At 56.4% G+C, this 113,327-nt stretch carries 106 protein-coding genes, 2 tRNA genes and 1 riboswitch (2 of these 109 running past the window's edge); of the genes, 45 read left to right on the forward strand and 63 right to left on the reverse strand.

The features are described 5' to 3' along the window. The 3 genes from ABIE63_RS11545 to ABIE63_RS11555 all read right to left on the reverse strand — a co-directional run. A protein-coding gene (locus ABIE63_RS11545; RefSeq protein ID WP_354504630.1) for a substrate-binding domain-containing protein crosses the window boundary here: on the reverse strand, positions 1 to 92 show its 5' end (the start). It extends 751 nt beyond the left edge of the window; 92 of the gene's 843 nt are visible here — the first part of the coding sequence; the start codon lies at positions 90 to 92; its stop codon lies beyond the left edge, outside the window. Between the two features lie 65 nt (positions 93 to 157). Next, complete coding sequence (locus tag ABIE63_RS11550) at positions 158 to 913, reverse strand: ATP-binding cassette domain-containing protein (RefSeq protein ID WP_354504631.1); 756 nt, start codon at positions 911 to 913, stop codon at positions 158 to 160. A gap of 7 nt (positions 914 to 920) precedes the next feature. Beyond that, on the reverse strand, positions 921 to 1,628 hold the full coding sequence (locus ABIE63_RS11555; protein WP_354504632.1) for an ABC transporter permease: 708 nt from the start codon (positions 1,626 to 1,628) through the stop codon (positions 921 to 923). A gap of 212 nt (positions 1,629 to 1,840) precedes the next feature. Between ABIE63_RS11555 and ABIE63_RS11560 the strand changes: the two genes are divergently transcribed. Then, on the forward strand, positions 1,841 to 2,683 hold the full coding sequence (locus ABIE63_RS11560; RefSeq protein ID WP_354504633.1) for an SDR family oxidoreductase: 843 nt from the start codon (positions 1,841 to 1,843) through the stop codon (positions 2,681 to 2,683). Positions 2,684 to 2,688: 5 nt separating this feature from the next. Next, positions 2,689 to 3,744, forward strand: a complete 1,056-nt coding sequence (locus ABIE63_RS11565) for a phosphotransferase (RefSeq protein WP_354504634.1) — start codon at positions 2,689 to 2,691, stop codon at positions 3,742 to 3,744. On the opposite strand, the gene ABIE63_RS11570 is transcribed toward ABIE63_RS11565, so the two are convergent. Further along, the gene (locus ABIE63_RS11570) at positions 3,741 to 4,961 is read right to left on the reverse strand and encodes an MFS transporter (protein WP_354504635.1); all 1,221 of its coding nucleotides are present in this window, start codon (positions 4,959 to 4,961) and stop codon (positions 3,741 to 3,743) included. The genes ABIE63_RS11565 and ABIE63_RS11570 overlap by 4 nt on opposite strands. Positions 4,962 to 5,194: 233 nt before the next feature. On the opposite strand from ABIE63_RS11570, the gene ABIE63_RS11575 reads away from it, so the two are divergent. After that, complete coding sequence (locus tag ABIE63_RS11575; protein WP_354504636.1) at positions 5,195 to 6,133, forward strand: nitrilase-related carbon-nitrogen hydrolase; 939 nt, start codon at positions 5,195 to 5,197, stop codon at positions 6,131 to 6,133. Positions 6,134 to 6,139: 6 nt separating this feature from the next. Continuing rightward, a complete protein-coding gene (locus tag ABIE63_RS11580; protein WP_354504637.1) occupies positions 6,140 to 6,988 on the forward strand; it encodes a 3-keto-5-aminohexanoate cleavage protein in 849 nt (282 codons plus the stop codon). Between the two features lie 2 nt (positions 6,989 to 6,990). Here ABIE63_RS11580 and ABIE63_RS11585 read toward each other — a convergent pair whose 3' ends face one another. Further along, positions 6,991 to 8,343, reverse strand: a complete 1,353-nt coding sequence (locus tag ABIE63_RS11585; protein ID WP_354504639.1) for an FAD-binding oxidoreductase — start codon at positions 8,341 to 8,343, stop codon at positions 6,991 to 6,993. A 66-nt stretch (positions 8,344 to 8,409) separates the two neighbouring features. After that, a complete protein-coding gene (locus ABIE63_RS11590; RefSeq protein ID WP_354504640.1) occupies positions 8,410 to 9,291 on the reverse strand; it encodes a MurR/RpiR family transcriptional regulator in 882 nt (293 codons plus the stop codon). A gap of 120 nt (positions 9,292 to 9,411) precedes the next feature. Between ABIE63_RS11590 and ABIE63_RS11595 the strand changes: the two genes are divergently transcribed. From ABIE63_RS11595 to ABIE63_RS11620, 6 genes are all read left to right on the forward strand, one after another. Next, positions 9,412 to 10,668, forward strand: coding sequence for a sarcosine oxidase subunit beta family protein (locus ABIE63_RS11595; RefSeq protein ID WP_183416248.1), 1,257 nt, complete (start codon positions 9,412 to 9,414; stop codon positions 10,666 to 10,668). A gap of 12 nt (positions 10,669 to 10,680) precedes the next feature. Then, entirely contained in the window at positions 10,681 to 10,956 is a 276-nt protein-coding gene (locus ABIE63_RS11600; protein ID WP_354504642.1) for a sarcosine oxidase subunit delta, read from the forward strand. Continuing rightward, positions 10,953 to 13,952 (forward strand): sarcosine oxidase subunit alpha family protein, encoded by a 3,000-nt coding sequence (locus tag ABIE63_RS11605; protein ID WP_354504643.1) that lies wholly within the window; start codon positions 10,953 to 10,955, stop codon positions 13,950 to 13,952. The genes ABIE63_RS11600 and ABIE63_RS11605 overlap by 4 nt, the downstream gene beginning before the upstream one ends. Continuing rightward, the gene (locus ABIE63_RS11610; protein ID WP_354504644.1) at positions 13,945 to 14,553 is read left to right on the forward strand and encodes a sarcosine oxidase subunit gamma family protein; all 609 of its coding nucleotides are present in this window, start codon (positions 13,945 to 13,947) and stop codon (positions 14,551 to 14,553) included. Before ABIE63_RS11605 ends, ABIE63_RS11610 begins: the two co-directional genes overlap by 8 nt. A gap of 33 nt (positions 14,554 to 14,586) precedes the next feature. After that, on the forward strand, positions 14,587 to 15,540 hold the full coding sequence (locus ABIE63_RS11615; protein ID WP_354504645.1) for a 1-phosphofructokinase family hexose kinase: 954 nt from the start codon (positions 14,587 to 14,589) through the stop codon (positions 15,538 to 15,540). 113 nt (positions 15,541 to 15,653) lie between these two features. After that, positions 15,654 to 16,253 carry a 2OG-Fe(II) oxygenase gene (locus tag ABIE63_RS11620; protein ID WP_354504647.1) on the forward strand — a complete coding sequence of 200 codons (600 nt, stop codon included), beginning with the start codon at positions 15,654 to 15,656 and terminating at the stop codon, positions 16,251 to 16,253. Between the two features lie 12 nt (positions 16,254 to 16,265). Here ABIE63_RS11620 and ABIE63_RS11625 read toward each other — a convergent pair whose 3' ends face one another. From ABIE63_RS11625 to ABIE63_RS11645, 5 genes are all read right to left on the reverse strand, one after another. Next, positions 16,266 to 16,562 (reverse strand): hypothetical protein, encoded by a 297-nt coding sequence (locus ABIE63_RS11625; RefSeq protein WP_183416254.1) that lies wholly within the window; start codon positions 16,560 to 16,562, stop codon positions 16,266 to 16,268. Between the two features lie 39 nt (positions 16,563 to 16,601). Next, positions 16,602 to 18,017, reverse strand: coding sequence for an amidase (locus ABIE63_RS11630; protein ID WP_354504648.1), 1,416 nt, complete (start codon positions 18,015 to 18,017; stop codon positions 16,602 to 16,604). A 7-nt stretch (positions 18,018 to 18,024) separates the two neighbouring features. After that, positions 18,025 to 19,401: a TRAP transporter large permease subunit gene (locus ABIE63_RS11635; protein ID WP_354504649.1), complete on the reverse strand. Its 1,377-nt coding sequence runs from the start codon at positions 19,399 to 19,401 to the stop codon at positions 18,025 to 18,027. Next, positions 19,398 to 20,039: a TRAP transporter small permease subunit gene (locus ABIE63_RS11640; protein WP_183416257.1), complete on the reverse strand. Its 642-nt coding sequence runs from the start codon at positions 20,037 to 20,039 to the stop codon at positions 19,398 to 19,400. Before ABIE63_RS11640 ends, ABIE63_RS11635 begins: the two co-directional genes overlap by 4 nt. Before the next feature lie 168 nt (positions 20,040 to 20,207). Continuing rightward, positions 20,208 to 21,371, reverse strand: a complete 1,164-nt coding sequence (locus ABIE63_RS11645; protein ID WP_354504650.1) for a TRAP transporter substrate-binding protein — start codon at positions 21,369 to 21,371, stop codon at positions 20,208 to 20,210. Positions 21,372 to 21,940: 569 nt separating this feature from the next. Here ABIE63_RS11645 and ABIE63_RS11650 point away from each other — a divergent pair. Together ABIE63_RS11650 and ABIE63_RS11655 are read left to right on the forward strand one after the other, a co-directional pair. Then, entirely contained in the window at positions 21,941 to 23,302 is a 1,362-nt protein-coding gene (locus ABIE63_RS11650) for a TolC family outer membrane protein (RefSeq protein WP_354504651.1), read from the forward strand. Positions 23,303 to 23,319: 17 nt separating this feature from the next. Further along, positions 23,320 to 23,652 (forward strand): hypothetical protein, encoded by a 333-nt coding sequence (locus tag ABIE63_RS11655; RefSeq protein ID WP_183416260.1) that lies wholly within the window; start codon positions 23,320 to 23,322, stop codon positions 23,650 to 23,652. Positions 23,653 to 23,710: 58 nt separating this feature from the next. Here the strand turns inward: ABIE63_RS11655 and ABIE63_RS11660 are convergent, their stop codons facing one another. Next, entirely contained in the window at positions 23,711 to 24,469 is a 759-nt protein-coding gene (locus ABIE63_RS11660; protein ID WP_354504652.1) for a ribbon-helix-helix domain-containing protein, read from the reverse strand. Between the two features lie 140 nt (positions 24,470 to 24,609). On the opposite strand from ABIE63_RS11660, the gene ABIE63_RS11665 reads away from it, so the two are divergent. Beyond that, on the forward strand, positions 24,610 to 28,896 hold the full coding sequence (locus tag ABIE63_RS11665; RefSeq protein ID WP_354504653.1) for an Ig-like domain-containing protein: 4,287 nt from the start codon (positions 24,610 to 24,612) through the stop codon (positions 28,894 to 28,896). 196 nt (positions 28,897 to 29,092) lie between these two features. Here the strand turns inward: ABIE63_RS11665 and ABIE63_RS11670 are convergent, their stop codons facing one another. Continuing rightward, the gene (locus tag ABIE63_RS11670; RefSeq protein WP_354504655.1) at positions 29,093 to 29,314 is read right to left on the reverse strand and encodes a hypothetical protein; all 222 of its coding nucleotides are present in this window, start codon (positions 29,312 to 29,314) and stop codon (positions 29,093 to 29,095) included. A gap of 182 nt (positions 29,315 to 29,496) precedes the next feature. Here ABIE63_RS11670 and ABIE63_RS11675 point away from each other — a divergent pair, with 182 nt between their 5' ends. The 8 genes from ABIE63_RS11675 to ABIE63_RS11710 all read left to right on the forward strand — a co-directional run bounded on the left by ABIE63_RS11675 (position 29,497) and on the right by ABIE63_RS11710 (position 39,474). Continuing rightward, complete coding sequence (locus ABIE63_RS11675; protein ID WP_354504657.1) at positions 29,497 to 29,718, forward strand: hypothetical protein; 222 nt, start codon at positions 29,497 to 29,499, stop codon at positions 29,716 to 29,718. Positions 29,719 to 29,786: 68 nt separating this feature from the next. Then, positions 29,787 to 31,952 carry a type I secretion system permease/ATPase gene (locus ABIE63_RS11680; protein WP_354504659.1) on the forward strand — a complete coding sequence of 722 codons (2,166 nt, stop codon included), beginning with the start codon at positions 29,787 to 29,789 and terminating at the stop codon, positions 31,950 to 31,952. 12 nt (positions 31,953 to 31,964) lie between these two features. Then, the gene (locus tag ABIE63_RS11685; RefSeq protein WP_183416266.1) at positions 31,965 to 33,293 is read left to right on the forward strand and encodes an HlyD family type I secretion periplasmic adaptor subunit; all 1,329 of its coding nucleotides are present in this window, start codon (positions 31,965 to 31,967) and stop codon (positions 33,291 to 33,293) included. Positions 33,294 to 33,498: 205 nt separating this feature from the next. Then, entirely contained in the window at positions 33,499 to 34,176 is a 678-nt protein-coding gene (locus ABIE63_RS11690; protein ID WP_354504660.1) for a transglutaminase-like cysteine peptidase, read from the forward strand. Between the two features lie 224 nt (positions 34,177 to 34,400). Beyond that, the gene (locus ABIE63_RS11695; RefSeq protein ID WP_183416268.1) at positions 34,401 to 35,984 is read left to right on the forward strand and encodes an ABC transporter substrate-binding protein; all 1,584 of its coding nucleotides are present in this window, start codon (positions 34,401 to 34,403) and stop codon (positions 35,982 to 35,984) included. 22 nt (positions 35,985 to 36,006) lie between these two features. Beyond that, positions 36,007 to 36,966 carry an ABC transporter permease gene (locus tag ABIE63_RS11700; protein WP_183416269.1) on the forward strand — a complete coding sequence of 320 codons (960 nt, stop codon included), beginning with the start codon at positions 36,007 to 36,009 and terminating at the stop codon, positions 36,964 to 36,966. A gap of 13 nt (positions 36,967 to 36,979) precedes the next feature. After that, the gene (locus ABIE63_RS11705; protein ID WP_354504661.1) at positions 36,980 to 37,810 is read left to right on the forward strand and encodes an ABC transporter permease; all 831 of its coding nucleotides are present in this window, start codon (positions 36,980 to 36,982) and stop codon (positions 37,808 to 37,810) included. Between the two features lie 5 nt (positions 37,811 to 37,815). Then, positions 37,816 to 39,474, forward strand: a complete 1,659-nt coding sequence (locus ABIE63_RS11710; protein ID WP_354504663.1) for an ABC transporter ATP-binding protein — start codon at positions 37,816 to 37,818, stop codon at positions 39,472 to 39,474. Here the strand turns inward: ABIE63_RS11710 and ABIE63_RS11715 are convergent. Both ABIE63_RS11715 and ABIE63_RS11720 read right to left on the reverse strand, forming a co-directional pair. Beyond that, positions 39,471 to 40,385: an alpha/beta hydrolase gene (locus tag ABIE63_RS11715; protein ID WP_354504664.1), complete on the reverse strand. Its 915-nt coding sequence runs from the start codon at positions 40,383 to 40,385 to the stop codon at positions 39,471 to 39,473. The genes ABIE63_RS11710 and ABIE63_RS11715 overlap by 4 nt on opposite strands. Beyond that, complete coding sequence (locus ABIE63_RS11720) at positions 40,385 to 41,248, reverse strand: MBL fold metallo-hydrolase (protein ID WP_354504666.1); 864 nt, start codon at positions 41,246 to 41,248, stop codon at positions 40,385 to 40,387. The genes ABIE63_RS11715 and ABIE63_RS11720 overlap by 1 nt, the downstream gene beginning before the upstream one ends. Positions 41,249 to 41,333: 85 nt before the next feature. Here ABIE63_RS11720 and ABIE63_RS11725 point away from each other — a divergent pair, with 85 nt between their 5' ends. Next, positions 41,334 to 42,956: a GMC family oxidoreductase N-terminal domain-containing protein gene (locus ABIE63_RS11725; protein WP_354504667.1), complete on the forward strand. Its 1,623-nt coding sequence runs from the start codon at positions 41,334 to 41,336 to the stop codon at positions 42,954 to 42,956. Here the strand turns inward: ABIE63_RS11725 and ABIE63_RS11730 are convergent. After that, the gene (locus ABIE63_RS11730) at positions 42,953 to 43,693 is read right to left on the reverse strand and encodes a heme ABC transporter permease (RefSeq protein ID WP_354504668.1); all 741 of its coding nucleotides are present in this window, start codon (positions 43,691 to 43,693) and stop codon (positions 42,953 to 42,955) included. The genes ABIE63_RS11725 and ABIE63_RS11730 overlap by 4 nt on opposite strands. A 104-nt stretch (positions 43,694 to 43,797) precedes the next feature. Then, positions 43,798 to 44,499: a glutathione S-transferase family protein gene (locus tag ABIE63_RS11735; protein ID WP_354504669.1), complete on the reverse strand. Its 702-nt coding sequence runs from the start codon at positions 44,497 to 44,499 to the stop codon at positions 43,798 to 43,800. A gap of 173 nt (positions 44,500 to 44,672) precedes the next feature. Between ABIE63_RS11735 and ABIE63_RS11740 the strand changes: the two genes are divergently transcribed. Further along, positions 44,673 to 45,797 (forward strand): zinc-dependent alcohol dehydrogenase family protein, encoded by a 1,125-nt coding sequence (locus tag ABIE63_RS11740; protein ID WP_354504671.1) that lies wholly within the window; start codon positions 44,673 to 44,675, stop codon positions 45,795 to 45,797. Here ABIE63_RS11740 and ABIE63_RS11745 read toward each other — a convergent pair. From ABIE63_RS11745 to ABIE63_RS11775, 7 genes are all read right to left on the reverse strand, one after another. After that, positions 45,794 to 46,846, reverse strand: a complete 1,053-nt coding sequence (locus tag ABIE63_RS11745; protein ID WP_354504672.1) for a histone deacetylase family protein — start codon at positions 46,844 to 46,846, stop codon at positions 45,794 to 45,796. The two genes, ABIE63_RS11740 and ABIE63_RS11745, sit on opposite strands and share 4 nt — an antisense overlap. A gap of 39 nt (positions 46,847 to 46,885) precedes the next feature. Next, complete coding sequence (locus ABIE63_RS11750; protein WP_354504674.1) at positions 46,886 to 47,818, reverse strand: 3-keto-5-aminohexanoate cleavage protein; 933 nt, start codon at positions 47,816 to 47,818, stop codon at positions 46,886 to 46,888. A gap of 28 nt (positions 47,819 to 47,846) precedes the next feature. After that, positions 47,847 to 49,229 carry an aspartate aminotransferase family protein gene (locus ABIE63_RS11755; RefSeq protein WP_354504675.1) on the reverse strand — a complete coding sequence of 461 codons (1,383 nt, stop codon included), beginning with the start codon at positions 49,227 to 49,229 and terminating at the stop codon, positions 47,847 to 47,849. Between the two features lie 31 nt (positions 49,230 to 49,260). Then, positions 49,261 to 50,352 (reverse strand): ABC transporter ATP-binding protein, encoded by a 1,092-nt coding sequence (locus ABIE63_RS11760; RefSeq protein ID WP_354504676.1) that lies wholly within the window; start codon positions 50,350 to 50,352, stop codon positions 49,261 to 49,263. A gap of 81 nt (positions 50,353 to 50,433) precedes the next feature. Next, on the reverse strand, positions 50,434 to 51,588 hold the full coding sequence (locus ABIE63_RS11765; RefSeq protein ID WP_354504677.1) for an extracellular solute-binding protein: 1,155 nt from the start codon (positions 51,586 to 51,588) through the stop codon (positions 50,434 to 50,436). Between the two features lie 27 nt (positions 51,589 to 51,615). Further along, a complete protein-coding gene (locus ABIE63_RS11770; RefSeq protein ID WP_183416283.1) occupies positions 51,616 to 52,410 on the reverse strand; it encodes an ABC transporter permease in 795 nt (264 codons plus the stop codon). A gap of 9 nt (positions 52,411 to 52,419) precedes the next feature. Next, positions 52,420 to 53,289 (reverse strand): ABC transporter permease, encoded by an 870-nt coding sequence (locus tag ABIE63_RS11775; protein WP_183416284.1) that lies wholly within the window; start codon positions 53,287 to 53,289, stop codon positions 52,420 to 52,422. 141 nt (positions 53,290 to 53,430) lie between these two features. Here ABIE63_RS11775 and ABIE63_RS11780 point away from each other — a divergent pair, with 141 nt between their 5' ends. Further along, on the forward strand, positions 53,431 to 54,414 hold the full coding sequence (locus ABIE63_RS11780; RefSeq protein WP_322091234.1) for a LysR family transcriptional regulator: 984 nt from the start codon (positions 53,431 to 53,433) through the stop codon (positions 54,412 to 54,414). Positions 54,415 to 54,416: 2 nt separating this feature from the next. Here the strand turns inward: ABIE63_RS11780 and ABIE63_RS11785 are convergent, their stop codons facing one another. The 5 genes from ABIE63_RS11785 to ABIE63_RS11805 are packed head-to-tail and all read right to left on the reverse strand — an operon-like array spanning position 54,417 to position 60,103. Further along, on the reverse strand, positions 54,417 to 54,755 hold the full coding sequence (locus ABIE63_RS11785; protein ID WP_183416285.1) for a DUF1491 family protein: 339 nt from the start codon (positions 54,753 to 54,755) through the stop codon (positions 54,417 to 54,419). Then, positions 54,748 to 55,542 carry a 16S rRNA (cytidine(1402)-2'-O)-methyltransferase gene (rsmI, locus tag ABIE63_RS11790; RefSeq protein WP_183416286.1) on the reverse strand — a complete coding sequence of 265 codons (795 nt, stop codon included), beginning with the start codon at positions 55,540 to 55,542 and terminating at the stop codon, positions 54,748 to 54,750. Before rsmI ends, ABIE63_RS11785 begins: the two co-directional genes overlap by 8 nt. 17 nt (positions 55,543 to 55,559) lie before the next feature. Then, a complete protein-coding gene (locus ABIE63_RS11795; protein ID WP_183416287.1) occupies positions 55,560 to 56,498 on the reverse strand; it encodes a DmsC/YnfH family molybdoenzyme membrane anchor subunit in 939 nt (312 codons plus the stop codon). Between the two features lie 9 nt (positions 56,499 to 56,507). Beyond that, complete coding sequence (locus tag ABIE63_RS11800; protein WP_354504678.1) at positions 56,508 to 57,245, reverse strand: 4Fe-4S dicluster domain-containing protein; 738 nt, start codon at positions 57,243 to 57,245, stop codon at positions 56,508 to 56,510. Beyond that, positions 57,242 to 60,103 carry a molybdopterin oxidoreductase family protein gene (locus ABIE63_RS11805; protein WP_354504679.1) on the reverse strand — a complete coding sequence of 954 codons (2,862 nt, stop codon included), beginning with the start codon at positions 60,101 to 60,103 and terminating at the stop codon, positions 57,242 to 57,244. The genes ABIE63_RS11800 and ABIE63_RS11805 overlap by 4 nt, the downstream gene beginning before the upstream one ends. Positions 60,104 to 60,552: 449 nt before the next feature. On the opposite strand from ABIE63_RS11805, the gene ABIE63_RS11810 reads away from it, so the two are divergent. After that, positions 60,553 to 60,999 carry a polymer-forming cytoskeletal protein gene (locus tag ABIE63_RS11810; RefSeq protein WP_183416289.1) on the forward strand — a complete coding sequence of 149 codons (447 nt, stop codon included), beginning with the start codon at positions 60,553 to 60,555 and terminating at the stop codon, positions 60,997 to 60,999. Positions 61,000 to 61,078: 79 nt separating this feature from the next. Here the strand turns inward: ABIE63_RS11810 and fghA are convergent, their stop codons facing one another. The 6 genes from fghA to ABIE63_RS11840 form a co-directional block, all read right to left on the reverse strand. After that, a complete protein-coding gene (gene fghA / locus ABIE63_RS11815; protein ID WP_281369931.1) occupies positions 61,079 to 61,924 on the reverse strand; it encodes an S-formylglutathione hydrolase in 846 nt (281 codons plus the stop codon). A gap of 24 nt (positions 61,925 to 61,948) precedes the next feature. Beyond that, positions 61,949 to 63,058, reverse strand: a complete 1,110-nt coding sequence (locus ABIE63_RS11820; RefSeq protein ID WP_183416290.1) for an S-(hydroxymethyl)glutathione dehydrogenase/class III alcohol dehydrogenase — start codon at positions 63,056 to 63,058, stop codon at positions 61,949 to 61,951. Between the two features lie 187 nt (positions 63,059 to 63,245). After that, entirely contained in the window at positions 63,246 to 63,887 is a 642-nt protein-coding gene (locus ABIE63_RS11825; protein WP_354504680.1) for a hypothetical protein, read from the reverse strand. A gap of 172 nt (positions 63,888 to 64,059) precedes the next feature. After that, positions 64,060 to 64,626, reverse strand: a complete 567-nt coding sequence (locus ABIE63_RS11830; protein WP_354504681.1) for a hypothetical protein — start codon at positions 64,624 to 64,626, stop codon at positions 64,060 to 64,062. 246 nt (positions 64,627 to 64,872) lie between these two features. Further along, positions 64,873 to 65,439 (reverse strand): hypothetical protein, encoded by a 567-nt coding sequence (locus tag ABIE63_RS11835; protein ID WP_354504682.1) that lies wholly within the window; start codon positions 65,437 to 65,439, stop codon positions 64,873 to 64,875. Positions 65,440 to 65,484: 45 nt separating this feature from the next. After that, positions 65,485 to 67,548 (reverse strand): hypothetical protein, encoded by a 2,064-nt coding sequence (locus tag ABIE63_RS11840; RefSeq protein ID WP_354504683.1) that lies wholly within the window; start codon positions 67,546 to 67,548, stop codon positions 65,485 to 65,487. A gap of 178 nt (positions 67,549 to 67,726) precedes the next feature. Here ABIE63_RS11840 and ABIE63_RS11845 point away from each other — a divergent pair, with 178 nt between their 5' ends. After that, positions 67,727 to 68,455 (forward strand): aldolase, encoded by a 729-nt coding sequence (locus ABIE63_RS11845; protein WP_183416293.1) that lies wholly within the window; start codon positions 67,727 to 67,729, stop codon positions 68,453 to 68,455. 75 nt (positions 68,456 to 68,530) lie between these two features. Here the strand turns inward: ABIE63_RS11845 and ABIE63_RS11850 are convergent, their stop codons facing one another. From ABIE63_RS11850 to ABIE63_RS11935, 18 genes are all read right to left on the reverse strand, one after another. Then, the gene (locus ABIE63_RS11850) at positions 68,531 to 69,496 is read right to left on the reverse strand and encodes an alpha-L-glutamate ligase (RefSeq protein WP_354504684.1); all 966 of its coding nucleotides are present in this window, start codon (positions 69,494 to 69,496) and stop codon (positions 68,531 to 68,533) included. 109 nt (positions 69,497 to 69,605) lie between these two features. Beyond that, the gene (locus ABIE63_RS11855; protein ID WP_354504685.1) at positions 69,606 to 71,255 is read right to left on the reverse strand and encodes a molybdopterin-binding/glycosyltransferase family 2 protein; all 1,650 of its coding nucleotides are present in this window, start codon (positions 71,253 to 71,255) and stop codon (positions 69,606 to 69,608) included. Beyond that, positions 71,255 to 71,965 carry an XdhC family protein gene (locus ABIE63_RS11860; RefSeq protein WP_354504687.1) on the reverse strand — a complete coding sequence of 237 codons (711 nt, stop codon included), beginning with the start codon at positions 71,963 to 71,965 and terminating at the stop codon, positions 71,255 to 71,257. The genes ABIE63_RS11855 and ABIE63_RS11860 overlap by 1 nt, the downstream gene beginning before the upstream one ends. Continuing rightward, a complete protein-coding gene (locus ABIE63_RS11865) occupies positions 71,962 to 72,297 on the reverse strand; it encodes an XdhC family protein (protein ID WP_354504688.1) in 336 nt (111 codons plus the stop codon). The genes ABIE63_RS11860 and ABIE63_RS11865 overlap by 4 nt, the downstream gene beginning before the upstream one ends. Then, on the reverse strand, positions 72,276 to 73,520 hold the full coding sequence (locus ABIE63_RS11870; protein WP_354504689.1) for a VWA domain-containing protein: 1,245 nt from the start codon (positions 73,518 to 73,520) through the stop codon (positions 72,276 to 72,278). Before ABIE63_RS11870 ends, ABIE63_RS11865 begins: the two co-directional genes overlap by 22 nt. A gap of 2 nt (positions 73,521 to 73,522) precedes the next feature. After that, positions 73,523 to 74,467, reverse strand: a complete 945-nt coding sequence (locus ABIE63_RS11875) for a MoxR family ATPase (RefSeq protein WP_354504690.1) — start codon at positions 74,465 to 74,467, stop codon at positions 73,523 to 73,525. 94 nt (positions 74,468 to 74,561) lie between these two features. Next, complete coding sequence (locus ABIE63_RS11880; RefSeq protein WP_354504691.1) at positions 74,562 to 74,933, reverse strand: YdbL family protein; 372 nt, start codon at positions 74,931 to 74,933, stop codon at positions 74,562 to 74,564. Positions 74,934 to 74,948: 15 nt separating this feature from the next. Next, the gene (locus tag ABIE63_RS11885; protein WP_354504692.1) at positions 74,949 to 75,218 is read right to left on the reverse strand and encodes a YnbE family lipoprotein; all 270 of its coding nucleotides are present in this window, start codon (positions 75,216 to 75,218) and stop codon (positions 74,949 to 74,951) included. A gap of 67 nt (positions 75,219 to 75,285) precedes the next feature. Further along, positions 75,286 to 78,618 carry a YdbH domain-containing protein gene (locus ABIE63_RS11890; protein ID WP_354504694.1) on the reverse strand — a complete coding sequence of 1,111 codons (3,333 nt, stop codon included), beginning with the start codon at positions 78,616 to 78,618 and terminating at the stop codon, positions 75,286 to 75,288. A gap of 91 nt (positions 78,619 to 78,709) precedes the next feature. Beyond that, positions 78,710 to 79,507, reverse strand: a complete 798-nt coding sequence (locus ABIE63_RS11895) for a xanthine dehydrogenase family protein subunit M (RefSeq protein WP_354504695.1) — start codon at positions 79,505 to 79,507, stop codon at positions 78,710 to 78,712. 14 nt (positions 79,508 to 79,521) lie between these two features. Then, entirely contained in the window at positions 79,522 to 81,888 is a 2,367-nt protein-coding gene (locus tag ABIE63_RS11900; RefSeq protein WP_354504696.1) for a xanthine dehydrogenase family protein molybdopterin-binding subunit, read from the reverse strand. Between the two features lie 4 nt (positions 81,889 to 81,892). Beyond that, positions 81,893 to 82,360 carry a (2Fe-2S)-binding protein gene (locus tag ABIE63_RS11905; RefSeq protein WP_183416304.1) on the reverse strand — a complete coding sequence of 156 codons (468 nt, stop codon included), beginning with the start codon at positions 82,358 to 82,360 and terminating at the stop codon, positions 81,893 to 81,895. A 195-nt stretch (positions 82,361 to 82,555) separates the two neighbouring features. Further along, positions 82,556 to 83,260: a carbon monoxide dehydrogenase subunit G gene (locus ABIE63_RS11910; protein WP_354504697.1), complete on the reverse strand. Its 705-nt coding sequence runs from the start codon at positions 83,258 to 83,260 to the stop codon at positions 82,556 to 82,558. A gap of 97 nt (positions 83,261 to 83,357) precedes the next feature. Then, positions 83,358 to 84,233 (reverse strand): ABC transporter ATP-binding protein, encoded by an 876-nt coding sequence (locus tag ABIE63_RS11915; protein ID WP_354504698.1) that lies wholly within the window; start codon positions 84,231 to 84,233, stop codon positions 83,358 to 83,360. After that, on the reverse strand, positions 84,233 to 84,976 hold the full coding sequence (locus ABIE63_RS11920; protein ID WP_183416307.1) for an ABC transporter ATP-binding protein: 744 nt from the start codon (positions 84,974 to 84,976) through the stop codon (positions 84,233 to 84,235). Before ABIE63_RS11920 ends, ABIE63_RS11915 begins: the two co-directional genes overlap by 1 nt. Beyond that, a complete protein-coding gene (locus tag ABIE63_RS11925) occupies positions 84,973 to 86,043 on the reverse strand; it encodes a branched-chain amino acid ABC transporter permease (protein WP_354504700.1) in 1,071 nt (356 codons plus the stop codon). Before ABIE63_RS11925 ends, ABIE63_RS11920 begins: the two co-directional genes overlap by 4 nt. Beyond that, positions 86,040 to 86,939 carry a branched-chain amino acid ABC transporter permease gene (locus tag ABIE63_RS11930; protein WP_354504701.1) on the reverse strand — a complete coding sequence of 300 codons (900 nt, stop codon included), beginning with the start codon at positions 86,937 to 86,939 and terminating at the stop codon, positions 86,040 to 86,042. Before ABIE63_RS11930 ends, ABIE63_RS11925 begins: the two co-directional genes overlap by 4 nt. Positions 86,940 to 87,085: 146 nt before the next feature. Further along, positions 87,086 to 88,297 carry an amino acid ABC transporter substrate-binding protein gene (locus ABIE63_RS11935; protein WP_354504702.1) on the reverse strand — a complete coding sequence of 404 codons (1,212 nt, stop codon included), beginning with the start codon at positions 88,295 to 88,297 and terminating at the stop codon, positions 87,086 to 87,088. 309 nt (positions 88,298 to 88,606) lie between these two features. On the opposite strand from ABIE63_RS11935, the gene ABIE63_RS11940 reads away from it, so the two are divergent. After that, a complete protein-coding gene (locus ABIE63_RS11940) occupies positions 88,607 to 90,079 on the forward strand; it encodes a sodium:proton antiporter (protein ID WP_354504703.1) in 1,473 nt (490 codons plus the stop codon). A gap of 17 nt (positions 90,080 to 90,096) precedes the next feature. Here ABIE63_RS11940 and ABIE63_RS11945 read toward each other — a convergent pair whose 3' ends face one another. The 4 genes from ABIE63_RS11945 to ABIE63_RS11960 form a co-directional block, all read right to left on the reverse strand. Then, entirely contained in the window at positions 90,097 to 90,927 is an 831-nt protein-coding gene (locus ABIE63_RS11945; RefSeq protein WP_354504704.1) for a universal stress protein, read from the reverse strand. 94 nt (positions 90,928 to 91,021) lie between these two features. Beyond that, on the reverse strand, positions 91,022 to 91,792 hold the full coding sequence (locus ABIE63_RS11950; protein WP_354504705.1) for a methyltransferase domain-containing protein: 771 nt from the start codon (positions 91,790 to 91,792) through the stop codon (positions 91,022 to 91,024). Between the two features lie 11 nt (positions 91,793 to 91,803). Beyond that, entirely contained in the window at positions 91,804 to 92,571 is a 768-nt protein-coding gene (locus tag ABIE63_RS11955; protein WP_354504707.1) for an ABC transporter permease, read from the reverse strand. After that, positions 92,568 to 93,353, reverse strand: coding sequence for an ABC transporter ATP-binding protein (locus ABIE63_RS11960; RefSeq protein WP_354504708.1), 786 nt, complete (start codon positions 93,351 to 93,353; stop codon positions 92,568 to 92,570). Before ABIE63_RS11960 ends, ABIE63_RS11955 begins: the two co-directional genes overlap by 4 nt. 190 nt (positions 93,354 to 93,543) lie before the next feature. Here ABIE63_RS11960 and ABIE63_RS11965 point away from each other — a divergent pair, with 190 nt between their 5' ends. The 5 genes from ABIE63_RS11965 to ABIE63_RS11985 all read left to right on the forward strand — a co-directional run bounded on the left by ABIE63_RS11965 (position 93,544) and on the right by ABIE63_RS11985 (position 96,288). Then, on the forward strand, positions 93,544 to 94,644 hold the full coding sequence (locus ABIE63_RS11965) for an acetoin utilization protein AcuC (RefSeq protein ID WP_354504709.1): 1,101 nt from the start codon (positions 93,544 to 93,546) through the stop codon (positions 94,642 to 94,644). A 66-nt stretch (positions 94,645 to 94,710) separates the two neighbouring features. Further along, a complete protein-coding gene (locus ABIE63_RS11970) occupies positions 94,711 to 95,181 on the forward strand; it encodes a DUF192 domain-containing protein (protein ID WP_354504711.1) in 471 nt (156 codons plus the stop codon). Between the two features lie 54 nt (positions 95,182 to 95,235). After that, positions 95,236 to 95,312, forward strand: a tRNA-Pro gene (locus ABIE63_RS11975). 113 nt (positions 95,313 to 95,425) lie between these two features. Next, complete coding sequence (locus ABIE63_RS11980; protein ID WP_183416315.1) at positions 95,426 to 95,569, forward strand: hypothetical protein; 144 nt, start codon at positions 95,426 to 95,428, stop codon at positions 95,567 to 95,569. A 233-nt stretch (positions 95,570 to 95,802) separates the two neighbouring features. Continuing rightward, positions 95,803 to 96,288, forward strand: coding sequence for a methyltransferase domain-containing protein (locus tag ABIE63_RS11985; RefSeq protein ID WP_183416316.1), 486 nt, complete (start codon positions 95,803 to 95,805; stop codon positions 96,286 to 96,288). Positions 96,289 to 96,310: 22 nt separating this feature from the next. Here ABIE63_RS11985 and ABIE63_RS11990 read toward each other — a convergent pair whose 3' ends face one another. From ABIE63_RS11990 to ABIE63_RS12000, 3 genes are all read right to left on the reverse strand, one after another. Further along, positions 96,311 to 96,496: a hypothetical protein gene (locus tag ABIE63_RS11990; RefSeq protein WP_354504712.1), complete on the reverse strand. Its 186-nt coding sequence runs from the start codon at positions 96,494 to 96,496 to the stop codon at positions 96,311 to 96,313. A gap of 86 nt (positions 96,497 to 96,582) precedes the next feature. Then, positions 96,583 to 97,326: a hypothetical protein gene (locus ABIE63_RS11995; protein ID WP_354504714.1), complete on the reverse strand. Its 744-nt coding sequence runs from the start codon at positions 97,324 to 97,326 to the stop codon at positions 96,583 to 96,585. Continuing rightward, positions 97,323 to 98,312, reverse strand: a complete 990-nt coding sequence (locus tag ABIE63_RS12000) for a glycosyltransferase family 2 protein (protein ID WP_354504716.1) — start codon at positions 98,310 to 98,312, stop codon at positions 97,323 to 97,325. Before ABIE63_RS12000 ends, ABIE63_RS11995 begins: the two co-directional genes overlap by 4 nt. A 134-nt stretch (positions 98,313 to 98,446) precedes the next feature. Here ABIE63_RS12000 and ABIE63_RS12005 point away from each other — a divergent pair, with 134 nt between their 5' ends. From ABIE63_RS12005 to ABIE63_RS12035, 7 genes are all read left to right on the forward strand, one after another. After that, positions 98,447 to 100,012 (forward strand): hypothetical protein, encoded by a 1,566-nt coding sequence (locus ABIE63_RS12005; RefSeq protein ID WP_354504717.1) that lies wholly within the window; start codon positions 98,447 to 98,449, stop codon positions 100,010 to 100,012. 76 nt (positions 100,013 to 100,088) lie between these two features. Further along, positions 100,089 to 100,323, forward strand: a riboswitch (cobalamin riboswitch). Positions 100,324 to 100,470: 147 nt separating this feature from the next. Beyond that, on the forward strand, positions 100,471 to 102,432 hold the full coding sequence (locus tag ABIE63_RS12010) for a TonB-dependent receptor (RefSeq protein ID WP_354504719.1): 1,962 nt from the start codon (positions 100,471 to 100,473) through the stop codon (positions 102,430 to 102,432). Positions 102,433 to 102,502: 70 nt separating this feature from the next. Continuing rightward, complete coding sequence (locus ABIE63_RS12015) at positions 102,503 to 103,300, forward strand: ABC transporter substrate-binding protein (protein WP_354504720.1); 798 nt, start codon at positions 102,503 to 102,505, stop codon at positions 103,298 to 103,300. Positions 103,301 to 103,440: 140 nt separating this feature from the next. Beyond that, positions 103,441 to 103,746 carry an ETC complex I subunit gene (locus ABIE63_RS12020; protein WP_183416323.1) on the forward strand — a complete coding sequence of 102 codons (306 nt, stop codon included), beginning with the start codon at positions 103,441 to 103,443 and terminating at the stop codon, positions 103,744 to 103,746. Positions 103,747 to 103,789: 43 nt separating this feature from the next. Further along, positions 103,790 to 103,866: transfer RNA gene (locus ABIE63_RS12025), tRNA-Arg, on the forward strand. A 233-nt stretch (positions 103,867 to 104,099) separates the two neighbouring features. Next, a complete protein-coding gene (locus tag ABIE63_RS12030; protein WP_183416324.1) occupies positions 104,100 to 104,384 on the forward strand; it encodes a hypothetical protein in 285 nt (94 codons plus the stop codon). Continuing rightward, a complete protein-coding gene (locus ABIE63_RS12035; RefSeq protein WP_354504721.1) occupies positions 104,381 to 105,187 on the forward strand; it encodes a hypothetical protein in 807 nt (268 codons plus the stop codon). Before ABIE63_RS12030 ends, ABIE63_RS12035 begins: the two co-directional genes overlap by 4 nt. Before the next feature lie 55 nt (positions 105,188 to 105,242). Here the strand turns inward: ABIE63_RS12035 and hisI are convergent, their stop codons facing one another. Continuing rightward, entirely contained in the window at positions 105,243 to 105,650 is a 408-nt protein-coding gene (gene hisI, locus ABIE63_RS12040) for a phosphoribosyl-AMP cyclohydrolase (protein ID WP_354504722.1), read from the reverse strand. A gap of 29 nt (positions 105,651 to 105,679) precedes the next feature. Continuing rightward, positions 105,680 to 106,873 (reverse strand): cystathionine beta-lyase, encoded by a 1,194-nt coding sequence (gene metC / locus ABIE63_RS12045; RefSeq protein WP_354504723.1) that lies wholly within the window; start codon positions 106,871 to 106,873, stop codon positions 105,680 to 105,682. Positions 106,874 to 107,149: 276 nt separating this feature from the next. Between metC and ABIE63_RS12050 the strand changes: the two genes are divergently transcribed. The 6 genes from ABIE63_RS12050 (at position 107,150) to ABIE63_RS12075 (ending at position 113,126) form a co-directional block, all read left to right on the forward strand. Beyond that, complete coding sequence (locus tag ABIE63_RS12050) at positions 107,150 to 108,169, forward strand: amino acid ABC transporter substrate-binding protein (RefSeq protein ID WP_354504724.1); 1,020 nt, start codon at positions 107,150 to 107,152, stop codon at positions 108,167 to 108,169. A gap of 205 nt (positions 108,170 to 108,374) precedes the next feature. Next, positions 108,375 to 109,568 carry an ABC transporter permease subunit gene (locus ABIE63_RS12055; protein WP_354504726.1) on the forward strand — a complete coding sequence of 398 codons (1,194 nt, stop codon included), beginning with the start codon at positions 108,375 to 108,377 and terminating at the stop codon, positions 109,566 to 109,568. Between the two features lie 10 nt (positions 109,569 to 109,578). Then, positions 109,579 to 110,703 (forward strand): amino acid ABC transporter permease, encoded by a 1,125-nt coding sequence (locus ABIE63_RS12060; protein ID WP_354504727.1) that lies wholly within the window; start codon positions 109,579 to 109,581, stop codon positions 110,701 to 110,703. A gap of 48 nt (positions 110,704 to 110,751) precedes the next feature. Then, positions 110,752 to 111,501 (forward strand): amino acid ABC transporter ATP-binding protein, encoded by a 750-nt coding sequence (locus ABIE63_RS12065; RefSeq protein WP_354504881.1) that lies wholly within the window; start codon positions 110,752 to 110,754, stop codon positions 111,499 to 111,501. An 85-nt stretch (positions 111,502 to 111,586) separates the two neighbouring features. Continuing rightward, positions 111,587 to 112,309, forward strand: a complete 723-nt coding sequence (locus tag ABIE63_RS12070; protein ID WP_354504728.1) for a hypothetical protein — start codon at positions 111,587 to 111,589, stop codon at positions 112,307 to 112,309. Between the two features lies 1 nt (position 112,310). Further along, entirely contained in the window at positions 112,311 to 113,126 is an 816-nt protein-coding gene (locus ABIE63_RS12075; protein WP_354504729.1) for a hypothetical protein, read from the forward strand. On the opposite strand, the gene ABIE63_RS12080 is transcribed toward ABIE63_RS12075, so the two are convergent. Beyond that, positions 113,123 to 113,327 carry the 3' portion of a GNAT family acetyltransferase gene (locus tag ABIE63_RS12080; protein WP_354504730.1) on the reverse strand. It continues 803 nt past the right edge of the window, so only the last 205 of its 1,008 coding nucleotides appear in the window; its start codon lies beyond the right edge, outside the window; the stop codon is at positions 113,123 to 113,125. The genes ABIE63_RS12075 and ABIE63_RS12080 overlap by 4 nt on opposite strands.

Raw genomic sequence — 113,327 nt, forward strand, 5'->3', positions numbered from 1 at the left:
TCGGCGACAGCTGGAGCGTGGTTACTGAAATGAAGGACCACTGTAGCCAGCGCCACGGCGCTTAAAATGATCAATGAAAATCGTCGTCTCATAACGTCCTCTTCGTTTTGTTGTCTATTTGAATGGCGATAGGGTCCTTGGTTGCTAGTCCGGTCGCCTAAAGGACAATGCTGCCGGACAGGAATGCCTGCGCAGCGGGGGTTTTAGGATTCTCGAAGAAGCTTTCGGCCGGTCCGCGTTCGAGCAAGCGTCCGTGATGGAGGAACGCAACCTCGTCCGCCAAGCGCCGTGCTTGACCGATGTCGTGCGTAACTAAAAGAATTCGGGTCCCCTGATCGCGCGCCAGCGACACGATTTGCTCGATGGCAAGGGTCGAGGCCGGGTCAAGATTTGATGTCGGCTCATCCAGCAACAGGACTTCAGGAGCCGCAGCTAGGGCGCGGGCCAGCGCCAGGCGTTGTTGCTCGCCACCTGAAAGCACCCTGGCTGGCGATCCCGCCAAGTGTTGCAGCCCGGCGCGCTCCAAGGCTTCCGCGGTGCGCCGCTTGCGCTCCGCCCGCGGCAGAGAAAGCGCCGCTAAGACATAATCGATGTTCGCGGCCGCAGAGCGGCGCAGCAATATCGGCTTTTGGAACACAAACCCCAAGCGCGGCCGTCGCGACCTGTCCGGTGCTCTACCATTCCAGGTAACTTGCCCGCTGTCGGGTGCGACCAAGCTGGCCATCACGCGCAGGAGCATCGATTTGCCGGCGCCATTGGGACCGAGCAGAGCTGTTAGCCCACGACCTTCGAGGTTGAAAGAGAGGTCACTTAGGATAGCTCTACCGCCCCGGATCACATGCAGAGCGCTACAGGTGAGCGGCATGACGCGCGCTACATCTTTTCCGCCGGTTCCTGGTGGATCAAAGGGCATGGCAGGATCACGCGAATGCGGCGCGCTGAGCCGTCGCGCGCAAGGCCATTACCAGGGCATTGACGCAAAGCGCCAATAGCAGGAGCACCATGCCCAACCCCAAGGCAAGGGCGAGATTACCTTTTGAGGTTTCAAGGGCGATTGCCGTGGTCATGACGCGCGTGACATGGTTGATGTTGCCGCCGACGATAATAACGGCGCCGACTTCAGCGATAGCGCGCCCAAACCCCGCCAACAACGCGGTCAAGAGGGAGTATCGCCCATCCCAGATCAGCGTAGCTGCCATTTGAAGCTTGCCGATGCCGAAGACTCGAAGCTGCTCATCATATTCACCGCGCAAGTCATCGACCGTCTGACGCGTGATCGCAGCCACGATCGGTGTTACCAGGAGCATCTGAGCGATGATCATGGCGGTGGGGGTATAGAGGAGTTGCAAGGCACCCAATGGTCCTGCATTGGATAGGGCGAGGTAGACGAGCAATCCGACGACGACGGGGGGCAATCCCATCATTGCATTGAGCAATAGGACGGTGATGCCATGGCCCGGAAAACGCAGAACGGCAATCACGGCACCCAGGGGGAAGCCAATCAGGGCTGCCAGGGCAACGGCGCTGAGACTAACGCGCAATGACAGGGCCACGATTTCCAGGAGCGCGGGATCAAGCACTGAAAGTAAGCGAAAAGCCTCGCCAAAAGCCGCTGAGAAGTCTTGCATCAATTGCCTCCTTCAGGAACGCTAGCGACATACTGTGAAAATTCTAGCGTTCATCATGAAAATGTAAAAAAAACAAAAAAACAGGCAAAAACACATAAACAAAATGCTGTTAAGTCTGAGAGAGGTGATGAGGGCTTTGTGCTGGACCCAGGGTAATCCGATGGACCAAGATGCGTAGCCATTGGCCCGCGCCTGTCTTGAGGAGAATGACAATGTACAAGGATGACCTGTTGGCCGGGAAAAAGGTGCTGGTCACGGGAGGCGGTACCGGGTTAGGGCGAAGCATGGCGGAGCATTTCCGTCGTTTAGGCGCTGCCGTTGTTATATGTGGCCGTCGCCAGGATGTGCTGGCGCAGACTTGCGAGGAAGTAAACGCGCGGGATGATGCGCCGGAGATGACCTGGAAAGGCTGTGACATCCGTGACGCGCAGGCGGTCCATGATATGGTTGAAGCTATCTGGAGCGATGGTCCCCTTGATGTCTTGGTTAACAACGCTGCCGGGAATTTTATCTCTCGCAGCCATGAACTCAGTTCGCGCGCTGTGGATGCGGTTCTCGGCATTGTTCTCCACGGAACATCCTACGTAACCCTGGCTTGCGGGAAGCGCTGGCTGGCGGGTGAGCATGCGGGAAATGTGCTCTCGATCGTAACCAGTTACGCCTGGACCGGATCGGCTTATGTGTTGCCCTCGGCCATGGCTAAAGCCGGGGTCCTGGCGATGACGCGGAGTTTGGCTGTGGAATGGGGCCCCCACGGGGTCCGGTTGAACGCCATAGCGCCGGGCCCGTTCCCGACCAAGGGCGCTTGGGAGCGCTTGGTACCGCGCCCGGAGTTGGCGGAACGCTTCGAGCAGAAGAACCCATTGCGCCGCGCCGGACGGCATGAGGAGTTAACCAATCTGGCCTGCTATCTGATCTCCGACCAATCAGGCTATGTAAATGGTGAAGTCGTCACCATCGATGGCGGCGAGTGGTTGCAGGGTGCAGGACAGTTCAACTTTCTTTCCGAGATGACGGATGGCGACTGGGAAGCCATCAAGCCGAAGAAGAAATAGCGCAGATGACGGTCAAGCAGGATGAAAGGCACCGCAATCTTGAGGGTTTCCTGACGCTTGCAGGCTGGGGTCGTGCAAAGCGTGATCCCCTGCCGGGGGATGCGTCCTTCAGGCGTTACGTGCGCTTGGATCGCGGGCGAGGCGAGCGATGTCTTTTGATGGACGCGCCACCGCCGCAGGAGGATGTCCGCCCCTTCGTCAAGGTTGCGCGCCATCTGCTCGACTGTGGAGCCAGCGCTCCGCGCATCCTGGCGGTGGATAACGATAGTGGGTTCTTGCTGCTGGAAGATTTTGGTGAGGACACCTTTACCCGAATTCTTGCCCGCGATCCGGAACAGGAGACCGCACTCTATGAGTTGGCCGTCGATTGCCTGTCTTCATTGCACGGTAATTCTCGCTCGGGTGAGTTGGACCTGCCCCAATACGATACGCCCGTTCTTCTGAGAGAGGCGGCGCTGTTCTGCGACTGGTATTTTCCCGCCGTAACCGGCCGCGCACCGACAGCGGCCCAACGTGAATCCTATCTTCAAAGCTGGCGGGATATCTTCACTGCCCTGCCGCCGACCGAGCAGGGATTGGTTTTGCGAGACTTCCACGTCGACAATCTGATGCTATTGCCCGAACGGTCGGGGGTCGCCGCATGCGGGCTCTTGGATTTTCAGGATGCTTTGCAGGGACCGCTCGCCTATGACCTGGTATCGCTCTTGGAGGATGCCCGCAGGGACATTGATACTCAGATGGCAGCGATTTTAAAACGGCGATATCTCAACCAGACATCTGTCGAACCGGACAGCGCGGCATTTGACGCCTGGTATGCGGCGCTGGGCGCCCAGCGCCATGCCAAGGTCGCCGGTATCTTCGTGCGTTTACTGTGGCGCGATGGCAAGGATGTGTACCTGAAGCATGTTCCCAGGGTGATCCGTCTGCTTGCCAGCAAGTTGGAAAGCGAACCGGCGCTGGCTCCAATGGCGGAGTGGATCACGTGTCATTTTCCGGATTATAAACAGCCCTTGCCGCCGCCAAGAGTCTGGGCGACTCGCGCGCTGCCCATCGGCCCTTAGCGAGCGCTGGACGACGAAAAGCTGCGGGCTATGCCGAGGATCAGGAATAAACCGGCCGACGTCGCCAGAACGGTTGGTAATCCGCCCGGCCCAACCACGTCCATCATGGTGCCGGACAAGGGCGGACCGCTTAAGCTACCCATCGCATAAAGCATGACGAAGAGGCCATTGGCGGCGGGCAACGCCCCACCTTTGAAACGCTGTCCGAGCATGGCAAGGGATAGGGTGTAAAGGCCGACAAAGACGCCACCCCAAATAAAGACAACCGGCCAAAGGAGCCAAGGTGTGGACAGCATCCAGGGAAGGGCGAGAGATCCTAGCAATCCAACTGCGCCGCAGGCCATCAACAGCATACGCCGGTTGACTTTGTCGGCAATGAAACCCAGTGGAATTTGAAGCGCGACCGTACCGGCGATGGCCACGGATAGAAGAAGTATCGAGGTGTCTTGGTCCAGGCCGTTTCGGATGCCGTAAATCGGTAAGAACGACAGGATTGCTGAATCCATCAGGCCGGAACAGAACACGGCTGCGAACAGAGTGGGGGCGGCCAACAATATCTGCCATCCACTGCTTTCGTGGCTGACTTCAATCGTCGGAATGCAGTCCCTGGCCCAAATAAGCGGGATGGCGGCGAAGGTTATACTTCCAGCAAGAAACAGGAACGGGGTCCAACCGTCGGTGCCTATGAAAGTAAGCAACAGTGGTCCGCCGGCGAATCCCAACCCCAGCATTGTTGCGTAGATACCCGTCATCAAGCTGCGGCGCTCCTCCTTCACCACGGCATTGAGCCAAGTTTCGCTGACCACCCAGTGAACTGCCATTCCAAGGCCGGTCAGAAACCGTAAGGGGAACCAGGCGGCAAGATAGGGTAGAGCAGGCATTGCCAGATAACTGACGATGATCAAAGCAAACCCGGCCATCAGGATGGGGAACGTGCGCAGATGTCGCATGGAGCGCGGCAGAACCCAGGCAACGAACAATGTCGCCAGAATGGGAGTCGCCGAATTCAACCCGATAACGGTGCCCGAAACACCCTGCTTTTCCAGAATTAAAGCTATCAGTGGGATACCGGTGCCAAAGGTCAAGCCAGCGGCAAGGATGCTGGCCATCAAGGCGATAAGGCCGCGCCGCTGCTGTGACGTTGTCAGGTTGACCGGATCCGGCGTTGCCGTGACAGGCGTGTGCGGTATGGGGTCATGTGGAAAGGGGCTGCTCATGGAGATGGAACTACCAATGTGATAAATCTTGATTAAACGTCCATTCAGCAAACTTAGTCGGTTTTCTGGAGCGCTGTCACTAGGCGGATTGAAAAGTAGCTTCGAACCGTTCCAATGCAGATGACGGGATATCCGCGCTGTTGTATCAAGACCGGCTATAAGGACTTTGACGGCTTTTCTTATTTCGGGGTTTGTCGGTTTCGAAAGCAGGGCATGGAAGGATCTTAAGCGGAATGCCAAAGCAAGAATATCGGGCGGACTTTGCCACAGTGGCGCTTTGGGCCATCAACCTGGCCCGACCACTGAACGGAATGAATGCCTGGATCGCAGGGCTCGACGCAAAGATGGCCGAGGCCGCCGGCTCCGGTGCGGATATTCTCGTTTTACCCGAGTACGTGAGTGAGCAGTGGTTGAGCTATGCACCGGACGATCTTGCGCCAACCGAGGAGATTGCCTGGATGGCCGATGAGGGTGAGCTCGCGTTGGATCACCTGAAAGCCTTGGCTGCGAAGCACGATATTGCGGTATTAGCGGGAAGCTTCCCGGCGCGTGCCGCGGGTACGCGGAAGGATGGGCCGCCGTTCGTAAATCGCGCTTTTTTGTTCCTTCCAGACGGAAGGGTGACCTTTCAAGACAAACTCTGCTTGACGCCTAGCGAAAAGAATCCGGATGCATGGAATTTGAACGTTGGTGCGGAGGTTACCTTTACTCAGTGGCGCGGCTTACGCATCGCCACGCTCATTTGTTTGGATGTGGAGCTCCCCGCTTTATCCAGCGCGATCGCAAAGCGCGAGCCGGATTTGGATTTGCTTTTGGTACCCTCTATGACCGAAAAGGAATCCGGTTACAGCCGGGTTTTCGGTTGTGCCAAGGCTCGTGCCGTCGAGTTACAAACAGCGGTCTGTGCGGTTGGTTCGATTGGCTCGGTCGCACCGGACGGATCCCGCCCCAATTTTTCCGGGGCAGCCGTTTTCCTGCCCTGCGAGGAGCCGCTTGGCTTCGATGGACGCTTTGCGGAGATTGCGGGGCGCGCTGACGCCGAGGACGATGGTCCTCTTCTCATCGCCAAGGATGTGCCGGTCGGTCTAATCCGGGAACTGCGCAAGGGTGGTGATGCCGAGGTATGGCCCGGCTCCTGGTCTGCGGAGCATGTTTCATTTGGAGAGAATTGATTTGTCATGAACGATACCAAGCCCGTGAACCCAGCCATCATCGCAGTCGCCATCACCGGATCCGTGCCGCGCAAAAAGGATACGCCGGCCATACCGGTAACACCTGCCGAGCAGATCGAGAGCACGCACGAGGCCTATGAGGCCGGCGCGGCGCTGGTACATATCCATGTCCGCGACGATGACGAGAACCCTTCTTCGGATGCGAGACGCTTTGCGCAGGTCGCGGAAGGAATCCGGCGGCACTGTCCTGACATCATCATCCAGTTTTCGACGGGCGGACGAGGGCGTAGCCATGCCGAGCGCGGGGCCGCGTTGGTCTGGGGTCCCGACATGGCGTCGCTAGCGACCGGGTCGGTCAATTTTCCAAACATGATTTATGAAAATCCGCCGGCGCTGATCGACACCTTGGCGGCCGAGATGCTGGAACGCAAAATCAAGCCGGAGATAGAGATTTTTGATCTTTCAATGCTCTATAAAGCCGCTCAGATGGTTGATGCGGGGACTTTGGCCACGCCGCCCCATGTTCAATTCGTAATGGGAATTCAGAATGCTTTGCCGGTACGGCGGCAAACGCTGGAGTTCCTGTTGGCCGAACTGAGGGCGCTGATCCCCGATGCGACCTGGACGGCTGCAGCCATCGGGCGGCACCAGTTGCTGGTCAACGAGTGGGCGTTGGAGCTCGGTGGACATCTTCGCACAGGGTTGGAAGACAATATCCGTTGGGATAAAGACCGGTTAGCCAAGTCGAATGCAGAGTTGGTCGGGCGTGTCGCAGACCTTTGCCGTGCGGCGGGACGTGGGCCTGCCTCGGCGGTTGAAGCACGCGCCATCCTCGGTTTGCCACAGGTCGGTTAGGTCTAAAGCCAACGATCCTCCAGTCCGTAACCCAGATAGGCGGCGCGTAGGTAGAGTTTGCGCAAAGCTGGGAGGGGAAATCGCCGTAGTGGGCCACGAACGACGGCAGGCAGCTTGTCCTGGGTAATCGCGCCTGCGGCCAAATCCGCGAGCGCCTTCCCGGTCCAACTGCTCATGGCAACGCCGTTTCCATGGAAACCGAAGCCGGTCCAGGCGTTGTCCAGGCCGGGAACTGCGCCGACGTAAGGCACAAGGTCATAGGTTAAGCAGACGAAGCCGAACCAGAACCTCTCTGTCGGGACACCGGCCCATGCTGGGAACATACGCTCGAAGTCGCGGCGCAGGCGGCGATTCATCGCCTTGGAGCCTGCTGGAGATGCGTCGATCCCGCCACGCCCGCCAAAAAGAAATCGCCCATCCGGCAACAAGCGAAAGTAATGCAGCAGGCGTCGGCTGTCATAAGCCATGAGATCACTGGTCCACCCCTGAGCCTTTTGCTCTTCGGGCGTAAGAGGGCGGGTCACCAGGATGTTCGACATAACCGGCATTGACCGCCCTGCCATACCGCTTGGCATGTTCTCGCTTCCGTAGCCGTTGGTTGCGAGAATTACCTGTTTGGCGAGGATTCGGCCTTTTGGCAGGGTCAACACGTGCTGGCTCGCCTGCTGGCTCCAGCCGATTACGGGACTATTCTGGTGAATGGCGGCGCCCGCAGCCAACGCGGCCGTAGCAAGGGCTCGTGCGTAGGTGAGGGGATGCAGTGCAAAGCCGCAGCCAATGAAAATCCCGCCATGGAACTCGGGGCCTGCAACGCCAATCTCCGCCATCTCGTCACGGGAAAAGACCTGCATCTTCATTCCGAAGGTGTGAGTCATATACCGGGCTTCTTCACGTAATTCGCTCATGCGCCCAGGTTTGTGGGCCAAAGCCAGTTCACCCGCACTATGGCGATCTGCTTGAACATTCCGTGAGTCCAGGAATCCACGGACGTTCTCTACCGACTCGACCTGCGCCGCATAGAAACGGCGCATCTCCGTTTCGCCGTAACGCTTTTCCAGTTGTGGATAGGAAAGCCGCGTTGATCCGAGGCAGCAAAATCCGCCGTTGCGGCCCGACGCACCCCAAGCGGGCTCACCAGCATCAAGCAACATTACCTTCGCTTCGTAGGTTTCTGCCAGGCGATAGGCCGCCCACAGGCCAGTGAATCCGCCGCCGATAACCGCGAAATCGACGCTGTGATCGCCCTCGAGTGAAGGGAGATCGACCGACAACGGTGTTGCGGTCGCTCGCCAGTGGCTATCCGGCGGTCGGGAAGGATCAAATGCGCTGGGGTGATAGATGCGACGAAGGTTCACGTGGAGCTACCTGACGGCAAGGGTCCGAAAAGTAAAACCAACCTTACCGTTTCTCGTCGTCACCTGTCATCGTTTACGCGTGGGCTTCCAGTAAATCCCTTCGGCGTTGCGAAGTGCATCGATCCGTGCGATTGCCTCGACGACCTCCCTGTCACCCTTGGAGACGATCAAGGCGAGGAGGCTTTCCAGCAATGCCAGCGCCGAGGTCATGGAGGGAAAAAACTGAGGGCTCGCCGTCGGCGCCAGCAGCAGATGGTCGGCAAACTGTGCTACAGGGGCCGCCCGGCTATCGGTGACGATCACGCATCTGGCGCCCTGGCGCTTGGCAAAGGCAACCGCTTTTAGCGTTTCCTCCGCATAGGGTTGAACGGAGAGGGTGAGCAGCACATCGCCGTCACCGATGCGCAGCAACTCATCCATCACACTTCCGGTACTTTGGACGAGTGTGAGGTTCTCAAGCGCCAATCGCCCGACGAAGTGAAAATAGCCTGAAAGACCGTTCAAAGCCCCAAGGCCCATGATGTAACTTCGGCGAGCCGATATGATGCTGGCTGCGGCGTCACCGATGGCCTGCGGGTCGATTTGGCGAAATGCGCTTTCTATGTTGGCAAGTTGAGCCTTAGCCATCTCTGCAAGGACCGGCCCACCGTCGCCCTGGCTGCCAACCTGTTGCAGCCATTCGGCGCGGGTTGCGAAGGTATCAGGACCGGACCTGACAGCTTCCTGGAAGCCATGACGGAACTGTTCATAGTTATCAAAGCCGAGCTCGCGGGCTAACCTGAGCATGCTTCCGGGTGTGATACCAAACTTCTGGGCAAAGCCGCGCATCGAAGTGATCGCAACCTCTTCTGGCTGATCCAGAACGGCGCGTGCGGCCCGCTGCAACTGAGGGCTGAGGGCCGATTGTCGCGCGGCCAGAAGGTCGAGTATCTCGACTAATTGCATCATATAAATCTCTTGCTATGATAAAGCGTATGATCTAGAAGCTATCACGAATAAAACATTTGTTCCATTGTTTCTCTGACATGCTCTCAACTGAGTAGGGTTGGAGGGGGAGCGACAGGCGTCATGCAGCGTTATTCGGTTTTCAGCCTTGTGAGCAATGCACTCCGCGGCAATCAGCATTGGGAGCGCGCCTGGCGTGATCCCGACCCCAAGGAAGAATACGATGTGGTGATCGTCGGCGGCGGCGGGCATGGGCTGGCTACTGCTTACTATCTTGCCAAAGAGCACGGCATCAACAAGGTGGCTGTTCTTGAAAAGGGTTATCTTGGAGGGGGCAACGCGGGCCGGAACACCACGATTGTCCGTTCGAACTACATGATCGACGGCAACACCCAATTCTATGAACACTCTTTAAAGCTGTGGCACGGGCTCAGCCAGGACCTGAACTACAATGTCATGTTCAGTCCGCGCGGCTACGTGGCGCTGGCAACCTCCCAGGCGCAGATGGATGCCTCCGCCTTCCGCGCCAACTCGATGAGAATGAATGGGATTGATGCGGAGCTGTTGACGCGTGAGCAGGTACAAAAACTGCTTCCGTACTTGGATTGCTCGCCCAACGCCCGCTTTCCGGTGTACGGAGGCTTATGGCAGGGGCGTGCAGGCACTGCTCGGCACGACGCTGTCAACTGGGGCTTTGCGAGAGCCGCCGATTCCAGAGGCGTCGACATCATCCAGCAGTGTGAGGTTCTGGGATATCTGTGGGACGGCGGCCGAATCGTTGGCGTGGAAACGACGCGGGGCAACATTCGGGCAAAGAAAGTCGCACTCGCTGTTGCTGGCAGTACCACCCTGCTAGGCCAAAAGGCTGGGCTGGAACTGCCGATTGAAAGCCATCTTCTGCAGGCTTTCGTGACCGAGCCGATCAAACCGATGATTGACTACGTGATCGCTTATGGCACCGCGCATTTCTATATCAGCCAGTCTGATAAGGGCGGTTTGGTGTTGGGTGGCGATCTGGATGGATATAATTCCTACGCTCAGCGCGGCAATCTGCCGATAGTCGATGAAGTTCTGACCGTCGCCAAAGCACTTATTCCTGCCTTGTCACGGCTGCGGGTGCTGCGGCACTGGGCAGGTGTCATGGATATGTCCATGGATGGCAGCCCGATCATCTGCAAAGCGCCAGTTGACGGCCTGTACCTGAATTGCGGCTGGTGCTATGGCGGGTTCAAGGCGACGCCCGCTTCGGGCTTTGCCTTCGCCCATACAATCGCCAAGGACGAGCCATACGAAACCAATGCCCGTTTCACGCTTGATCGTTTCCGACGCGGGTATCAGATCGATGAAAAAGGCGCGGGCCCCACGCCCGGCGCGCACTAAGGAGGGGCCAGCATGCTGCGAATAAAGTGTCCCCATTGCGGCGAACGCGATCACTCGGAATTTGCTTATGGCGGTGATGCCGGCGTGAAAATGCCCGCCATCGACAATGAAGATTTCGAGGCTTGGTACCAAGCGGTGTTTATCCGCAAGAATCCGCGTGGCCGCCACCTGGAGTACTGGCACCACGCACAAGGGTGCCGGGAGTGGCTGAAAGTCGAGCGCGATACAATGACTCACGAGATATTCTCCGTTGCCGCAGCCCGTGAAGTAGAGGAGGGCGCGCAGTGACCTCGCAGCCTTATCGCATATCCCAAGGCGGGAGAATCGATCGCTCCCAGCCACTATCGTTTTCATTCGATGGCAAAACCTATGTGGGCTTCGAAGGCGATAGCTTGGCGTCGGCCTTGCTGGCTAACGGCGTCCACCTGGTCGCCCGTAGCTTCAAGTATCATCGCCCGCGTGGAATCTATGGTGCGGGGGTTGAAGAGCCTAATGCCCTGGTCGCTTTACGTGAAAGCGGCCGTCACGAACCTAACGTGCGGGCAACAACCGCAGAATTGTATGATGGCCTATCGGCGCGAAGTCAGAACAACTGGCCGTCGCTGAAGCTCGACTTGATGGCCGTCAATGGTTTGCTGTCACCGGTGTTTGGCGCGGGCTTCTATTACAAGACCTTCATGGGGCCGACCCGGAAGGCATGGATGTTTTATGAGCACTTCATCCGCAAGGCCGCGGGAATGGGCAAGCCGGGCCGCGAAGCCGACCCGGACCGCTATGAGAAAGGCCATCTGTTCTGCGACATTCTGATCGTGGGCGCTGGGCCGGCGGGAATCGCGGCTGCGTTGTTGGCGGGAAGCAGCGGTGCCCGGGTTATCTTGGTCGAGCAGGATCGGGAGCTGGGCGGATCATTGCTCGTGGATGCGGTTGGCAGTGCCGGCGATGTTTGGTTGGCCGAGCAAGTCGCAGCGCTGACTGCGATGAATAACGTGCGAATCATGCCCAGGACCTGCGCTTTTGGTGCTTATGACAATCTGACTTTTGGGCTGTTGGAGCGGGTTGCGGATCATCTCGCTGTACCCGATGCCTTGCAGCCGCGCGAGCGTTTCTGGACCTTGCGCTGCCGCCAAGCGATCATCGCGACCGGTGCGCTGGAGCGGCCAATCGTGTTCTCGCGCAATGACCTTCCTGGCATCATGTTGGCATCCGCCGCACGGACTTATGTCAATCGCTACGGCGTATTGCCCGGACGCAATGCCGTGGTGTTCACCAATAATGATAGCGGTTATGCGGCCGCCTTCGATTTAGCCGACGCAGGCGCAAATGTTACCATCGTCGACCCACGTCAAGACATTGGTCCCGATCTCTATCATGGAGCAGCGGCACGTGGCATCGACTTGCGCCCTGGACAGGCCGTTATCGAAGCGAACGGCGGCCAACACGTCAAAAGCGTTGTCGTCGGCGCCTATGATCCAGCTAGCGGTCAGGCAGGCGGGGCAACCGGTGCTGTAGCCTGCGATTTGCTTTGTTTGGCGGGCGGCTGGAACCCAACGGTGCATTTGGTTAGTCAACGCGGCACGCGACCGGCTTTCGACGAGGCGCTGGCGACCTTTATCGCTGACACTGCGCCTGCCGGGTATCAGGTCGCGGGCGCAGTAACCGGGGATCTTTCTAGCAGTGGCGCTGTGGCAAGGGGTATCTCCGCAGGGCAAGCTGCCGCCAAGGCTTGCGGTCAGGAGGGGCGGATAGAGGTTCAGACCCTTGATCCATCCCTGGGTGAAATTTGGACACAGCCCCTGTTGCCGATCTGGCAGGTCAGTCCTGCCAAGGGGAAAGCGACAAAGGCTTTCCTCGACCTGCAGCATGACGTTTCCACTTCCGATGTCGAATTGGCTCATCGTGAAGGCTATGTATCGGTCGAACATTTGAAGCGCTATACGACGTTGGGCATGGCAACCGACCAAGGCAAGCTGGCGAACGTCAATGCCTTGGCGATCATGGCCGGGCTACGTGCCGAAGCCATTCCCGAGGTCGGTACAACGACATTCCGACCACCTTTTACACCTGTCACGATCGGTGCCTTAGCCGGTCAGGAAACCGGGCGGCACTTCCGTCCTATCCGCCGCACGGCGATGGAAGAGTGGCATCGTGCTAACGGCGCGGTCTTTGTTGAGGCGGGACTGTGGATACGTCCTTGGTACTATCCCCAAGAAGGCGAAGACCTGAACGCGGCATATCGCCGAGAAGCAGCCGAGGTCCGTAAGCGCGTTGGAATCGTCGATGTATCGACACTAGGTAAAATCGATGTTCAAGGGCCTGATGCCGGTGAGTTCTTGAATCGGGTCTACGTCAACGGCTTTGCCAAGTTACCGGTGGGTCGGGCGCGTTATGGCGCCATGCTGCGGCCGGACGGCATCGTCTACGATGATGGGACGACGTCACGGTTGAGTGAGGATCATTACTTCATGACGACCACGACGGCTGCCGCTGCAAAGGTCCTGTCCGAGTTGGAGTTCCTGCTGCAGACACAGTGGCAGGATCTTCGTGTGCAGGTGACTTCTGTGACGGATCAATGGGCCGGAATGGCCGTGGCGGGTCCCAAGAGCAGGGCGTTGCTGGAAGACGCCGTCGAGGATATCGATTTGTCGAACGAGGCTTTTGGTCCGATGAGTGTCGGAACTGGCCGGGTCGGCGATATCCCTGTGCGTATCTTCAGACTGAGCTTCTCCGGCGAGTTGGCCTATGAGGTCTTTACGCCTTCGGGGTATGGAGAAGAGCTGCTTGACCGCTTGGTTCGGGCGGGTAAGCCGCATGGCGTGCTGCTCTATGGTCTCGAATCCATGGGCGCACTTCGGATTGAGAAAGGTCACGTGACCCACTCCGAGATCGATGGGCGTACAACCTTGGACGATATTGGCCTTGGCCGTATGGCCAGCAGTAAGAAACCCTATATTGGAAAAGTTTTGGCGCAGCGCGAAGGACTTGTCGACCCGAACCGACCCAAATTGGTCGGGCTGGAGGTTGTCGAGGAAGCTGACAGAATTGGCGGTGGTGCGCTGCTCTTCGGCGCAGCGGCCGTTAAGGAAGGACACGGTGAGGGTCATGTGACTTCGGTCACATACAGCCCTCACAAAAGCCGTTACATCGGGCTGGGTTTCCTGGCTCGTGGAGATCAGCGACAGGGCGAGATCATAGAAGCTCATGACCCGGTTAGGGGACGTGTGACGAAGGTGAAGGTCGTCTCATCTGTTTTCTATGATCCAGAAGGGGAGAGGACAAATGCCTGAGGTGCGTTCGGCTTTGCAGAGCGGGTATCCAGCTCCGGGGCATTATGGTCCAGAGCACTTGCAGGGTGTGACCTTGCAAGAGGATTTGACTAGGGACCTCGTGCAGGTCACGGCCTGGACAACACAGCGCGCCGCTGTCGCCGCTGCCCTGGAAGAAACGCTCTCCATTGCGCCGCCAAAGAGCTGTGGCGTTGCCACCATGAAAGAGATGACAACCTTGTTCCAGGTTGGCCCCGGTCGCTATTGGGTGTCCGCACCGCGTGAAGCACGGCTGATGGACAAGCTATCGGCACGGATCGATAGCGACCTAGGGGCGGTTACCGACCTTGGGCACAGCCGCACCACTCTGCGGATTTCCGGCCCGGCGGCCCGAGACGTTCTGGCTAGAGGCTTTGCCATCGATTTGGATACAACCCAGTTTGGGCCAGGTGCCTTCGCTCAGACGGTCGTGCACCATATTGGCGTCATGGTGCACAGGCCTGGAAACGATGAGGCATTGTTCGAATTATTAGTTCTACGCACTTACGCCTTAAGTTTTTGGGAATGGCTGTTCGATACGGCGCAAAGCTTTGGTTGCACACTGGAGGCGCGGAAGGTCTGATAGGGTGTTTGCAGCTATCCTTGAAAGACCTATATGACCGCGATTCTTACGGTTACGGTGAACCCCACTGTCGACCTGTCCTCCGAAGTGGAGACCCTGCGACCACATAGCAAACTGCGATGCGAGCCCTTGTGCCGTGAACCTGGCGGCGGCGGCATCAATGTCGCGCGCGTCTGTCAGCGGCTGGGAGCGCCTGCGACGGCTGTCTACACAGCAGGCGGGGCTACCGGCGCCATCCTCCACGACCTCCTCATGGGGGAATCGCTGGATGGAGAAGCGGTTTCGATCACAGGTGAAACGCGCGAGAGCTTCACGATTTTCGAGCAGAGTAGCCAGCGGCAGTATCGATTTTTGTTCCCCGGCCCCAATGTGAGTGAGGAGGAGGGGGCCGCATTGTTGTCCGTCATCGAAAATTGCGAGCCGGTGCCGGCGTATGTCGTTGCAAGTGGCAGTATCGCACTTGGATTGGGGGAAGATTTCTTTGCGAGGCTCTGCGCGCTTTCGAACACTCTTGGTGCGCGCTTTGTCCTCGATACCCACGGACCGGCGCTTCGGCGCGCGGTGGCGGCGGGTGGCATCGACATTTTAAAAGTCAATTTGCGTGAGCTGCGCGAGTTGACCGGTCTTAGTCTGGAGCGGGAAAGTGACCAGCTTGAAGCCGCACGCGGCCTCGTCGCCGACGGTAGCTGCAGGGTACTCACCCTCACCCTGGGAGACAGGGGTGCCTACGTAACCAGTCCGGAGGGAAGCTTTCGGGCGCAGGGCTTGACGATCAAGACCGTTAGCGCCGTGGGCGCGGGCGATAGTTTTCTGGGCGGTTTTCTTAGTCGGCTGTCTCGGGGAGACAGCCTCAAGGAAGCATTTCGTTGGGGGGTGGCTGCGGGCAGTGCGGCCTTGCTGACACCTGGAACCCAGCTTTGTGAAGCCGACGCCGTTAATGAGCTGCTGAGTGCTGTTAAGGTGGTGCCGGTCTCGTTGCCGGCGTAGGATACAAACGCGATGCCCTTTCGGGGTTTGGCGGCAGGGTATTATCCTGCGGAAAGCGTTTGGTGCGTCATTTCCACAAAGATTGTTCCAACAGGCTGTAAGTGGATTGCCTCATGGTGGGTGTAACGCTTCGCAAGGCATCGGTTAGAGCACCTTCAACACCGCCTAGCTATGTCGCTTGCTTCACCGGTGTTTTTACCGAAGCGGAGTGCTTGCGGTTGAGGGACTTGGTCGATCTCGATCGTCCGGAACCGGCTGCCACAAAGGCGGGTTACGCGCCGCTCGTTCGCCGCAGCACGATCGCTTGGGTGCCGGAGAGTCCTGCATGGGAATGGACGGATAAACGGATGGCCACGCTGTTGGCCGACGCTAACCGCGAACAGTTTGCATTTGAGTTGCTGGGATTTGAAGAACGGCTGCAAGTTGCCCGCTATGAAGCCATTCGGCGCGGAGCCTTTGATTGGCATTGCGACCGGGCGCTTTCTGGGCTTGCAGCAAGCCGAAAGCTATCAATCACGGTCCAACTGTCGGAGAAAACCGAATATCGTGGCGGCAATCTGGAGTTCTTTGGGAACGGGAGGAAATGGAGAGCGCCACGCGAACGTGGAACCGCAATCGTTTTCGCGTCCTTCTTGTCGCACCGGGTGACGCCAGTCACTCACGGCTTGCGCCACAGTTTGGTTGGTTGGGCGCACGGGCCAGATTTTAGGTGAAGGTTTGTACCGTCAGGTCGCCCTATCCGGCCCCGGATCCTCATCGACTTTCGTAGAGTTCCCTTCGCGCAGCGTTTGTATGAAATCCACGGCGGTCAGGATCAAGACTCCAACGACCACGACGGACAGATCGAAGAAGGGAACGGTATAGATGATGTAGACGAGAAAGCTGGCGAAAACCATGTAGGCAATGAATGCATAGATCACATCCTCGGACTGGCGAAGACGTGAAAGCAAAAAGATAGCGAAAGTCGTCCCACCGATGATGAGATAAAAGTGCATCTCGATGAACTTCATTAACTCTTGCATGGTCAAGTATCCTTCATCAGCCCAACAGTGCCCTGCACTCTATTCAGGCTTCTCATTGTCTGTTACCGCCGCATCCACGGTCTTGGCGAGCCAGCGCGCGACGCGCAGCAATCGAGCGTCATCGCCCCTACTTGCAACCAGTTGCACGCCGAGCGGTAGTCCGTCGGGCCCTTGTAGCAACGGGAGCGTGATGCAGGGGAGGCCGCAGAACGTCCAAAGCGTAGAGAAGATTGGATCGCCGGTTTTGCCTAACCCATTCGGAGCCTGCCCTGGTGTTGCCGGCGTCAGGATGGCGTCAAAATTCTCAAACAGCTCATCCAGGCCATTTCGTAAAGCTTTGCGGCGATCCAGGCCTCGATTGTAATCCAAAGCCGTTACCTTATGCCCTTCCTCGATCATATCGCGAAGCGTTTGGGTAAGTTGGTCCCGGCCTTTCTCGTAGAAGGGGTTTAGGTTCTTGGCAAGGTCGGCGACCATGATCCGGCGATGGTGGAGATCCGCTTCACCGTAAGCGTCTCCCAGTTCCACCTGGACGCTGGTATCGCCCAACAAGGCAGCCAGTTCTTCGAAAGCCTCCTTGGTGTAGTCCTCGGCTCGATCCCAGAAAGGGGACGGCACGAAAGCTAGGCGTGGCGTTACGGGCGGCGCTTCACTCGCTACGCGCAGCAGAGGCGGCGGCGCTTGGGCCGTCATGGCCGGATCCGCGGCATCAAATTGCATCAAAGTCTGCCCGAGTAGTGCGCAATCCTCGACGCTTCTGCCAAAGACACCAACGGTGTCGAAATGTCCCGAACCGGGCAGCACGCCCTTACGGGAAATCAGACCGAAGGAAGGTTTGTAGCCGTAAACGCCGCAGTACGACGCTGGACGCACGACCGAACCGTTGGTTTGCGTGCCAATTGCCAGTGGTGCCATGTAGGCGGCCACTGCCGCTGCCGACCCGCTTGAAGAGCCGCCCGGCGTGTGGTCCGCGTTGTGCGGGTTCCGGGTTTTGCCCGGCCCAAACACCGCAAGCTCTGTGGATACGGTCTTACCTAGAACGATGGCACCGGCTGCTTTAAGAACGGAAACCAGGGTTGCGTCTTCAAACGGGCGCCGTCCAGATTGCAAGACAGTTCCGTTCTCGGTCGGTAAATCCCTGGTATCGATATTGTCCTTCAGTGCCACAGGCAGTCCATGCAGCGGTCCGAGGGGTAGTCCGTGTTGCTTGCGCTTATCCGCAGCCTCGGCTTGCCGCAACACGAAGCCTACATCGAGGTGTGCCCAAGCCTGTACATCCGGATCGACGGCTTGGATGCGGGCAAGATAGGCTTCCGCCAGTTCGGTAGCCTTGAGACTGCCTTCGCGAAGTTGCGCAGCAGCGTCACCGGCACTTAGACCCAGCAGGGCCTCTTTCGCCGAACTTTTGGCGCTTGAACCGATTGTCTTGCTCGTAGCACTGCTATTCTCAGTCATTGTGCGATCAGCCTCCGCCCGTCGAGTAGACAGTGTTGGGCAGCCAAAGCGCGATGCCTGGGAAAACATAAAGCAGAACCATACAAATCAGCACCAAAGCGAGATAGGGCATCACACCCTTGAATATATGAACCAGCTCTACGTGCGGCGGCGCGACACCTTTCAGGTAGTAAGCGGACATCGCCATGGGCGGGGTCAGGAACGACGTTTGAAGGTTAAGCGCGACAAGTATCCCGAAAAACAGCGGATCGATCTCAAAATAGTGGACCAGGGGCAGGAAGATCGGCACGAAAATAATAATAATCTCCGACCACTCCAGCGGCCAACCAAGCAGGAAGATGATGATCTGGGCAATAATTAGAAAGAAGATCGGAGACAGATCCAGCCCGATCACGAACTCCTGGATGAGCTTGTCGCCGCCAAGAACCGAGAACACGGAAGAGAACAGCCAGGAACCGACGAACATCCAGCACACCATCGCGGACGTTCTCACCGTCAGGTATACCGACTCTCTCAGTCTTTCCCAAGTCAACGCCCGATAAGCAAAGGCAAGGATCAGGCCGCCCAAGGCACCAGCCGCCGCCGCCTCCGACGGCGACGCCCATCCAAAGAGGATCGCACCGAGAACCGAAAGGATCAGAAGTGCCAAAGGCACGAAGGAGGTGAGCATCAACCAGAGAATCTGCTTCTTATCCACGCCTTCGACGTCCTCATCGGAGAGGCGAGGCGCAAGCTTGGGGTTCAACCAGGCACGCGTCACGACATAGATCATGTACATGCCTGCAAGCAGGAACCCTGGGAAGATGGCACCAGCGTATAGCTGGACGATGGAGACGCCTGATGCAGCGGCATAAACGATCAACATGATCGAGGGTGGGATCAAGATGCCTAGGCAACCACCGGCGCAGATCACGCCTGCCGCAAAAGAGGTGTCGTACTTGGCCTTGAGCATGGCCGGAAATGCCAGCAAACCCATCAGCGTCACAACAGCACCGATGATGCCGGTCGCCGTTGCAAAGAGCGCACAGGTCGCCAAGGCCGCGACGGCCATGGAGCCGGGCATCGAACGGGCGGCGACCTGGATGGAATAAAAGAGGCGGGCAACGATGTTGGCCCGCTCGACCACATATCCCATAAACAAGAACAGCGGTATCGCCGTTAGTACGTCACTCGACATGACCTCATAGGTTTTCGAGGTGATGAGGAAAGAGAGGCGTCCCACGACGCCAGGATCGAGTATGGATGACATGTAGGAGGGATCGTAAAACGCATAAACGCCGAATAGGACGCCCATACCCATGAGGGTAAAACAAATGGGAAACCCGAGCAAAATGACCAGGATGAACATGGCCAACATCATTACCGCGACTTGGGGGTCGGTCATTGCGGCTTACCTCCCGATGCGGCGTCACCGGTTATCTCTGGGCCGCCTGTGCTGACAAGAACCACGTCTTCATGCTGGTGCAGCAGCATGGTTTCCATTTCCTCCACATCATGAAGCCGATCGGGCCACGCGCCGTCCTTGATGCAAATGATGCAGCGTAGGACCTCCGCGATACCTTGCATAAACAGCAGGACCGCCGCGATTGGGATGATTGATTTGAACTGTGCGATAGGGACACCGGCAGGGCTGTTAATCGACACCTCGCCTGTACCCATGTTGAAACCCCAGGATTGTGCGGCGTACTGTGCGCCGACGATGATCATTGCGATAATGCCAGGGAAAAACAGTACGAAATAAAGCGTTATCTCGATGATGGCCTGAACTCTGGGCTTCAGGAGTCTGAAAATAACATCGCCGCGAACGTGGCCGTTCCGAGACAACGTGTAGGCGCCCGCCATCAAAAACAGCGCCCCGTACATGATGTAACTCAGATCAAATGCCCAGGCCGTTGGGGCTCGGAAGAGCTTCCGAACAATAATCTCGTAGCTTACGCCCAAGGTCATTACCAAGACACACCAAGCGAATGCCTTGCCTGTCCAGGCGCTGAATTTGTCGATTGAGAAAAGGAAATCACGCATGCGGTCCCATCCGTTCGCGTTGTCGGGTGGTGTTCGTAATGCGCCGCTTCTGGCTAAGCTTTGGAGCGTTCCAACGACAATCCAGAATACGAGCATTCACGGGTGCTTAAGGGCGGCACCGGAGCGCCGCCCTATCAGCGTTATGCGATTTAGCTCATTACTCCAGGATCAGAAGTTAATCTCACCCGGGAAGTAATGTTTGAAGGCCAGCTTATAGTCTGCTGAGTTGATCAGATCGTAGAAGGCGACCCGATGTGACCATTCGCGCTGGGAGTCCACAACTTTCTTGAAGAAAGCGTCCTTGTTCAATTCTTCAAGAACCTTATCCCAAGACGCTAGCTGTGCCGCCATCACGGAATCCGGCGTGCGGTGCACCTTGACACCAGCCTCGTTGATCAGCTTTTGCAGATCGTTCGAGTAGTTATCCATGGCCGTTGCATAGTTTGAGGTGTTGGCTGCTTCAGCCGAATACTCAAGAATTTTCTGGTGCTCTTCCGGCAGAGATTCAAAGCGTGCCTTGTTGAAGATGATTTCGAAGAATTCTGCAGCCTGGTGGTAAGAACCCATCATGTAGATCTTCGAAACGTCCTGAGCGCCAAACCGGCTATCGGAAGTCGGGTTGTTGTACTCAAAGGCCTCGATAACGCCGCGCTCCAGGGCTGGCACGATTTCACCGCCCGGCAACTGAGTCACCTGCAGGCCCATACCCTGCATGATGTCCGTAGCCAAGCCCACGGTACGATACTTGAGGCCTTGGAGATCGTCTGCGCTCTTGATTTCCTTCTTGAACCAACCAAGCGGCTGAGTCGGCATCGGCATGCAGAAGAACCCAACAAGGTTCAAGCCGAGGATATCCTGCACCAGCTCTCTGTATAGCTCTTTACCGCCGCCCTTGTGAATCCAGGCCAGAATTTGCGAGGCGCTGGCGCCGAACACAGGACCGGTTCCAAAAAGGGACGCTGCTTTATGCTTGCCGTACCAGTAAGCGGTAACTTGGTGCCCGCCATCCAGAACACCATTATGAACGGCGTCTTGGACCTGGAACGCGGCCACAACCGCACCGGATACAAGGTATTCGATCTTAAGGCGACCACCGGCCATATCCTCGACGCGCTTAACGTATTCTTGCGCCATTTCATTGAAAATATCCGCCGCACCCCAGGCACCTTGCATGCGCAACGTTACGGTCTGAGCCCGTGAAACCTGCGGAAATGCGATGCTGGCGGCAGCGGCTGCACCGGCAACGCCAGCGCCCTTTAGAAACTTACGACGATCTGGCGTTTGAGCCTTTTCTTCTGAAACCTTAACCTTCTTTTCGGAAACCTTTGTCATGCTTTCCTCCCGAAATGCGTGCGTTAAGAGCCAGCCCGTTCTTTTTTTGCTCAGTGACGGGTCACAACTCTGCTTACAGAAAAACAGCGTAGGGGGTGGTTTCTAGGACTGCAAGTCAAAGTACATGGTATAAATCGAAAGTGATGATTATTGCAGGGGCGAAATAACCTTCCATCCAATCGCAGACTGCAGATATTTGCGTTCTTGTGCTGTGGCAAAAAAGCAACAATTCTAATAATTGAATTGATGCGGGCTATTAGCTGTTACCCAATAGATGATGAAAAACCTTGGAAAATGGCGAAATCATTTAACAGCTGTTCTGGACAAGATGACCAGTCGCGCGTGATGTATTTGTCATAATTTTCCTGTAGAAACATGAAGATACCGGCATCAATGCTAAGCACCGGTGTGCGTCGTTAAAACGCAAAATTTGTTCGGAAATATCCTTCGTATGCCGGGACATAGACGGAATTATCGCTAGTCGTAGGTCTTCGTTAATCGCTTGATACAAAAATCAGCGCTATGTATCGTTTTGTAAGGTTCTGGCAACCTAACAAGGGGAATGAGACGTGAAAAAGCAATTTTACAGGGTATCTGCCGCAGCCGTAGCGTTGCTCGTGGGTATGGGAGCAACCGGCGCGCAGAGTGCAACGCTGAGTGAGGCGATTGCTCAGGCATTGGGTTTTAATCCACGCATTAAAGCAGCAGACAGCAACCGGGAGGCAGTCAATTACGAGTTGCGTCAATCCCGTTCATTCTATCTGCCACAGGTTGATGCGACCGCGGGCATAGGTGTCGCGTCGATCAACGATTCGATCACCCGGAGTTCCGGAACAGACGACTACAGCACGATGCAGCCGGAGGAATACGGCATTATTCTCCAGCAGCGTTTGTTCGATGGCTTCGAGACCGACAGCCTAGTCGCTCGCGATAAAGCACGGTTCAAGGCGGCCAGCCGCAGAGTCTATGAGACTTCGGAATTTTTGGCGCTGGATGTGACTGAATCCTACCTCAACGTCGTCCGTGCACAGAACTTGCTGGCTTTGGCCGAGGAGAACGCTCGGATTCACGAGGCAATCCTCGATTCCTTGCGCCAGCGGGGCAGTGGCGGCGTAGGCAATCGTGCCGACATCGACCAGACGGAAGCGCGTTTGTTGCGCGCCCGTTCCGTCGTCGAGGACACGGAGAACAGCCTTCAGGATGCTCGCGCCTCCTATACGGCGCTCGTCGGTGAGCTGCCACCTGCGCTTGATGCCCCGGGCTGTCCGACCGGCAGCATACCCCCGGGTGAAGCCGAAACGTTGGCTCAATTAATTGCCCAGAACCCGACATTGAGGGCTTTGGATGCCGACGTGGAGGCCAACGACGCCCGTGTCGACCTTTCTGAGTCACCGCTTTATCCACGGTTGTCGGTTGAGGCGAGTTCAACCTACCGCGACGACCAAGACGGTGCGGAGACCTGGGAATGGGATAATCGCGTCATGCTGATGATGCGCTGGAATCTTTACAGCGGCGGCCGTGATGCGGCTGGTAAGCGTGAAGCGGTGGCGCGTCTTGGACAATCGAAGTTCGAACGCAGCGTCGCGTTGCTGCAGGCTGAGGAAGAGACCCGGCAATCGTGGAACGCGCTGCGTGCATCGCAACGCCGCACCGGACTGTTGACTGACGCCGTTGGCTCGTCGCGGGCAACCCGTGATGCCTACCGTGAGCAGTTCCGCGTCGGCAATCGAACGCTCCTTGATGTGCTGGATGCGGAAAACGAAGTCTTCGTGGTCAGCAGCGAGTTGGTGGATTCACAAACGGTTGAGTGTTTCCAGCAGTATCGTATCCTTGCGCTGACGGGTGGTTTGCTCAGGTCGGTCGATGTTGCCGCGCCGGCGACGACCGATGAAACGCCACCTTCGTTTGAAGACACTATCTTAGTTGAGTAGTCGAAAGGCAGGTCCTATTGGCTGACCAGGCGAGCAATTCCCTGGATTTGTTTGGAGGCGAGGCGCCGGATGCGAATGCACCGGCGCCTGCCGACACTTGGGTGCTGGACCTTGGCGACCTAATTGCTGACGCCCAAGGTGAGATCGTTGTAGCGGAAACCGCGGGAGCGCATCTTACCATCACCGCCAGCGCGTCCATTTCGGCGACAGGCTTGGCTGAAGCGCATACGACGAGCGCCGGTTTCGATGTCGATGGCTACAATTTTGTCCGTTTCGACAACGGAATTACACTTTATTACGAAGATGGGATGGATCTGTCCCTTCTCGCTCAACACGGGACAACTGGCTGAGATAGCATTCTCCCGCCTAGTCCCTAATTTCCCCTAAGTCAATGTTCGTGGTTGCGGATCATGCGCCGAGCGCTGGGACACGCGCGGCCGCTTTTGGCGGTGCAAACCAGGCAATGTAATTCGGCGGCGCTTCCGCCCGACGCTGCAAGCGGATGAAACTGATTTCCGTTGCGGTCAATTTGCCTGGCAGAAGCACAAGCGCCTGGCGGACCGAAAGTTCCGTCTGGCCGGACACCAAGCCATCCCAGAAGCGGGCGAAGGATTGGCCCATTTGCAGCCGTAGCAATGACCCCAGATCTGCGCCGACCAACGTCCTTCGTTCGCGTCCTAACCAATTCAGAACAGATGCGTTGCAGTCTAGAATCGTTGCCTGCGCCGAAAGAAGAACGCCGGGGCAGGGGGTCAGGTGAAATACGTGAAGAACCTCGGATGACGGCACCTCTTTCTTGCTGGCTTTCTTGAGCGAACTTCCCTCCATACTGCCGAATGCAAGGCGGGCCAGACAGTCGAGCATGCAAACCCCTCTGAGGTAAGCAGTCAGATTGCCGCTCACATAATCCCGGCTCATACGGCCAATGAGCGGACCAAGTTGCCGCTTCTCGATCTTTGCCACTTCTTCGAGGTACTCCCAAAAAACTTCTTCCAGACGAATGGAGGTCCGCTTTTTCCTGAACTGTAACGTCCGCGTGCGCGTCGTTAAGGCGCGGACCGGGGCACGCTGCGGTGCTGCGTGAGGAAACGCGCCCCTGTCCGGGGGAGCTGCATTGGGAGGCATTGTCACAGAGTTAGCCATATCAGTCCGATCGATAAAATTCATTTAAACAAGCATAATATATTATGTCGCATTTAGTAAACAAAGTATTGTCCGCCTTCCGATTCCACGTCAAAGTGTCGTGGAATACAAATTAAGACGGTGGGAGAGGTGCGCGCAGCGCGCCCGAAACGGGAGATAAGAAGATGTCGGAAAAGTTGACACAGATCGCTCAGAGTGAAACGGCCCTCATATTGACGCCGCCAGCTGCTGGAGAGGTCATTCGGGTTGAGCTCTCGGATCAACCGTTGCAGTTCAATTTCAATATCGATCAAGCGACTTTTTCGATCGAAGGCAACGACCTTGTGATTACTTTTGCCAATGGCGGTATGATCATTGTCGAGGACTATGTGGTCGACGCGCCTTTAGGCGTCGGTTCAATCATTCTTGCTGATGGCACGGAACTGGTTCCCGCAGAAGTCGGCGCCCGGCTTGAAACGGCGCAGACGATTGAGCAACCGGCGGCTGGTGAGACCATCAGTCTTCTCGTCGAACCAAACCAGGCTTTCGTCTTCAACTTCGACCCGGCTTCCGCAACGATTCAGATTGATGGCGATAACCTGATTTTGGTGTTTGCCGATGGCGGCCAGATCGTATTGGAGAATTATTTCGCGCCGACTCCCGGCAGCGAGTTTACGCCTTTCACGCTTCTCGCGGACGGTAGCCCGCTGTCTGGCGATCTTATCGCGGCGCTGGCAATTCAGCCTGCTGCCGGACCGGCCGCGCCGACGGATCTGACGACACCGCAGCCGAGTGATAACCCACAGGGCGGCGGCGGCGAATTCGAAACCCCCGGAACGACGTTGTTGGCGGGTGAGAATCCGTTGAATTTGTTGGGCCCGGAGCATGAGGACCAGGGCGTTCCGCCTTTGCCCATCGACGACCAGCTTCCGCTGCCTGAGGAAGAGCCGCCGGTCAACTTGCCGCCCGATGCTATCGATAACGACTACGTGGCGGACGAAGACAATCCCATCAACGGCAACATCGTGACCGACGAGACCGGTGACGGTGTCGACAGCGATCCTGAGAGCGATCCTCTTACTGTGATCGCGGTTAATGGCAGTGGCGGTAACGTCGGCTCGCAGATCGCGCTGGGTAATGGCCTGCTGACGGTGAACGCCGACGGCACCTACAGCTTTGACCCGAACGGCGGCTACGAGAGCCTGGGCGTGGGTGAGTCGACCAGCGAGAGCTTCACCTACACGATCAGCGACGGCAACGGCGGCACGGACACGGCGACGGTGACCATCGTCATCAACGGCGTGAACGACGCCCCGGACGCCATCGACAACGACTACTCCACCGATGAGGATACGCCGGTGGGTGGCAACATCGTGACCGACGAGACCGGTGACGGCGTTGATAGCGATCCGGACGGCGACACCTTGACGGTGATCGCTGTTGACGGTGACGGCGGTAACGTCGACACGCAGATCGCGCTGGGCAATGGCCTGCTGACGGTAAACGCCAACGGCACCTACAGCTTTGACCCGAACGGCGGCTACGAGAGCCTGGGCGTGGGTGAGTCGACGAGCGAGAGCTTCACCTACACGATCAGCGACGGCAACGGCGGCACGGACACGGCGACGGTGACCATCGTCATCAACGGCGTGAACGATGCACCCGATGCCATCGACAACGACTACTCCACCGATGAGGATACGCCGGTGGGTGGCAACATCGTGACCGACGAGACCGGTGACGGCGTTGATAGCGATCCGGACGGCGACACCTTGACGGTGATCGCTGTTGACGGTGACGGCGGTAACGTCGACACGCAGATCGCGCTGGGCAATGGCCTGCTGACGGTAAACGCCAACGGCACCTACAGCTTTGACCCGAACGGCGGCTACGAGAGCCTGGGCGTGGGTGAGTCGACCAGCGAGAGCTTCACCTACACGATCAGCGACGGCAACGGCGGCACGGACACGGCGACGGTGACCATCGTCATCAACGGCGTGAACGATGCACCCGATGCCATCGACAACGACTACTCGACGGATAGTGAGAGCTCGGTCAACGGCAACATCGTGTCCGACGAGACCGGCGATGGCGTGGACAGCGATCCGGACGGCGACACCTTGACGGTGATTTCGGTCGATGGTGACGGCGGCAACGTCGACACGCAGATCGCGCTGGGCAATGGCCTGCTGACGGTGAACGCCGATGGCAGCTACACCTTCGACCCGAATGGCGGTTATGAGAGCCTGGGTGCTGGTGAGTCGACCAGCGAGAGCTTCACCTACACGATCAGCGACGGCAACGGCGGCACGGACACGGCGACGGTGACCATCGTCATCAACGGCGTGAATGACGCACCCGATGCCATCGACAACGATTACACCACCGATGAAGACACCCCGGTCAACGGCAACATCGTGACCGACGAGACCGGTGACGGCGTTGACAGCGATCCGGACGGCGACACCTTGACGGTGATCGCGGTTGACGGTGACGGCGGCAACGTCGATACGCAGATTGCGTTGGGCAATGGCCTGCTGACGGTAAACGCCAACGGCACCTACAGCTTTGACCCGAACGGCGGCTACGAGAGCCTTGGCGTGGGTGAGTCGACGAGCGAGAGCTTCACCTACACGATCAGCGACGGCAACGGCGGCACGGACACGGCGACGGTGACCATCGTCATCAACGGCGTGAATGACGGTCCGTCCATTTCCGCAACGGCGACCGCAGTCGTCTCGGAAGAGGGATTGCCCGGCGGTATTCCGGACACGGTCGGCACGGACGATACGACCGACTCAATCACGGCCAACGGTTCCTTTACCGTTAGCGACCCGGATGGCGATGCCTTGACAGTCGTCTTCAACAGCGCGCCGGCAGACGGTTTCTTGACGGTCGATGGCGCGGATATAAACTGGAGCGGCGTCGGCACGCAGACTTTGACCGGCACCGGCGGCGGCACGACGATCACCCTAACGATCGACAATACCGGCGCATATACGGTGGCGATTGACGGTCCGGTGGATCACGCAAATGGTGCGATCGAAGACGACCTCGACTTCAACGTCGGCGTGCTGGTTTCCGATGGCAACGGCGGCAGTGCGACCGGTACCCTGACGGTGACCATCGAAGACGATAGCCCGATTGCTGGGGTCGACTTCCTGTTGGTTAGCAATTCGCTTGGCACCAGCAACGGCGACATGATGCCGGAGTTTGGTGCCGACGGCGGGACCGTAACAGGTGTGTCGGCCGACAATCTACCGGACGGCTTCTCGATCTCCTCTCAATCCACGGATGGCGGCGGCGTTATCACGACAGTGATTAGCAACGCCGACAATACTGCCTCGTTCGAGTTGGTCATGAATCCGGACGGCACATACACCTTCGAGGTTCTGGACGCCTTGGATCCGAATAGCATCGAACAGACACTGACGGGCCTGACGGCCGGGGGTCCGGTGCCTTCCTTGGTTTTGAACGTTGGTGGGCCGGAGACCGGAATTGTCGCGACCTTCACCTCGCCGAGTGGCGGTGGAATTAACTCCTCCACCAACGGTATGGGTGTAGCGAACAACACCGTTTCCGGCACTGAAAGCATCCAGATTGCATTCAATCAGTCGATTTCGGCGATTACCTTGGATGTCCAGAAGCTCTCAACGGGTGAGCAGTTTGAGTTTGAACTGCATCTGGATGATCCGGTGAACACGGTACTGACCGGTACTTTCACCGCGCCTGGTGGATTTGGTGAAGGCGATACCATTCCGGACGTCGATCTGATCGCCGCAGGTGGTTTCTCCGCCGGTCAACTCGCATTGATTGAGCAGTACGGTTTCTCGACAGTGATCATCGAGGCCAACAACACCGGTGACTTCCGCTTATTGTCAATGGAGATCACCGAAACCGAATTGCCGACTGACGTGGTCTTCAACTTCGAGGTGCAACTCACCGATGCCGACGGCGACACTGCTATCTCGCACCTGACCATCGATGTCGATGGCAATGGTGACGGCGTAGCCGATATCAACGGCACTTCTGGGAATGACCATCTTGTTGGCGGCAGCCTCGCCGATCTCCTAATTGGTTTCGAGGGTGGTGATACCTTCTATGGCCAGGGTGGCGACGACGAGATCACTCTCGGTGTCGATGCCTCGACCAATGACAATGCCTCCGATACCGTGGTGATCGGCGTTGGTGACGGGGTCGATACGATCTACGGCTTCGATGTCAGCGACCCAGCCGGCACCGGCGACTTCCTTGATGTCTCCGAGCTCTTCACCGATCCGGCAGGCTTTGTCAGCTTCGACGGCAGTGCCGATGTCAACGGTGACGCAATCAATGACTACGTGGTCAGCGTCAGCGCCGACGGCGGGCCGGCTGTGCAGGTGGCCATCCTCGATGGCGCAAGCCTCTTCAATGAGACGGGTAATGCTGCTGCGGATCTGGCCGACAACGTCAGCGCGAATTCGCTGGTATAAGGTTCTTTCCTCGCCCTCGGCAGGTCAGCCAAGGGTTCAAGTCGAGAAGGCCGGTTTTCCCAATAGGGGAGCCGGCCTTTTTCGCGATCAGGGGTGACGGGCGTCAGGAAAGACTGTGCCGCAGAGATCGTACAAGAAGAAAAAGAAAAGGCCCCGAATTTGGGGCCTTTTTACTTGGTGGCAATCTTTAGGTGCGTTAGTTGACTTGCTTCATACGCTCATAGGACTTGCGACGCCATTCGGCATCGTCAGCTATGTCTTTCAAGGTTACCTTTTCCTCAGTTTGCTTACCCTGCTCCAGAACCAAAGGCGCCTTCGCGGGTGCAGGGGCGGTAACTGCTTCTCTATCATTGTTAGCAGGCCCAGAGCATCCCCAAAGGAATATGCTTCCTGCAATCAACACTGACTTACACGTCATCTGCACATCTCCCTGTGCATATTTTCGTATTTGAATGTATATTACAGTTGATTATTAATCATTTATCAAGTGTTTCTAATCATCTTTAGAAAGAAAAATATTTAAATAAATTGAATCATACGATGCCTAAGATTTACTATCTTGGGCTCGGAAAGTGAGATTTGGAGATAAGGGGCGGAAGCGTGCGAACTGGACGACTGGGATTCCAGAAGTTGGTGTTGGCCACCGAGCTTGCCGTGATTCTTGGCGGTCTTCTCGCTTTTGGAATTGGTCACTCTTGGATAGAGCAGCCGGAACTGGGGGATGCCCTGGATGAAATCGGAACTCTCGCGAGCGGCCTGGCCGATGAGGGAGGCCGCTTGCTGAAAGAGCTGACGGCTGACGGTGATGATGCGGCGAATTAAGCAGGCGCCTCGACTGCAAAATGACACGTTACGCTGTAACTTGATGTGAGAGAGATGGAACATTCCGTATGGATCAGGCCGACGTATTGAAAGCTATTGGGGCAGATGCTGATAGGAATGTAGCCGGCCAAAGCGCCGATAGTCCGGTCATGAGTGCCGGCATCGCTCTTTCCAAGCTTGCCGGTCGGCCGGTTTCGCCCTTGCAATTGCGTCATCATATGGGTGAGCGCAACGATTTGGAGAGCTTGGGCCGCAGCCTCAAGGCCATTGGGTTGCCTGCGAGCATCTCGCGGGCCCGCAAGCTTCAAGCGATAGCGCCTAGGCACTTTCCTTGTTTACTCGAACAGCAAGACGGCAAGGCTTCGGTTCTCCTGCGTTTCATTACCCGCACACGGGTTCAAATTTGGAATCCAGAATCGCGAATGGCCGAGGTTGTCGAATGTGACGAACTTGCCAAGTCGTTTACCGGCCGCTTTCTGGTGGTCGGTGGAGCAGGCGAGGCGGGTAACCGTTTTGAACTGGCGGCATCGGCCAGCCGCCGTGGCTGGTTCTGGCAAACTCTCAGATCATTCTGGCCGGTTTACGGCCACGTCATTATCGTCTCTTTCCTAATCAATTGCTTCGCACTGTCGATCCCGCTTTTCGTTATGAACGTTTATGATCGGGTCGTGCCAAACCAAGCTATTGCGAGCTTATGGGCGCTTGCAATAGGCGTCATTCTGGCGTTGTCATTCGATTTCCTGTTCCGCAATTTGCGCAGTTATTTCATCGATCACGCAGGGCGCACGGCCGATAGCGTGATTGGATCCCGTCTAATGGGACAGCTCTTATCGCTGCGGCTGAAAGAGCGCCTCGGACAGGTCGGAACTTTCGCCAACTCCTTGCGGGAATACGAGAACATCCGCGAGTTCTTCTCCTCCAGCACGATCAGCGTGCTGGTCGACCTGCCATTCGTGCTGTTGTTCATTCTGGTTATATATCTGATCTCGGGTCCCTTGGCTTTCGTGCCTTTGGCGGCACTTCCTTTGGTTCTGTTGTTCTCGCTTTTACTCCGGATCCCGATGCGCAGGTTGACGGAGCGGAACCTGCAGGACGCCGGCACGCAGCACGGCGTCATTGTCGAGGTGACGGCCGGGTTGGAGACCATTAAGTCGAGCGGCGCCGAAAGCCTGTTCATGGATCGTTGGGATCGTGCCATCGAACGAAGCTCCGAGACCTCGCGGCAACTACGTTTCTACTACACTGTTTCAACGGCCTTTACGCAGTTTTCGGTGCAGATGGCGACGGTTGTCATCATCGTCTGGGGCGTCTATCTGATCAAAGACAATCAAGTCTCCGTCGGTGCTCTGGTCGCCGCTACCATTCTGACCGGTCGTTCGCTGGCCCCGCTTGGAATGATGTCGAACATGCTGTTGCGGCTTCAGCAGTCTTTGTCTTCCTTGAAGCGGCTGAATGCCTTCATGAAGTTGGAATTCGAAGATTACGGCGCCGGGCGCCTTTCATCGATCCTGGAAGAAGGCGGGTTGGACATGCGCCAGGTCGTCTTCAGTTATCCCGACGCCAAGCGTCAGGCGCTCAATGGCGTGAGTTGCCGCATCCGCCCGGGCGAGAAGGTCGCAATATTGGGGCGCATTGGTTCAGGCAAGAGTACGGTTGCTCGGATGATGGTCGGCCTCTATGACCCCGAAGAGGGCAGCATCTCGCTCAACGGCATCGATCTGGCGCAGTACAACCCCTCGGACTTACGGCGCTATGTCGGCTATGTCGGGCAGGAGAATTTTCTCTTCTCCGGATCGATCAGAGAAAACATTGGGATTGGCGCACCGCTTGCAGATGAGGAAGCGATCCATCGAGCGGCGGATGTCTCCGGTGTATCCGAGTTTGTGCGGCAGTTCCCTGACGGTTACGAAACCCCGGTGGGCGAGCGCGGCGCCTCCTTGTCCGGCGGACAACGGCAAACGATTGCGCTAGCGAGGGCACTGGTGCTCGATCCGTCGATTCTCATACTCGATGAACCGACGAGCCAAATGGATCAAGGTTCGGAGGCTCGGTTGCGTGAGCGGCTGACCGAGTACACCAAGGACAAGACACTTATCATCATAACCCATCGCACTTCGTTGCTTTCACTGGTGGACAGACTGATCGTCATCGACGCGGGTCGTATCGTGGCGGACGGACCGAAAGAAAAGGTTTTACAAGACCTGAACCAGGGAAAAGTGAAGGCGGCGGAGTAGGGAAGCCAAAGTATGACACGCGGGCATGAAGCCGACGAATTGATCGACCTAGCCTTGATGGAGGAGCGCGCCGCCCGCTCGGGAAGCCGCTTTGCCTACATCCTGAGTCTGCTGACGGTTGCAGCGCTGGTTACATTCTTTGTTTGGGCGGATAGGGCCGTTCTCGAAGAGGTCACGCGGGGTACTGCGACGGTTATTCCTTCGAGCCGCACCCAAGTGATCCAAAATCTCGAAGGCGGCATTATCGACGGACTACACGTGTCGGAAGGCGATATCGTGTCACCCGGCGATCTGTTGGTGACGATACGTAACGAGATAGCGCAGAGCGCCTTTGCCAATGCGTACACGCGATACTACAGCCTACTTGCTTCCACGGCGCGGCTGGAGGCTGAGGTGTCGGGTAAGGAAGCACCCACTTTTCCCAAAGAGGTAATTGCCGAGGCACCGGAGATGGTTGCCCAGGAACTGCGTCTCTTCAACGCCCGTCAGGATCAGTTGAACGCGGGCCTGCAAGTGCTGCAAACAGCAGCTGACTCGGTGGATCGCGAGATCATTGAGTTGAAGGCCAGGCATGATGCCGTTACGGCGACCCTTTCGCCGGCCCGTCGTGAACTATCCATGCTGCGCCCACTCGCCAGCAGGGGAATCGTCTCACAAGTCGATGTGCTGAGGCTCGAGAAAGAAGTCGCCTCCCTGTCAGGAGAAGCGACGACCGTTGAGCGCTCCATCGAACGGGCCGAGAGCAATGCCAAAGAAGCGCGAGAAAGGGTGGTAGAAGCCGTTTTGGGCTTCAGGAGCGATGCCTTGGCCCAACTCAATGAGCAGCGTGTCGATTTGAAGTCTATTGCGTCTCAGATCAATGCTGAGCAGGACCGGGTACAGCGGACCGAGGTACGTGCACCCGTTCGTGGCACCATCAAGCAGCTCTATAAGACTACGCTGGGTGGCGTTGTTCGTCCTGGTGAGACGATCATGGAGATTGTTCCGCTCGACGATACTCTGTTGGTCGAGGCGGAAATCACGCCGAAGGATATCGCGTTCCTTCACCCCGAACAAAATGCGGCCGTCAAAATGACGGCGTATGATTTTTCCGTCTATGGCGGATTGGTTGGCACCGTAGAGCGAATCAGTGCCGACACGATTGTCGATCAGGAAGGTAGAAGTTTCTTTAAAGTCTATGTACGCACCAACAAGAACTACCTCGAGAAAGACGGCGAGGTCTTGCCAATAATACCGGGAATGACGGCTCAGGTGGATATCCTAACCGGCCGGAAGTCGGTCTTAGAGTACCTCAGCAATCCAATCGTGAATTGGAGAGAGGACGCATTACGGGAACGGTAAACCGATATAGCCAGCCACGACAAAACAAAATAGGCGCCATTTCGGCGCCTTTTTTCTAAATAACGTATAAAAATTTAATAAAATAAGACTACAGTTAGAGTATAAGTATATTATAAATCTAACTATTAACGGCGGTTTAACATCGTATTACTAAGGTTTATCTGCTTACGCCAATTGCGGCGTCTTCAGTACGAAGGGAAAGCAGATGAATTCCGACCCAATATTTCACCCCTTCACGAAACAATTTCTGAGAATTCCGTCTTTCTGCCTGGCGGTAATATTCCTTTTGGCCATGACGGTCGAAACCATGGCTGCTTCCAACTCGATCGCCGGCGCGGCATCCTTTCGACATGCTGCGCTAGGGAATCTCGTCAGCTTGTCGACGGATCTGGTGCCGAAATGGAGCCGGGTAAGAACGGACCTGAAATCGGTCGGGAGAGGACGCGTAGCGCTCGCTCGGTCGCAGCACACGCGCTCGTGGAGCCGATGGGGGCATCTCGTCGAGAGAAAGAAAGCCGTCACCCTTGGGGCGTTGGCAGTAGGTATTCATCGCCGACTGCAAAAGGTGGCGTATCGCGAAGATGGCGACGGTGATGTTTGGCAAACACCGGAGGAAACGCTAGCCGCAATGGCGGGCGACTGTGAAGACCAAGCAATCTTGGGTCTCTCGCTAGCTTTGGCCGCGGGAGTGCCACCTTCAGAAGTCGGCTTAGCCGTTGGTTATGACAAATACGGCCGGGCACACGCCATTCTCGCGATTTTCGATGGAGACCGCGTCCTTGCGGTCGATATCAACGAGCCGAAGGTGCAGGAAATCGAAGCGAGTGGGTTCCAGGCGCGCATGGTGACGTTTGTCGATCAGGTCTGGATCACGCGAAATTGACGAATTCGACCGGCGCCAGTGATCGGCTACTCTAAAATCGCTACGCAGTTATAAAAATTCTAATTTGGCGGCATTTTTTTTGATTGATTGTTCAATTTTCGTCCTGCACCTACTTTTATTCGATCGAAAGCTGATTTAAACTCGCACTCTCAAAAAGGCGAATTGCGTCCGGCAGTGTGCTGGCAAAGCATTTTGACCAATAAAAATGTCAGGGAGTGTCATCAGTGAAATATCTTGAAAAGCTAACGCAGCAACTTGCGCAGGGACGCATCGGTCGGCGCGAGTTTTTACAGGGTGCCACCGCACTAGGTGTGAGCGCGACAGTTGCTACCTCGATGGCCGGGAAAGCGCTTGCGGCTCCAAAGCGTGGCGGGCGTTTCCGCTATGGTGTGGCGCATGGCTCGACAACCAACCAGTTGGATCCGGCACTCTACCTCGACGGTTGGGATTTGGGGATGGACTACACCATCCATAACCACGTCGGTGAGATGAAGGCGGACGGCAGCCTCGTTCCAGAGGCGATCGAGTCCTGGGAGGCCTCGGACGACGCCCAGAAATGGGTCTTCAATATCCGCAAGGGAATGGAGTTCCACGACGGCAAGACCTTCGATGCCGATGATATGGTCGCGTCCATTGCCCACCACCGCGGGGAAGACAGTAAGTCGCCGGCAAAGTCGCTGCTTGAGCAGATTACTTCAATCAAGGCCGACGGCAAGAACCAGGTGGTTGTCGAACTTGCTGCTGGTAATGCCGACTTCCCCTTTGTTATGAGCGATTACCACATCGCCATGCTGCCGTCGAAGGATGGCGTCGCCGACGCTACGTCCGGTAACGGCCTTGGGCCCTATGTCCTCAAAGAGTTCGAGCCTGGCGTGCGCGCATCTTTCACGCGCAACCCGAACTATCACAAGTCAGATGCGGCCTATTTCGATGAGATCGAGATGCTGGCGATCATTGACGTAACGGCTCGCACCAACGCACTCACATCCGGTGAGGTGGATGCTATCGACCGCGTCGATCTTCAGACCGTTCATTTGCTGGGCCGAACGCCTGGCGTGAAGATCGAAGAAACGGTTGGGTTCAGGCACTATGTGTTCCCAATGCGTGCCGATACCGCGCCTTACGATGACAACAATGTACGGATGGCGTTGAAACATGCCATCAATCGTCAAGAGATCGTCGATAAGATTCTGCTGGGCCACGGCATCGCGGGTAACGATCACCCGATCTCCCCGTCACTGAAGTTCCATGCAGCCGATCTTGAGCCTCGTACCTATGATATCGACAAGGCAAAGTTCTATTTGAAGCAGGCCGGACTTTCGAACATCAAGGTCCAGCTCAGCGCTGCCGACGCAGCTTATGCGGGAGCCGTCGATGCCGCCGTGCTCTTCAAAGAGCATGCCGCGCCGGCCGGCATCGATATCGAGGTTATTCGCGAACCCAACGACGGATACTGGTCCAACGTTTGGATGAACAAGCCCTTCTGCGCATCTTATTGGGGCGGACGTCCGACGGTCGACTTCATGTTCAGCACCGCTTATGCCGCCGAAGCACCTTGGAATGATAGCTTCTGGAAGCATGATCGCTTCAACGATCTGCTGATCAAGGCGCGTGCTGAGATCGACGACAAGAAGCGTGGCGAGATGTACTTCGAGATGCAGAAGATTCTGCGTGACGAAGGCAGTGTCATCGTCCCGATGTTTGCGAACTATGTCTTCGCTGTATCCGACAAGCTCGGATACAACAAGATGGCGGGTAACTTCGAGATGGATGGCTCGAAGTACGCCGAACGTTGGTGGTTCGCATAAGCATTCATCGAAGGGTATTCAGATGAATGCGTTGATCAAACTGGTGGCCCAGCGCTTGGCGCTGGGCCTCCTGATCCTCTTCATCGTATCCGCAGCCATTGCATTCGTGGTTGAGCTCCTGCCGGGTGATACCTGTCAGGAACTCATGGGGCAGGGGGCGACGCCGGATACCTTGCAAGTGTGCCGTCAAGAGATGGGGTTGGATAAACCACCTCATGAGCGTTACCTCAGTTGGCTGGGGGGTATGCTGACCGGCGATATGGGCAAAACGCTGTCGACCGGGCGAGAGATCTCCGAATTGATTGGCTCTCGTATTGGAAACACGCTGTTCCTTGCCGGGTTTGCGGCAATTATGGCGGTTCCGCTTTCCCTGATTCTCGGCATGTTGGCAGCGCTCTATCGAAACTCTCTTTTTGACAGAGCAATCAACGTTCTGACGCTATCGTCGATCTCTTTCCCGGAGTTCTTCGTGGCATACCTGTTGATTTATTTCTTTGCGAGTAAGTGGGGAATCTTTCCGGGTATCTCGAACGTCTCAAGTCCGGGCCTTAGCTTGGCAGAAAAGGTGTATCGCACCCTGCTGCCGGCCATCACCCTTACTTTGGTCGTAACGGCGCACATGATGCGCATGACACGTGCTTCCATCATCAACCTATTGGCCAGCAGTTACATCGAGATGGCACACCTGAAGGGGATCAAGCGCAGTCGCGTCATTTTCAAGCATGCCTTGCCCAACGCTTTGGCGCCGATCATCAACGTGGTGGCATTGAACCTGGCTTATCTCATCGTTGGCGTCGTGGTGGTCGAGGTTGTTTTCGTTTACCCCGGTCTGGGGCAATTGTTGGTAGACGCCGTTTCCAAGCGTGACATGCCCATGGTCCAGGCGGGCAGCATGATTTTTGCCGCGGTATATATCCTGCTGAACTTAACGGCGGATATCCTGGCCATCGTAACCAATCCACGCCTTCTGCACCCGAGATAAGGAGGCCTGGGAAATGTTCAGCACCATTTTAAAAGAGATCATCAAAGCCCCGCTGTCCGCCAAGTTTGGCCTCCTGATTATTCTTATTTACGGCTTCGTGGCGATTTTCGCGCCCGTCATAGCGCCTTATGGTGAGCGTGAAATCGTCGGGTCGCAGTTCATGCAATGGGAAGGAGACTTTGTTCTCGGGACCGACAACCTGGGCAGAGATATGCTGTCACGGGTAATCTACGGTGCCAGGAACACGGTCGGAATTGCGCTTGCCGCAACTGTTTTGACCTTTCTGATCGGTGGCTTGACCGGCATGTTGGCCGCAGCTCTTGGCGGTTGGTTCGACTTGGTATTTTCACGGATCGTCGATGCAATTATGGCGATCCCGACACTGATCTCTGCATTGATGCTGCTGACGGTGTTTGGCACGGCGATCCCGGTTCTGATCATTGTCATTGCCGTCCTTGATTCGACGCGCGTATTTCGTTTGGCGCGCGCCGTCGGCGTCAACATTACGGTTATGGAGTATGTTGAAGCCGCACGATTGCGCGGCGAAGGCTTGGTTTGGATTATTCGCCGCGAGTTGATACCAAACGCCATGGCGCCGCTGGTCGCGGAATTTGGTCTGCGCTTCTGTTTCGTCTTTCTCACAATCTCGGCCCTGTCGTTCCTCGGCTTGGGCATTCAGCCGCCGACGGCGGATTGGGGGTCGATGGTGCGCGAGACCGCAACGCTTATCTCCTTTGGCGACCCGACGCCTTTGATTCCGGCGGGTGCGATCGGCCTGTTGACGGTTGGTGTGAATTTTGTTGTCGATTGGTTCCTCCATAAAACCAGCGGACTGAAGGATTGATGCCGATGAGCGAGACAAAGGCAGCCGGTAGCGGTGGGAAAAAGGAGGTGCTACTGCGCATCCGTGGCCTTCGTATCGAGGGGCGGTCCGATGATACCTGGCACGAAATCGTCAAGGGCATCGATCTGACTTTGCACCGCGGTGAGGTCCTCGGTTTGATTGGTGAATCAGGCGCAGGAAAATCGACCATCGGTCTGGCGGCTATGGGCTTTGCCCGCGACGGCTGTCGAATCTCCGGTGGCGAGATCCTCTTCGATGGCGTCGATCTGGCAAAAATTACGCGGGAGGAAAAGAGACGGTATCGGGGATCGCGCATTGCCTATGTCGCGCAGTCCGCCGCGGCCGCGTTCAACCCGGCCCATCGCTTGATCGACCAGTATGCTGAGGCCCCGGTCCAACACGGAATCCGCACCAAGCCGGAGGCGGAGGAAGAAGCCATCGATCTTTATCATCGTTTGCGGCTTCCCGAGCCGGAGAGCATTGGTTTTCGCTATCCCCATCAGGTGTCGGGTGGGCAGTTACAGCGCGCGATGACGGCCATGGCGATGGCCTCGCGCCCAGACTTGATTATTTTTGATGAGCCGACGACTGCTCTTGATGTCACGACCCAGATCGAGGTGTTGGCCGCAATCAAGGATGTTGTCCGTCAGTTTAACACGGCGGCTATTTATATTACCCACGACCTTGCTGTGGTGGCTCAGATGGCCGACCGGATCATGGTCCTGCGTTATGGCGAACTGGTGGAAGAAAACGCCACCGGCGAGATGCTTGATGATCCACAGGAAGATTATACAAAATCGCTCTGGGCAGTGCGTACCTTCCGCAAGGAGAACCCTGCGGAATCGGAAGGCAAGGTGCCAATCGTCAAGGTGGAAAATATCTCGGCCTCCTATGGGCCGGTGCAGGTCCTCCGGAATGTAAGTTTTGAAGTACACCGTGGGCAAACGGTCGCCGTGGTCGGTGAGTCGGGCAGCGGGAAATCTACGACGGCGCGGGTAATTACAGGGCTCTTGCCGCCGGATGAGGGACGTATCCTCTTCAAGGGAACGGCCCTGCCGCCGCGTTACAAGCAGCGCAGTAAAGACCAACTACGTCATGTCCAGATGATCTATCAAAGCGCCGACACCGCCGTTAATCCGAAGCATCGGATACGCGATATCATTGGTCGGCCACTGGAGTTCTATCTCGGTCTGAAAGGCCGCAAGAAAGAGGAGCGCCTTCGCGAGCTTCTTTCCATGATTGAGCTAGAGCCGGGTGAGTACATTGATCGCTTGCCTGGCGAGCTGTCCGGTGGTCAGAAGCAACGGGTCTGCATTGCCCGTGCGTTAGCGGCCGAGCCTGAGTTGATTATCTGTGACGAGGTAACCTCCGCTTTGGACCAATTGGTTGCGGAGGGGATTTTGAGGCTCTTGGATCGGCTGCAATCCGAGTTCCATTTAGGGTACATGTTTATTACCCACGACCTTGCAACGGTTAAAGCCATCGCCGACGAGGTGGTGGTCATGTACCAGGGCGAGGTGGTCGAGGACGGTCCGAAGGAAGATATCTTCAAGCCGCCCCACCATGAGTACACGGAACTGCTGTTATCGTCGGTGCCGGAGATGGAAGTTGGATGGTTGGAACGTGTGCTTGAGGACCGGACCATGGAATCGGCCGGGAACTAAAGCGGACTTTCCTCGCTCAACCAGCGCAGCGCTTCCACCATTCGCTTGAAACTATCGGCGGCGCGCCAGCTCATGCCGCGTGCGCGCAGATACCCGTGAACGAGCTGCGTTTCCCGATGGAGTTTGGTCGGGACTCCGGCATCCTGTAGACGTTCCGCGTACAGGACTGCTTCGTCGCGCAGGGGGTCAATTTCGGCTGCAAAGAGCACCGCGCGCGGTAACCCTCCATAATCGGTTTCCGCGAGGGGTGCGAAAAATTTGTCGTCATACGGCGGTGGCCCGTCACTCCGCACCTCCTGGTAAAACTGCATATCCTGCGATGTGAGAAGCGGTGCCGCGGCTTCCTCGCGGTTGCTGGCTACAAGGGCCTCACCGCCCAGTGTGGGATAAATGAGCAGTTGCCCGGTTGCAGGCTGCTCACAGTCCCTGGCTGCAAGAGCAACAGCGGCCGCCAGATTTCCGCCTGCGCTGTCGCCGGCGACGATAACCGGGTTCTCTTGCCGTAGGGATAGATACGCGCCGAGGGCATCCTCGAAGGCGGCAGGGTGGCAATGTTCGGGTGCAAGGCGGTAATCCAGCGCGAACACGTTCATGCTTGCCGCCACGGCAAGTTCCGCGCAGATACTGTCATGGCTTTCGATGCCCCCCACAACAAATCCACCGCCGTGAAAGAACAGAAGGTGAGCCGTCGTTCTAACTGCATCCGGCTGATAATGCCGCGCCGGGCGATCTGCCAGTGTGAGGTCGTGCACCGTTAGACGGTCTGGTAGCGGCGCGCCAAAAGCAGCACAGAGCCTATCGTAAAGCGTCCGCTGTTGGTCAATGCTTAGGTTCGATCCGTCTTGCGGAAAGAAATCTTCCGATCTTTCCACGAACTGGCGGACTTCCGGATCTGTCAGGGCTGTGGCCATCAGAAAGTGTTCGTCGGTAGTTTCAGATAAGAAATGCCGTTGCTTTCCGGGTCTGGCAGCGCACCTGCACGCATATTGACTTGAACGGCGGGGAGAAGAAGGCGAGGCACAGCAAGGTTGGCGTCGCGCTCTGTCCTTGTACGGACGAAGTCCTGTTCCGTGACGCCGTCGCGCAGATGAACATTGCCCTCACGTTGCTTCGCCACGGTGGTTTCCCATGCGAAGACATCGCGGCCGGGTGCCTTGTAATCGTGTCCGACGAAAATTCGCGTTTGGGCAGGTAAGGCCAGGATCCGCTGAATGGATCGATAAAGCAGTCCGGCATCGCCGCCTGGAAAGTCACAGCGTGCGGTACCGAAATCTGGCATGAACAGAGTATCTCCGACGAAAATCGCATCCCCAATCAAGTAAGCCATGCATGAGGGTGTGTGCCCGGGCACGTGCAGTGCCTTTGCGGGCAGGGTGCCGAGTTGAAACGATTCGTCATCTTGAAACAAACGGTCGAACTGAGATCCATCCTTGGCGACCTCGGGCCCAAGGTTGAAGACCTCAGCGAAAGCAACCTGGACCGCTTTGATGTTGAAACCGATGCCGACGGGTGCACCAAGCCGTTCTTTAAGATACTGCCCCGCCGATAAATGATCGGCGTGCACATGTGTTTCCAGAATCAGGGACACGGAAAGAGCTTGTTGGTTGATGTGGGCGATGATCTTGTCTGCTGATTCATGTGATGTGCGACAGGATGCCGGATCGAAATCAAGCAGAGGATCAATCACGATGGCTTTCTTTGTTTCCGGATCACTAGCGATATAGCTAACAGTGTTGGTGGCGTTATCAAAAAACGCTTTCACGTCGGTCTTCATAATTTGGCCCCTGAACTGCTCTTGCCGCATACTCGATTGAATTTATGATAATGCCAGACAATAAATGCGAAAGTAGAGGCAGTCGATGACGCAGGCCGAGCGCAAAGATATAGGGATCTTTGATTATGTGATCGTGGGGGCCGGCTCGGCTGGCTGTGTCCTTGCGAATAGACTCTCCAAGGATCCAAAGAACTCTGTGTTGTTGCTCGAAGCCGGTGGGCGTGACAACTATTTCTGGATTCATGTCCCGATCGGTTATCTCTACACGCAGAACAATCCACGTACTGACTGGTGCTTTAAGACCGAACCCGAAGCGGGGCTCGGCGGTCGGTCGCTAAACTATCCACGGGGCCGGGTGCTCGGTGGCTGTTCATCCATCAACGGCATGCTCTATCTGCGCGGCCAGGCTCGAGACTATGACCTATGGCGGCAGATGGGTAACGAAGGCTGGGGTTGGAATGAGATTCTGCCGCTGTTCAAGCGCGCGGAGGACCAGTCCAGAGGCGCAGACGACGATCACGGGCAGGGCGGTGAGTGGCGGGTTGAAGAGATGCGGCTCACGTGGGAAATCCTTGATGCCTTTCGGGAGGCGGCAGCGGAGATAGGCATTCCCAAGACTGACGATTTCAACCGCGGCAACAACGAGGGTTGCGGTTACTTTCAGGTGAACCAGAAACGCGGTGTACGGTGGTCCGCAAGCAAGGGCTTCCTGCGCCCGGCAGCGAACCGCGAAAACCTGACGGTCATGACAAATGCCCAGGCACAAAATCTGCTGTTTGAAGGAAACCGGGCCACCGGGTTGAACTTCGAGCTAAAGGGTGCGCCGGTAAGCGTCAGGGCATCACAGGAGGTCATTCTCTGCGCGGGCGCGGTCGGCAGTCCGAACATTCTTGAGCTTTCGGGGATTGGTCAGGAGCAGAGGCTTCGGGACCTAGGTATCCCTGTTGTGTTGGACCTACCGGGAGTCGGCGAGAACCTGCAGGACCATCTACAAATTCGTTGCGTCTACAAGGTTAAGAACACGGTAACTTTGAACCAGCGCGCCAACAGCTTGTTCGGGCGTATCGGGATGGGCCTGGAATATCTCCTGTTCCGGCGCGGGCCCTTGACGATGGCGCCCAGCCAACTTGGCGCCTTTGCCAAGAGCGATCCAAGCTACGAAACGCCAAACCTCGAATTCCATGTGCAGCCGCTTTCACTGGATAAATTTGGCGACCCTCTGCACGAGTTTCCTGCATTTACGGCCTCGGTGTGCAATTTGAGGCCCGAAAGCCGTGGGTCCATTCACCTGAAAAGTCCTGATTATCGTGAGAAGCCGTCGATCCGCCCCAACTACCTGAGTCATGAGCGCGACCGCCAAGTTGCCGCAGACGCGATCCGATTGACTCGCAGGATTGCGGACGCCAAGGCCCTACAGGCCTTTGAGCCTGAGGAGCATTTGCCCGGTCCGGCAGTGGAGGGGGATGAGGCGTTGGCGCGCGCGGCCGGTGAGATCGGCACGACGATCTTTCATCCAGTCGGCACCTGCCGGATGGGACAGGATGACGCCGCGGTCGTCGATGAACGTTTGCGCGTGCGGGGAATTGCGGGACTGCGAATAGCCGATGCTTCGATTATGCCGACCATTACCTCCGGCAACACGAATTCACCGTCAATGGTCATCGCAGAGAAGGCAAGTGATCTGATCCGGGAAGACCGGCGGGATTAAGGTCGATGGCCTCGGCTGGCCTCTTCTATCGCCATGAGCCGGAGACTTCGGGTTCGGGCATCTAGAAGACCATTCTTCATACGAATCAGCAGTACAAGTACGAAGTACAGTTTGAAACCGAGTGCCATGACGAGTAAGGGCCAAAGCATCGATGGATCGATCGTAGGGCCGTCGAGGCGTAGGACGCTTGCCGGTTGGTGAAGCGTGTTCCACCATTCCACCGAAAACTTGATTACCGGCAGATTCACGACCCCGACAAGGGCCAGGATTGCCGCCGATCGCTGGCCGCGTTCCGAGTTCTCAAATGCGCTCAAAAGAGCCAGATGGCCCAGGTAGAGGAAGAACAGTACCAGGACCGAGGTCAAACGGCCGTCCCAAACCCACCAGGTACCCCACATAGGTTTACCCCACAGAGAACCGGTAACAAGTGCGAGGAAAGTAAAACAGGCTCCGATCGGAGAGGCTGCTTTCGCTGCTAGATGCGCCAGCGGGTGCCGCCACACAAGACCGACGAAACTTGATACGGCGACCACCAGGTAGATAAAAAGGGCCATCCAGGCCGACGGCACGTGGACAAACATGATCCGCACCGTCTCGCCTTGCTGGTAGTCCGGCGGCGCGACAAACAGTGATAGATAGAGTCCCAGAGCCAGTGTCAAAACGGTAGCTCCCACGATCCATGGCTGGAACCTGTCGGCGAGACGTCGAAACCGGGCCGGGTTGGCGAAGTGTTGCATGAAACCTCTCTAGCGCCGCGAATGGCCGGAGATATAACGCAGCTTGCCGCGCGGCAAAAGGCACGGATTCGTTATACAGCCTGGCAAACCGGGATACACAATGCTCAGTTGGATGTCGCGACGCGGGTCGCCTTGCCCGCCATGCCGCCGAAAAGGCCCGAGATCCTTTCACGCCATTCAGCAACTTCATCCTCGGGAGTCAGCAGTTCGAACGTCGAGCAACAGCGCGCCCACTGAAAAGCGCTAAATACGATGTAATCGCCAAAACCGGGCGATTCGCCACAGAGAAAGCTTTGTTCATGCAACGTCTTGCGAAGCGGGGTCAGAAGGTCATGGAAAGCGGGTAGCCTGGCGTCGCGGTCAGCGGTGACTTCTTCCAGTCGTTTCCCATATCTTTGCTCTCTGGATTGCCTGAAATACCCCTTATCCCTTTCATCCAGACAGTCGTGGATATCGGAAACGATCAATCGCGCCACTGCGGGGTACAAAACGGTTTCGGACCAAAACTTGAAGAAGTGGGTTATGCCCCGGCTGATATCGCATCCGAACAAGTTGGGGGAATCGGGATAGGTTTCCTCCAAGTAGCGGGCGATAGTCCAGGAATCATGAATCCAGGTATCCCCGTCGACAAGCACTGGAACGCGGCCCTGTCCTGACGGCTCCAGGCGGTGTTTCTCGGTAAAAAGCCAGGGTACGGTCTCAAACTCCAGGCCCTTATGCACCAGGGCCATGCGAATGCGCCAGCAATAGGGACTAAAGCGGAGGTCCGGGTCAGCACCGGCCAATTCGTAAAGTGTTAGCGGCATCTTCTTTAAATCTTTCCTGTCTCGTCGGCTAAATCTCAGTTCAAGGATATCCAATGTGCAGGGACATGACGAGCCGATAGCGCGAACAGGGTTTGTCTTTGAGATTTGCGTCATAGAGAGGGTAATCTGGGACTGCGAGTCCTTCAGACCAATTCACTCCGGAGATCCGACAGATGAAGATCAAAGCCGCCGTCCTTCACCAGATGGGGTTAGCGCGCCCCTACAGCCAATCACGTCCCCTGGTAATCGAGGAGCTTGATTTGGATGGACCCGGTGAAGGCGAGGTTCTGGTCCAGATCAAGGCCGCGGGACTTTGTCATTCCGACCTTTCGGTGATGGATGGCGCTCGTCCCCGACCGACTCCCATGGCTCTTGGACATGAAGCAGCCGGCATTGTCGCCGACGTCGGTAAAGGTGTGGACGATCTCAGGAAAGGCGATCACGTCGTGATGGTCTTCGTGCCTTCCTGCGGTCATTGTCTGCCTTGCGCCGAAGGGCGTCCGGCGCTTTGCGAACCTGCCGCAAAGGTGAACGGAGAAGGGGTGCTGCTTTCGGGGCAGCGACGCCTGAAGCTGAATGGCGAGCCGGTCAACCATCATATGGGTGTCTCCGCTTTTGCCGAGTACGCCGTGATGTCGCGGCGCTCACTGGTAAAGGTCGACCCGGATTTGCCATTGGAGCAGGCGGCGTTGTTTGGCTGTGCGGTCCTGACAGGAGTCGGCGCGGCGCTCAATACGGCAGGTGTGACGCCGGGAAGCAAGGTGGCCGTGATCGGTCTGGGTGGCGTCGGATTCAATGCGCTGCTTGGGTCGGTCTTGGTTGGCGCCGATCAGGTAGTGGCACTAGATCTCGTTGCCTCCAAGCTCGATCTTGCCCGGCAGCTTGGCGCCACAGACGCCTTTCTGGCAAATCAGGAGGACATAGTCGAGGCCGTCAAGGACGCGACCGGGGGAGGCGTGGACTTCGCGCTGGAAATGGCAGGGTCCGTTCCGGCGTTGGAACTCGCTTATAAGATCACCCGACGCGGCGGTACAACGGTGACCGCCGGTTTGGCGCATCCTTCAAAAATGATGCAACTCCAGCAGGTTTCTCTGGTTGGAGAGGAACGGACGCTAAAGGGTAGCTATATAGGGTCTTGTGTTCCGGTCAGGGATATTCCTCGCTACATCGGGTTGTTCCGCAAGGGGCGCCTGCCGATCGACCGTCTGATGAGCGAGAAGGTCGGATTCAACGAATTGAACGGTGCATTCGATAGGCTTGCCGAAGGCGCAACGGTGCGGCAGCTTCTGATTCCCTAGGATGCGCGGTCGCGGCCTGCTGCGAAGCCTTCGAGGAAGGTCTTGAGGTTATCGCCAAGGGCCGCGGTCAAATAGCCGCCTTCCTGCACTAAAACAGTGGGCAATCCGAGCGCCGCGATGGCTCGTGCGACTTTGCCAAAATCGTCGGTTGTCAGAGCAAGGCCTGCAAGCGGGTCGGCTTCGTGGGCGTCGAGGCCCAATGCTACGACCAGTGCGCTGGGGCCAAAAGCACTGATTCTTTGTGTAGTTTTTTGTAATGATTTCAGGAAGTTATCGCCCGTTGTTCCCCTTGGGAGTGGAAGGTTAAAGTTATAACCCAGACCGCGACCGGTACCGCGCTCATCGGCAAAGCCCCAAAAGAAGGGATAAAAACGGACCGGATCAGCGTGCAACGAGATCGTCAGAACGTCATCTCGGTCATAGAAGATGGCTTGCGTGCCGTTACCGTGATGCAGATCGACATCCAGGACGGCGACAGTCCCAAGGCGTTCACGGAGATATTGGGCGGCTATGGCGGAGTTGTTCAGGTAGCAAAAGCCTCCGGCCATGTCGGCGAAGGCATGATGTCCCGGTGGACGGCAAAGTGCGTAGGCTTCCGACGCACCATCCAGGATCAACTGCGCTGCCTGTGTCGCGATGTCGGCGGACAAGCACGCCGCTTCCCAGGTGCCTTCCCCGATGGGGCAGGCCGTATCTGCCATGTGGTAGCCAGCCTGGCCAACGGCGGAAGCGGGATACCCAGCGACGCCAAGACTGGCACCTCGGGCTTGTGGATGGATGTTTGGTATTACTTCCGGCGATGCATCGGGAATCCGTTGCCAGCGGGTGTAGATGTTTTCAAGAAACTCAAGGTATTCAGGCGAATGCACCGCGCCTCGCGGTGCTGCACCAAAAGATCTTGGGGTTACAATGATATGGCCTGCGTCCTTTACCGATGAAATCAAGGCATCGGCGCGCTCTGGAACTTCGGGATTCTGCTGCTGGCTCCCGCTCACCAGGAAGTTTTTTGGATAATGGATTCTATGGCCGTCGCTATAGACGATTTTCATGGTGGAGCAGCCTTGTGAGTATCAGGGAATAACAACGGGTTAGAAGCGGACCGTGTCACCACCTTTAAGTTTCAGGATAGCGCGAGCCTCATCTGGCGAGGCAACCTCCAAGGACAGGCTCTCCAGTATGGTTCGGACACGCGCAACCTGTTCTGCGTTGCTCTTTGCCAGGACACCCCTACCTAGGTAGAGGGAATCCTCCAATCCAACCCGGACGTTTCCGCCGAGAACCGCGGCTTGTGTCACCAGTGGCATCTGATGCCGTCCGGCGCCCAGTACCGAGAAAACATAAGCATCGCCGAAGAGCTTGTCGGCCATCCGCTTCATGTGGACCAGGTTTTCCGGATCCGGCCCGATACCGCCCAGAACGCCCAGAACAAATTGAATGAAGAAGGGAGGCTCGATCAGACCGCGATCTGCGAAGTGACGCAGGCTGTAGAGATGCCCAACATCATAGCATTCAAACTCAAACCGCGTTCCATTCTTCTTACCTAAAGTATTAAGAATATATGCGATATCTTTGAAAGTATTCTTAAAAACAAAATCTTCCGAGTTTTGCAAGAAATCCCGCTCCCAGGGATACTTGAAGTCGGTAAAGCGTTCGAGTGCAGGAAAGAGGCCAAAGTTCATTGATCCCATGTTCAAGGAGGCCATTTCCGGCGCCGTCTTTTCTGCTGCCATCAAGCGTTCGGCGACGGTCATATGCTGACCACCGCCCGTGGAAATATTTACAACTGCGTCGGTCGCCTGTTTGATTCGGGGCAAGAACTGCATAAAAACGTTCGGATCGGCCGTCGGCTTACCGTCTGCGGGTTCGCGCGCATGCAGATGCAAGATCGCCGCGCCAGCCTCGGCCGCTTCGATTGCCTGAGTTGCAATTTCATCCGGCGTCAGCGGCAGATATTCGCTCATGCTCGGTGTATGGATCGAGCCGGTAACGGCGCAGGAGATTATGACTTTGCTTTGTGCCATGAGTTGCGATGGCTCCCTTGGTATTGGTTCAAGCGGCTTGCACACCGAGGTCCGGCAATCCGGACTCCTGGGCAAAGGTTGCCAATGTGTCGGCGATAATGCTCAAAATTTCTTCGACTTCCGCTGCAGTTACGATCAAGGGAGGGCATACAAGCAGATGGTCGCCTTCTATCCCACCCCGGGTGCGCCGGGAATAGATGATAAGTCCCTTCTCGTGGGCCAGATCGACGCAACGCTGATAGGCGTTCAACTGCTTGGGTAGAACTGCCATTGTCGCGCGGTCCGAAACAAGCTCGAAGGCCACCAAGAGCCCTTTGCCGCGTACATCGCCGATGAAAGGGAATCGCTCAGCCAGACGCCGGAGCCCGGCCTGTATCTGTTCACCCCGCAGCGTCGCGTTCTCCATCAAGTTATGGTCCAGCAGTTCATGCAGGACGGCACGACCGGCAGCACAAGCCAAGGGATTGCCTGCATAGGTGTAGCCGTGCATGAAACCGCCAGCGTCGAGAACGGCCTCGACATGGGGTGTGCGTGCGATCATCGCGCCCAACGGCGCATAACCTGCTCCAAGACCTTTCGACAGTGCGACGATATCTGGTGTGATGCCCCAATGGTCGGCTGCCAAATATCGACCGGTGCGGCCGGCACCGCTCATCACTTCGTCATAGATCAGAAGAACACCGTACTGCTTACAGATCTCGGCAACGCGGCCGTAGTAGCTATCCGGAGCGACGAGGGCACCTGTTGAAGCGCCGCCAACGGGCTCCATCAGGAATGCCAGAACGCTTTCCGGGCCTTCGCGCTCTATGGCATCGGCCAGAAGATCGGCATACTTCAGGCCGCGTTGCTCTGGGCTCAGATTGTCACGATCCAGGTAAGTCGTCGGCGCCGGGATTTTTGGCATGGATTCCATCATCGGCGCAAAAGGAGCCGTCAAAGGCTCGTAGCCTGTGACCGCCAAGGCTCCCAGTGTTCCGCCGTGATAGGAGGGGAACCGGGAGATAACTTTCCGTCGCTGGTCCTGGCCGGTTGCCAAGGCGTACTGCCGGGCGAACTTGATGCAGGATTCCACCGCCTCGGAGCCGCCTGACACAAAAAAAGCGCGATCAAGATCGCCTGGCATTTGTGCGGTTAACTCACGCGCCAATTCTTCGGCCGCTTCGTTCTCGAAATGAAGCCGATAGGCGAAGCTGGTCTGATCCAACTGCCGCTTTATTGCCTCGTTCACACGCGGGTTGCCGTATCCGATGTTGACGCACATGGGGCCGGAGGTGCCGTCAATGTATCGCTTTCCACTCTGATCCCACAGGTAGATTCCCTCGGCGCGGGCAACGAGCGGGCGTCGCAGACGGCTCTGATAGAAGAGGTGGGACGGCTTGCGAGTGTCGGGGCCGCTTGGTGTGCTACTCATTCTTGGTGCAACTCCAAAACTAGAATCTGTTTCAAGCCGTGGTCGGTAACAGGACGCAATCGTCGGGTCTGACGGTCAGCTTAACCGCTGCGCCTTCGGCGAAGGGACGTCCTTCGATAGGGTTTATTGCCTGTAGCGTGTGAGGTCCAGCCTGCAGGAAGTACCGTGCCGCCAATCCTTGGTAATCGACGGCCTTGACGGTTGCGTCCAGACTAGATGCCTTGTCGAATTCGCCGGTTTGAGCGGTAAGTTTCAGTCTCTCGGCACGGAGTACGAGACGAAGCCGATCACCGGAGGCAAAGCACGCGTTGCGGTCCAACGCTGTGAGTTTCATGCCGCCGTCCACAACAAGCAATAGTTCGTGGCCGTTCTTCTCCGAGACCTCGGCATCTAAAATGTTCGAGTTTCCAAGGAAGGTGGCGACAAATTCGTTGCAGGGGGCGTTGTAAACATCCTCGGGGGAACCGATCTGCTCGATGCGGCCTTGGTTCATGACCACGACCTTATCCGACATGGCGAGCGCTTCCGACTGGTCGTGTGTGACGAAAACGGTGGCTACGCCGAGTTCCCGCTGAATACGCTTGAGTTCGACACGCATCTCCTCGCGCAGATTGGCATCCAGAGCCGATAGCGGTTCGTCGAGCAGCAAGACGTCGGGCTGAATGACGATGGCGCGTGCTAATGCAATGCGTTGCTGCTGCCCGCCGGAAAGCTGCGCCGGATAGCGATCACCGACATGCGGCAGGCGCACAAGATCAAGTGCCTTTTTTACTCGCTCCGCTGCTTCTGCTTTGCTGACACTTCGGTATTTAAGCCCAAACGCCACGTTATCTTGGACGGACTTGTGAGGGAAAAGGGCGTAGTTCTGGAAAACGAGGCCGAGATTCCTCTTATGGATTGGTACATCGTTGACCCGTTTGCCTTTGATCGTGATTTCACCCTCGCTGGCCTGCTCCAGACCGGCGATAACCTTCAAGGTCGTCGTCTTCCCGCAGCCCGAGGGGCCAAGCAAGGTGACGAACGCGCCATCTTCAACCGTGAGGTCGATATCACGGGTCGCGACGAACTCGCCGTAGCGTTTCACCAGGGCCTTAATTTCGACTGCGTGCTGAGATGCGGTCACGGTGCTGTCAATCCTCATAAAAAGGGGCGTGTCGTAGCGGGTGGAAGGGGACCACGATCGCGGCCCCCTCCTTTAGCTTCCCTAGTATCCCTTTTGAACGCGGCCGAAGGTCTTCGACCACTCAGCCTCGTTACCGTTCCAGTAAGCAGGATCGGCAAAGGTAAGCTGACTTAGCGTTCCGGTCGCGTCGTAGGCCGGAAGCAAAGGAATCTTGTCGCCCAGATCAACTTTCGTCGGGTCGAGCGACGGCGGGTAGCTCTGGCCCTCGGCAACTGCAATGGCTACTTCAGGCTCCAGCATGAAGTTCAAAAGTTCTTCGCAGGCCTCCAAGGGGCTGCCCTTCAGAACCATCAGACACTCCTGCCAACCGAAACCATTCTTCGGGTCATGGTAGGCGATCGGATGGCCCTGTTGTTGTAGGGCGGCAATTCGACCGGACCAGCCTTCGGTCACGTAGATCTCTTCTTCAGCCAAAAGGCTCATCAGTTCTGCCCCGGAACCCCAGTACTTCAATGCATTGTCCCGATGTGCCCGGATGGCGTCCCAAACGGCGTCCATGTCCTTGATGTCATTTGGATTTTGATCGGTTGCCAGTGCGCCGTACCAGACACGCGTCCGCCAGTCGCCCCAACCGCCGATTTTACCTTTGTACTTCGCATCAATGAGGATCTTGGCGCCTTTTTCTTCCATCTCCTCCTTGGAGATGTACTTCGTATTGTAGGCTAGACCGGTGGTGCCGTAATCGTAGGGCGCGCAAGAGAGATTGCCGTTGGTGACCTTTCTGAAAGGCTCCTTCAGGGCAGTCATGACGAGTTCGAGATTCGGAATGTTGGCCTCGTTCAAAACCACATCGTATCCAAGACCGGCGTAGCGCGCGTAATCGAACACACCCGAGGCGTGGAAGAGATTGAACTCACCGGGCTGTCCCGCTTTGACGCGGCTCAGATACTCGTCACCGCTGGAAAAGGTGCCATCGATGACTTCGATGCCCGTGGCTTTTTGGTAGGGATCGAATGCGTACTTTCGGAATGCCTCGGATACGACACCGCCCCAACCGTCGAAGCGCACGGAATCAGGTTTGGCCGCTAGCGCCCGCTTGCCAAGTGCACCCATCGGACCGCCGGTCAGGCCGTAAGCCAATCCGGCAGCACCAATGAGCGACATGAGCTCGCGCCGGCTGAGGTCGCCGCTGCGATAACGTTCTAGAAGCCGTTGATAGCGTTTCGTGTTGTCCATGGTGGTTATCCTCCTGTTCATGGGCTTTTAGTTTGATGGTGTTCGTGAAAGGCGCCGCGCCAAACCGGCGCCAAGCAAAGGAAGAGCCACGGTCACAAGGATCATGACAGTTCCCAGGGCGTTGATTTCGGGGCTGATTGAATTTCTCAGCATCGAGAAAATCTGGGTCGGGACCGTTTCCACACCCGCGGGTTTCCAGAACAACGTGCCGGTGATGTCGTCGAAGGAAACGGTAAAGGCGAATAGCATCCCCGCGGCCACTGCCGGCATCAGTAAGGGGAGGGTTACTTGCATAAAAGCCTGTACTTTATTGGCGCCCAGGCTCAGGGCGGCTTCCTCATAGACGCGTTTGATGGCCACCAGGCGGGCCTGCACGACAAGAATGACGAAGGGCAGGGTGAAGATGACATGTCCCATCAACAGCATCAGGAAGTTCTTGGGCAGCGACAGCCAGCGCAAGAACAGCAGCAGTGCCACGGCCAGCACGACTTCCGGTACCAGAACAGGTGCAATCAGCAGAGTGTTGAGAAAGGACTTCCCGGGGAAGTCGTAACGCACCAGCGCCAACGATGCGAGAATGCCCATGGCGGTTGAAATCAAAGCCGTCAAGCTGCCCAGAAGTAACGATGTCTGAAACGCGCGAACGATCGCCGCATTGTTCCAGAGCGCCTCGAACCAACGTAGACTCAATCCTTCGATCGGAAAGCCGCCGAACTGGCTGCTGTTGAAGGACAGCAGCACGACGACCGTCACCGGAGCGAACATGAAGAGGTATACCAGCACGGTGTACGATTTGAGCGCTATCCAGCCTTTATTTTGCATCGCCGGTCCTCATGAGAAGCTCTTGTACAACTGGTTTAGGCCAAGATAGCGGTTGTAGAGCAGCACCACCGATCCCAGAATCAAAAGCAGCACGATGGACAGCGCCGATCCAAGAGGCCAGTTCAACTGCGTTATGATGGCCTCGTAAATCAGGTTGGCGAACATGGCATCGGTCGGACCGCCGAGTACCAGCGGTGTGATATAGGTGCCGGACCCCAGCACGAAACAAAGCAGGCCGCCGGCCGCCAATCCAGGCATGGACAGCGGTAAGGTAACTTCCAAAAATGCCTGCCAGGGCGTTGTTCCTAGGCTGCGGGCCGCCGGGACCAGATCGCGGTCCATACCATCCAGGCTGACGTATATGTTGAGGATCATGAACGGCAGCAGGAAATGAAGTAACCCGAGGATTACCGTGACCTCGTTGTAGAGCATTTGCAGCGGTTCATCGGTTAAAGAAAGAGCCTCAAGCAGGTAGTTGAACGCGCCGCTGACACCCAGGATGTTGATCCAAGACATCGTGCGGATGATGTAGCTGATCCAGAAGGGGAGCATTAGCAACAGCAGCAAAAGCGCCTTGTTACGAAATCGCGTGTTAGCAACGAAAAAAGCTGCCGGATATCCAAGCAACGCGCACAGGATCGTCGTAATCCCGGCAATGCGCAAAGTGCTGAAAAGGATGTCGCGGTAAAAGCTGTCCGTCAGAACCTCCACCCAGTTATCCAGGTAAAAACCTGGCTGCTCGCCACCCACGGAGGTTCTTAGCCAAAAGGAGTAAACGACGACGAACGCCACCGGAACCACCAGCAAGAAGGCCACGGATACCATCGCCGGGGTTAGCAAGATTATAGGGTTCAAGTTGGGCCTGCGATCCGAGGCCATGGCGTCATCCCGTCAGTTTCACAACGACAAGAATCCTCCCGGACGCTTGCCAAGTCCCTTGATTACGTCCGGCTTCATAATATAAAGCAAATAGATAAGCAGAATATTAGACATAGATAGAAACTATAATAGGGGTGTCGGGTGAACCAGATTGAAGAACGACGCAAGGAACGCCTCAGCCGCCAGTTGGACTGGAATTTGCTACGAACCTTTATGGTTATCGTTCAGGAAGGAAGCATCACCCGAGCGGCGGAACGCCTGCTATTGAAGCAACCGTCCGTCAGTAGCGCCCTCAAGCGTCTCGAAACTCAGCTCGCTCGACAACTGATCGAACGCGGGCCCAGCATTTTCCGGGTAACGCCAGCGGGTGATCTGCTTTATCGGGAGTGCGTGGAAATTTATGGCAGTGTGTCGCGCCTTGCGGTTCTGTTGCGCGACGTACATGACGAGATATCAGGGCACATAACGATTTCCCTAGCCAGCCATGTGGTCTGTCCGACTTTTGATGAGGTCTTGTCGAGATTCCACCAAGAGCACCCGAAAGTAACCTACGCGCTTGAAATCGATACCAGTGCGGTGGTTGTCGAATCTGTTTTGCAGAAGCGGGCAAGCCTTGGCATTTGTTTGGTACACGACAAGGATCCGCGCCTTCCTTATCTCCATTTATACCGTGAGTTCTTTGGATTCTTCTGCGGCCCCCGACATCGCTTTTTCGGCAGAAGCGATCTGCAGTTAACAGATTTGCGAGGCGAACCGAACGTTTCCTTCAAGACCGACCAGCTTTCCGATGCCCTGCGCCCCGTAGCTTTGCTGCGCGAGCGTCATGACTTGCAGGGTCCCATCATCGGAACGTCCTCAAACTTGGAAGAGGTGCGCCGCATGATCATTGGCGGGCTTGGGATTGGACCCTTGCCGCTGCATGTCATGACGCGGGACCAAGAGGCGGGATTGCTCTGGCGTTTGCCTCCCTACGAGGATCCGCCGGTAATCGACATCTATATGGTTTACAATCCGCGCGCCCACCTGAATCGCGCCGAGCGTCACTTCATCGAGGCTTTGCAGGATGCTGTTGCGGCGACACCGCTGGAAGAGCGAACCTACGTACCTGAACGCGCGAACGGCTGAACCTAGATTTCCTTACCCTCAAAGGGGTGCCAGCCGTCTCGGTGCTCGATTTCGACAATCCAGACATCCGGATCGCGTTTGATGCTGCGTGCCAGGTACTCCTCGCCTTCGGCATTGCTGACGATGCCGTCGCGAAACGCAGCCATCCACCCCAAATTGCCATCGAGATCGCGAGCTTGAGTGAGAACCTTGCAACGACCATCCAATAGATCGAGCTTCAGGATAACAGCACCGCTCTGTCGCTCTCCCTTGTGGCGCACCATTGCCGAAATCGCCTGCTGATCGCAGTAGCGAATTTTCGCGCCGACCCACAAGTGCGTCGGCAAGCGTTCCTCAGTCATCGGCAACCTCATCGGTCACCGACGGTTCCGGGGGCAGGCCATAGCGCGCACGCTTGGCCGCCTTGCGTTCGGCACGCGCCTGTAGCTTCTCTTCCTTGCGATCGAGCCCTTCGATAACGATGACGGCTTCGCCTTTGGTCTCCTCAGCGTCAAAGGCTTGAACAAGGTCTGAAAGCTTGCCGCGGCGTACGCGCTCATAGAGCTTGGTGAGCTCAAGACAAACCGCAGCACGTCTGTCCCCGAGCACATGGAGAGCATCGGCGAGAAATCCCGCAATGCGGTGTGGGGATTCGTAAAAGACGAGCGTATGGAATCCCAATGCTTCTTCCTCGATGAAACGCTGCCGCTGGCCTGCTTTCTTCGGCGCAAAACCCTTGAAGACAAAAGATGAGGTCGGTAGGCCCGATATTGTCAGAGCCATGACGGCGGCGTTAGGGCCGGGCAGGGCGGTCACTTCAAATCCCGCGGCCAAAACAGTTTCCACCACACGGTAGCCCGGGTCCGAAAGGCCGGGCGTACCCGCATCGCTGCAAAGACCTACCGAGACGCCGGATTGCAGCAATCGCACAATCTGCATTGCCGCTTTTGCCTCGTTGTGTTCGTGGCAAGCGAGCAGACGTTTGCGCTTTGTGATTCCATGACGGTCCAACAATCGCGCAGTGTGTCGGGTATCCTCGCAGGCAAGGGCTGGCAACTCGTTAAGCTGCGCCAAGCTGCGGAGCGAGACATCCTCAAGATTGCCGATTGGCGTGGCGATGAGAACAAGCTTGGGGACTGGAGTGTCCATTTCCCTCTCGTGCTCCCTCAGGCGTTTGGTGCTCCGTAATAGAGCGTCACGGTATGCTTGGCTTCGGCAAAGAATAGCCAGCGCTCCATCAAGATGCCAACAAGTCCCATTAACACGGCAACGATCACGATTGGCGCGGCCGGGAGCACAACGAGTAGATCGGCGGCCAACAACAGGACCAGAGGTGCGACGAAGCCACAGGCAATCGCCAGACGCCTCAGTTTCATGGCGTGCTTGCGGCCGATCGCGAAAGCCATTTCCTTGAGCAGATAATTCTCTTCGGAGTGAGGCGCCTCTAACAGGCGCACCTTCCCAAACTGCCCTAACCCAGTGGCGCTCTCGGGTGTTGCCTGACTGCGCCGGTTGGAGGCAATCGCCCAATAGCCCGCTTTGATGGTCCAGCCCACGGATAGCAATAGCGCCGAGAGTCCCATAGGCCAGTTACCTTGCGGCGCATAGAAAACCGTGATGAGGGAGAAAAGCAACGCGCCGCCGGCTAACGCCATGCCGACAAAGGCCGGTAGAGTCCAGGCGCTGTGCCATTGCGCAATAGGCTTCAGGGACGCGTAGATCATGGCGGTGCAGCCAACGGTCACAGCTGCGCCAAGTGCTGACAATACCGCGGCCAAGGTCCACACCTCGTTGAAGAACACCCACCCGATTGCCAACGCCAACGCAGGAGCGAAGGTCACCAGCGATGCCACCCCTTCGCGTGAAAGCCAAGAGCTTCGCCATTGGCTAAGCGCACGCCAAGCGCGCTCCGGGTGCCCAAGATGCAGCGTCGATGACAGAAGGCCCGTGGTGATCATGCCAAGGCTTATGATCATGGATATTAATCCAAAAGCGCTATCGGCCGGCAGCATGCCCGCTGCGCCAAGAACGCCTATCAGGAACAGCAATCCGTAACCGCTGCCGGAAAAAACAGTAAAGACTATTATGGAAGGTGCAGGATGCATGCTTGTCCCTCAATCGCTCAGAACGCGGTCTAGCCAACCGAGTAAACCGCCGCTTGCGATGGGCTCCAGGGGCTGTGCCGTGGGCGTGGATGTGTTCGGCCGTTTGCGTTCGCGCGGTGGCAGGTACTTGTTGGTTGGTTTGTAGCCCATTTCCGGCATCAGATCGTACCCGTCTCTGTCAGCGACCATTCGAGAAACCTCTGATTCGGGATCGCCGAGATCGCCGAAATGCCGGGCGCTGGCGGGGCAGGTGCGTACGCAAGCCGGTTGGCGCTCTTCTTCTGCGATGTTCTCGTTGTAAATTCGGTCAATGCAAAGCGTACATTTGCGCATCACCTGTTCGCCCGGGTCCATCTCTCTGGCGCCGTATGGGCAAGCCCAGGCGCAAAGGCCGCACCCTATGCACTTGTCTTCTTCGACCAAGACAATTCCATCTTCCGACCGTTTGTAGGAAGCGCCAGTCGGACAAACCGTCACACAGGCGGGTTCTTCGCAGTGCAGACAAGATTTTGGGAAATGCACGGTGCGCCCGTCGCAGCCTTCGCCTGCTTCGAAGCTGTGTACGCGGTTCAGCCAAGCGCCAGCAGGATCGGTACCATAGGCCGAAACGTCGGTGAGCGGTCCCGGATAGCCACCTGTGTTCCATTCCTTGCAATTGACCACGCAAGCGTGGCATCCGACGCAGATGTCCAAGTCGATGACTAGGCCAAGTTTCTTCGGCCCGGGATTTGTCGGGAGACTGGTCATCGCTTTCCTCCCTTTTTGCCATATGCCACCGTTTCGGGGGCTCTGGGCATCCCGGGAGGTCGCTTGAAGGCTTTGCGCTTGAGTGCGGTTTCCTCGAACCCTGGTTTTTCAGCTTTTTTTATACGTACTCGTAAGTCATACCAAGCGGCCTGTCCTGTAACCGGGTCGGACGCGGCGTAGCGATAGCCGCTGCCCTGTTCGGGGAGTAGTTCATCGATCAGGTGATTCAGCAGAAAGCCGCGGGTGCTTTCCGGCGCATCCTTGTCGAGGTTCCAGGCACCAGCACGCTTTCCAATGGCGTTCCAGGTCCAAACCGTCTTGGCGTTCACGCCTTGCATTATCTTTGTTGGGGCTTTGATCTTTCCGTGCCGGCTTTCAACCCAAACCCAATCATCTGCCTTCAGCTCAAGCTCCTGGGCTAAGGATTCCGGGACGAAGAGCACGTTGTGGCCATGAATCTGGCGCAACCAGGCATTCTGCGATCCCCAGGAATGATACATCGCCATCGGCCGTTGACTCACGGCATGGAGTGGAAAGTCATCGGCTGTCCGGGTTTCATCCTCCAGCGGGGGGTACCAGAAGGGTAGCGGATCGAAGTAACGGCGCAGACGTTCACGCTCGCGTTCGGGGGGCAGAACATCGCCATGACCGTCTGCTGCAAGCCGGAACTTTTGCAAGGGCTCGACGTAGAGCTGCAGGACCACAGGCGCGGCTTCCGTCATGAAACCCATGGACTTCGCCCAATCGAGGTAAGCCTGGTTGGCGAATTTAAAGTAATGCCCTTCCTCGGGGATATCGTGCCGCCAGAAGCATCCGTTCTCTATGTAGCGATCGAGTTGGTTAGGGTTGGGCGCGCCGACACCCTGTGCATCACCGTTCTCGCCGCGCCATCCCGCAAGCGGACCGATACCTGGTTTGCGTTGATGCTGGGTAATGTACTGTTTGTACCCCTCCGGAAATTTTTCCGAGCCGTCTTCGTTTGTCATCCCGGGCAAGCCAAGTCGATAGCCGAGATGGATCAGCACATCCTGGAAGGGGCGGACATCACGGTCGGGCGTCAAAACAGGCTGGCGAATTGCGTCGGCTGCGGCCTCGGCACTGCCGATCGGGCGGTCCAGCAAGGAAATGCAGTCCCATCGTTCCAGATAGGTCGTATCCGGCAGCACAAGGTCAGCGTAGGGCACCGTTTCAGAATAGAAGGCGTCGGAGTAGATCACGTGTGGAATGCGATATTCGCCGGTTTCGGGATCCTTGTCGGTCAACATCGAGACGGTGCCGCCGGTGTTCATGGCTGAGTTCCAGGCCATGTTGGCCATGTAGAGGAACAAGGTATCAACCGGGTAGGGATCACCCTTCCACGCGTTGGTGATGACCATATGCATCAACCCGTGGGCAGACAGAGGATTCTCCCATGAGAACGCCTTATCGATGCGCTGCGGCTTTCCGTCCGGTCCCACGAGCAGATCTTCGGGGCCCTGCACGAAGCCAAGCGGCGGACCGGGCAAGGGCTGTCGCGGGTTCACCTGGCCTGGTTTGCCAGTTGGTTTGACCGGCGGTGGCGCGGACTGCGGGAACGGAGGCTTGTAACGGAAGCTGCCGGGGCTATCGATGGCTCCCAGCAGCATTTGCAATAGATGCAAGGCGCGGCAGGTATGAAAACCGTTCGAATGGGCCGAAATACCACGCATGGCATGCAGGGCCACGGGTCTGCCGACCATGCGTTCATGACGGACGCCACGCCAATCGGTCCAGGGCTGCTCGATCACCACGGTTTGGCTGAACGCGGCTTCGGCGATCTCCGCGGCAATACGACGGATCGTATCGGCAGGCAAGCCGGTTCGCTCGGCCACAGCTTCCGGGGCGTACTCCGCGGTCAGATACTTCTCAGCCAAGAGATAGAATACAGGCTTTGCCTGCCGGCCATCAGGTAACGTCACGGTTTCCCTTAAATCGGGCACGACTCCGTCACTGTCCCATGGTAACGCGGCCGCCTGTTTCTGATCCCATACCAGGGGCTTTCCGTCGGCGTCGCGAGCGAACAAGCCGTGGGAACTACTGCCGGGAGCATCGATGACCAACCAAGGAGCGTTCGTGTAGGATTTGAGGAATTCTTTGTCGATTTTTCCTGCGCTCAGGAGTTCATGAACCAGGGAGAGGGCAAAGAGGCCATCACTTCCCGGCGTAATTGGCAACCATTCGTCAGCGATGGCGGAATATCCTGTCCGCACGGGATTCACCGAGACGAACTTCGCACCGTTTGCACGCAACTTGCTTAGGCCGATCTTGATAGGATTGGAGTCGTGATCTTCAGCCACGCCAAACATCATGAAAAACCGACTGTGCTCCCAGTCCGGTTCGCCAAACTCCCAAAAGCTGCCGCCGATGGAATAGAGACCACCTGCTGCCATGTTGACCGAGCAGAAGCCACCGTGAGCCGCAAAATTTGGCGTACCGAATTGCGAAGCCCACCAGGCCGTCAGGCTCTGGCTCTGATCGCGTCCGGTGAAAAAGGCAAGCTTACGGGGGTCTTCATTGCGGATCGCGGACAACCAACCGGTTGCGATCCCCAGTGCCTCGTCCCACTCGATCTCCTCGAACTCCCCAGAGCCGCGTGGACCCACGCGCTTTAAGGGTTTGCGCAGCTTGGCCGGGCTTTCCTGGTGCATGATCCCGGCGGAGCCCTTGGCACATAAGACCCCCTTGTTTATCGGATGATCGGGGTTGCCTTCGATGTAACGAATACCGCCATCTTTGAGGTGGACGCGGATACCGCAACGACAAGCGCACATATAGCAAGTGGTTGTGCGAATTTCGTCGGACACCTTGGGAGAAAGGTCGATAGGTCGGTCGTCCGGCACTGAAGGGCTCCTGGATTGAGATTTAGCGTGACGTGATGGACAGAACGCTATCCTAACCCTTGCGGGTAGAGATTCTCACCTACAAAGTGGAAAGGATTTCCAGGATGTGACGGAATGTTCCGATGCTAACGGATTGTTTTATCAGTCAGGTATTGCCGCGACACGAAGAAATACCTGATTGTATAGATAGCAGTATTTCTCACGGCCGCCTTAAAATTGCCTCTTTCCAGCCCCCGGGAAGTCTAGAGTAAGCTTGAGGCTGCATGGTTCGGGAAATACACTCAGATGCAGGAGGCATTATGGCACAGGATCCTTTGAAATTCCTGCGCGATCGGCAAGGTCCGGCGCGCGCTCCCTTGTTGCACGACCCAAAGGCTGATAATCCACAGGCTCCGCAAACCAGCGCCCGGGCGCCCGCGCCCAGTCCCAAACCAAAAGAGGAAGCGACCTTGCCGCAATCGATCCAGCCCACATCACGCTCAACAGTTTCATCGACTTCTGCAAGCCAGCCGGAGGGAACGGGTCGTTTGATCGTCGGACCGGCGATTCGAGTTAAGGGTGAAATTGGGGCTTGTGATACATTGGTTGTGCAGGGAGAAGTCGAAGCATCAATGACGGGCCGCGTGATGGAAGTCGCACAAGGTGGACTGTTCAAAGGGCAGGTTGAACTCGACGAAGCGAGCGTTGCTGGCCGGGTCAATGGCAAACTCACGGTCAAAGGATTGTTGAAAGTGACGGCCGGCGGGGAAGTGCGCGGCGAGATTCGCTATGGTGAGTTGCAAATTGAAAAAGGCGGCGTGATTGCGGGCGACATCGGTCTGTTAGATACGCCGTCAAAGGATTCAAAGCCCGAGGCTGAGGCGCCCAAAATGGAAGCTAAAACGGCGGCCGACTGACATTCAAATCGGCACTGACAATACCTCCAGCATCCGCAAGCGGCCCCGATTCGGGGCCGCTTTTAGATTCCATCCGGAATTACAGTAGCGCTGTAGCGTGGTGGCGCAGATGGTCTTCGATGAATGTAGCGATGAAATAGTAGCTGTGGTCGTAGCCCGCTTGCATCCGTAGCTCGAGTTCCTGGCCTGCGGTTTGGCAAGCACTGGCAAAGAGTTCCGGTCGCAATTGCTCCGCCAGGAATTGGTCGGCATCGCCTTGGTCGATCAGGATACCGCCACTTCTATGCCCGCTAAGGACAAGCGCAGTAGCATCGTAGTCGGCCCAGCTTTGCCGGTCTTCGCCGAGGTAGCCCGTGAAGGCTTTTTGCCCCCATGGCACCTGACTGGGAGCGACGATCGGAGAAAACGCAGAAATCGATAGGTAAGTTTCCGGGTTTCTCAATCCAATCGTAAGCGCGCCGTGACCACCCATGGAATGTCCCATGATTCCCTGGCGGGAGAGGTCGATGGATTCAAAGTTCTTCGCGAGGACCTGCGGGAGCTCTACCGATATGTAGCTGTACATCCGATATGCACCCGACCAGGGTGCCTGGGTGGCATCAAGATAAAATCCCGCACCTGAGCCAAAATCGTAGCTTTCGTCTTCACCGGGGATGCCTTGATTGCGCGGAGACGTATCCGGCGCCAGGATATTCAAGCCCAATTCGGCCGCTACTCGTTGCGCGCCGGCTTTCACGGTAAAGTTTTCCTCCGTACACGTCAGACCCGACAGGAACGTGACCAACGGACGCCTTTCACCTCTGACGGCCTGGGGCGGTTGGAAAAGCGAGAAGCGCATCGCGCCGTTACAGCGCTCGGAGTGATGTTCGAAGATGCTTTGCGCGCCTCCAAAGCATTTCGCTTCCGATATTTGTTTCAATACCATAACGGATTTAATTCCAGTAATACATTAATAAAGAACAACGCTCCGAATTGATTTTCCGGCGTGCATCAAATCGAAGCCCTTGTTGATATCCTCCAGCGGCATGATGTGGGTGATCATCTCATCGATGGCGATCTTGCCGTCCATGTACCAATCCACGATCTTCGGCACGTCCGTACGGCCGCGCGCGCCGCCGAATGCCGTACCGCGCCAGGATCGACCGGTAACCAGTTGGAAGGGGCGTGTCGAAATTTCCTGGCCAGCGCCGGCGACACCGATGATGACGGAAACGCCCCAGCCTTTATGGCAGCATTCCAGAGCCTGACGCATCGTGTTCACGTTTCCGATGCACTCGAAGGAGTAATCCGCCCCACCACCGGTCAGCGACACGAGGTAGGGGACAAGGTCACCCTCGACCTCCTTGGGATTGACGAAATGAGTCATGCCGAACTTTTCACCCAGCGCTTTGCGCTCGTTGTTTAGATCGACGCCGATGATCTTGTTTGCACCCACCATGCGTGCACCCTGAAGAACGTTCAGTCCGATACCGCCAAGGCCGAAGACAACGACGTTTGACCCGGGTTCAACTTTCGCGGTGTTGACGACGGCGCCGACACCAGTGGTGACGCCGCAACCGATGTAGCAAACCTTATCGAAAGGAGCGTCGGGTCGAATCTTGGCCAGGGCGATTTCCGGCAAGACCGTGTAGTTGGCGAAGGTAGAGGTTCCCATGTAGTGGAGGATCGGCTTGCCGTCGATCGAGAAGCGACTGCTGCCGTCGGGCATCAGACCCTTGCCCTGTGTTTCGCGGATGGCCTGGCAGAGGTTCGTTTTCGGATTGAGGCAGTACTCGCATTGCCGACATTCCGGGGTATAGAGAGGAATGACGTGATCGCCTGGCTTAAGCGAGGAGACGCCTGCACCCACCTCAACCACGACGCCTGCACCTTCATGTCCGAGGATCGCTGGAAACAGCCCTTCCGGATCGGCGCCGGACAGGGTGAAAGCGTCAGTATGGCAGATGCCGGTTGCCTTGATTTCCACCAGGACTTCACCAGCCCGTGGGCCTTCCAGTTGCACGGTCATGACTTCCAGCGGTTTGCCAGCCTCCAGGGCAACAGCGGCGCGTACATCCATCTTCAACTTCCTTCCTAAAGCACTTTGGGGGACGGCTCCTGACCGACCGGATTATGTTTGGCGACAGACTTGCAGAAGGTGGTGGCGTATGACAAGGCTTGCGGCGACAATAATTGTCCTCTTGTCACGTGGGGCTGTTGTTTCCGGCTCTTGGCGATGGCGGCTTTGTCCAGGATTACAGCTCTTGCTAATCGAATACGCCCGGTTTGGTGACAAGCGGCATGAACTTGCATTCTGTGTAATAGATTTTTTTTTCTGGCCCTCCAAAAGGAGTCATATCTTGTGGATAAACGGAATCATCGAGTTTCTTTTTCAAAAGAAAGAAAATAACATTCGAAGTTATTTCATCATTCCGGTTAAGAAAATATGTAATGGGTTCTATATAGAAATCTTCCAAATGAAATTTTATTAGAGGTGGGTCATTTAATTGAATATATAGCGAGAAGGGAACAAAGAATCTGTTCCCTAATCTTATATAGTAATAGTCCTGATCCACTAGGTACTCGCCTAGCGCGGATAGAAAATCCTCGCTTAACTCCCAATCGACAGGGCGTTGGTAGCTGTAATCTCCAGTTTCGCGGTTATAGCGTATATCGTCGCAATAGGGCGTAAAGGGGACAATAGGTAGTAAGAGGAGGGCGGTCAGCAACAGGACCGGGATCAGCAGCGCCAAGGCCACGCGCTTGGCCCAGACCGCCGATGCGGAGCGGTGCTTCTTCTTTGCCGCTCCGCTTTGACCGAACTCCTCCGCCATCCACCCTTGCCCCCCTTCACCTTCAAGCCCCACAAAGGGGTATTGCTTTATGGCGACGGTCGCAGCGCCGACCACTCAGGGTTCGTTACCTGACGCAACCCTTGCTTGCCATTCTTGTCGGTTATTATCTCAAACTCAAGGGTCATATCCTGCTCAGCGCGCGCCAAGGTCCCCATCCAAGCCCGGATCGGGCGAGGGGCCTGCGGTCAGGCTAACCAGCGTTCGTTACCCAGGATTACAGCTCTTGCTAATCGAATACGCCCGGCTTGGTGACAAGCGGCATGAACTTGCAGCGACCGTAGTGGATACTACTGGCTGGACCTCCAAAAGGGGTCATGTCCAGTGGATATACAGAATCATCGAGTTTCTTTTTCAAAAGAAAGAAAATAACATTCGAAGTTATTTCATCATTCCGGTTAAGAAAATATGTAATGGGTTCTATATAGAAATTTTCCAAATGAAATTTTATTAGGGGGGGGTCATTTAGTTGAATATATAGCGAGAAGGGAACAAAGAATCTGTTCCCTAATCTGATATAGTAATAGTTCTGATCCACTAGGTACTCACCTAGCGCGGATAGAAAATCCTCGCTTAACTCCCAATCGACAGGGCGTTCGTAGCTGTAGTCTCCAGTTTCTCGGATGTAACGTATATCACTACAATAAGGTGTAAAGGGGACGAGGGGTAGGAAGAGGAAGGCGGTCAGCAACAGGACCGGGATCAGCAGCGCCAAGGCCACGCGCTTGGCCCAGACCGCCGATGCGGAGCGGCGCCTTCTCTTTGCCGCTCCGCTTTGATCGAACTCCTCTGTCATCCACCCTTGCCCCCTTCGTCCTCAAGCTTCGCTGAGGGGTGTTCTCCTATGGCGACGGTCGCAGCGCCGACCACTCAGGGTTCGTTACCTGCCGCAACCCTTGCTTGCCATTCTTGTCGGTTATTATCTCAAACTCAAGGGTCATATCCTGCTCAGCGCGCCCCAAGGTCCCCATCAAAGCCCGGATCGGGCGAGGGGCCTGCGGTCAGGCTAACCAGCGTTCGTTTCCCGGGATTACAGCTCTTGCTAGTCGAATACGCCCGGCTTGGTGACAAGCGGCATGAACTTGCATTCTGTGTAATAGATTTTTTTTTCTGGCCCTCCAAAAGGAGTCATATCTTGTGGATAAACGGAATCATCGAGTTTCTTTTTCAAAAGAAAGAAAATAACATTCGAAGTTATTTCATCATTCCGGTTAAGAAAATATGTAATGGGTTCTATATAGAAATCTTCCAAATGAAATTTTATTAGAGGTGGGTCATTTAATTGAATATATAGCGAGAAGGGAACAAAGAATCTGTTCCCTAATCTTATATAGTAATAGTCCTGATCCACTAGGTACTCGCCTAGCGCGGATAGAAAATCCTCGCTTAACTCCCAATCGACAGGGCGTTGGTAGCTGTAATCTCCAGTTTCGCGGTTATAGCGTATATCGTCGCAATAGGGCGTAAAGGGGACAATAGGTAGTAAGAGGAGGGCGGTCAGCAGCAGGACCGGGATCGATAGCGTCAAGGCCACCCGCCTGACCCAGACTGCTGACGCGGAGCGGCGCTTCTTCTTTGCCGCTCCGCGTTTACCGGAATCCTCCGCCATCCATCCTTGCCCCTTTACCTTCAAGCCCCGCAAAGGGGTATTCTCCTATGGCGACGGTCGCAGCGCCGACCACTCAGGGTTCGTTACCTGCCGCAACCCTTGCTTGCCATTCTTGTCGGTTATTATCTCAAACTCAAGGGTCATATCCTGCTCAGCGCGCGAGCGTACTTCAAAATCCGCACCCAAGCCCAGTTCACGTAGGGTCACGCGGTAAAGATCGGTCATCAGATCATCGCTGTTCGAGCTGAAGTTGTAATCCAAGCGATGCTTGATTTTTCCTGTAGCGAAAACTTTGTTACCCCGTCTTTCAAAAGATATTTTGCTGTCGCTTTGTAGAGCCTGGTGCTGAGACGCGGGCGTGTTGGCAAGTGCAGTACGCTGGCCGCCCCGTCCTTGGAGGTCTGCGGTAGTTGTCCCTCCATCCTCCAGCCGCAACATTGTTTGCTGCAGGGGCGATGGCTCGGGCAAGGTTTCCAGCGTTGTGGGGTCGATGCCAATAATTTGCGCTTCAATCGCTCTTTGATGGTCAAAGAGAAAACCTTGTGTTTCAGGGTTTTGTTCCAGAGATTGCGAGAAGTCTATCTCCATCACGCCGTCGGCGTCGGGATCCAGGAAGCGTTCTAGAAGCTTCGCGGCCTCCTTATCGCCAAGTTCCCGGCGCAGTACAACGGCAAGATCGCCAGCGCTTTTGAGCAGTTCTTCTGTCGTGCCAACGGCATCGGGAACCCGACCGCGTGAAGCAATGAAAACAGAAGTGTCGACCAGGACTTCGGCAATCAAACCCGCAATCTTTTCTTGGCGTTCGCGTTTCTGCCTGCGTCCTTGCGGGGGCGCTTCGCTGATTGCCTCTTCGATGTCCTGCTGCAATTGTTGGACGAATTTACCACTATTGCCCAAAAATCGTTTGTTCAGAGCAGATGGTTGTGCGGTGTTTGGTGGTTTTGGCCGTTTGCTTTGCTGATCGGTTGATAAGAGTGCAGTTGCAATCGGCGGCGGCGTCTTGGGAGCGGTGGTTGCTGGTGTTTCGCTTTTCCCCTGCCCACCGCTTTCTCGATTCGAGGGGCCTTTGTCCGTAGTTTGACGGGTGACGTTTTGGCCGTCGTTTTGATTGGAGGGCGCTGTTTCCCTTGCCTTTTGATCGCCCAGGGTGACGACGCTGCTCTGGGGCAAGCGGGCTAAAGGTGTCTGCAGGCTCTGCGATTCCGGGAAGGGATTCCGGAACCCATCGTCCGGGCGCGGCGTTCCTCCGCTTTGCGGCTGGTCTACTTGCGCCTCTGGCTTTGCTTGTGCGGACGCTGGACTGTCAGGTCCGTCCTGTGCCTTGCGGTCGCTGCTTGGTTGAGGCTCTCTATCGTTGGGGTCATGCGGATTTCGTCCAGCATCCTCTGCCCCCGGTTTTCTCGGGAAGGCCTGGCTGGCGACATCATCCCGCTCACTGCCGGAGCCCGGCTGGCCGCCAGAGCCCGGCTGGCTTTTCTGCGCATTCCTCTCTGGGTTAATTTGGATGGAAGTCTCCTTACCGGAGGCGTTTTCCTTTGTGCCGCCGTTGTTAGAAGCGCTTTGGGCTGCGGGTTTTGCAGCCGCTGTGTTGCCAGGGCCGCCGCGCGGCGGCGCATCGTCAGACGCCGTCTCGTTCGTGCTGGTGGTGCCCGCAGGTTTTGCCGAGCTTGCAGCCGGTCCTGACCCTGGCTTGGCGCCGTTTGGCAGCGCGCCATTGCCAGAGGTGGTTGTGTTGGATGCCGCCGTGCCGGGAGCGCGCAGAGGCTGCCCGTCCCGCAAGTTGACCGGCGCAGAAACGCGTGGGCCCTCGGGATCGTCCTTGACCTTGGCCGGATCGAAAACCAAGCCTTTGTCTGTAATCTCAAAGCCGTCCTCGGCCATCTCTTCACGGAAGCGCAGGCCAACCTCATCCGGGGTCGGGCTTTTGGCCTTTTGCGTCATGGTGCGGGTGAACTCGAACGCCATGCCGCCCGGGCTGACGGGATCGAAGGGGTTTTTAGAATTGCGGTCGACCATGGCCATGACCGTCGGGCTGAGAACGGGCCGTCCGTCGGGTCGGCGTTTGGCCATTTCCTCGGCTAGCTCCTCGGTATTTTTTGCAAATTTCATCGCTGAACCTTTAAGAAAAATAGGGGATAAGCAAAAAATATAGGCGAAAAAGAGTGATTATCAAATATAATGGTAATAAAACTAGAAAAATTGTCAACGTTTTTCGCTATTCCGGCTTGCAGGGTGCATTCGCGCAGGCTTAGGCTCGTCGCGCTTGGCCGAAGGAGGAACGAGTACTATGGACAGTATCCAACAAGCGCGGGTTGACCTGGCAGCCGCCCACAGGCTTGCCGCACGCTATGGCTATCACGAAGGTGTCTGCAATCATTTCAGCTATGCCATTCCGGATATGGATGATCGGTTTCTCTTGTCGCCTTATGGTGTTCATTGGTCACAAGTGCGTGCGAGCGATCTCCTCCTGGTCAATGCCAAAGGCGAGGTTATCGAAGGGAATGGTTATGCGGAGACGTCGGCCTTTTGCATCCATGCAGCCGTTCATCTGGCGCACCCGAGGGCTGCCTGTGTGCTGCACACTCATATGCCTTATGCAACAGCACTGACATCACTGGAAAATTCCGAGATTCTGCCGATCAGCCAGAATTCCCTGAGGTTCTATCAGGATGTGGCCTACGACAACGACTACGGCGGATTGGTCCATGATATGGAGGAGGGCGCGCGGCTTGCCTCCAATCTAGGCAACAAGCGGGTCCTGATGTTGGGCAATCACGGGGTAATGGTTGTTGGGCCGACCATCCATCAGGCCTTTGATGATCTTTACTATCTGGAGCGCACCGCGGAGCTACAGGTGTTAGCTTATTCGACCGGCAAACCGCTGCGGTTAATGGGGGAGAACCTCGCGCGCCATACGAAGACACAGTTCGATGAAGAGCGTGACCGCTACAGCCGGATTCACTTCGATGGCTTGCTGCGGATTCTCGATCAGGAGAGCCCTGAGTTCAGAAACTAGGTCCCGCAGTTCGAGAATGCAAAAAAGGGAGCCATGGAGCTCCCTTTTTCATGTGCGAAGGATCGGCGAAGAAAGTTATTCGGCGGCGATGGCCTGTGCCGCCCGGCGCTGCAATTCTTCGCCCAGGAATTCGGCAAGTTTCTGCGGCCCGGTTTTGGCAAGTTTCGCCGAGCGCTCGGCTCCATTATTGTAGTTTGTGTTCGTATTGATGTCGTAGGTATAGATGTTGCCTTCGATATCGCGGATGAACTCGATACCGGCAACTTCAACGCCGTTGTCCGCGAGGACCTTTTCCAACGTCGAGATAAGCGCTGGATCAATATCATCAGTAATCTGGAATTTCGGTGCTTCTTCCTGATCTGGGGTCGCCGGGCAGAAGGCGTCGCCGACCGCGCAGGCGTCCGCAGGGCAAAGCTCAAATCCCTGGCTGGTATCGACCCGTACGGCATAGTGGAAACGTCCGCCGATGAACTCCGCACGGGTGATGTAGGGCTCCGCAGGCCGGATGTACTGCTGGATCAACCAAGTGCCATCGACAGGCGCCTCATACTCCGGGCTTTCAAGATAAGTGGCCAAGCTGTCCAAATCTTGGAATAACTGAACTCCCAGGCCTTTCCCGCCACGGTTGGGCTTCAGGATAAGCGGTAGCTCCGCAAAGGCCCGAGCTGCTGGGAGCACCGCGTCCTTGCCGACGGCAATGCGCGTGCGTGGCGTGCGGACGCCCGCCGCTTGGAGCGCGGCATACTGTGCAACCTTGCTGACCTCCAGGTACAAAGCACGGCTGCCGTTGACAACCCTGCGCCCGTTCAATTCTAGCCAGTTCAGGACATGTTGGGTGTAGGAGGGTGCGTGGGTGTGCCCGCGCGTATGAGCTGAGGCGCTCATACGGCTATAGAAGATGCCTTCCGGCGGATGGGAATCGAATGATAGAATGCCTTCATCAAGATGCCATTCCTCGAAATCCAGGCCCGCAGATTCCAGAGCCGACCGGAAAGGCGGCAACCACTCATCGTTCTCGTGCAGAATATAGATCTTCGACATTTTTGCCGCTCCATATTTTACGCATAAAATGCGTGAAATAGTGAATATCACACTCAATAATGAGATTAAGTGGAGGCATTAAGACTCTTCAAGTGGGAAATACAAAAATTCACGAATCTGTGCGCAGAGCGGCGAGGGCTTCGGGTGTGTCGATATCGTCCAAAATGCTGCGATCATCGATTGCGATCTCGGCTACCAACTCCGGATAATCGCTAAGCAGATGTCGTGCGCCGACGTCACCATGGAGCGTTTGCAGTTCGGCAAAGAACTGGCGGGATATCAGAACTGGATTGCCGCGTTTACCCTGCCACGTCGGCAGGCAGATCGAGCGCCCTTCCACCGGATTGAAACCAGCGATGATGCTATTTATGACGGCGGTCGAAATGCGTGGCATATCACCGAGCATGATTATAACGCCGTCTGGCTGACCGGGGAGGCTCGCCAATCCGCGTTTTAGGGATGAAGCGAGGCCGCTGGCGTAATCCGGATTATGGGCGAAAACGAGCTCCATATCGGCGAGTGCGCTTGTAACTTCTTGTGCTTGATGACCGGTAACGACGACAAGGTCGCTTATCTGCGCGGCCTTTAGGGCTTCGACTGCATGGCGAACCAAAGGCTTGCCGTTGACGTCCGCCAGGAGCTTGTTGGCATGCCCCATGCGCCGTGACTGTCCTGCGGCCAGCAGCAACGCCGCAATTTTGGGTGCCCGCGGTGCCAGCGGACGGCCCTCATGTTCGGGATCAGGCGTTCCTTCAACGGCAAAAGAACGCGGCAGGGGTCGTTGGGCGATCTCCATCAATAGGCCGCCGGCACCCATTTGCATGATATCTCGAGATCCAACGGGTAGATCACAGAGCAGGCGTTCCAGAACCCAATCGAAACCGTTGACCTTGGGCGATCGGGCGCAACCGGGCAGCCCCAGCACCGGCAGGCCATCCCACTCCGCAAGCAGCAGAAGATTGCCTGGGTCTACCGGCATGCCGAAGTGAAGAACCGCTCCACCGGCTTGCGCGATGCCTTGGGGAACAACGTCGCGCCGGTCAACGATGGCCGACGCTCCCGATACGAGAAGCAGTTCGCACCCCTCCGCTTGGAGTTCCTTCAAGGCGCTGGAAATTTCGGAAGGATCGTGGGCGCAGCGGCGTTCTTCAGCTGGTGGGCAGTCGAGGTGGGCTAGGCGCTGATTCAGGGCGGCAAAAGTCTTGTCTAGTAAACTGACCTTCATACCTGACAGTTCGGTTTGTACCAGTCCTATTTGCCGCGCTCGAAGCGGGGCGACGCTGATCAGCGGTTCATTGCCGAGCGTTTGCATCGCTTGGTCAATAATCTTCCCGTTTGCGGCGAAGGGAATCATCTTAACCGTGGCCACCATCTGGCGCGGTTCGACGAGGCCATAGGGTGGCACCGTTGCAATGGTGATGCACTCATCGGTCAAGTTGAAGGCATCAAGCCGACCTCTGTCGATCACTGCCAGTCCGCGCGCCTGGGCAATAAGATTGCAGCGCCCGGTAAAAGCTGCGGTCTGATTCAGGTTAGCACCACGAATAGCCGCGGCTACCATGGCCGCGGCTTCGTCTTCGTGCAGGTCTCCACGCGCCATGCGAGCGACGGTGACCTCTTCAATGCCTGCGGCGAGCAAGGCTGTAACGTCTTCCTCACTCAGCTTACGACCCTTCTTGAAGTTTGATTTATCAAAGCGGATCGAATGGGCGAGCAATGAACCGGCAGCATCGCGGCTATTGACCTTGCAAAAGTCCATCAGGCCGTGTCTCCCGGCGTCAGAGGCGGCGCAGCGCGCAAGACCTGGGTTATCTGTGCCATCACTGAAACGGCTATTTCAGCCGGCGATTTTGCACCGATTGATAGGCCTACAGGCCCTTGGATACGTGCGAGCGCTTCTTCGCTCGCGCCCTCCGCACGTAGGCGGATCAGGCGCTTGGCATGGGTTCGTGTCGACCCCAGGGCGCCGATATAAAAGACGGGCGATTTGATGGCGGCGAGCAAGGCAGGATCGTCGAGTTTAGGGTCGTGTGTCAGGGTGACAACGGCCGTGCGGCGGTCCAATGCCAGATCTGCCATGGCCTCATCGGGCCAGGAGTCTACGCACCTGATTCCCGGGAACCGCTCTTCGGTTGCCCAAGCTTTGCGTGGGTCGACCAGAACGACATCGTACCCGGTCATCTGCGCCAGGGGTGCCAGGGCTTGTGCGATATGAACCGCACCGACCAGAACCAGGCGCAATGGGGGATTGAAGACTTGCAGGAACCAGTGGTCCTCGTACAGCCCGCTGCGGTCGTCCCGTAAAGCCTTGCGAATTGCCGCGAACAGTTCGGCATCAGGCTTGAAGTCGCCAACGGCCTTGCCGTCGATTACCAGACACTGCTGGCCGGATTCGATGTTGGTAACCAAGACCGTTTCCAGCTTGCCTTGTTTAGCCTCCAAGAGCTTGTCGAGCAGGAGGCGCTTCATACCAAGGACTCCACGAAGACCTTTACCGTGCCACCACAAGCCAAACCAACCGACCAGGCGTCCTCATCGGTAACACCAAAGGTCAGGAGCTTTGGCGGTGCGCCTTCCATGATCTGACGCGCTTCGTGCACGACAGCGCCTTCGATGCAGCCGCCGGATACCGAGCCGACCATGCGGCCGGTTTCATCTACGGCCAACTGGCTGCCGACCGGGCGCGGTGAGGAACCCCAAGTTGCCACGACGGTCGCCAGGGCCACCTTGTGTCCCTGGTCTTGCCAGTTCGTGGCCGTTGCCAGAACATCTGCTTCGATCATGCCGACTTTCCTATCCATTGGCTTGCGGCCTCCTCTCGTGCCGGCGGGTCGGCGCTAAGTGCGGCGGCCAGATCGGCCAAGCTGTTTATGCTATGGGCGCTGCGGAGTTCATCAACGTGACCGATCATCGCGCTGGCACCCTGTGATTTCGGTGCATAGGCGTCATACCGCAAGAGGGGGTTGAGCCAGATCAGGCGCCTGCAGGACTTGTGCAAGCGCTCCATCTCCTCGCCAACGCCGCGGGCACCTTCACGGTCCAATCCGTCTGTGATTAACAAGACGACGGCCCCTTGTCCAAGTACCCGCCTGGACCACTGTCTGTTGAAATCCTTCAGGCACCCACCGATTCGCGTGCCGCCCGACCAATCCTCAACCTCGGCTCCCACCTTTTCCAGTGCTACGTCAATGTCCTTGTAGCGGAGCTGGCGCGTGATGTTGGTAAGCCGCGTTCCAAACACGAAGGAATGGACACGGTCCCGGTCGTTGCTCAAGTGGTGCATGAAATGGAGAACCATTCTTGAATAGCGTGCCATGGAGCCGGAAATGTCGCAAAGGACGGTCAAGGGGGGGCGGCGTGTGCGAGGCTCTTTCCAGTTGAGAGGAATGTGATCGCCCCCACCACGCAAACTGGCCCGCAGCGAGGCCCGAAGGTCTATTCGACGTCCATGCGGCGCTGCACGGAACCGTCTCGTCTTTACTTCTTGCAAGGGTAATTTCAAAGCTCTTATGGCGCGTTTTGCCGCTTCCAATTCATCGAGCGACATCTTCTCAAAATCCATTTCCTGGAGTCGTTCACGAGCGGAATAGGTGAAACTGGCATCGACTTCTATTTCTTCTTCCGCATTTTCCTGCGGCTCTTTCGGCGTCTGACGGGGCGGCGAGAAAGCATCAGCAACGCGCCTGCTGATTTCCTGCTCGGCAGCGTCGCGCAGGCCGTCCGCCGTCACATCCGGCAACAACAACCCCTTCAACTTGTCCAGTATCTTTGGGTTGCGCCAGAAAAGATGGAAAGTCTGGTCGAAAATTTCCTGTTGATCGCGCCGATTTACGAAGGTGCTATGGAGTGTCCAATAGAAATCACGGCGCTCGCCGATGCCGACGGCGGTTATGGCCCCCAGGGCTTCGTGAACCTTTCCAGGGCCGACCGGTAGCCCTGCAGCCCTAAGCGTTCTGGCAAAGTAGAGGACGTTTTCCGCCAGGCGGCCTTCTTCGGCTGTGAACTGTCCATTTGGGGTGGTCATTTTTAAACGCCGGGAAGCCCGACCATATCCTGCTTTACCTCATCCAGAAGACGGGCGGCCTCGCTTCCTTGAATCTTCTGGATATCGTCCTGGTACTTCAAAAGAACGCCAAGCGTGCTATCGATCGTTTCCGGGTCCAGAGCGACTTTATCGAGTTGGGTTAAAGCATCGGCCCAATCAATGGTTTCGGCCACTCCGGGGAGTTTGAAAAGGTCATTTCCATGCCGTAAGCGCTGGATGAAGGCTACGATCTGGCGAGACAGGGCGTCCGCCGCCCCGGGCGCCTTGATCTTGAGGATTTCAAGCTCCCGCGCCGCGTTGGGATAATCGACCCAATGATAGAGGCAACGGCGCTTCAGGGCGTCGTGAATCTCCCGGGTGCGATTAGAGGTGATGATGGTGATCGGCGCTTCCGCCGCCTTTATAGTGCCGAGTTCAGGAATGCTGACCTGAAAATCGGACAGCAGTTCCAGCAGGAAAGCCTCGAACGGCTCATCCGTGCGGTCCAATTCGTCGATCAACAGAACCGGCGCGCCGCCGATGCCGGGCCGCAGAGCCTGGAGCAGGGGGCGCTCGATGAGAAAGCGTTTGGAGAAGATGTCGCTCTCCAAACGTTCGCGATCCCGATCGCCCGCCGCTTCGGCCAGCCGAATCTCCATCATCTGGCGCGCATAGTTCCACTCATAAACCGCAGAGTTTACATCCAACCCCTCATAGCACTGCAGTCGGATTAAAGGCCGTCCCAGGGCGTTCGCTAAAACCTTGGCAATCTCGGTCTTGCCGACCCCGGCTTCGCCCTCCAGGAAAAGTGGGCGGCCGAGCTTTATTGCCAGAAATAGAACGGTGGCTAGACTGCGCTCGCCGATGTATTGCCCGCGTTTTAGCAGTTCCAATGTCTCATCGACATTCGCGGGTAAGGCGCAGTGCGCCGCAGAATCATCCGCCATACTTTCCTCTCGAAGGACCAATGTTGCCTATGAGAAGGAGACTATAGGGGCAAGGGTACGCCTGACAACGCGCCGGACCACCGCAGTGTGCGAATTATTTTTGGACCCAGCTTCCATCGGCGCGCTGGAACCACGTGCCGGCGGGCGCTTTTTGAAGAATTTGTGCGGCATAGACCTTACCGACTTCCTCGGCGGTGACGCCCTGTTGTGCGGCTCGACTAGCGTAAATTTCCTTGCGCTGAGCGTTGACTTGAGCGGCGACGCTATTGGCTGAGGCGTTGCCTGAATCGCGCACTACGAGCAATCCGTCAAAGCGTTCGCCGACAGCGCCTGATTTACGCAAATCGTCAAGCTGGTCGGCCTTAGCTTTCTTGAAGGTATAGGTCAGACCCAAAGTGCTGGCCGCGATAGCCAAGCCGCCGAACAGCAAGAACTTGCGTCGTGAGGTGAATGTGCCGTTTCGCATGGTTTCCTCGCCGCCTTAAAAGATTCCCGGATTGCTCTGAATATCTTCGCGCGCTTGCTCTTCGAGCTTCACGCGGACTTCAGCATCCAGTTTGACATTCAAATTGATGGTGATGGGTTCCTTTGGAGCCTCGACCTTGACGGTCGGCGTGCAGGCCGAAAGGAATAATAAAGCTGCCAGCACCGACCCGGCCGCCACGAGCCCGTTCATCGCCGGTATCTTGCTCTCTTGCGCCACTATCGCGTCGCTGGGCTTCGCAGCAAATTTTTGCATCCGCACCGTCATCCATCCCCTGGCGTCTTAGGCCAGTTTTCCTGTGCCCGCTTCATCCACATATGCTGTCATTCTATTGTTACGGTGGCGAGAGGGAATATCTCCCCGAACGTTTCAATAAAAGTTCACCAATCGACGTGCCCTGCCGCAAAGCAGCCAACAAAGACGTTGGATCCGTCGTAAGGTTAAAATTAAGCCTGAAGGGATAACCATCTAGAACATTTGGATTTCTTCCCTCTAGCCCTATAGAGAAAACCAACTCTTTATCGTTTGGCTTATCAAGATGGAGTTGGAGGTCGTTGTATTGAAAATCCTCCAGCGCATCGAGCATCAGAGTGACGCTTTCGCCCCCGCCCGACAAGGCTTGTCGAGTCGCTTCGTTGTTGTAGCGGATCGTGCCAACTTGCGTGTCGTCCAGGTTGGCGTTTGCAATGGTCACGGTGCCGCTGGTAAAGGCCAGTGGAACCTGGCCCGCGAGGATACCGGTAACTTGCAGCCCTTCGACATCAATGAGTTCGGCAAGTGCGCTCAGGTCCAGGCGGGTGAAACTCAAGGAAGCGCGGCCGTCTCCGCTTGCGAGGGAGTAGGCGCCATCGGTCAAGAGCAGGGGGCCGAGAAGACTTTGTGCTCTGGCTTCCTTGATGAGCAGCGTCGGCTCGCTGGTTTCGGCCGCCGGTTCGATGGAGAAAATCAAACGTACATCTGTGAGGGGCAAGCCGGGATCGAAGCGCGACAGTGTGACCTCCTGATCGCCTTCAGTCGCGATTTTGATCATATCTCGGAACGACAGGGTGCCGTTTAGTCCCTTCAGCGGCATATCGGCGTAACGTAGCGCCAGATCGGTGATGGTTGCCGCCCCTTTGCCTTTCAGGTTCCTGCCATCCCAACCAAGTGATCCTGTCAAAGCCACAGTTCCCTCAACCTCTCGAAGAGAGGTGAGCAGGGGACTAATTGCGAGAGGTTGTAAACCGCCCCTTTCGAAAACCACGGCTGTGGTGGGCAAGCTGAGAGAAAGGTGAGAATAATCGCCAGCAAGAGATCCCAGAAACCCCAATTTTACCAGACGGTCCGCGAAATACACTTCGCCGGAAACGTCCGTTTTGTCACTGCGCCGCGGCTTAAACGCGACATTCAGCCTTGCGGGCCCAGCCAGGATCGGATGCGTAACGGCGTCGGCGGTCAACCGCGCATCGCCCTTGCCAACGGCCAGTCGCGGTAGAGCTTCCAGATCAAGTGCACCGGCAAATTGTAGGCCGTTAATTTTCAGTTCCTGGTCAGGGACCTGAAGCCCCCCGATTTTAACTTCTGAAAGCAATGCACCTTCGGACATGGATAGCTTCATCGTTAGGTTGCTTGCCTGCGTCGCGGGAACGTTTCCGGAGAGGCGCACCGCGGGTGCTTGTACGTCCAGGGTGAGGTCCTTGATGCTTCCTTCTTTAACCGACAGTTTCAAATCATTGATGTTCAACGGTTTTTCTAAGGTAATTCGTTTGCCGGCAAGGGTGATGGGCGCACTGCTCGTCAGACTTCCAGGCTCTCTGCTCCGAAGAAGGATCGTTTCATTCTGAAACTTGACATGGAGTGGTAAAGCACCGTGCAAATCTTCGCCAATGAGACCTATCGAGCCATTGAGTGCTGTTTCGCCTAACGCATGACTGGCGGCACCATTGTATGTAATCGTGTGCAGTGGGATTGGCAGGCCTTTCAAACCAGACAGGCCAACCTCCAAGGCGTTACTTTCCAGACTGAGAGGGCGCCAGCCCGGCCCCAGTTTTCCCTGAACGCGGCCACGGATCGTGACCTGTCGGCCCGCTGCGTCACTTAGGGCCAAATCGCTTATGACCTCGAACGGGTTTTCGCCTGTGAGGTTTGGCGTGATCTTGACGCTCAATGGGCCCGAGAGGGTTAAGGGCTCCAAAGGCATTGCGAGGTTACTCTGCGCGAACGGTATACTTATTTCTCTTTCAATATAGTCAGTTATGGATGTTACAGAAAGTGATGTATCAGGTAAAAAATCCAAGGAAAGGAGCGTCCGGTCTGCGGACAGTATTACGTCGGTATAGCCGGAAACTCGGGCGAGTTCCGTTATCGCAAGATTCTTAAATGTTCCGGTAAAACGAAGATGAGGCTCCAGGTTTCTATAGGCCGCGAGGAGATCGCTGTCGGGCTGGGCCTCAGTCGGATCAACCGGTAGCAATCCATCGGCAGCAAATGTGCCCTTCAGTTCCATTTCCCGGCCGAGATAGGAAGCAAGCAACGATTGGATCGCGCTGCCCGCCGTGCTTTCCAGTGAACCGGCAAGACTGAAGCGTGGAACGTCGGACAACGCCTTGATTGTGCCGGCCAGTGTCAGCCGAGACAGTCCGTTTCCTTCGTTGGTGTCGGTGTTGAAGCTGATTTGCTCTCGATCGACCGCGACCGCGAGATTGTTCCGCCAGGCGCCTGGAATGCTGGCGAGGTCCCGCATTTGGCTGCTGGATTCCAAATCCAAGGTAAGGCCACTTTCGACCATCAATGTTTGCCAAGTGCCAGGGCTCTGCGGGATTGGCAGACCCCATGGAACGCGTTGGAGATGAGCTGTTCCCTTTAGTGACAGACGCCTCAATTGGAAAGGAAGCAAGCTGGATACGAAACTGGTTACTGCTTCACCCTCGTCAAAGTTGAGGTCGCTTTCCAGGATGATAGGTTGCTCCGCATCGAACTCAGGGGCGCGTAATCTGATGGTCCCGGCGGTTTCTGGAGGACCGAGCGTTAGCGACGCGTTGAATCCTAGGTCCGGACTTGTTTCGGCAGCGAATTCAACCGGTCCAAGCGCCTTTTCCTGCCAGGATAGATCCGCGCCTTTGGCATGCAGGTACGCCGCCGTGACGCGGTTACCATCCAACGTGATCTGGCTTTCGATCTCCAGCATGCCGAGATTGCTGACAGCGTTGCCTGAAAGCGAGAATGCCTGACCATCGCCGTTTCCAGATACCGTTACTGTTACAGGACCTATTGTTGTTTCTAGCGTGATACTGCCGTTGCTTATCTGGATTGGAGGAAGAAGAGGAAGGTCAGGTAGCGTTGGAAAGGCCGGGAAGTGCGATAATTCCGCCGTGGTGCCGCTGGCGTCCTTGGCATAGCGGTAGTGCACGCCCTCAAGCGCGAGGTTCTCCAGGCGGCTATCGAGCAAGCTGGCGAGGCTGAATTGGGCTTCCAAGCGCGCAAAGGACAGACCAGGAGCCGTGAGGTTGCTGATAACAAGGCGATCGAAGGTAAGTTCGCTGACCTTGAAATGATCTGCCTTTAGCCAGACTGACATAACTTCGGCGAGAAGGCGTTCAGCCAGTGTCAAACGCGCCAGCCACAGTCCGCTCAGGACCAGAGCCAGAACAGCGAAAGAACCGGTGATGATTTTCCAGCGACGCTTCATGGTAGGAAAAGCCTAACCTTCAGCGTATGGGGCAGCAAAGAAAGAACCGGGGCCACGCAGACCCCGGCTCTTCTTTACGGTGGGGCCTTGTTCAACCGGCAGCGGCGGCGACCGCCCGTGCTGCGATAACGCTTACCAAGTGAGCGCGATACTCGGCAGAGGCATGCAGGTCGCTGTTCAAATCAGCCGCCGATACAGTCAATCCCTTGAGTGCAACGGGCGAGAAGTTAGCGGCAAGTGCCGCTTCCATTTCCGTTGCGCGGAACGCACATGGGCCTGCACCGGTCACGGCGACGCGGGTTCCCACAACACCCTGGCTGACAAAAACTCCAACGATGGCATAGCGGGAGGCCGGGTTAGCGAACTTCACGTAAGCTGCTTTTTCAGGCACCGGGAACACGACGGAGCGAATAATTTCGTTTTCCTCCAGCGCCGTTTCAAACAGGCCGGTGAAGAAATCGTCGGCCGCAATTTCGCGCTTGTTGGTTCTGATCACCGCGCCGCAGCCCAGCAAACCGGCGGGATAGTCGGCAGCCGGATCGCTGTTGGCGACAGACCCGCCGATGGTGCCGCGATGGCGAACCTGAGGGTCACCGATGCCCTCCGCCAATGCCGCTAGCGCGGGCAAGCGGCTTTTCACAAGGTCATTGGCAGCAACCTCCGCGTGGGTGGTCATGGCGCCGATCACGATGGCGCCATCTTCCTCGCACACGCCTTTGATCTCGGCAATTCCGCCGAGGTCTATAAGATCGCTTGGCATGGCAAGGCGCTGCTTGAGGGTCGGGATCAATGTCATCCCACCGGCTAGAATCTTGCCATCGCCTGCACCCGCCAGGGCCTTGGCGGCCTCGTCGAGGGAGGCGGGTCGCTTATAATCGAACTGATACATCCTTCTGTCCTCCCTTACTCTGCCGCCTGGGCGCCGCGAGCCTGTGCCGCACGCCACACTTTCTCCGCCGTTGCAGGCATATCGATCTCGCAGCCCAGTGCATTCGTTATAGCGTTCATTAATGCTGCCGGAGCCGCAATGGCACCGGCCTCACCGCATCCCTTCACGCCCAACGGGTTATGGGTGCAGGCCGTCTCCGTCGTGGCGACCTTCAGTAGCGGCAGGTTGTCGGCGCGCGGCATGCAGTAATCCATGTAGGAGCCGGTCAGAAGTTGCCCCGTTTCCGGATCATAGACACAGCCTTCCAGCAGCGCCTGGCCAACGCCTTGCGCAACGCCACCATGAACCTGCCCCTCAACGATCATCGGATTTATCACCTTGCCGAAATCATCGACCGCTACCCAATCGACAATTTCGGTCACGCCGGTTTCGGGATCGATCTCAACCTCGGCGATGTGGGTTCCTGCCGGATAGGTGAAGTTGAGCGGGTCGTAAAAGGCCGTCTCGTCCAGGCCCGGCTCCACATCTTCCGGGTAGTTGTGCGGCACGTAGGCCGTAAAGGCTATCTCAGCAATGGTCTTGGACTTGTCCGTGCCAGCGACCTTGTATTGGCCGCCGTCGAACTCGACATCCTCCACACTGGCTTCCATCAAATGGGCGGCAATCTTGCGGCCTTTTTCGATGACCTTGTCGCAAGCACGGATAATAGCCGAGCCCCCGACTGCGAGTGACCGAGAGCCGTAGGTGCCCATACCCATCGGGATGGAGCCGGTATCGCCATGCACGATCTCGATGTTTTCGTAAGGTATGCCAAGCTTTTCGGCCGTAAGCTGGGCGAATGTGGTTTCGTGACCTTGCCCGTGGCTGTGCGATCCGGTGAAAACCGATACGGATCCAGTGGCGTTAAACCGCACCTGGGCGGATTCCCAAAGACCGACACCGGCCCCAAGGGAACCGACGACTGCCGAAGGTGCGATGCCGCAGGCCTCGATGTAGGCGGAAAAACCGATGCCGCGAAGCTTACCCTTGGCTGCTGATTGACGTTTGCGCTCGGCAAAGCCTTTGTAATCAATCATCTCCAGGGCCTTATCCATGGCGATTCCGTAGTTCCCGGTATCGTACGTCAAGGCAACCGGCGTGGCGTAGGGGAAGGCGTCGGGCGGAATGAAATTCCGTTTTCTTAGCTCCGCAGGGTCGATCCCTGTCTCGCGCGCAGCCACCTCGACAATCCGCTCCAGCAGATAGGTGGCTTCCGGCCGACCAGCCCCGCGATAGGCGTCCACCGGTGCGGTGTTGGTAAACACGGCCTTCACGTTGGCGTAAATCACCGGCGTGGTGTATTGCCCGGCCAAAAGCGTCGCATAAAGGTAAGTGGGAACGCAGGACGCGAAATTGGACAGGTAGGCGCCCATATTGGCGATCGTATCGACTTTGAGCGCCGTGAATTTACCGTTTGCATCAAGCGCCAGCTTTACTTCGGTCACATGATCACGTCCGTGGGCGTCCGCTAGGAAACTTTCACTGCGATCAGCGGTCCACTTGATAGGTCGCCCGACTTTCTTGGCGGCCCAGGTGCATACCGTCTCTTCGGCATAGCAGTAAATTTTGGAACCAAAACCGCCGCCGACGTCCGGCGCAATAACCCGAACCTTATGCTCTGGCAGCCCCAGCACAAAAGCGCAGAGGATTAGACGGAGCAAATGTGGGTTCTGGCTGGTCGAATGCAGGATGTAATTACCGGTACCCGGCTCGTATTCCGCGAGGGCCGAACGTGGCTCCATGGCATTGGGAATCAGCCGGTTGTTGACCAATTTCAAGGTTGCGACGTGGCTCGCGTTGCTAATGGCGTCGTCCACGGCAGCTTGGTCGCCCAACTCCCAATCGAAGCAGAGGTTGCCAGGGGCCTCGTCATGAAGTTGAGGCGCATCATTCGAGAGCGCACCAGCGGGATTAACGACAGGTGCCAAATCCTCGTAATCGACCTCCACCAGTTCGGCCGCGTCCTGGGCTTGCTGGCGGGTCTCCGCGATCACGACGGCAACGTGGTCGCCCACATAGCGGACTTTATCGCGAACCAGTGGGAAATGCGGTGGGCCTTTATGCGGATTTCCATGGCGATCTACGACCGTCCAACCGCAGGGCAGGGAGCCGACACTATCGGCTGCCATATCGGCACCGGTGAAGATTGCAACGACACCCGGTGCGGCAACGGCAGCGGTGCTGTCGATCGACTTAACGACCGCATGAGCATGGGGCGAGCGCACGAAGACGGCCCAAACCTGATCCGCTCGGTTGATGTCATCGACATATTTGCCCACACCGGTCAGAAAACGCTGATCTTCGCGACGGCGGACAGAGGAACCTATTCCTGAATCAGGCATTGTCTCACCCTCCCATCTCGTCGGCGGCGGCCTGGATGGCCTTGACGATGTTCTGATAGCCGGTGCAACGACAAATGTTGCCCTCCAGCCAATCGCGAATTTCTGTCTCGCTGGGTTTCGGGTTCTCTTGCAACAGATCCACTGCGCTCATCACCATGCCAGGTGTGCAAAAGCCGCACTGCAATCCGTGGTGTTCCCGGAAGGCTGCCTGCATGGGATGCAATTCGCCGTTCACTGCAAGCCCTTCAATCGTGGTCACTTCCGTATCGTTGGCCTGAATCGCCAGCATGCTGCAGGCTTTTACCGACTTACCGTTCACATGTACGACGCAAGAGCCGCATTGACTGGTATCACAACCGACATGTGTGCCGGTAAGGCGCAGATTTTCACGCAAAAAGCTGACCAGCAAGGTGCGGGGTTCGACCTCCGCCGACACCTGCTTGCCATTCACTTTCATGGAAACGCTGGGCATATTTTCCTCCCTTTTGCGCAGCATAGGCGGCGTCCTTGGACGTCCTGCGAAATTGTTCGGTCCGTCATTCATGCGGACAGTTCGATGGGTGAGTGTGTGTCTCCCTCGGGTCTTTGGTCAAGAACTTGCAAGCGTTAATTGAGCAGCTTGTCCAATTTGCCAATCGAATGGCGCCGGCAGCGTCATGGTTGTCGTTCAGGTGCGTCCGAACATTACGATCAATAAAATGATGATGGCGACCAATCCGGAAATCCAGACCAAAGGTGAAAGGCCCGGCTTGCGCTTAGCCTCTGCCAATGCCTCCTCGATTTCCTGCTTGTCGAGCGCCTCATCGGGATCCGCATGCAAGGGTGTGTGCGGGGCTGCATGCGAGGGGGCTTGCGTGGGTGACCCATCGTCGGATTGTCCCTGTGCATGGGCGCCTATAGCTTGCTCCAGCCCGTCTGTCGAACCACCGGAGCCGGAGGAAACGATTTGGGAAAAGGTCGCAAAGAACTCATCGGAGAGCTTCTTTGCGGTTCCATCGATCAGGCGCGAGCCGATCTGTGCAAGCTTGCCGCCGACTTTGGCATCGACCTCATAGCTCAGCAGGGTGCCATTTTCTTTAGTCGTGAGCTTTACCTTGGCGTTGCCTTTTGCGAAACCGGCGGCGCCGCCCTTACCTTCACCTGACAGGGTGTAACTTTCCGGTGGCACCAAGTCCTGAAGCACGACGTGACCACCGAAAGTTGCTGATACAGGCCCTACCTTGGCTTTGACCTTCGCGTCGAAGCCGCCGTCTTCACTCCGATCCAACGACTGGCAGCCCGGGATGGACTGGCGCAGTACTTCGGGATCATTCAGTGCGTCCCAGACTTTCTCTCGCGAGGCGGGGATAAGAACTTCGCCGGTCATCTGCATGGGTTGCTCTCCAGGTGGCCAGTGTCGTGGTGCCGCAATGATCTAGGCTAAGACGCTACCCTTATCACTGCAACCGCCAAGAGGACGGGCAAAGGCGTCAACCGCCGAGGAACAAACGCCCGACTTCCGGATTCTCCAGAAGCTCAGAACCGGTGCCTGCAAGCGCCAATTGGCCGGATACCAAAACATAACCGAGATCGGCAAATTCCAGGCCCTTCTTGGCGTTCTGCTCGACCATCACAATGGTTTTGCCTTCGACATTCTGCAGGTCGGCCAAAATCTCGAACACCATATCGATAAAGCGGGGTTCCAGCCCGATCGACGGCTCATCGACTAACAAGACTTCCGGGTTCATGATCAAGGCGCGCGAGATTTCAAGCAAACGCCGCTCGCCCCCCGATAGTGTGCCGGCACGTTGATGGCGACGATCCGCTAGTCGCGTGTACTTCTCGAACACCCTGTCGGCAGATTGCTTGGCCTCAGCCGGCCGGTTCTTGAGGTAACCACCCATCAGAAGGTTCTCTTCGACGGTCATGTCCGGGAACACAGAATTGTCCTGGAGAATATAGGCGACGCCCGCATCACGCAGTTTTTCTTTGGGGCTGAGGTTGGTGATGTCGTTACCCCCAACGAAAATCTTTCCGCTGTATATATTAGTAAACCCGAAGATCGAGTGCAGGATCGTTGATTTTCCCGCGCCATTGGGGCCGATCAAGCAGAGGGACTGTCCCTTGCCGACCACCAAGTCAAGCTCATGGAGAATCTCCATCTTGCCGTAGCCGGCACGCAACCCTTCGATCGTGACAAAGGGCTCGCCTTTACAGTAGCCCCTCAGGGTTGCAGCGTCTGGACGTTGCTCCGATAGGGCTTGAGCCTCCTTGGCAACCTGATCGACCGACATGACCGATTCGACGGTGCCGGTGCCATAGCCGCTGATCCGCTTCTTTTTTTCGCTTTCGGTTTCGCTGGCCATTAATGTGCTCCCAGGTAGGCGTCGATCACGCGCGGATCATTCTGGATTTCGTTTGGACCGCCTTCTGCCAGAAGCTGTCCATGCGCCAGGCAGTAGATACGCTTTGCAATGTTCATGATCACCCGCATGTTGTGCTCGATAACCAGCAAAGTGATGCCAAATTCCTGATTCGCCCGGAGAAGGCGATCCAACAGGCCGTTGATGAGCGTCGGGTTGATGCCGGCGGTCGGTTCATCCAACAGCAGCATCTTCGGCTCGTTCATCAAGGCCATCGCGAATTCCAGGAGTTTTTGCTGGCCGAAGGAAAGCGAGCCCGCCATCAGATGACGTTTGCTGTAGAGCCCAACAAACTCCATCAGTTCGTCACAGCGCTCCAAGTCCGCCTTGGGATGCCGCTGCAGCAGGGCAAAAATTCCCTCCTCCTTGTGAGGGACTGAGATCAACATATTTTCGACGCAAGTCATGGCGCCGTAGATTCGGGTTTGTTGGAAGGTGCGCAAAAGGCCCAAACGGGCGATCTGTGGCACCAGCATCTTGGAAATTTCCTGCCCTTCGAACTGGACGGAGCCGCTGTCGATAGGATGATAGCCGACAATCGAGTTGTAGAGTGTTGTCTTGCCTGAGCCGTTAGGCCCAATCAGACCGACGATTTCGCCTTGATTGACGTGCATCGAGATATCGCTGTTAGCGATGATGCCGCCGAAGCGTTTGGATACGCTTTCAACGTTCAGCATGGTAGTCATGATGCATTCCCCTCGCTTGCGGCTTCTTCGTCTTCAACCCGGTAGCCGAAAAGCTCAGGTTTGCGTTCACGCAACCATCCGAGAATGCCGAGCGGGAAGAAGACGACAATGATAACGATCAGCAACCCGAGGGCCACGCGCTGCCAGCCGAGAAGATAGGTCCAGAACAGCTCCTGCGTGACATGGAACACGATTGCACCGACCACCGGTCCCCAGAGCAGTCCCTTGCCGCCCAGAATCGCCATCAGCACCATCCAGACGCCGAAGGTTGCGCCCGCAAAAGCACTGTCGCGCGGATCAATGAAGCCCAACACATTTCCGGCCAATCCGCCACCAATCGCGAGGAACAGGGCGGATATGGCCCAGGCGATCGTCTTGTATCGTGTGGTTCTCAAACCCATTGCTTCGGCCTTGTCTTCATCATCGCGAATTGCGTTGATGGCCAAACCGAAGCGACCGGCATAAAGCCGCCTCAAGCTGAAGAACGTCACAACCGTCAGAAGAACCATCATGAAATAGTAGAAAACCTTCGGCTGTAAGCCGATCCCAGAGGGGAAAAGCGGTGGAACCATGCCCGAGCCGGCGCCAACCCAATCCCAGCCAGCGAAAATTTCCCCAAAAGCAATACCCAGTCCCAAGGTGCCGATAGCGAAATAATGACCGCGCAAACCAAGGAGCCCTGCGCCGATTACCACCGCGAAAACAACACCAATCAAAGCGGAGATAAACAATCCCAGAGCCAGGCCGGAGAAGTACTGCCCAGTCGTTAGGGCAAACCCAGCGGCGCCCTGCGCATCGGTATAGGTTCCGACGTCGAAAAAGAGGCCGACCTGGACCACCGCTGTAGTGTACATGCCCAAGCCAAAGAAAATGACATTGCCAAAGGAATTGTACCCCATCTGGCCGCCAACGACGTCCCAGGTCAGTGCGATCAGGATCATGACCCACAACATCGTCAACTGGGTTTGTAAGCCCGGAAAAAGGAAGGGCGCGACGACGGCGGCAATCAGTATGGCAATGAATCCGCCAATCTCCAGGCCGCTCTTTTTGCTCATGATGCCACTCATTTCAGATACTTCCTTTGCCGCCCCAGCATGAAGCTGCGGTACATCAGGATCACGACCAGCAGTAGGTAGACAAAAGCCAACTGATACTCGGCGCCGAGTACAAAGCCCGCATACTGCTCCGCCACACCAAGACCAAAGGCCGACGCGACAACACCGGCAATATTGCCGAGCCCAGCAACAACGACGATGGTGAAGGAGCGAATTGTGTACGCCAGGCCCTGGAAGGGATGGATGGTCAGGCTCATGACCACCAGAGCACCAGCGGCGCCGCAAACCGCCGCGTTGATGCCGTAGGTCGTGGCATAGACCTTATCAGTATCAATGCCCAAGATCCGCGCCGCCCGGGCGTTCTGGGCGGTCGCGCGTATCGCTTGGCCCATCCGCGATTTTCGCATGAAGACAACCAGGCAAACAGCGATCACCAGGGTCAGGACAAAGGCCAGCAACTTGATCTGCGGCACGCTCACCATCCCGTCGAAAATGAACCAGCTTTGCAGCTGTGTATCGACGGTCTGCACGTCAGCGCCAAAAACCTCGTTCATCAACTGCTGAAGCAGGATCGACATCCCGAACGTCGCCAGGAGCGAAATAAAGAGATCGCGATCAACCAGCCTGAAAATGACGAGTTTGTAGAGCAGATACCCGAGGATAAAGAGGGCAAAAGCCGCAGCCGGTATTCCAAGAAGTGGTGGAACGCCGACTTGAAATAGACTCCAGGCTACGAAGCCTCCAAGGATGACGAATTCTCCCTGGACAATGTTGATGATGTTCATCACGCCCCAGACGAGCGCCATTCCATAGGCTGCCAGGGCGAAGAGTGCGCCGATTAATACTCCGTCCAACAATAGCTGAACATTGAAGATCGGCGCTTGAATCAGGATGTCGATGTTATCCATGCGTTGAGCCTGTCTCCCAGACGTCTACCCATACCGACGGCACGCCGGCAGCGACGGTGACGATTCCATACCCGATAAGGACCGACCCCGCCTCCAGACGAAGGGAGCGGGGCCGGGTACCTATGGTCTACCGTATCGAGTGCTTATTACCGTGGATAGCGTAGCTTAGCCGAAGCCCACTTCGTGGGAGCGACCACTTGGAACTCGCCATCCTGGACTTGATAAAGCACCATGGGCTTAGCGATGTTCTTACCAGTTTCATCAAATTTGATGTTGCCGTAAAAGGTCTGGATCTCGGTTACGGCCAAGGCGTCGCGTACTGCATTCGCCTCCAGGGTGCCGGCCCGACCGATGGCATCAGCGAAGACCTGCACTGCTGCAGCGGATTCCGCTGCCTGATATGGCGGCGCGTAGCCGTAGGTGTCTTCGAACAACTTGGCGAAATCCGCCGCCGATCCGAAGAGGTTATCCGAGTAGCTGAGGCTTGGCGCCCACTGGGAAGCGCAGAGCGCACCTTCAGCCGCTGCCCCGAACTGACCGATGATGTCGGCAGCGTCACAGTGGGTCATGGCGAGCATCGGGACTTGAACGCCCATTTCGCTAAGCTGGCGGATGGCTAGTGCAGCCCCCTTGGAGTGACCGGATACAACCAATACATCAGGCTTTAGCGCCTTGACCTTGGTCAGGGTTGCCGACATGTCGTTCAATTCCGGCGGAAGCTTGTCATCAATCACGACCTTCATACCGAACTTCTCGGCATCCGCGAGCACGCCGGCGCGCACATCCTGCGAGAAGGGGTCATTTTCGAAAGCGCCCGCAATTGTTACGTCGGAAGCTTTCTTGCCTTCCTTCTCCGCGATCTCAGCCGCCAGAGCAATGGCACTGGTCAGATACTGTTCGGATGTTGAAAGCACGGCGAAAAGATACTTGTAACCCTGTGTGAAGAGGGATCGCGAAGCACCATTTGCTTCAACCATCGGGACGCCGTAGTTTTCCGTCACCGGAGCGATGGCTTTGGTGAGTCCGGAAGAGTAGGGCCCAAGCAGAAACTGAACACCGTCTTGCTGGATCAAACGTTCAGCCAGCTGTGCGCCGCGCGCGGGGGTCGATTCGTCATCGTAATAAACGATTTCAATCTTGTGGGCGACACCGCCGACCATAACGCCACCTGCGTCATTTAGTAACTTTGCCGCCAGGTCATAACCGTTCTTAGTATGGGCACCGTTTGTGGAATACTTGCCCGTCAAGGAAATCGCCGAACCAAGTCGGATCGTGTCGGCCTGAGCAGCGCCAGCGACTGCGATGCTCAATCCAGCAGCAGCAACCGTGGCCGCCGCAAACTTGCGGAAGTGCAGCATTAAAATAAACCTCCCTATAACTGCGCTTTCTTTGTTTGGCCCATCAAGCGCGCAGGATCGATGAGCTATGGCAAGAACCTAGCTGTTCAAGCTGTGGGTGGCAAGATTGTAGAAACGCAATGTATGTCGTTTTCTGTATGCTGGCTCTAGAGCCGCATGCACGAGCGAGACCGATGGCGATGCATAGCGCCTTGGTCTGGAAGTGGTGATCATGCATACTGCCGCGCCGCGTGACCCGCGGAGCACGGTCAGTGCCCGTAATGGCGGTGAGTTATGTGATTGTAGTAGGGTGGTGATAGGGAGGATTGTGTGCCTACCAGGAAAGGAATGACGGCGACCTGCCGTTTGCTCGGCCTCGCAACAGTCTTTGTGTTTATTGCGATGCTGCCTGTTCAGGCGGCGGTTGACGGGACGGCCGGCGCGCCGCATCTGGAAGGCGCCGATCTGCGGCTTTTCTGGATAGTCCCCTTTATTGGAATACTGCTGTCTATCGCAATTTTTCCTTTGGTGGCTCCCAGTTTCTGGCACCACAATTTCGGCAAGATATCGGCGTTTTGGGGCGCGGCGTTCCTGCTGCCCTTTACATTGGTGTTCGGCTGGCAACTCGCATTGTTTGAACTGCTGCATGTTGCGTTGTTAGAGTACATACCCTTCATCATTCTGCTTCTGGCGCTTTTTACCGTCGCCGGTGGCGTGCGTCTGAAAGGGCGCTTGCGCGGTACGCCGGTGGTAAATACCGGTATCCTGTTGTTGGGAACGATGATTGCGAGCTGGATGGGCACGACCGGCGCGGCAATGTTGCTGATTCGACCGATTATTCGCGCAAACGAATGGCGCCAGCATCGGGTTCATACCATCGTTTTCTTCATTTTTCTGGTTGCCAATATCGGTGGCTCGTTGACCCCTTTGGGTGATCCGCCGCTGTTCCTGGGATTTCTGAAGGGCGTGTCTTTCTTCTGGCCCACGACCCATATGTTCCTGCCAATGGTCATGCTGTCGGTTTTGTTGCTGGTGATCTACTTCCTCTTGGACAGCTATTTGTTCAATAAGGAAGAGATGAAAGAGCCCCCCCAGGAACCGGCGTCGGAGAACGCCGAGCCTGAAGAAGCGTTGGGATTGGAGGGAAGCGCTAATCTATTGCTCTTGGTCGGCGTCATCGGCGCTGTTTTGATGAGTGGCGTTTGGCGTCCTGATGTCGCGATCGATATCTATCATGTCGAAGTCGAGCTTCAGAACCTGACTCGTGATGCGCTTCTGATTGGCATCGCTGTGTTTTCCTGGCAGATGACTCCGAAGGCCAGTCGCGAAGCCAATGGCTTTTCCTGGTTCCCCATTGTTGAAGTCGCCAAGCTTTTTGCGGGCATTTTCGTGACGATTGTCCCAGCTATCGCGATCCTCAAAGCTGGCACCAACGGCGCCATGTCTGGGTTGGTGAACATGGTAAATGTTGATGGGCAACCCGTGAACAGTATGTACTTCTGGCTAACTGGAATTCTCTCCAGTTTCCTGGACAATGCGCCGACTTATCTCGTGTTTTTCAATACTGCTGGCGGCGACGCGGATATCCTTATGGGTCCGATGGCGCAGACCTTGCTGGCCATTTCAGCCGGTGCGGTTTTCATGGGGGCAAACACCTACATCGGCAACGCGCCAAACTTCATGGTGAGGTCAATCGCCGAGGAGCGGGGAATTGCGATGCCCAGCTTCTTTGGCTACATGGCCTGGTCCGGGCTGATACTGCTGCCCCTGTTCGGCTTGGTGACGCTGGTCTTCTTCCTGTAGAGACCGGCCTCGCACCTTTAGTGGGACATCAAGAGCGGGATCTTGCTGTCGGCTAGAACCTCGTGGGTAACGCCTCCCAGCAAGATCTGACGCCAGCGCGTATGCCCGTAAGCGCCAAGCACGATCAAATCGCAGCCCTGCGTTTCGGCGAAATCAAGGATCGCCTTGCCAACGCTATCGGGAATTTCTGCCAGATTGCGTGCCTCTCCGTTCACTCCATGACGCCGTAAATGCTCCATCACTTCCAACTTGGAAAGGGCATCGCCTGCATCAGCGCCAACCGTCAGAACCAGAACCTTTTCCGCGCTCGCAAGAATAGTCATCGAGTCACGGATTGCCCGCACGGCTTCGCGTGTGCCTTTCCAGGCCAATACGACTTTCTTGCCGATCTGGTTTTCAGGATCAAACCCTCTGGGAATGACGAGCACAGGTAGTCCAGACTGCATCACCAGTTCTTCAGGTAAACGCGTCCGAAAGTGATCTTCAAGATGTTCGATGATTGGCTGTGCAGCGATAATGATGTCGGCCGTATGGGCATGTTCCGACATAAGCTCCACATGATCGCCCTCTATTACGAGCCAGGCATTTTCAATACCGTCGCGTTCACAAGCTTCATGGAACTCTTTCTCAAGGTTATCCGCGACCTCACGGGCATTCCGGCTGGCTTCGGACAGAAACATTGCCGAAGCGCCGCGCCCGGTAATACCCGCCGGCATGCCTATTGGGGTAGGAATAAACAAGGCAAAGACCTTCGCGTCGTGTTGTCGCGCGAGTTTGAGCGCCACCTTTAGGCGAGTACGATGCTCTACGTCGTTAGCGAGATGGACAAGGATGGTCTTCAAACTCATTTCATTACTCCAGGGTGATGCAGGCTGGATTCACGAACCAGAAGCTACTCCGAAGGCCGCTTAGCGTCTAGCAGCGAGACAGATATTACCGGTTTCACAAACGTTTGTCGGCGCGGAGAATGAGCTTCCGATCTCGCAACAGCGTTACGGAATCGCCGGCAACGGCAAATAACGCAGAGCGCAGTTCGGCGGGTGCCGTCAAAATGCGCTGCGTGATCTCATCGACGACTTGCTTGGAGACGTCCATGCGTGCGAGCCAATCCGCAAAATCATGCTCCTTATTGTAAATCGTTTCCCGATTTATCGTCAGGCCGGCGGCCTCGATAGAATGCCGCCACTCGTCACGGGTGAGGCTGCGTGCATGGCTGGGGTCGCGGGTTACTTCCAACCAATGTAAGAACGCGCAAACTTCCGGTTCATCCGGGGCCATGCTGTCTTCCAGCACAAAACGGCCTCCAGGGCGCAGCACGCGCCCCACTTCGCGGAGGAACCCCGGAATATCATTAAAATGATGTGGCGCAATTCGGCAGGTTACAAGATCGAATGTATCGGGTCCGAAGGGAATATCCGTGGCATCGCCGTACTTGAAAATGACGTTCTCGACCTGGCGCTCAGTCGCCAGTTTTCGAGCGCGGGCAAGCATGCCCTCGGCGATGTCGATTCCGACGACGAGGGACGCTTTCGCAGCAAGGCGAAACGCCGTGTGGCCAGGGCCGGTGGCGACGTCCAGGCACAAATGATAAAGCCCAGGTTCGGCATAGGCGGCAAGGATATCCAAATCGTTGCCGAATGCATGGCCGGGACTTTTTGCATAAGCATCGGCCTGTTTGGAAAAACGCGCGGCGGTGTCTGCTTTATCAGTCATTGATTCAATATTCACACAGTTTTTCGGCTCGCATCCAGACTATCCGGCTGCCATGGCAATATTCGCCGCATGGCTATATCCACCAAGCTGTAAAGCGTGACAGCTATAATAGTTAAAATAAAGAGGGCAGCGAACATAACCGCGACTTGTCCTCGGGCGTTTGCTTGCAGCATTGCATAGCCAAGTCCTGCTGACGATCCAACCCATTCTCCAACCACGGCGCCAATCGGGGCTACGGCGGTGGCGACCCGCAGCCCGGAGGCAAAGGCCGGCAAGGCTGCGGGTATGCGTATATGACGCAAGCGCGACCAGCGACCGGCGCCCATTGTCGCGGCCAGATCCAGCCAACCCGGGTCGGTTCGGCGCAGGCCGTCAAAGGTGGCGGCCGTTACCGGAAAGAAGATGATGAGACTTGCCATCGCGACTTTGGAGGCAAGCCCATAACCAAGCCAAAGGACCAAGATCGGCGCTAGGGCGAAAACCGGGATAGCTTGGCTGACGACGAGGAGCGGGAGCAGCCAGAGGCGTAAGGTTCGTGCGCTGGCGAGCAAAAGCGCAGCAAATCCGCCAAGCACGGTGCCGATCCCGAGGCCCAGTAGTATTTCAATCAGTGTGATCCCGGCATGGCCGATCAAGAAACGCCAACGCTCATATAATGCCAGGGCGACCTGATCAGGGCCGGGGAGAATGAAACTGGGTGCGTCGGTGAGGCGGACGGTAACCTCCCAGAAAAGCAGCAAGACGGCCGCGATCACCAGACTGCGGGCGATTCTGGTCATGGTCGATCTCGTGCAAGTAGGAGCCGGTTCAGTAGGGCCGACTGGGCAGCCAGGATGTCGACGGATCTAGGGTTCCGGGGTGTTGGTTCGGCGGGAATAGGAAAGGATTCGAGCGTTGCGGGGCGTCCGGACATAATCAGAATGGAATCCCCCAGCCGCAATGCTTCCAATGGGTCATGGGTGACCAGAAGGACGGTCCGCCCCTTTAGCAAATTTGCCGCGAGTTCTTGCAGCTCCAGGCGTGTAATGGCATCGACTGCCGAGAATGGCTCATCCATCAGGACAAATGGCTGGTTCTCGAAAAGCGTTCGTGCCAGGGCAGCCCGCTGACGCATTCCGCCGGAAAGCGCTGCAGGTCTTTTCCCTGCAGCATCGGCAAGGCCCACCGCCCTTAAGAGCTCCAGCGCGCGCATTTCTGCGGTACGGGTGTCTTCTCCACCTTTCCCATAACGCAATCTATGACCCAGGCAAACGTTCTGAAGCGTGGTCAACCAAGGTAACAAGAGATCCTGCTGGGCCATGTAGGAAAGGCGGCCTTCGAGGCTAGCTCCATCACTGTCTCTCACGTTGCCCATTGCCGCATCGCCCAGCCCGGCCAGGAGCCTTAACAAGCTAGATTTACCAATTCCCGAGGGGCCAAGCAGGCATGTGGTTTGTGCAGCAGGGAGTGTGAGTTGCAGACCGGTGAAAAGCGGCTCACCTTGAAAGGAAAGCGTTCCATCGGTCAGGTGGACGTCTGGAGCACGTTCATTGGAATGGTGTTTGGCGGCCTGAGTCTGCAAGATATGTTCCCGGAACCAGCGGCGACGGCGGACTATTGCAAGGCGCCGCGCGCGGGACAAGAGAAAGCAGTGACTTGTTTGGGCGGACAAGGATCGTGACCCGTTCTGGCATAGGCTGTTTTAGGGTTAATTCGCGAACTGGGAGCCTGAACTGAAACAGGAACCTCACGAACCCCTGCGGCACCCGGTCATGGTCGCCAGCGAAATCTATCGGACTTCCAGCTATGGCGGTCGGCATCCGTTGTCGATTCCCCGGGTCTCCACCGTCGTCGATGTTTGTCGTGCGATGGAGTGGTTGTCCGACGACGCCTATATCGATAGCCCACAGGCGACCGCCCAGGAGTTGGCGAGGTTTCATGATCCGGAGTACATCGCGGCTGTTCAACGCCTTGAGAAGGAACAGCAGGCCGATGCGGATGCGCGTCAACGATTCAATCTCGGTGTGAATGGGAATCCAATTTATCCGGAGGTGTTCCGGCGACCAGCGACGGCGGCCGGTGCGTCGCAGCTTGCGGGTCGCTTGTTGCGATACGGCGGCATTGTACATAGCCCGGCGGGAGGTACGCATCATGCGTTGCGCGACCGCGCAAGCGGGTTTTGCTATTTCAATGATCCGGTCCTGGCGATCCTCAGCCTTCTCGATCAGGGCTGCGACCGGGTCTTTTACTTGGATATCGACGCCCATCATGGGGATGGCGTGCAGATCGCGCTTTCGGGAGAGCCGCGCGTGTTCACCTGCTCAATGCATGAGGCGGGTCGATGGCCAATGAAGAAAGATGAACTGCTGGGGAACCTGAATGACACAGGCGGGGGTCAAGCCCTCAATCTGCCGGTTATCGAGGGATTTAACGACAGCGAGTTTCGGTTCTTATTTGAGTCAGTCGTATTGCCATTGATCGATCGCTTCAAGCCGGATGCTGTGGTTCTACAATGTGGATGCGATGGATTGGCGGATGATCCGCTCAGCCGACTGTCATTGTCGAACCAGGCGCACTGGGCAGCGGTTAGGGGCCTGATTGGTGTTGCGCCGCGGTTTCTCGTGCTTGGCGGCGGCGGTTACAATCCTTGGGCGGTGGCCCGATGCTGGTCGGGTGTATGGGCCGTTCTAAACGGCTTTGACGTGCCGAAACGGCTACCAGAGGGGGTTGTCGGAATTCTTCGGTCGCTGATTTGGCGTCATAGCAAGGGGCGAAACCCTCCGTCCCATTGGATGGAAACACTCGCGGATCTGCCAAACGAAGGGCCCTTGCGCCCGGAAATTCGTGATTTGGCAAAAGCCGCGCTGATGTGATGGAAACAAACGATAGTGAAGTCGAACCCACTTGCGAGGCAGATCAAAGCGCGGCAGGCTACGGCCATGTTTAGGAAGCTTCTATCAATTTCCCTTCTTATTGGCGTTTTCTGGATCACTGCGGCCTCGGCTCAAAGCAGCCCGGAAGAGGTGTATTTCGAGAAAGACCGGTTGGTCATCGAAACACTGGAAGGCAAGCGGTTCGCCTTTACTATTGAACTGGCGATTACGCCAAAACAGCAAGCGCGCGGGCTGATGTATCGCCGCGGCATGGCTGCGGATTCGGGCATGCTTTTTATCACGGACACCCCGCGCGAAATCAGCATGTGGATGAAGAATACGTTCATTCCCCTGGATATGCTTTTCGTGGATAGCCAGGGTGTGATCGTGAAGATCGCGTCGGGAACGGTACCGCATTCCCTGGAAACGGTGGCCTCGGGTCAGGCGGTAAAAGCCGTGTTGGAGATCAATGCCGGCGTGTCGGAACAGCTTGGAATTACCGAAGGATCGCAGCTTCTTTATCCAACCTTTGAATAGGCCTCTTGCCTGAGAGCGGCGGAGCGCTTAAACAGGCGTCACAACCGCCGCTGGCGGGGAGTAGCTCAGCCTGGTAGAGCACCTGCTTTGGGAGCAGGGGGTCGTTGGTTCGAATCCAGTCTCCCCGACCACTTCATGTTTTTCCGGAGTGCCGATCCGCAATTCGCGCGCCCGTTTGCTTGAAATTCTATCATGATCTGCACGCGATGATGCATTTCCATAAATTTTATGGATAATTGTGTGCATGGTGATCGATCGAAAAAAATTTGCAAAGGCGGAACAGCGGCAGAAGGTCGCGCGGAAAGAGGCGCTATACATCCTGCGCGTCATTCTTTTTGCGTTGATCCTGGTGGGGGTGGGTATTACCGCGTATTATAACTTGCGCTAGGTGCAGGTTAGCTGCTTGCTTATCAATCCTGAGCTATAATCTTAAGCGAATCGGGAAGATAGCCCGACCCTGCTACAATCCCAAAGGCTGACGCTCACGTTATGCGATCTTCTTCGTCCAAGCTACCCGATCCGACGACCCTTGAAGATAGATTGGTCTTCTTCAAAGCCTTCTTACGATCGCCCCTAAGCACCGGTTCCATCACGCCCTCGTTTAAATATCTAGGGCGGCGGATGCGGCGCATTATTGACGAGCAGGGGTTTGCCAAGAGTGCGATCATAGAGTTTGGGTGTGGTACGGGATCCGTTACCCGAAGCTTTGACGGCCATGAAGTCATTGGCCTGGATTTGGATGAGCGACTGCTCGCCAAGGCTAGGAGAAATTGCCCTTTCGCGCGTTTCGAAACCGCCGATGTCTGCGCCGATGGCTTCGAACTTCCAAAGTTCACAAGCCAGCGGGCGTACTTGGTTTCTTGCATACCGGTCGTGAACCTTGGTGAGCGACGGGTTGTCTTCGAGCGGAACCTGCAACGCCTTTTCGAGGATTCCCGTGTGAGTGGTTTCCTGCAGTTTACCTACCTGCCGAAGCGCCCCCTTAATCTGCAAGGAAAAGTTCAGCGCAGAAATTTGGTCCTCCGCAACCTTCCGCCGGCCTTCATCTATTGTTGGGAGCCCAGCCAAGGAACTCCCGGTGAAGCTTTGACCGCGGAAGCGAGCTGATCGTTCCTGCAACAGGTCAGTTTCACCGTTTCATTGCCCAGAAAAGCAACAGGATCACCACGATTCCAGCACCCCAAACGATCGGGTTCGCCACATCTAAGGTGAAATCTCCGACTTGTAGCTGCGAGTTGGAGATGGTGCGCGTCGTCTGGGAAACGGCTCCGCCGATCGTCTCTCCAGGCGATCCGAATTGTGCCTGAAAGCTCATGTTTCGATCCTAGCTGATATCGGCCGATTTTGCCGCAAAACCGTCTGGAAGTGTAGTTGCGATCACCGTAAGGGTCGGCGGCGGTGTCAGGAGCGTAGTCCTGCGATAACTTCCGAGGAGGGCGAGAGGAGGGTCGTTTGATCAGGGTAGGGTAAGCACGCAGTCAGGCCCCTTGTATCCAAACGGGCGAGCCCACAGCCTTCGATCGCCCGGCGATAGCGTTGGCGGGCCGAGTTGTCGAACAACAACAAGCCGTCCGGCTTTACCTTCTCAATGGCCGGAGTCAGACATGCGGCACGGCAACGGCCGTCGATAATAATCAAATCGAACCGGCCCTCGTGATCATTGATGCTGTTCACGTAAGTGCCGAAGTCCAATCCCTCATACCCGTCCCGGGCAGAGCGGTGGCGCGGGTCGGTATTAGGTGATGCAGGCTGCGCCGGTACGCAATGGACACGCGCGTGCGCACCTATTGCTATAAGCGCGTCCTGGACTTCTGCAGCCCAATCAGCGTCATGCTCAACGGAAATGACTTCGGCGGCGCGATTGGCAAGCCAGACGGTACTGGCGCCGCTGCCGTACTCGAATACCCTAGCGGCGGCGCGATTCTTCAAGAAACGTTCGATGATATCTGCCGATTCAAGTGTCCACCAGGGCAGGTCGACTCGGCAGAGGTCTTCAAAGTCATAAATGGCGAACAGGCTACGCAACCAAAGACACCAGCGGTTGGCCCGTCGCCGTTCCAAGAATCCGAGAAGCCCAATCGCTGCGGCAAGCTTGCGTAAAATACGCATGCAACAGATGAAGGTTGATCGCAGGACAGCCTTCATTTTCCTTTGGCTTTTTTGGTGGGGGTTGAAGAATCAGGGCTGGGAAACCCGACCCGATCCGCCACGAGATAACGTTCAGATGCATTGTTTTCGCTGGCCAGAACAAGCTCGGCAATCAAGCCGGTTCCAAGCAACTGTGTGCCGGTCAGGATCAAAAGAATACCGAAGAACAGCAAAGGACGGTCGCCAATTGGACCAAGCCCTGCAAACCATAGGACCGTAAGGTAGAAGAGTATTAGGAAACCGATGAAGCCGAGCGGCAATCCAATCAATCCAAAGAGATGTAGAGGGCGCGCCCGGTAACGGGTCAACAAGATCACAGTCACAAGGTCGAGCAGGCCTTTTGCAAGCCGGGCCGTACCGTATTTGCTCTTTCCCTGAAGCCTGGGGTGATGGGTAACCGGGAGCTCCGCAACTCTGAACCCCAGGGCATAAAGCATGGCTGGAGTGAAACGGTGCAGCTCGCCATAAATACGCAAGTGTGCGGCAGCATCCCGGCGATAAATCTTCAAGCCGCAGTTCATGTCATGCAGTTCGAGGCCGAACGCTCGGGCAACCACGAAGTTGAACACTTTTGACGGAAGACGCTTGCCGATGGGATCCTGACGGTCCTTCTTCCACCCGCTAACGATGTCATACCCTTCGTCGAGTTTATCGAGAAGCCGCGGAATTTCCTTGGGGTCGTCCTGCAGGTCGGCGTCCATAGTGACAATGTATTCGCCGCTTGCCTCCTTGAACCCGGCCATAAGCGCCGCAGCCTTGCCAAAATTCCGCGTAAAGCGAATGAGGCGCACCTGCGCCTCTTCCTCTGCCAACCGTTTAGCGATTTCTGGCCCGCGGTCCCGACTTCCGTCGTCCACCAGCAAGATTTCATAATTGAAATCATAATCGAGCAATGCCGCCTTGATAGCCACGATCAGGGCTTCGAGACTGCCTTCTTCATCCATGAAAGGTATAACAATGCTGATAGAGCGAGGAGTGGACATAAACAACCAACTATGGTTTTTCGGACAATGAAAAGAGTAAGCAGGATTCGGTAAATTGTCTATGAATGCAAAACTGTAACAATTGGTTTCGTTCTGTTTTTTGCTTAGTCGAACCGATTATGGAAATGCCGCCGATGAGCGCTGTACAACGAAACATTGCATACGCTGGGTCTCTTATCGGGCGACCTTTCTGTTCGTTGCTTCTGCTGGCTTTGGCGTTGGCGCCAATCGCTTTCCATCCTTTGGGAATTGGGCGGGATTATCCCAATCACCTTGCAAGGGTGTTTATTCAAGGGGCTTTCGGTCACCAACCCGCATTGCAGCAGTTCTATCAATTGAACCAGCAGGCAATTCCTGATCTGGCTATGGATCTATTGGTCGGTCCCTTCGTTGGCTTAATCAATGTCTATACCGCAGCCACGGTTTTTTCGGTGTTTGCCGTCGCATTACTTCCCGTTGGTGGCATGCTGCTACATTTCGTTCTGTACCGACAGTGGTCCCTTTGGCCATTAGCCTGCCTGCCTGCGTTGTACAGCGCGCCGCTTGCCGGTGGGTTGATCAATTTTCTTGCCGGTGTGGGCTTATCACTCGTCGGCTTTTCGGGATGGATAGCCTTTCGCCAGCGAAACCGCTGGCTGCGGTTAGCAATCTTCCTGCCTCTCGTGGTCGTCCTATGGTTCTGGCATGCTCTTGGTTTCCTGGCGTTGGGTTACATGGTCCTCGCTTACGAAGTGGCACGGGCCCTGCATCAGCCAAAACACGCCTCTTTGTTCTGCCAGCGGGAACTTCTGTTGCAGAGCATCCTCTTTATGGTGCCACTGGCTTTGCTGATCATATCCTTCTTGTCATTGGGCGGACTTCCCGCCGGGGGTATTTCCTTTGGTAGTCCCATGGCAATGTTGATAAATTTCACTTTCGCCTTTGGCCTGTCCGACTTGCTCCAGGGGATAATTGTATTGGCGGTCGTGGCGGTCATTCTTATTGCTCTACGGCAAGCCGGGGCACTGGTGTGGCATCCTGATATCAGGGTACCTGTGATCGCTGTGGGGCTTCTCGTCCTGTTTATCCCCGAAAAATTCCTGGGCATTAGCCTGCTGCAGTTGCGGTTTCCCGCACTCTTCGTTTTTTTGCTGTTTGCGGGTAGCCAATTGACGGTCGCCTCAGTGAAGGTGAGGGGCCTTCTTGCAATATTGTTCCTTGGTCTGTTTGCCTGGCAGTGGTCCTATGCTTGGCAACGCATGGCGAGCGTTGATCGGGTTCAGCGCGAGATGACGGAAGCGTTTGCCGGGATGAGTGAAGGCAGTTGGCTTTTAACCGCTTGGCCGCCGGAGAAGGATCGATCCGAGTTGGTGTGGAACGAATTGTATCACTCCAGCAGCCTTGCGGTTATCGAAGCCATGGCCTTCGAACCCAAGCTTTTTACTAACACCTCGCGCGTAAACGTTCGCGCACCGTTGAGCGTGTTTAATGAACCCCAAGCCTATCCTGCGAAAATGCTGGAACTGCTTGAGCGTGCCGCAAAGGCGGCGCCCAATGAAGCCGGGTGGGGGCAGGATGGCGCGGCCCGGTACTTCGATGGGTGGCCAGGTACCTTCGACTATTTGTTGTGGTTGGGACGCCAACCCTTGGATGCGCCGACGGATTGGAACCTGACGCCCGTAGCGACAAACCCGGAGTTCATTCTCTATCGAATTAACTGAACGTCCTTGAGGCGTGGGTCGCGGCCCTTCCACTATGTGTCGTCCAGGCGATTGACATTCCCCGGCCAGACGGCCAAAAGTTCAATCGCGTGACGGTTTTTCGGGTTGTAGCGGCCTGAAAACGCAAGAGGGAACGTGGTGCGAGGCGCGAATCATTGCGCGGAATCAATTCCACGGCTGCCCCCGCAACTGTAAGCGGCGAGCCTTTATCCGTATAAGCCACTGGTCCACAAAGTTTTAAGGACTGGGAAGGCCGGGTAACAGGCTAAGACCCGTGAGCCAGGAGACCTGCCGTCGCGTCGTGTTTCGGTCGGTGGACGGGGGAGTCCGCGAACGGGATAACGGCCCGGATTGCAGAATCCAAGCTTCGAACAGCGGGCCGCTCGTTGCTTTCTCCAATCTAAACCCTCGCCTCTGGAATGCGCGTGAAAATGCCTTTTACCCGGAGGGGGGAAGCAATGTCTCTCAATAAGCAAGCACTGCTCTATGCAGGCCTGATCTCGACAGTTTTTTCACTGGCCCATGTAACATCTGCGGCCGCGCAGGATTCCGATGTAGTTTCGCCAAGTACGCCGGGTAAGGAAATCGTTGTCAGTGCAAGTCGTGTGCCGATGTCGGCTAACAGGGTCGGCAGCGCCGTCACGGTCATTGATGCCGATGATCTGGAGGATCGGCAGACGCAATCGGTGGCCGATGTTCTGCAGGAAGTTCCCGGCGTAGCGGTGACCCGATCGGGTGGCATGGGGTCCTTGACCGAAGTTCGCATCCGCGGCGCGGAGGCAAATCAGACGTTGGTTTTAATTGACGGCGTGCGCGTCAATGACCCGTCTCGCGGTAACGCGTTCAACCTCGATAATCTTCTGGCGGTTGATCTCGAACGTATCGAGGTGTTGCGCGGCCCGCAGTCCGCGCTCTATGGCAGCGAAGCCTTGGGTGGCGTGATTAACATCATCACCAGGAAAGGCGGACCATCTCGTGTGTCGGCTACGTTGGAGGCTGGGACACTTGAAAGCTACCGTTTCTCCAGTTCGGTCAGTCATAGTGAAGAGAACTACTCATTTTATTTAGGAGCGACACGCCTTAATAGCGACAGCGTTTCTGCTCTGGACCGCAAGATGCCCGGCGTCTCGGAGACGGACCCCTATGAGAACACCAGTATCAATGCCAATCTGCAGTTCGATGTAGGGCGGTTTGTCGAGGTTAGTTTAAGTGGCCGCTATAGCGATGCGACGGTGGAGTTTGACCCCTTGGTGTTCGACCCGAACACCTTCGTATCTGCAACGCAAGATGAGCCGGGTGTCTTTACCGATACCGTTGAAGCCTCGGGGCGAGCACAAGCTAAGCTGACTTTGTTCGAGGGGCAGTGGGAACAGATCGTTGCGGCCGGTATCTCCGACATCGATACCGAGACGACGGACCCCTTCTTCTTTTTGCCGGTCACTTCGACCGAGGGGCAGGTAAGGGAATACCTCTATCAATCGAACATCTTCTTTGCCACACCGGAAGTGGCAAACGCTGAGCACACGCTCATCCTTGCGTTTGAACGCTTGGAAGAGGATGCGGCGGGAACGTTCCTTTCGGGCGGAGAAGATCAATCCCTGGCGAGTAACTCCTTGATCGGCGAGTATGAATTGGCGCTGTGGGATAGCCTGTTCCTGGGGGGCAGCATTCGACAGCAGCAGAACGAAAAACTTTTCGATGACAGCACGACCTACCGCGCCACGCTGGCCTACCTCTACGCAGAAACCGATACGCGCCTGCATGGCAGTTTCGGCAAAGCAGTCAAGAACCCGACACTGACCGAGCTCTTCGGTTTTGGGCCGGGCTTTACGGGCAACCCGAACCTGCAGCCCGAATCGGCAATCGGTTGGGATATTGGGATCGAGCAGAACTTCTGGGATAAGCGCGCATCAGTCGATGTCACCTATTTCGATTCGACCATCGAGGACTTGATCGTCGGTACAGGGAATACGGCCTTCAACGCGACTGGTGAAAACCGGATCAAAGGGTTGGAAGTTGCGGGCTCGATTCGCCCCTTGCCTGATTTGCGTCTGACGGCCAGCTACACTTATACCGACAGTGAGGACAGCAACGGACAAGAGCTGATTCGCAGACCTCGCCATATGGGTAGCCTCAACGCCAACTATCGCTTCCTAGATGGTCGTGCCAGCGTGAACCTGGGTTTAGTGCACAAGGGTAAGCAAGACGACCTGAACTTTGCGACTTTTCCGGCAACACGGGTCGGTCTCGATTCCTATACGACCGTCAATCTCGGCGGTTCCTATGATATTACTGAGGGCGTGAGTCTTTTCGCTCGTGCGGAGAATCTGACGGATGCCGAACAGATCGACGTGTTTGAAACCAGAGGCCCGGGCCTTACGGCGTTTGTGGGCCTTCGGATCGGTTTCTCGCCGGATTGATTGCCCGCGGTGGCTATCGGTTTGCTCGTGGTTGCTTTTCCTGATTCTGATCGGGGCAGGAGGGGTATCATTGGGTCAGTTGTCGGCCGCCGAAACACGATCTGGACCACAACGCATTCTTTCCATGAATCTTTGTATCGACCAGTTGCTGCTGCAACTGGTCGATCGAGACCGCATTCTATCCGTTGCCGCTGATAGTGCTGATCCACAGCTGTCGTCCATTGCCGATCAGGTTAAGGGGATTCCCGTTAATCACGGACGCGCCGAGGAAGTTATCGCATTCAATCCCGATCTCGTCCTGGCAGGCCCCTTCACGACGCCGCATACCGCGGGTCTGTTGCAGCGCTTGGGTTACAGGGTGGAGACCATCCCGTTACCCCGATCATTCTCAGAGGCGTCCAAGGTGATCACCGAGCTTGCCGATTTGCTGGAAGTCGGCCCTCGCGGATTAGAGATCGCGAGGCGGTTAGACGCCGATTTAGCCGAGTTGCAACGGCAAGTCGGCAATCGTCCAGATCGACCGACGGCGGCTTTCTTCGAGCCAAACGGCTTTACGCCGACGGCGGGGACCATTGGCGACCGACTCCTGTCCGCTGCGGGCATGGAGAACCTGGCAGCCGATCTCGAGCGGCCTTATCTATCGCTCGAAGACCTTATCAGTGCCCGGCCGGATTTTTTGGTGCTGCAAATGCAACCGGGTGTGTCGCGCTCGCAGGCGGAAGCGCTATTGGAGCACCCGGCAATGCAGGGTATGGAAGGGTACGGTCGAATTCTCAAGCTACCGCCGCTTGCTTGGGCCTGTGGGGGGCCCGAGGCCGTCGCGGCGGCACGTGAGCTGGCGAGGCAAGCAGGAACGGTCAGTCGATAGGTGGGAATCGCGGCGGAGCCGTGGCGCTTGCCATGCAGTCGTGGAATCCCGTAAGTAAATGAACCAATAGGGTTAGGGATCATGTGGACCCCAGCAAGGTGGGGAAGACATGAGCCAAGGATTGCAAGGAAAGAAGCAGGATGCAGGTTCGTATTTTCAAACCGGCCAAAACAGCAATGCAGTCAGGACGTGCGCGTACCGATCGCTGGTGCATGGAATTCGAGCCGGGCGCACGCCGCGAAATTGAACCGCTGATGGGTTGGACATCGAGTGCCGAAACCAAACATCAAGTGTGCCTGTGGTTCGACAGCAAGGAAGAGGCGGTCGCCTACGCGGAAAAGCAAGGATTGATGTACAGCATATCCGAGCCCACCGCGCGAAAGATCAAACCCAAAGCCTATGCTGACAACTTTTCCTACAGCCGTCTTGGACGCTGGACCCACTAGCGGAATTCCTGGCAAGTGTGCTGGTTGTACGAAATGGGTTCGTGACCCCGTAGCTCAGCTGGATAGAGCAAGTGCCTTCTAAGCACTAGGTCGCAGGTTCGAATCCTGCCGGGGTCGCCATTTCCATACGTCGAACCAAAAAACCTATAAAAATTGATAAAAAATATTGTTTATTCCCTATTATTATTATTGTATATAGGGTGTGGCTCATGTTCGATGAGTCACAAAAGAGCGCGAATGCGCATTTGGGGGCCGGAAGCCAAAACAACATGGCTTATTGGTACAAACGTCCGGAAGACGTTGGGGCTGCTGCAGTCTTGTTACGCGTCTTCTTGGGGTATCAGGAGTGATAGATGACTACAATTCTTCTTGCAGATGAGGTCGCGACAGGGACGCCGGTCCAGGTTGCGGCTGGCCGTTTCACCCTCCGGGTGTCCGGCACATTCAATGGCGCAACATTGCGGTTGGAGATGTTGGGTCCCGACGAGGCAACCTGGTTGCCGGTCGAAGGTGGTGAGTTTATCGAGGGTGATGCACAGGTCCGAAACTTGGAGATCTGCGCGTCTCAACTTCGTATGGCGGTCGGCGGAGGTACGCCATCCGGGCTTCGGGCGGATCTGGTGCCCTATGTCGCATGAGGGGCTGTCCCGTTCGCTCGCCGATCACCGCACCGATGTTCGCCAGTTCAAGAGCGAGTGCGCTGGGGTTCGTGGATGAACAGGCTCTCAGTTTCAATGGCGTCTTTGACTATATGGTGTTGCCGATTGAAGCCAGTGATCTCTTGCGGAGTGATCGCGCTTTTAGCATAGGGCTCTACATGGCCTGGCATTGGCAAAATGACAGTGTGGTTTTGTTGTCCACCATGCCAACTGCCGAAGAGGACCCGACACGGCACGGGTTTGTTCTTTCCGTTAACCTGGCAAGTGGTCCCGAGTTCGGGCGTTTTCATTGCCGGTTTGAAGGCGATGTTCCAGCGGGCCAGCGGGCAAGGGCTTTGGGATCATCAGTGTTTGGATGGACCGCCAGGCCGGCTGTGACCTTTCTGCTGACTTATGACGGAAGTGGATCGGCGGCCGGGTTCCAACTTTACGTAAACGGCGTTCCGGACAACATGTCGGTCGTAGAGGATACTCTGACGGGACCGGTGATCTCGTACAAACGACCCAATGTTGCCGGCAATCCGGGATCGGGCGCTATCTTCCGACCTACGATGGATGCGTCACAGCTGATTCTTTGCGACCGTGCACTGACCCAGATTGAGGCTATCGAGCATCACAACGGGATTGCTGGCGACCCTCGAAATTCGCAGTTTGGCGCGGCGGTGCGTCATTGGTGGCCAATCGGCGAGGGAGATGTCTTGCCTTGGCTGGATGATCGGATTAGCGGACTACAAGCTGAGGCCATTGGTTTTACCGCCAGTGGGTTCGTGGCCAAAGAATAGCGCGGGCTTTAAAGTTCGTTTTCGAAAGATCTTGACGGTGGTGCGGTGTTCGCTCTTAACGCCCGTAGAGCGTTTCCGGATCCTGTACCACCGGCAAGACGTCCTCTAGTTTCTGTCCATTCCATTGACGGAAGAAGCAGGAGCGTCGGCCGGTGTGGCAGGCAACACCATTCTGCTCGACCGTCAAGAGCAGTGTATCGCCGTCGCAATCAACGCTGAGTGACTTCAAATGCTGTGTTTGTCCTGAGGTTTCGCCCTTGCGCCAGAGCTTTCCGCGCGAACGGGACCAATAACAAACCTGGCCGGTCTTGAGGGTCTCTGACAGTGACTCACGATTCATCCAAGCCATCATGAGGATCTCGCCGCTGCCTTGTTGCTGGGCGATAGCGGCAACGAGTCCGCGCTCGTCGAAATTGATGGCTGCTTCGAGCGAGGGAGGGAGGCCTTCGGGACTGTCGGTCATGTTTTTTCCTTACTGCCTCTCATTGTAGTCTAGCCTTTGTTCGCTTGCTCTAGACGTTCGAATCCGGTCGCTAGGTCGTTGATTAGATCATCAGGGTCTTCCAAGCCAATATGGTAACGCAAAAGCGGCCCTGTCGCCTCCCAGCGACGCGTGGTTTGGTGCCTTTCAGGGTATCCCGAGACGACTAGGCTGGCAAAGCTACCCCAACTCGCGCCGATACCGAAATACCTATAGGATTCGATCATCGCTTCGACGGCTCGGCGGGCATAAGGCTTCGCAAGGACGATACCAAGGAGGCCTGTCGCCCCGTCAAAGTCACGCTTCCATATGGCATGGCCCGGGTCTTCCGGCAGGGCAGGATACAAGACACGATCGACCTCGGGGCGCTCTTGCAACCAGCGCGCTACCGCCAGTGCACCCCGTTGGTGCTGGTCGAGCCTCGCGCCCATGCTGCGTAATCCTCGCAATCCCTGGTACGCTTCTTCAGGGCCGCAACAATGACCATGGAACAATGCCATGTCGTATACTGCCCGGAAGGACGCTTCATTTGCGGCGATGTAACCCAGCATCAGATCACCGTGTCCACCGATGTACTTGGTCCCTGCCTGGATGGACAAATCAACACCCTGTTCCAATGGACGATAGAACAGGGGCGTTGCCCAGGTGTTGTCGAGCGCGGTGCGCACACCGTGTTTACGAGCCGCTGCAACTATTGCGGGGACGTCCTGCATCTCAAAGGTGAGCGATCCCGGGGTCTCCATATAGATAAGCTTGGTATTGGGTCGTATCAGAGCTTCGATGCCGGCGCCGATAGTCGGATCATAGTAAGTGGTCTCGACTCCCTGGCGCTTCAAAATCTTGTCGCAAAAACGTCGGGCCGGGTAGTAAACGCTGTCGGTCACCAGGATATGATCGCCCTGGCTCACGAAAGCTTGCAGTGCGACCGTATTCGCGGCAAGGCCCGATGGCAGCGTGATTGCGTCTGCGGCGCCCTCCAGATCGGCCAAGGCTTCTTGAAACGCAAAGTGAGTTGTTGTGCCGGCGATGCCATATGAAAGCTTCCCGCTGCTTCTTTCCGGGCGCACCTCATATTCATCGAGGCGATCAAACAATATGGTCGAGGCGCGCATAAGAGGCGCATTCAAAGCACCGTTCCAGTCGCTGCTGTGACGCGCGCTTTGGACGAGTCGTGTGCGCTTAGATTCTACTCTTGAGGTTGTCATTGTGGAAATATCCTGTGTTTCACGTCGTTGTGATTAGGGGCTATTCAATCTAGGAACTGACACTTTGATTTGCGCAAGCATTTGATACTTCGGGAATTTTCGGCATACAAATCATTTTATTGCAATTAAATGTCTAGGTTATTGCCTTTCAGGTGCATCTGTTCCATGGTTTGTGCGTGAGTTCGCCCCACAGGGAACCAATCCTTGACCTGAGAGGGATGAGGGGTGCTCGCGTGTGATTTAAGGCAAGGGACAAACAGGGAAGGTTTTATCTCCATGAACAAGAAAACATTGTTAGGTGCAGGAGCAGCCCTTCTTCTCGCTACTGGGGTCGCAAACGCAGCGACACTGGACGACGTGAAGGCAAAAGGGCAGCTGAGCTGCATCGTTACAACTGGCCTGGTGGGCTTTGCGTTTACCGACGAGAATGGTCGTTGGAACGGTTTTGACGTTGATTTCTGCCGTGCAACGGCTGCTGCCGTCCTAGGCGACGCGGAAAAAGTCAACTTCGTACCAACCACCGGCAAGACTCGTTTCACTGCGCTGAATGCCGGTGAGGGCGATATCCTGTATCGTAACACCACGATCACGATGAGCCGCGATGCCGACCTGAAGCTGACGTTCCTGGGCGTGAACTACTACGACGGTCAGGGCTTCATGGTTAACAAGAACCTGGGCGTAACCAGCGCCAAGGAACTGAACGGTGCATCGGTCTGCATTCAGACGGGTACCACAACCGAGCTCAACCTTGCTGACTTCTTCCGGGTCAACAACATGAACTACGAGCCGGTCCCCATCGAGACGAACGAAGAAGCGCGCACGAACTACCTGGCCGGCCGTTGTGACGTTTACACCACGGATGCTTCCGGTCTTGCTGCAACGCGTGCGACCTTCGACGATCCGAAGAATCACGTGATTCTGCCGGAAATCATCTCCAAAGAGCCTCTCGGCCCGGCAGTACGCCAGGGCGACGATGCTTGGGGTGATATCACGCGTTGGGTTTTGTACGCTCTGCTCGCGGCTGAAGAGTATGGTGTCACGCAAGCCAATGTTGACGAGCTTGGGGCGAAGGCAACCGGCAATCCTGATATCGATCGAATGCTCGGCACCGAAGGTGACTTCGGCGCCATGGTTGGCCTTGACAAAGATTGGGCCAAGAATGCCATCAAGGCAGTCGGTAACTACGGTGAGATTTTCGACCGTAACATCGGACCCGATACCGCAATTGGGCTTGAGCGTGGCTTGAACGCGCTCTGGACCGAAGGTGGTCTGATGTACGCTCCGCCGATCCGCTAATCAACGGAGCCCTAGGTTCAAGATACGGCGGCGCAACTCTTTATCTGGGTTGCGTCGCCTCTTGGACTTTTTGAGTCACAGTTCTTCAGTGTTCCGAGATGGCGTCGCATGTCGTGGTGTCCGCGATTGGTTCTGGGCCACATCACGATGACAGTCAGCCATCGGAAGACAGAAAGAACGCCAAGATTTCAAAGGAAATGCGGTCATGGCGGCAGCAGACATAGTCGATAGCCGTAGCGCCCTATCCCGAGCTTGGAACAACAAAGAAGCGCGCTCGGTCATTCTTCAAATTCTGACGGTGGCACTGCTATTCGGGTTTTTCTTTTACATAATCCGGAATGCCGTCATCAATCTGGAGACGATCGGCAAAGGGTACAGCTTCACCTTTCTTTCAGCTCCGGCCAGCTACGACATTAATCAGACACTGATCGACTACAACTCGCGCGACACTCATTTCCGCGCGGCGATCGTCGGCATTCTCAACACGCTTCTTGTGGCGGTTTCGGGCATCATTCTGGCGACCATCGTCGGATTTGTGCTTGGCGTTCTGCGTCTCAGCAAGAACTGGTTGATGAGCCGCATCGTCTATTGCTACATCGAAATTGTCAGAAACGTTCCGGTTCTGCTCCACATCTTGCTGATTCACGGTATCGTCGTTAACACGCTGCCGGTGCCCCGCCAGTCTCCCAGCTTCTTCAGTGAGAGTGTGTTTCTGAGCAATCGCGGATTGTATGTCCCCAGTCCGTTGCCTGAACCATTGTTCTGGGCAACTTTTATCGCCTTTGTCGGCGGCATCGTTGGGACGGTGCTTTACAAGCGTCATGCGCGCAAACTGCAGGAAGAAACCGGCCGCATTCTGCCGGTGTTCCGTGTCGGGCTTGGATTGATCATTGGACTACCGTTTGTGGTATTCCTGGTTACCGGCATGCCGATGAACTGGAGCTATCCTGAGCTCAAGGGTTTCAACTTCGTTGGCGGTGTAGCCATGAAGCCGGAGTTCCTGGCACTGTGGCTTGCTTTGTCGCTCTATACCTCGGCCTTTATCGCCGAGATTGTACGCGCTGGTATTCTTGCAGTCAGCTACGGCCAGACAGAGGCGGCCCATGCCTTGGGATTGCGGACTAATCGGACGCTACAACTGGTCATTATCCCGCAAGCGCTTCGTGTGATCGTACCGCCCCTGACCAGCCAGTATCTGAACCTGACGAAAAACTCGTCATTGGCAATTGCCATTGGGTACATGGACATCGTGGCGACAATCGGTGGTATCTCGCTCAATCAGACAGGGCGCGAGATGGAATCTATGACCATTGTGCTGTTGATTTATCTCAGCTTCTCGCTGGTCATTTCACTCTTCATGAACTGGTACAATAAACGCATCAAACTGGTAGAGAGGTGAGGGGGCTGTCATGAGCAATCTACAGGATACCCAGACTTACGCTCCCGGCCAGCACCCCGACATGCCGCCGCCTTTGGCGACACGCGGCATTATAGGCTGGATGCGCAAAAATCTGTTCAGTTCCATCGGGAACACGATCTTGACCCTGGTGGCGATCGCGATCCTTTGGCGGATCGTGCCGCCGATATTGGACTACTTCGTGTTTGATGCGGTGATTAACGCAAGTAACCGAGAAGAGTGCGTTGCCAAGGGGACCGGCGCCTGCTGGGCCGTGATCAGCGAGCGTTTTCAGGTATCACTTTACGCTTTCTATCCGGAAGCGGAACGTTGGCGCTTGAAACTTACTTTCCTGCTGCTGTTTGTTGCTTTGGGACCGGTTCTGTTCGACCGCTTTCCGGTACGCAAACAAATGATCTGGTTCTCTCTAGCCTATCCCTTTATCGCCATTTGGCTGGTGGTGGGCGGCTTCTTGGGACTTCCATTGGTCGAGACCAAGATGTTCGGCGGTGTCATGCTGACACTCATTATCGGCATCACGGGGATAACCTTCTCGCTGCCGTTGGGTATTTTGCTGGCGTTGGGCCGTATCTCAAATCTCCCGGCTATGCAGATCGTCAGCGTTGCCTTCATCGAGTTCATTCGTGGCGTGCCACTGATCACACTGTTGTTCGTCGCATCGACGATGCTGAACTACTTCCTGCCGCCGGGGACCGAGTTCGATCTGCTTTTGCGGGTGCTGATTATGGTCACCCTTTTCGCGTCGGCTTATATCGCCGAGGTGGTGCGCGGTGGTCTGCAGGCCATTCCGAAAGGGCAGTACGAGGCCGCCGATGCCATGGGGTTGAAATATTGGCAGGCTATGCGGCTGATTATCTTACCGCAGGCCCTGAAGATATCCATTCCGGGTATCGTGAATACCTTCATCGGTCTCTACAAGGACACGACCCTCGTGCTGATCATCGGACTGTTCGACGTCTTGGGGATCATGCGGTCGGCATTGGCGGACCCAAAATGGAACGGTTTGTCGACTGAGGTGTATATCTACACGGCCCTTTTCTTCTTCGTATCGTGCTTCGCTATGTCCCGGTACTCCTTGTACCTGGAAAAGAAGCTTCACACCGGGCATAAGCGCTAAGCACAAGGAGGCTGAAAGATGAGCGAACAAGCCATCGAGACAACGGAAATGCAGATCTCCGATGAGGTCGCTATCGAAATTGCCGGCATGCACAAGTGGTATGGCGATTTTCACGTTCTTAAGAACATCAACCTACAAGTTCGCCGCGGTGAGCGAATCGTCATCTGCGGGCCCTCGGGTTCGGGCAAGTCCACGATGATCCGATGCATCAATCGCCTGGAGGAACACCAGCAGGGCAGCATTCAGGTTGGTGGCATCGAGTTGAGCAACGATCTAAAAAACATCGATGCCATTCGCCGCGAAGTTGGAATGGTGTTCCAGCACTTCAACCTGTTTCCACACCTGACGGTTTTGGAGAATTGTACGCTTGCGCCCATTTGGGTCCGTAAGATGCCAAAGCGGGAAGCCGAGGAAGCTGCGATGAAGTACTTGGAGCGGGTCAAAATCCCCGACCAAGCAAAGAAGTATCCTGGGCAGCTTTCCGGCGGTCAGCAACAGCGTGTGGCCATCGCGCGCAGTCTCTGTATGAACCCTGAGATCATGTTGTTCGACGAACCGACTTCGGCACTTGATCCGGAAATGATCTCGGAAGTGCTGGACGTGATGATCGACTTGGCGGAATCCGGCATGACGATGTTATGCGTCACCCATGAAATGGGATTCGCTCGCAAGGTCGCGAACCGGGTGATTTTTATGGATGGTGGCGAGATCATTGAGGAGAACGAGCCGGAGCAGTTCTTTACCAATCCTAAGTCGGATCGGACGAAGCTCTTCCTCAGTCAGATACTGCATCACTAGTTAGAAGAAGCTCCGCAAGGAGTCGGGAAACGCCGATGTTGGAGGAATCCTCCAATGTCACTACCCAGGGGGGCCTGGAGCGAGGATGGAGAGCAAGGCGAGCGCGTCACGGGAGATAGAATCACCCTGCGATGTTCTAAGACCTTCCACTTCCAACGCCGAACGAACGCTATGTGTGTTGGGGCTGGGCGGCGGCGGCACGTCAATGGTTGCCGGCTGTTTGCGCTTAGCGGGCGTCCCCATGGGAGAACGCTTGAATGAAGCCAACAACGAAGATCAAGAATTCCATGACCTGATTCAGTGCCGTCCGCTGCTGGATGGTACGGGAAATCTTTTGCCGGAGCGTTTGGAGCAATTCCGGGCCTTCATTGAATATCGTAACGAACGACATCCGGTTTGGGGATGGAAGCATCCCGAAACACTCCGGATTTTACCGCAAGTGCTGGACAGGCTCCGTAACCCACACCTGCTTTATATCTTTCGGGATGTGCATGCGGTCGCGCAGCGTAATCACAAGCGCCTGGGATTGGATCATCCCTTGTCGCTGCGAGCGTCGCTCGGCCACTTGACTGCGATGGTAAACGCGATTGAGCAGCTATCTGCACCGACGTTGTTGATCAGTTACGAGCGCTGCCTTCGTCATCCAGAAAAATTCTTGCGGCTCCTATCTTCCTTCTGCGGATTGGAATTGACGCAGCAGGACTGTCAGGACTTGGCAAGCTTTGTCAGACCTGACCGTGTTTCCGGTGAAATCGATGCTCAGGCGCGTGCCCGTGATCGGGCTTATTATACACCGGAATGTGACTGAGATGGCGCAGCGCTTTTCCGACCGCCTCAAGGCCGCATGGCATCTTTTGATAAACTATGACCCAGTCGTGGAATCCGATACTGCGCACCTGATTCAGCCCGTTACGGTAATCCGGCCTGCCGCTCCTGATCAGAAGCGACGAACCTATGTGGTGCTCGGTGTTCCCAGGGGGGGGACCTCAATGGTCGCTGGGTGTTTGCGCCTCTTGGGTCTTCCGATGGGCGACCGGATCGAAAGTGCAAACAATGAGGATTTGGATTTTACCGAAACAGCGAGGCAGTTGGAGCCACTTTACGACGGAGCTGGAAAACCAATTGCGGCGAAGTTCGATGAGCTTCGCGCGATAGCATCCCGTAAAGCAGCAGAACGCGACGTTTGGGGTTGGAAGGACCCGAATGGCCATGTTTACATCGTCGAACTGTTGTCCGTTCTTCCAAATCCTCACCTGATTATTGTATTCCGTGATCTACAGGCGGCCGCGCAAACCACCTTTGCCAGAACGGGGCAAGGGCACATGAAAACGATTGAGGATACGCTTGCCCAAGTCGGATTCCTCATGACGATGGTTCGGAACACGGATTGCCCCGTGGCGTTCGTGAGCTATGAGCGTGGATTGCGGTTGCGTGAGTCGCTCATACGGGGGCTTGCTGATTTCGCCGGAATGCCGATTGACGAAATGATGATCGACGAGATCATCACTTATATCCGGCCCGATAGGGGTGGCGGTGAATTGGACGAAGTTTACAGATTGACGGATAAATCTTTCTGGCGCGGGAAACCCATCAGGGATCCTAAGGAAGGCGGCGGTGTCCCTTAGTATGGGATCAAGCCGTTCTCACGAGGATCGTCAATTTGGATGGTTTTGCGACTGACAGGCACGAAGCCGACCTTCTGGTACAACGGCAATGCTTTAGGGTGGTCCAACGTGCAGGTGTTCACGGTCACTTTCTCGGGTTGCTTCTCCCAAGCCCTGTCCACGGCGCTGTGAAGCAGGAAGGGACCAAATCGGCGGCCGATG

The sequence above is a fragment of the Limibacillus sp. MBR-115 genome (assembly GCF_040549425.1).
Lineage (GTDB): Bacteria > Pseudomonadota > Alphaproteobacteria > Kiloniellales > CECT-8803 > Limibacillus > Limibacillus halophilus.

What these genes read in the sequence shown, in the direction of transcription:
- ABIE63_RS11595 (WP_183416248.1), top strand. Translation starts at nt 9,412, where the DNA reads ATGCAGCGTTATTCGGTTTTCAGCCTTGTGAGCAATGCACTCCGCGGC.
- ABIE63_RS11700 (WP_183416269.1), top strand. Translation starts at nt 36,007, where the DNA reads ATGAATGCGTTGATCAAACTGGTGGCCCAGCGCTTGGCGCTGGGCCTC.
- ABIE63_RS12065 (WP_354504881.1), top strand. Translation starts at nt 110,752, where the DNA reads ATGCAGATCTCCGATGAGGTCGCTATCGAAATTGCCGGCATGCACAAG.
- ABIE63_RS11640 (WP_183416257.1), bottom strand. Translation starts at nt 20,039, where the DNA reads ATGCGTGATTTCCTTTTCTCAATCGACAAATTCAGCGCCTGGACAGGC.
- ABIE63_RS11865 (WP_354504688.1), bottom strand. Translation starts at nt 72,297, where the DNA reads ATGGATAGGAAAGTCGGCATGATCGAAGCAGATGTTCTGGCAACGGCC.
- ABIE63_RS11615 (WP_354504645.1), top strand. Translation starts at nt 14,587, where the DNA reads ATGACCGCGATTCTTACGGTTACGGTGAACCCCACTGTCGACCTGTCC.
- ABIE63_RS11895 (WP_354504695.1), bottom strand. Translation starts at nt 79,507, where the DNA reads ATGTATCAGTTCGATTATAAGCGACCCGCCTCCCTCGACGAGGCCGCC.
- ABIE63_RS11795 (WP_183416287.1), bottom strand. Translation starts at nt 56,498, where the DNA reads ATGCATCCTGCACCTTCCATAATAGTCTTTACTGTTTTTTCCGGCAGC.
- ABIE63_RS11930 (WP_354504701.1), bottom strand. Translation starts at nt 86,939, where the DNA reads ATGGATAACATCGACATCCTGATTCAAGCGCCGATCTTCAATGTTCAG.
- ABIE63_RS11915 (WP_354504698.1), bottom strand. Translation starts at nt 84,233, where the DNA reads ATGGCCAGCGAAACCGAAAGCGAAAAAAAGAAGCGGATCAGCGGCTAT.
- ABIE63_RS11985 (WP_183416316.1), top strand. Translation starts at nt 95,803, where the DNA reads ATGCGGCGCATTATTGACGAGCAGGGGTTTGCCAAGAGTGCGATCATA.
- ABIE63_RS11820 (WP_183416290.1), bottom strand. Translation starts at nt 63,058, where the DNA reads ATGGATGTACGCGCCGCTGTTGCCCTGGAGGCTGGCAAACCGCTGGAA.
- ABIE63_RS11565 (WP_354504634.1), top strand. Translation starts at nt 2,689, where the DNA reads ATGACGGTCAAGCAGGATGAAAGGCACCGCAATCTTGAGGGTTTCCTG.
- ABIE63_RS11910 (WP_354504697.1), bottom strand. Translation starts at nt 83,260, where the DNA reads ATGCAGATGACCGGCGAAGTTCTTATCCCCGCCTCGCGAGAGAAAGTC.
- ABIE63_RS11755 (WP_354504675.1), bottom strand. Translation starts at nt 49,229, where the DNA reads ATGAGTAGCACACCAAGCGGCCCCGACACTCGCAAGCCGTCCCACCTC.
- fghA (WP_281369931.1), bottom strand. Translation starts at nt 61,924, where the DNA reads ATGGTATTGAAACAAATATCGGAAGCGAAATGCTTTGGAGGCGCGCAA.
- ABIE63_RS11955 (WP_354504707.1), bottom strand. Translation starts at nt 92,571, where the DNA reads ATGACCAGAATCGCCCGCAGTCTGGTGATCGCGGCCGTCTTGCTGCTT.
- ABIE63_RS11685 (WP_183416266.1), top strand. Translation starts at nt 31,965, where the DNA reads ATGACACGCGGGCATGAAGCCGACGAATTGATCGACCTAGCCTTGATG.
- ABIE63_RS11715 (WP_354504664.1), bottom strand. Translation starts at nt 40,385, where the DNA reads ATGGCCACAGCCCTGACAGATCCGGAAGTCCGCCAGTTCGTGGAAAGA.
- ABIE63_RS11600 (WP_354504642.1), top strand. Translation starts at nt 10,681, where the DNA reads ATGCTGCGAATAAAGTGTCCCCATTGCGGCGAACGCGATCACTCGGAA.
- ABIE63_RS11935 (WP_354504702.1), bottom strand. Translation starts at nt 88,297, where the DNA reads ATGCTGCACTTCCGCAAGTTTGCGGCGGCCACGGTTGCTGCTGCTGGA.
- ABIE63_RS12060 (WP_354504727.1), top strand. Translation starts at nt 109,579, where the DNA reads ATGAGCAATCTACAGGATACCCAGACTTACGCTCCCGGCCAGCACCCC.
- ABIE63_RS11785 (WP_183416285.1), bottom strand. Translation starts at nt 54,755, where the DNA reads ATGACTGAGGAACGCTTGCCGACGCACTTGTGGGTCGGCGCGAAAATT.
- ABIE63_RS11550 (WP_354504631.1), bottom strand. Translation starts at nt 913, where the DNA reads ATGCCCTTTGATCCACCAGGAACCGGCGGAAAAGATGTAGCGCGCGTC.
- ABIE63_RS11660 (WP_354504652.1), bottom strand. Translation starts at nt 24,469, where the DNA reads ATGAATTTTATCGATCGGACTGATATGGCTAACTCTGTGACAATGCCT.
- ABIE63_RS11665 (WP_354504653.1), top strand. Translation starts at nt 24,610, where the DNA reads ATGTCGGAAAAGTTGACACAGATCGCTCAGAGTGAAACGGCCCTCATA.
- ABIE63_RS11945 (WP_354504704.1), bottom strand. Translation starts at nt 90,927, where the DNA reads ATGAGTTTGAAGACCATCCTTGTCCATCTCGCTAACGACGTAGAGCAT.
- ABIE63_RS11905 (WP_183416304.1), bottom strand. Translation starts at nt 82,360, where the DNA reads ATGCCCAGCGTTTCCATGAAAGTGAATGGCAAGCAGGTGTCGGCGGAG.
- ABIE63_RS11580 (WP_354504637.1), top strand. Translation starts at nt 6,140, where the DNA reads ATGAACGATACCAAGCCCGTGAACCCAGCCATCATCGCAGTCGCCATC.
- ABIE63_RS11925 (WP_354504700.1), bottom strand. Translation starts at nt 86,043, where the DNA reads ATGAGTGGCATCATGAGCAAAAAGAGCGGCCTGGAGATTGGCGGATTC.
- ABIE63_RS12005 (WP_354504717.1), top strand. Translation starts at nt 98,447, where the DNA reads ATGAGCGCTGTACAACGAAACATTGCATACGCTGGGTCTCTTATCGGG.
- ABIE63_RS11800 (WP_354504678.1), bottom strand. Translation starts at nt 57,245, where the DNA reads ATGACCAGTCTCCCGACAAATCCCGGGCCGAAGAAACTTGGCCTAGTC.
- ABIE63_RS12055 (WP_354504726.1), top strand. Translation starts at nt 108,375, where the DNA reads ATGGCGGCAGCAGACATAGTCGATAGCCGTAGCGCCCTATCCCGAGCT.
- metC (WP_354504723.1), bottom strand. Translation starts at nt 106,873, where the DNA reads ATGACAACCTCAAGAGTAGAATCTAAGCGCACACGACTCGTCCAAAGC.
- ABIE63_RS11995 (WP_354504714.1), bottom strand. Translation starts at nt 97,326, where the DNA reads ATGAAGGCTGTCCTGCGATCAACCTTCATCTGTTGCATGCGTATTTTA.
- ABIE63_RS11630 (WP_354504648.1), bottom strand. Translation starts at nt 18,017, where the DNA reads ATGACTGAGAATAGCAGTGCTACGAGCAAGACAATCGGTTCAAGCGCC.
- ABIE63_RS11610 (WP_354504644.1), top strand. Translation starts at nt 13,945, where the DNA reads ATGCCTGAGGTGCGTTCGGCTTTGCAGAGCGGGTATCCAGCTCCGGGG.
- ABIE63_RS11740 (WP_354504671.1), top strand. Translation starts at nt 44,673, where the DNA reads ATGAAGATCAAAGCCGCCGTCCTTCACCAGATGGGGTTAGCGCGCCCC.
- ABIE63_RS11970 (WP_354504711.1), top strand. Translation starts at nt 94,711, where the DNA reads ATGTTTAGGAAGCTTCTATCAATTTCCCTTCTTATTGGCGTTTTCTGG.
- ABIE63_RS11855 (WP_354504685.1), bottom strand. Translation starts at nt 71,255, where the DNA reads ATGGACTTTTGCAAGGTCAATAGCCGCGATGCTGCCGGTTCATTGCTC.
- ABIE63_RS11835 (WP_354504682.1), bottom strand. Translation starts at nt 65,439, where the DNA reads ATGGCGGAGGATTCCGGTAAACGCGGAGCGGCAAAGAAGAAGCGCCGC.
- ABIE63_RS11950 (WP_354504705.1), bottom strand. Translation starts at nt 91,792, where the DNA reads ATGACTGATAAAGCAGACACCGCCGCGCGTTTTTCCAAACAGGCCGAT.
- hisI (WP_354504722.1), bottom strand. Translation starts at nt 105,650, where the DNA reads ATGACCGACAGTCCCGAAGGCCTCCCTCCCTCGCTCGAAGCAGCCATC.
- ABIE63_RS11735 (WP_354504669.1), bottom strand. Translation starts at nt 44,499, where the DNA reads ATGCCGCTAACACTTTACGAATTGGCCGGTGCTGACCCGGACCTCCGC.
- ABIE63_RS11885 (WP_354504692.1), bottom strand. Translation starts at nt 75,218, where the DNA reads ATGACGGTGCGGATGCAAAAATTTGCTGCGAAGCCCAGCGACGCGATA.
- ABIE63_RS11750 (WP_354504674.1), bottom strand. Translation starts at nt 47,818, where the DNA reads ATGGCACAAAGCAAAGTCATAATCTCCTGCGCCGTTACCGGCTCGATC.
- ABIE63_RS11765 (WP_354504677.1), bottom strand. Translation starts at nt 51,588, where the DNA reads ATGGACAACACGAAACGCTATCAACGGCTTCTAGAACGTTATCGCAGC.
- ABIE63_RS11880 (WP_354504691.1), bottom strand. Translation starts at nt 74,933, where the DNA reads ATGCGAAACGGCACATTCACCTCACGACGCAAGTTCTTGCTGTTCGGC.
- ABIE63_RS11705 (WP_354504661.1), top strand. Translation starts at nt 36,980, where the DNA reads ATGTTCAGCACCATTTTAAAAGAGATCATCAAAGCCCCGCTGTCCGCC.
- ABIE63_RS11830 (WP_354504681.1), bottom strand. Translation starts at nt 64,626, where the DNA reads ATGACAGAGGAGTTCGATCAAAGCGGAGCGGCAAAGAGAAGGCGCCGC.
- ABIE63_RS11710 (WP_354504663.1), top strand. Translation starts at nt 37,816, where the DNA reads ATGAGCGAGACAAAGGCAGCCGGTAGCGGTGGGAAAAAGGAGGTGCTA.
- ABIE63_RS11980 (WP_183416315.1), top strand. Translation starts at nt 95,426, where the DNA reads ATGGTGATCGATCGAAAAAAATTTGCAAAGGCGGAACAGCGGCAGAAG.
- ABIE63_RS12030 (WP_183416324.1), top strand. Translation starts at nt 104,100, where the DNA reads ATGACTACAATTCTTCTTGCAGATGAGGTCGCGACAGGGACGCCGGTC.
- ABIE63_RS12050 (WP_354504724.1), top strand. Translation starts at nt 107,150, where the DNA reads ATGAACAAGAAAACATTGTTAGGTGCAGGAGCAGCCCTTCTTCTCGCT.
- ABIE63_RS11590 (WP_354504640.1), bottom strand. Translation starts at nt 9,291, where the DNA reads ATGATGCAATTAGTCGAGATACTCGACCTTCTGGCCGCGCGACAATCG.
- ABIE63_RS11560 (WP_354504633.1), top strand. Translation starts at nt 1,841, where the DNA reads ATGTACAAGGATGACCTGTTGGCCGGGAAAAAGGTGCTGGTCACGGGA.
- ABIE63_RS12010 (WP_354504719.1), top strand. Translation starts at nt 100,471, where the DNA reads ATGTCTCTCAATAAGCAAGCACTGCTCTATGCAGGCCTGATCTCGACA.
- ABIE63_RS12070 (WP_354504728.1), top strand. Translation starts at nt 111,587, where the DNA reads ATGGAGAGCAAGGCGAGCGCGTCACGGGAGATAGAATCACCCTGCGAT.
- ABIE63_RS11555 (WP_354504632.1), bottom strand. Translation starts at nt 1,628, where the DNA reads ATGCAAGACTTCTCAGCGGCTTTTGGCGAGGCTTTTCGCTTACTTTCA.
- ABIE63_RS12035 (WP_354504721.1), top strand. Translation starts at nt 104,381, where the DNA reads ATGAGGGGCTGTCCCGTTCGCTCGCCGATCACCGCACCGATGTTCGCC.
- ABIE63_RS11635 (WP_354504649.1), bottom strand. Translation starts at nt 19,401, where the DNA reads ATGACCGACCCCCAAGTCGCGGTAATGATGTTGGCCATGTTCATCCTG.
- ABIE63_RS11870 (WP_354504689.1), bottom strand. Translation starts at nt 73,520, where the DNA reads ATGACCACCCCAAATGGACAGTTCACAGCCGAAGAAGGCCGCCTGGCG.
- ABIE63_RS11775 (WP_183416284.1), bottom strand. Translation starts at nt 53,289, where the DNA reads ATGGCCTCGGATCGCAGGCCCAACTTGAACCCTATAATCTTGCTAACC.
- ABIE63_RS11860 (WP_354504687.1), bottom strand. Translation starts at nt 71,965, where the DNA reads ATGAAGCGCCTCCTGCTCGACAAGCTCTTGGAGGCTAAACAAGGCAAG.
- ABIE63_RS11725 (WP_354504667.1), top strand. Translation starts at nt 41,334, where the DNA reads ATGACGCAGGCCGAGCGCAAAGATATAGGGATCTTTGATTATGTGATC.
- ABIE63_RS11690 (WP_354504660.1), top strand. Translation starts at nt 33,499, where the DNA reads ATGAATTCCGACCCAATATTTCACCCCTTCACGAAACAATTTCTGAGA.
- ABIE63_RS11570 (WP_354504635.1), bottom strand. Translation starts at nt 4,961, where the DNA reads ATGAGCAGCCCCTTTCCACATGACCCCATACCGCACACGCCTGTCACG.
- ABIE63_RS11900 (WP_354504696.1), bottom strand. Translation starts at nt 81,888, where the DNA reads ATGCCTGATTCAGGAATAGGTTCCTCTGTCCGCCGTCGCGAAGATCAG.
- ABIE63_RS11620 (WP_354504647.1), top strand. Translation starts at nt 15,654, where the DNA reads ATGGTGGGTGTAACGCTTCGCAAGGCATCGGTTAGAGCACCTTCAACA.
- ABIE63_RS11875 (WP_354504690.1), bottom strand. Translation starts at nt 74,467, where the DNA reads ATGGCGGATGATTCTGCGGCGCACTGCGCCTTACCCGCGAATGTCGAT.
- ABIE63_RS11890 (WP_354504694.1), bottom strand. Translation starts at nt 78,618, where the DNA reads ATGAAGCGTCGCTGGAAAATCATCACCGGTTCTTTCGCTGTTCTGGCT.
- ABIE63_RS11850 (WP_354504684.1), bottom strand. Translation starts at nt 69,496, where the DNA reads ATGTCGAAGATCTATATTCTGCACGAGAACGATGAGTGGTTGCCGCCT.
- ABIE63_RS11730 (WP_354504668.1), bottom strand. Translation starts at nt 43,693, where the DNA reads ATGCAACACTTCGCCAACCCGGCCCGGTTTCGACGTCTCGCCGACAGG.
- ABIE63_RS11745 (WP_354504672.1), bottom strand. Translation starts at nt 46,846, where the DNA reads ATGAAAATCGTCTATAGCGACGGCCATAGAATCCATTATCCAAAAAAC.
- ABIE63_RS12020 (WP_183416323.1), top strand. Translation starts at nt 103,441, where the DNA reads ATGCAGGTTCGTATTTTCAAACCGGCCAAAACAGCAATGCAGTCAGGA.
- ABIE63_RS11645 (WP_354504650.1), bottom strand. Translation starts at nt 21,371, where the DNA reads ATGACAAAGGTTTCCGAAAAGAAGGTTAAGGTTTCAGAAGAAAAGGCT.
- ABIE63_RS11575 (WP_354504636.1), top strand. Translation starts at nt 5,195, where the DNA reads ATGCCAAAGCAAGAATATCGGGCGGACTTTGCCACAGTGGCGCTTTGG.
- ABIE63_RS12000 (WP_354504716.1), bottom strand. Translation starts at nt 98,312, where the DNA reads ATGTCCACTCCTCGCTCTATCAGCATTGTTATACCTTTCATGGATGAA.
- ABIE63_RS11680 (WP_354504659.1), top strand. Translation starts at nt 29,787, where the DNA reads ATGGATCAGGCCGACGTATTGAAAGCTATTGGGGCAGATGCTGATAGG.
- ABIE63_RS11720 (WP_354504666.1), bottom strand. Translation starts at nt 41,248, where the DNA reads ATGAAGACCGACGTGAAAGCGTTTTTTGATAACGCCACCAACACTGTT.
- ABIE63_RS11845 (WP_183416293.1), top strand. Translation starts at nt 67,727, where the DNA reads ATGGACAGTATCCAACAAGCGCGGGTTGACCTGGCAGCCGCCCACAGG.
- ABIE63_RS11965 (WP_354504709.1), top strand. Translation starts at nt 93,544, where the DNA reads ATGGTCGCCAGCGAAATCTATCGGACTTCCAGCTATGGCGGTCGGCAT.
- ABIE63_RS12075 (WP_354504729.1), top strand. Translation starts at nt 112,311, where the DNA reads ATGGCGCAGCGCTTTTCCGACCGCCTCAAGGCCGCATGGCATCTTTTG.
- rsmI (WP_183416286.1), bottom strand. Translation starts at nt 55,542, where the DNA reads ATGGACACTCCAGTCCCCAAGCTTGTTCTCATCGCCACGCCAATCGGC.
- ABIE63_RS11990 (WP_354504712.1), bottom strand. Translation starts at nt 96,496, where the DNA reads ATGAGCTTTCAGGCACAATTCGGATCGCCTGGAGAGACGATCGGCGGA.
- ABIE63_RS11625 (WP_183416254.1), bottom strand. Translation starts at nt 16,562, where the DNA reads ATGCAAGAGTTAATGAAGTTCATCGAGATGCACTTTTATCTCATCATC.
- ABIE63_RS11670 (WP_354504655.1), bottom strand. Translation starts at nt 29,314, where the DNA reads ATGACGTGTAAGTCAGTGTTGATTGCAGGAAGCATATTCCTTTGGGGA.
- ABIE63_RS11770 (WP_183416283.1), bottom strand. Translation starts at nt 52,410, where the DNA reads ATGCAAAATAAAGGCTGGATAGCGCTCAAATCGTACACCGTGCTGGTA.
- ABIE63_RS11920 (WP_183416307.1), bottom strand. Translation starts at nt 84,976, where the DNA reads ATGACTACCATGCTGAACGTTGAAAGCGTATCCAAACGCTTCGGCGGC.
- ABIE63_RS11840 (WP_354504683.1), bottom strand. Translation starts at nt 67,548, where the DNA reads ATGAAATTTGCAAAAAATACCGAGGAGCTAGCCGAGGAAATGGCCAAA.